This is a genomic window from Haemophilus haemolyticus, assembly GCF_003490935.1.
Classification (GTDB): domain Bacteria; phylum Pseudomonadota; class Gammaproteobacteria; order Enterobacterales; family Pasteurellaceae; genus Haemophilus; species Haemophilus haemolyticus_M.
On sequence record NZ_QQGD01000004.1, the window covers coordinates 1 to 115,343 of the forward strand.

A 115,343-nucleotide genomic window follows, 5' to 3' on the forward strand; every position below is an offset into this window, starting at 1 on the left:
GCTTGTGGCCAATGAAGAACATAGATAGAAGTAAGAATACAAGTTATCAAAGAATTATCCTGGCGGCGATAGTGCGGTGGAACCACCTGACACCATACCGAACTCAGAAGTGAAACGCTGTAATGCCGATGGTAGTGTGGGGTATCCCCATGTGAGAGTAGGGCACCGCCAGGTTACCAAATACGAATCTAAATAAAATGAAAACAGAAGAAGCCCATGTCGAAAGATATGGGGTTTTTATTTTATCTATAGAATATTAATTCGAATATTTTCTATTTTAAGGTATTATATCTATCATCTAATTTTCTATTTTGTATGAATATTATTAATGAAACCAACCTTTCTAGAATTTAGACATCTTAAAACTTTACTGGCTTTAAAAGAGACAGGCAGCGTTTCTTTAGCGGCAAAGCGAGTATATCTAACCCAATCAGCCCTTTCTCACCAAATTAAATTAATAGAAGAACAGTTTGGTTTGCCTTTATTTGAACGTAAAAGTAATCCACTTCGTTTTACTTCGGCTGGAGAGCGTTTAATTCGTCTTGCTAATGAGGTAATGCCAAAAGTTGTTGATGCTGAACGTGATCTTGCTCGGGTTAAACATGGAGATGCAGGTCAGCTTCGCATAGCTGTGGAATGTCATACTTGTTTTGATTGGTTAATGCCTGCTATGGATGAATTTCGCCGGCATTGGGGGCTTGTTGAGTTGGATATTGTGTCTGGTTTTCATACGGATCCTGTTGGTTTATTGCTTTCTCACCGAGCAGATTGGGCTATAGTATCAGAAGTAGAGCATAATGATGATGTAATTTTTAAACCGCTCTTTTCTTATGAGATGGTTGGCATTTGCTCAAAAGATCACCCTTTAGCAGAAAAAGAAATTTGGGATGCGGAAGATTTTGCAGATGAAACATTGGTAACTTACCCTGTTCCTGATGATATGTTAGATCTATTGCGTAAAGTGCTTAAACCAAAAGGTATTAATCCTACTCGCCGCACAACTGAATTGACTATTGCTATGATTCAATTAGTGGCGAGTCGTCGTGGAATTGCGACTATCCCTTACTGGGCTGCGTTGCCTTATTTAGAAAAGGGTTATGTCGTGGCAAGAAAAGTCACAAAAGAAGGTTTATATAGCAATCTATATGCGGCTATTCGCAAAGAAGATGAATCCCTTTCTTATTTAGAAGATTTTTATCAAACTGTAAAAGCTCAAAGTTTTTCAACTTTACCTGGGCTATCTGTTTTAGATTTATAGAAGTAATAAATGAATTTTTCTCAACAAAATCAGCAGTCTTACTCGATTAGTGCGGCGGCTAAAGCTGCTTTTCCTTATAGTGCGCCGATGATTGCAGGATTTTTATTTCTTGGTGTGGCATACGGTATTTATATGAAGGCACTAGGTTTCGGATTTTTATATCCTACTTTGATGGCTTTACTTATTTATGCCGGTTCGGTTGAGTTTATTGCTGCTGGAGCACTTATCGCGCCTTTTTCTCCAATCAGTGTGTTATTAATTACCTTAATGATCAGTACTCGCCAGATTTTCTATGGCATATCAATGTTAGAAAAATATGGCGTACACATCGGTCATAAACGTTGGTATTTAATTACCACCCTTGTAGATGAATCTTTTTCTTTAAATTATATGGCCAAAATTCCACCGCACTTAGATAAAGGTTGGTATATGTTTTTTGTCAGCTTATATTTGCATATTTATTGGGTGGTTGGCGCTGCAATTGGTAACTTATTTGGCTCTGTTTTACCTTTTGATTTAAAAGGTGTGGAATTCTCGATGACAGCTCTTTTCTTAGTCATTTTTGCAGAAAATTGGATAAAGGAAAAATCCCATGAAAGCTCTCTCTTAGGTTTAGGGATTGCATTGGCTTTTTTACTGATTGTAGGCAAAGAATATTTTTTAATTCCCACATTAATTGGTATCTGGTTAATTCTAACTATGAGTGGACCTAAATTAGAGACAAAATTGGAGTCGCTAAAATGACATTTACAGAACAGATTATGACGATTGGAATTTGTGTGCTTACGGTGCAATTTACGCGCTTATTGCCATTTTTTGTATTCCCAGCTAATCGTCCGATTCCACAATATATTCGCTATCTTGGGAAAGTTTTACCTCCAGCTATGTTTGGTATGCTTGTAGTTTATTGCTATAAGAATGTTGATGTTTTAAGTGGTTATCATGGTATCCCTGATTTTTTTTCAGGCATAGTAGTGCTAGGATTGCATTTTTGGAAGAAAAATATGTTTCTATCTATTGCTGTTGGTACGCTTTTCTATATGGTTTTAGTACAACTTGTCTTTATTTAGAATAAAATCATAACTTTCATTTCTCTAGAATCCTCTTGAATCTAAAGTTACTTCATAGTTTATAATCAATCCAATTTCTAGAATAATAGAAATTGGAATTGTAGTTATTACAAAAGATAGAACCTCGTTTTATTAAATTTCTTTATTGTTCATTGTTAGATCATCTAGATTACTAAAAGAATTTAGCCGGTGACAAAGTGCGGATTGATCGAGCTAATATTATCTAATTCCCCCAAATTGGATAAGCTTCCCAAGATTTTAGATGTGCGCACTCGTCCCGGCTTTTTATGCGCTAATGATGATAAAAATACCTTTATTCTTTGTAAGATAAAATAATTTTCTCTTGCAATCGATTGCTTTTTTTTCTGATCTTTTCCTTGTTTTAAAAATCTTTTATTATGACGCCCGTTTTTATTTTTAATCGGAGAGAATAGAATTATGGAGTCGAATTTAGTTGAATTATTGGGTTATATCGCAACCTTTTTTGTTGCAGTATCGTTTTTGTTTAAATCTATCGTACATTTACGCGTAGTGAACAGCATTGGCGCAATTTTATTTGTCATCTATAGCGTAATTATCTCGGCTTATCCTGTAGCATTATTAAATGCATTTTTAGCTGTTGTGAATGTTTATCAACTTTGGCGATTAAGACAAGAAAAAGTCTCTAAATAAAAGAAAAGCGTTGAATTAAATTTCAACGCTTTTTTTCTGGAAAAGTGCGGTGAAATTTCACCGCACTTTATCGTTTTAATGTTCACGAGTTTTGTAAAAAACGACATCAGGATAACGTTCTTGAGCTAAATTCAGATTTACCATTGTTGGCGCAATATAGGTTAAGTTATCTCCACCATCTAAAGCTAAATTTTGCTCATTTTTGCGTTTAAATTCTTCGAATTTTTTCGCATCAGCACATTCCACCCAGCGTGCGGTTGCAACGTTCACATTTTCATAAATCGCTTCCACGTTATATTCAGTTTTTAGACGAGAAACCACCACATCAAACTGCAAGACACCCACAGCGCCCACGATTAAATCGTTATTCATTAATGGGCGAAATACCTGAACAGCACCTTCTTCTGAAAGTTGTACTAAACCTTTTAGTAATTGCTTTTGTTTAAGTGGATCTCTTAAGCGAATACGACGGAATAGCTCAGGCGCAAAGTTTGGAATACCGGTAAATTTTAAGGTTTCACCTTGCGTAAAGGTATCGCCAATTTGAATCGTGCCGTGATTATGTAAACCAATAATATCGCCAGCGTAAGCTTCTTCGGCGTGAGCACGATCGCCAGCCATAAAGGTGAGTGCGTCAGAAATCACCACATCTTTGCCGATACGAACGTGTTTGAGCTTCATGCCTTTTTCATATTTGCCTGAAACAACACGCATAAAGGCAACTCGGTCGCGGTGTTTTGGATCCATATTAGCTTGAATTTTAAATACGAAACCACTGAATTTTTCTTCTGTACTTTCGACCGTTCTTGTATCAGCTTGACGAGATTGTGGTTTTGGTGCCCATTGTGTTAAACCATCAAGGAAATGATCCACCCCGAAGTTACCTAATGCTGTCCCGAAAAATACTGGTGTAAGTTCACCTTTAATAAAGGCATCATGTTCAAATTCGTTACTTGCACCTTGCACTAATTCCAATTCATCGCGAAGTTGTTGTGCTAAATCATCGCCAACAGCAGCATCTAATTCTGGGCTATTTAAACCTTTGACAATGCGAACTTCTTGAATAGTAGAGCCTTGACCTGATTGATAAAGATAGGTTTCATCTTTAGCGATATGATAAACGCCTTTGAATAATTTTCCGCAACCAATCGGCCATGTAATTGGCGCACAACGAATTTTAAGAATATTTTCCACTTCATCTAACAATTCCATCGGATCGCGAATATCGCGGTCGAGTTTGTTCATGAAGGTGATGATTGGCGTATCACGTAAGCGGGTTACTTCCATTAGTTTAATTGTACGTTCCTCAACCCCTTTTGCGGAGTCGATAACCATTAAGCAGCTATCCACAGCAGTTAAAGTGCGGTAAGTATCTTCAGAGAAATCTTCGTGCCCCGGTGTATCAAGTAAGTTCACCAAGCAATCGTTATAAGGAAATTGCATCACAGAAGTGGTAATCGAAATCCCACGTTGTTTTTCCATTTCCATCCAGTCGGATTTGGCATGCGCAGTTGAGCCTTTGCCTTTTACAGAACCTGCTGTTTGAATCGCATTTCCGTATAAAAGTACTTTTTCGGTGATGGTTGTTTTACCTGCATCGGGGTGGGAAATAATCGCAAAAGTGCGACGTTTATTAACTTCTTCTAATGGATAACTCATTGTTTCTTCTTCGTTCAATTAAAAATGTGGGCTATTTTCGCTGATTTTAGGTTTTTGCTCAAACGAATTTGTAAATAAAGTGCGGTTGGTTTTCTTAGAAAAATTGGTCTGCTTTGTACAAAGACAAATTTTCGCTTATACTACGCAAGTTTTTTACGTTAACAATATAGGAAAAATTATGGGTTTCTTAACAGGTAAACGCATTTTAGTAACCGGTCTTGCAAGCAATCGTTCTATCGCTTACGGGATCGCAAAATCAATGAAAGAACAAGGTGCAGAACTAGCTTTCACTTATTTAAACGATAAATTACAACCGCGCGTAGAAGAATTTGCCAAAGAATTTGGTTCTGATATCGTGCTTCCTTTAGATGTGGCAACCGATGAAAGCATCCAAAACTGCTTTGCTGAATTAAGCAAACGTTGGGACAAATTTGATGGTTTCGTACACGCTATCGCATTCGCACCAGGCGATCAATTAGATGGTGATTACGTAAACGCAGCAACTCGTGAAGGTTACCGTATTGCTCACGATATTAGCGCATACAGCTTCGTTGCAATGGCACAAGCGGCACGTCCTTATTTAAATCCAAATGCTGCATTATTAACGTTGTCTTACTTAGGTGCAGAGCGCGCAATTCCTAATTACAACGTCATGTGTTTAGCGAAAGCGTCTCTTGAAGCGGCAACTCGCGTGATGGCTGCGGATTTGGGTAAAGAAGGTATTCGTGTGAATGCGATCTCTGCTGGTCCAATCCGCACTTTAGCAGCATCAGGTATTAAAAACTTCAAGAAAATGCTTTCTACCTTTGAGAAAACCGCTGCATTACGCCGCACTGTCACTATCGAAGATGTGGGTAACTCAGCGGCATTTTTATGCTCTGATTTAGCATCGGGTATTACCGGTGAAATCGTTCATGTAGATGCAGGTTTCAGTATCACAGCAATGGGCGAATTAGGCGAAGAATAATTTTTCTTATATTCTTTTTTAGGCAGGCTTTTCAGTCTGCCTTTTCTCTTTTTTTAAATATAACTATGTTTCAAGATAATCCTCTACTCGCACAGCTTAAACAACAAATCCACGACAGCAAAGAGCATGTAGAAGGCGTGGTAAAAAGCACAGATAAGGCCTATGGTTTTTTAGAGTGCGATAAGAAAACCTATTTCATCGCACCACCTTCAATGAAAAAGGTGATGCACGGCGACAAAATCAAAGCCACCATTGAAAAGCAAGGCGATAAAGAACAAGCCGAGCCGGAATCCTTAATTGAGCCAATGTTGACACGTTTCATTGCAAAAGTGCGGTTCAATAAAGACAAGAAATTACAAGTTTTGGTGGATCATCCAAGTATCAATCAACCAATCGGCGCACAACAAGCCAAATTTGTAAAAGAAGAATTACGAGAAGGCGATTGGGTGGTTGCTAATTTAAAAACTCACCCATTACGTGATGATCGCTTTTTCTATGCCACTATTAATCAGTTTATTTGCCGAGCTGATGATGAATTTGCCCCTTGGTGGGTAACATTGGCTCGTCATGAGCAATCTCGTTATCCTGTGCAAGGCGCTGAAAGTTACGAAATGTTAGATCTACAAACCCGTGAAGATCTGACCGCACTTCACTTTGTGACTATCGACTCTGAAAGCACAATGGATATGGACGATGCCTTATATATCGAGCCTATTGAACAAAATGGTGAACAAACAGGTTGGAAATTAGTTGTAGCGATTGCGGATCCAACCGCTTATATCGCGTTAGATTCTCAAATTGAAAAAGATGCGAAACAGCGTTGTTTCACCAATTATTTGCCAGGCTTTAATATCCCAATGTTGCCACGCGAATTATCTGATGAATTATGTTCATTAATGGCAAATGAAACTCGTCCTGCGTTAGTGTGTTACATTGAAATGGATCTTGTAGGTAATATCACGGCTAAACCGCATTTTGTTTCAGCTTATGTACAATCTAAAGCAAAACTAGCCTATAACAAAATCTCAGATTATTTAGAAAAAGTACCGGATGCATGGCAACCGGAAACACCTGAAATTGCACAGCAAATTGATTGGCTACATCAATTTACTAAAGCACGTATTCAATGGCGTAAGACTCATTCTTTGTTATTTAAAGAAAAACCGGATTATTCTTTTGTGCTCGCTGAAAATGGCAAAGTGGCAGAAATCAAAGCAGAATATCGTCGTATAGCCAATCAAATTGTCGAAGAATCGATGATTATTGCTAACATTTGTGCTGCGCAATTCTTATCAGAGCATGCTCAAACTGGTATTTTCAATACTCATAGCGGTTTTGATAAAAAATTCTTAGAGAATGCGCACAATTTCTTGATGGCAAATTTAGCCAATGAACAAAATCAAGCTGAATTTGCTGAGCGTTATTCGGTAGAAAATTTGGCGACATTAAACGGTTATTGCCAAATGCACCATGATATTGAACCGATTGAAGGCGACTACTTAGAATTCCGTTTACGTCGTTATTTAACTTTCGCCGAATTTAAATCGGAATTAGCGCCGCACTTTGGTCTTGGTTTAGAAGGGTATGCGACATGGACATCACCAATTCGTAAATATTCTGATATGGTGAACCATCGTTTAATTAAAGCAGTATTGACTCAACAAGCTTGTAATAAGCCACAAGATGAAGTCCTTGCTCGGTTACAAGAAGCCCGTCGTCAAAATCGCTTGGTTGAACGTGATATTGCAGATTGGTTATATTGTCGCTATCTTGCTGATAAAGTCGCTGAAAACGCTGAATTTGATGCAGAGGTGCAAGATGTGATGCGCGGTGGATTACGTGTGCAATTATTAGAAAATGGCGCCTCAATGTTTATACCAGCTTCAACTTTACATAATAATAAAGAAGAAATGCAGGTGAATTCTGATGAGATTGCCCTTTATATTAAAGGTGAGCGTATTTACAAAATAGGTGATATTGTGAAAGTGAAACTTACGGAAGTGAAAGAAGTAACTCGCAGTATTGTCGGTGAAATTGTTCAATAAAATTGTTCTTCTTTAAACCGATTTTCAGTGATTGAAAATCGGTTTTTTCTTGTAGCCAGACGAAAGTCTGACTATAAAAACTATACGCTATACGTATAGAGGCAAATAGCTTAAGCGATGAACAGAAAAAATCCTCGCTATAAAAATGTGGAGATAGTAGAGGAGCATGTAATGTTAGACTATATCCACATGCTCTTAAAGATTCTACATAAAAACCGCACGTTTTACGTGCGGATTGTTATTTTATAATAGGTTATTCTTCAGAACCGATTTCTTCTAAAGAATCTTCTTCATCTGCATCACAAACACGCTCTAAACTTACTACGTGTTCATCATCGGTAGTACGAATTAAACGAACACCTTGCGTGTTACGACCTACGATACTCACCTCGCTTACTCGTGTGCGAACAAGAGTTCCTGCATCAGTGATCAACATAATTTGGTCTGTTTCTTCTACTTGAGTTGCGGCAACGACTTTACCATTTCGTTCACTCACTTTAATAGAAATCACACCTTTTGTATTACGTGATTTAGTTGGGTATTCACTTAATTGTGTACGTTTTCCGTAGCCGTTTTGCGTTGCGGTTAAAATTGCACCTTCACCTTTTGGCACAACGAGAGAAACCACTTTATCGATATTTAAATCTAATGATGCTTCAGCGTTGTCATCAGAAATATCTTCAATTTCTACCGCACTTTCATCGTCAGAAATATCGTTTGTTAAAGCCAATTTGATACCGCGAACACCAGTCGCTAAACGCCCCATTGCACGCACAGCATTTTCTGCAAAACGTACCACGCGACCTTGTGATGAGAACAACATAATTTCGTTGCTACCATCGGTAATATCCACGCCGATTAATTCATCTTCGTCACGTAAATTTAATGCGATGATACCGTTTGAACGTGGACGGCTAAATTCGGTCAAGGCGATTTTCTTCACAATACCGCCAGCAGTTGCCATGACCACGAATTTATCTTCTTCGTAAGCAGAAACTGGCAAGATTGCAGTAATACGTTCGTTTTCTTGTAACGGAAGAATATTCACAATTGGACGACCGCGTGCGCCACGGCTTGCTTGTGGAAGTTGATATACTTTCAACCAATATAAACGGCCACGGCTAGAGAAGCATAGGATCGTATCGTGAGTATTTGCCACCAGTAATTTTTCGATGAAATCTTCTTCTTTCATCTTCGTTGCAGATTTGCCTTTACCGCCACGACGTTGTGCTTCATAGTCAGTCAATGGTTGGTATTTCACATAACCTTCGTGAGAAAGCGTCACAACTACGTCTTCTTGTGCGATTAAATCTTCTAAATCAATATCGCCAGAAGCTGCGGTAATTTCAGTTAAACGATCATCACCGAATTGCGCTTTCACTTCTTCCAATTCTTCACGAATTACTTCCATTAAACGTTCTGCGCTACTTAAAATATGAAGAAGATCCGCAATTTTAACTAATAATTCTTCATATTCTTTTACAACTTCTTCAAACGCAATGCCAGTTAAACGGTGTAAACGAAGTTCTAGAATTGCGTTGACTTGCGCTGGCGATAAGTAATATTGTTCACCTTGAATACCAAGATTTTCTTCTAAATCATCAGGACGAGCAGAAACATCAAGAAGATTAATAATATCGCTATGTAACGTCCAAGAGCGTGAACTGATTGCTGTTGCCGCTTCCTCACGGTTTTTAGAGTTACGAATGATCGCAATCATTTCATCGATATTAGAACGAGCAACCGCTAAACCTTCCAAAATGTGCGTACGTTCACGCGCTTTGCGAAGTTCAAAGATAGAACGACGCGTAACGACTTCACGGCGGTGTAAAACAAAGGCTTCAATGATTTCTTTAAGATTAAATAAACGTGGCTGTCCGTGATCCAATGCCACCATATTGATCCCAAAGGTTACTTGCATTTGAGTAAGTGAGTAAAGATGATTTAATACCACTTCCCCTACTGCATCACGTTTAATATCAATCTCAATACGGATCCCTTCTTTATTTGAAAGGTCAGTAATATTGCTGATGCCTTCGATTTTTTTCTCGCGGATTAATTCAGCGATTTTCTCGACTAATTTTGCTTTATTTACTTGGTATGGCAATTCAGACACGATAATTTGCTCGCGTCCTTTTTCGTTGGTTTCTACCGTTGCACGAGCACGAACATACACTTTACCACGACCAGTGCGATAGGCTTCTTCAATCCCTTTACGACCATTAATTAATGCCGCAGTTGGGAAGTCTGGTCCCGGAATATATTGCATTAATTCATCAATGGTAATTTCATTGTTGTCGATATAAGCCAAACAACCATTTAATACTTCATTTAAGTTGTGAGGGGGAATGTTAGTTGCCATCCCCACCGCAATACCAGAAGAACCATTTGCTAAAAGTGCTGGAATACGAGTCGGCAATACATCTGGAATCATTAATTCGCCATCATAGTTTGGCGAGAAATTGACGGTTTCTTTATCCAAATCCGTGAGCAATGCTTGCGTAATTTTTTGCATACGCACTTCGGTATAACGCATTGCAGCTGGCGCATCACCATCAATTGAACCGAAGTTACCTTGCCCATCAACCAACATATAGCGAAGTGAGAATGGTTGTGCCATACGAACGATTGTATCGTACACAGCTGAGTCACCATGCGGGTGATATTTACCGATTACATCACCCACAACACGCGCTGATTTTACATATTTTTTATTGGCGGTATTGCCTTCGCGATCCATGGAGAACAACACGCGGCGGTGAACAGGTTTTAAACCATCTCGAACGTCAGGTAATGCACGCCCAACGATAACCGACATCGCATAGTCAAGGTAGGAAGATTTGAGTTCTTCTTCAATATTGACAGGGGTGATAGATGATTGGATTGAATCCGTCATTGGTATTCCTTTTTTGATCAAAAATTGTGGCGGATTATAGCATAAAGGTATGTTTTTTACATTAGGATTTCGCCTAATGGCGACTTACTTTCTTTTGTTTGTACAAAAGAAAGTAAGCAAAGAAAAGTACCCCCAGTTAAATCGCTAATCTTTGCTTTGTTTCAATTTTCTTTACGGCGATTTTCTAAACTCGCAACTACGTTTCTCAAACAGACGAAAATTGCCTAAAAATTGAAAGTCGCAAAGGCGATTTATATGGGTCCCGAGTTTATCGGAGGATCATTTAAAAAGTGCGGTTGGTTTTAGGGAGGTTTTTATAGGTCGTTTTATTTGTAGGTGGAATTAAATGGGTTCCCTTATTTTCCGCCTTTGTTTCATAGAATTTGTAGGAAATTTTCGTCTGTTTGAGCCGTTTGCGGCGAGTTCAGAAAATTTCCGTTAAGCAAATTGTATGAAACAAAGGAAATAAGGAAAAGTAGGTCGTACTTTCAAGTATTGAAAGTACGATATAAGCCTAATTTATTTTTGATGTACTCGCTTTGCTTTCTGCAACTTCCCATAAGCCCCCAGCAACGCCTGATGTTCCTTAAAGTTTTCCAAATTTTCATCACTTGCTGGAAGATTGTAGAACGGATTGCCTCCTTCAGAGACAGCTGCCCAAGCTTGTTTAACTGCATCTTTACCATACATTTTTTCAAACACTGTACGATATTGCGCTGGTTCGCGATTTTCATCTAAATGTAATTCTATGATGGAAATTAATGCACGGTAATAATTCACACGTTCTGTAGTGAATACGGAGCTATTCATATTTAGTGTCCAGTTTGCCCAATCTAATGCTTGTTCTAATTCACCTAATGCAAGGTGGAGCATTGATTTTAATTCACCGACGCGTAAAGTTGTCCAGCCGCTATTTTTAGGTGCAACGATGCCGATAAATTCACGCACGCGAGTTGCATCGTCAATATCTTGTCCGTCTAATTCTTCTAATAATTCTTGATAGGTTTCCGCATCGTGATGCCAATTTGGTAAATCCAGTAAAATTTCGCGCCAATCCATTCCCATATTGTTGTTGGCGTAAATTAAATCATCTGCAGGATAAATATCAGACATACCTGGCACAATAATACGGCACGCATAGACATCCAAATGGTTGTAATCCATTACGTAAACTTCTTTTTCATCGGCACGGAAAATTGCCATTAAATTATTGTATTCTTCTTGCGTGGTACCGCTGAAATCCCAATCAGAAAATTCATAATCAGGCGTTTCTTTGAATAAATCCCAAGAAATTAAACCGCTTGAGTCAATAAAGTGGGTTTCTAAATTAGCGTGTTCAGCCACATCATCATTATTGAAAGATGGTGGTGAGAAGACATCCAAATCTTTCAAGCTACGACCTTGTAAAAGCTCCGTCACCGTACGTTCTAATGCCACTTGGAAATTTGGATGAGCACCAAAAGAGGCAAAGCAAGTGCCGTTATTAGGATTTAATAACACTACGCAAATAACAGGGTATTTTCCGCCAAGTGAAGCATCAAAAGCATAAATTGGGAATCCTTCCTCCTCTAATTTCGCAATAGAAGCCTGAATAGATGGATAGCGATCCATCACAGGTTTTGGAATTTCTGGCAGACTGATCGCTTCAGCGATAATTTTGTTTTTAACATAACGCTCAAATACCTCTGACAAGCCTTGCACACGTGCTTCAAATTTCGTATTGCCCGCAGACATGCCATTTGAGACATAAAGGTTGGCAATAATACTTTGTGGAATGTAAACGGTTTGTTCGTCCGATTGACGAACATAAGGCATCGCCACGATCCCGCGATCATAATTGCCAGATTGTAAATCGACTAATAATTCAGGCGTAAGCTCGGCATTAGGATCAAAATAATCCAATAAATAATCATCTAAAATGCCATTAGGTAGTAAGGCATCATCTTCAATCGGGAACCATTTTTCATTGGGATAATGCACAAAATCGCCGTTTGCAATTTCTTGCCCTAAATAGAAATCAGCAAAAAAATAATTGGTGGAAAGACGTTCAAAATATTCGCCAAGGGCGGAGGCTAACGCCGCTTTTTTGCTTGCCCCTTTACCATTAGAAAAACAATGCGGGCAGTCTTTATCGCGAATATGCACAGACCACACATTTGGCACTGGATTCAACCAAGATGCCTCTTCAATATTAAAACCAAGTGCGGTCAATTTTTGCTGAAATTTTGCAATGCTATCTTCCAATGCGGCATCTTTGCCAAGGATAAACGTTTGTTCTGTCATTTTTGTTCCTAAATAAGAAAAAAGTGCGGTGAATAATAGGGGAGTTTTAATAGCGGGGCAAGATTTTTTCGGCAAAAATAAACCCCGAAACACTTCGGGGTTTTCTACCGCACTTTTAACGTATATTTGATTGGCGTTAAAGTAACGTTGGATTGAACCGCATTTTCAAGGCAATCGTAATGGTGGCGAAAATTTTCTCATCGTTAAGAGGAAAGTTTTCTCGTAAAGTGCGGTGGGAATCAGTTATATTTATTTGGGCTTGTGATAATTCATTTAATAAAATCGGGAGAGAAAGATTGAGTTGCTCAGAGATTTGTTGAATGGAGAAATGTTCGAAAGTCATCACCAAGCGATCTAAATTGCAGTAAGAAGGCATTCGATTATGTGTGATGAGATCGGCAAATTGAGTGTTGATTTTTACCCATTTCTTCTTACGGCTATAAAAATGCAGTAACAAACCAAATACGGTAAATCCAGCAAAGAAAAGATGAATATCTAAGGCTTGAGTAAAAGAAAAGCCTAACCACATTGAAATGCCACTTGCAACAACAAAAAGCAAACTTAGGGCTAATCCCCACACTAAGAAAAATTTATAAATCACTTCAAATTTCATTGAATTATCCTTTTCTACGAAATAACCATAGGAAAATATAGAACACCTAATATTATAGAGTCCTTTTATCTCATTTTACTACGTTATATTTGAATTAATATATCGATGCTGTAGAATTCGTTGTAGTGTCTCGTTTTTAAAAAGTTAAAATGAAAAAACTTACCATTTTAACCGCACTTAGCCCGAACTTTTACATCAACATTTGAATAACCACATTGAAAAATCACTATGACTATTTATGACATCAATTTTGCTGAACTTTATCAACAACACTTAATCGCGTGTAATCATTACAACTTGCCTCCGACAAAATGGGATAAAAAAGCTGTGAAAATGGCAGAAAACCTAGTCGGCAAGCCTTCTGCATATAATCAGCAATTATTGCAAGCTATGAATGTGCAAGCCGATGAAACTGTGTTGGATATTGGCTGTGGCCCCGGTACCTTTGCTGTACCACTCGCGCAACAAGGCTCAACGGTATATGCCTTGGATTATAGCAATGGAATGTTAGATTGCTTGGCGCAGTTCAAACAGAAACTTGGTTTGCATCATCTCACGATATTTCATAAATCTTGGACGGATAACTGGGATGATGTGCCACAAGCTGATGTGGTGTTGGCATCTCGTTCCACGTTGGTGGACGATTTGGACGATATGATTGAAAAACTCTGTGCCAAAGCGAAAAAACGTGTTTTTTTGACTTCTGTCACACAACGCCATTTTTTAGATGAGGGCGTATTTGAGGCGATTGGGCGTGAAGATATTGGTTTCCCCACTTATATTTATTTACTCAATCGGTTGTATCAAAAAGGCATTCAGGCAAATTTGAATTTTATTGAAACAGAGTCGGGTTGTTTTCAAGGTGAAATCTATGAGGATTTATTAGCCTCGGTGGAATTTTCTTTAGGCGAACTTTCCGAAAAAGAAAAACAAGGTTTAAAAGCCTTTTACGATCGTAAACAAGCCAACAACGAACCAATTTCTCACGGACAGAAAAAATGGGCGTTGATTTGGTGGAATGCGGATCGCATCTAATGTTTTAAGCGGAATCAATTTATTTTTCTATCACAAATGAAAAGGACGATTAGACGATTATGTTATTTGCTTTGCCTGCGCTAAATGATAACTACATTTGGCTTTATCAACGAGAAAATCTGCCTCTTATTATTGTCGATTTGCCTGAAACGGACAAGCTGTTTGCATGGCTAGATAAGCAAAATGCAACGGTTGAAGCGGTGTTGCTTACTCACGAACATGAGGATCATACACAAGGTGTGTCGGCATTTAAAAAACGTTATCCAACGGTGCCGATTTATGGGCCGCAAGAATGTGAGAAAAAAGGCGCAACTCAAATTGTGAATGAAGGAAAGATCCTTACCGAATATTATCAAATTGATGTCATTCCGACTGGTGGACACACTAAACAGCACGTTAGTTTTTTAGTAGATAATCATTTATTTTGTGGTGATGCGTTATTTTCTGCAGGTTGCGGACGTGTTTTCACAGGTAATTATGCGCAGATGTTTGATGGTTTACAGCGTTTGAATACCTTGCCTGACGAGACGATTGTTTGTCCTGCTCACGAATACACCTTGGGGAATTTAGCTTTTGCGGAAACTGTGCTGGTGGAGAAAAGTGCGGTAGAAAAGCAGCGTATTTTTGTTGAAATACAACGGGCTGAAAATAAACCTAGTTTACCGACGACATTAAAACTAGAGCGAGAAATTAATCCGTTTTTACAAGCAAAAACACTTGAAGAATTTACCGCACTTCGCAAAGCAAAAGATATTTTTTAATATTGGCTGAGGACAAAGTGCGGTGATTTTTTAAATTAGCGGGTTATTTTTTTCTTGCTAACATTGTGGCAAATTTCATTTTAATGCGATTGCCGTTTTTATCGGTTTTGTGTAATTCGCCCATATTTTCGTTATATTCTAAAAATTCCCAATCTTTGTAATATTCTTTTAATTCATTTTCAGCAAAAGTGAAAGAGAACGGAAGTGGGCAAGGCACATCATCAGTGGACATAGCAGCAACGATTAAGTTATACCCGCCAACATTGGTGTGTTCTTGCATATTTTTAATGATTGACGGCACACGTTCACGATTTAAGAACATAAACACCACCGTTGAAACAATAAAATCATAGTTTTCTTGAATGTTGGCGGAGTTAATATCATAAAGTGCGGTAGAAATATTAAGGTTTTCTTTCTCTTTGGTTTCATTTAAAAAGGCAATGCTATTTTCATTGTGATCCCAAGAGGTCACATCATAGCCTAATAAACTTAAATAAAGTGAATTACGCCCTTGGCCGCAACCTAAATCTAATACTTTACAAGGCGAGATAATTTTTGCAGCATCCACCACATCGCCGTGAGTGGCAGTCATATTGTATTTTTTACTGAAGTAATCTTCTTTTTTGCAATAGAAACCTAGCGTACATTCTAAATCATCAGAAAGCGCTTCAACACGATGCCATGCTTGAGGTTCAACAAAAGGAATGTCACTTTCTGGGGTGAAAATATGCTCGGCAACAGCATCGCCATTTTCGGTTAGCTCATAAAATTTGAGTTTACCTTTTAATACGGTTAATTTCCCCCAAGTGCCGACTTTTGTGTTATGCTTTTCTTGGAACATTTGTGGCAATTTGTCTTTTGTCCACACAGGCATTTGTTTATAGCAAATTAATTCGTTTTTCATAATATTCTCCAAACAGATAAATAGTTGAGTGTTATAGTAGGTTATAAGTTACCTATTTTCAACAAGAAAATAAAAGGGCAACGTAATGTTGCCCTAATTTAGATTGAATAGATTATTTTACTTGCATGCCTGCAGTGACACCGCTATCGGCAGATAATAAGAATAAATCACTACCGCCTGTTCCTGCAGATAGAATCATTCCCTCAGACACGCCGAATTTCATTTTACGTGGTGCAAGGTTTGCCACCATAATCACAAAACGACCTTCTAATTCTTCAGGTTTATTGTAAGCCGCTTTAATGCCAGAGAAGACTTGACGAGTATGATCGCCAAGATCTAATTCAAAACGTAAAAGTTTATTGGATTCTGGCACGGCTTCGCATTTCAATACTTTTGCTACACGCATATCAAGTTTAGCGAAATCATCAATGGTGATGGTTTCAGCAATAGGTTCAACGGCAGAAAGTGCGGTTGGTTTTGCTTCTGTTTTTTCTGCTGCTTTATTGGCTGCTGCAAATAAGGCTTTGGTTTCTTCCACAACGGCATCAATTTGTTTTTTCTCTAAACGAGAGAATAAGGCTTTGAACGGTGCAAGAGTATGGCCAAGTAATGGTTGATGAATATTATCCCAACGTAATTCAGCTTGTAAGAAGGCTTCTGCACGTTCTGCCAGTTTTGGAAGAACAGGTTTTAAGTAAGACATCAACACGCGGAAAAGCTCAATTCCCATTGAACATACGGCTTGCAATTCTGCCTCTTTGCCTTCTTCTTTTGCAATCACCCAAGGGGCTTTTTCATCAATGTATTTATTGGCTTTATCGGTTAATGCCATAATTTCACGAATGGCTTTATTGTATTCACGGCTTTCGTAATAAGCGGCAATTTGCTCGGCTTGAGCGGTAAATTCTGTAAATAATGTTTCATCTTCCAGTTTATCCGCAAGTTTGCCTTCAAAGCGTTTCGCAATAAAGCCCGCATTGCGTGAAGCCAAATTCACTAATTTGTTTACAATATCCGTATTTACACGTTGTACGAAATCTTCAAGGTTAAAGTCTAAATCTTCAATGCGATCATTTAATTTTGCCGCATAGTAATAACGCAAACATTCAGGATCAATATGATTCAAATAAGTGCTGGCTTGAATGAAAGTTCCGCGAGATTTTGACATCTTCGCCCCATCCACCGTGACGTAGCCATGAGTGAAGACATTAGTCGGTTTACGATAGCCACTACCTTCAAGCATTGCTGGCCAGAATAGACTGTGGAAATAAATGATGTCTTTACCGATGAAATGATAAAGCTCCGCATCACTGCCTTCCGCCCAAAATTCATTGAAATCAATGCCTTCACGATTACATAGATTTTTGAATGAAGCCATATAGCCGATTGGTGCATCTAACCAAACATAGAAGAATTTATCTTTTGCGCCCGGAATTTCAAAACCGAAATAAGGTGCATCGCGTGAAATATCCCATTGTTGTAAACCGCTCTCAAACCATTCTTGCATTTTGTTCGCAATTTCAGATTGAAGTGAGCCAGAACGTGTCCATTCTTTTAACATGCCTTCAAATGCTGGTAAGTCAAAGAAAAAGTGTTCAGATTCTTTCACTACAGGTGTTGCGCCAGAAACAGCTGAACGAGGATTAATTAAATCCATTGGGCTATAAGTTGAAGCACAAACTTCGCAGTTATCGCCATATTGATCTTCTGCTTTACATTTCGGGCAAGTGCCTTTCACAAAACGATCAGGCAAGAACATATTTTTTTCAGGGTCGAATAACTGAGAAATAACTTTACTCTTAATAAAGCCATTGGCTTTGAGTTTATTGTAAATTTCTGCGGTGAGTTGTTTGTTTTCTTCGCTGTGAGTGGAATGATAGTTATCAAAACTAATATTGAAACCTGCAAAATCACGCACGTGATCGGCTTTTGCTTTAGCAATTAATTCTTCGGGTGTAATGCCAAGTTTATCGGCATTCAACATAATCGGTGTGCCGTGCGCATCATCCGCACAGACAAAATGGATTTTATTGCCACGCATACGTTGAAAACGCACCCAAATATCCGCTTGGATATGTTCTAACATATGGCCTAAATGAATTGCCCCATTGGCATAAGGCAAGGCGCAAGTGACTAAAATTTTACGGGGTTGAGTTGTCATTTATTATTCTCTTTTTAGCATACAAAAATTGTGCTTATCTTACTTTAAATAGGGGATTTTTTCTAGTTTGAAAATGGAAGGAAAATCCACCGCACTTTATTTAAAATTACCTATTTTAAAAGTTTAAAATTTAATCATTTCGCACCCAGTATACTGGGTGTTAGTTTCTCTTTACAGAGAAACTAACAAAACATATTGCCAAACAAAAAATTTGGTATTTTTTATAAATCAACTTAAGAGATTATTATATGAAATTAACAAAAATACTGCTTACCAGCGCATTGTTAGGTGCCTCTATTCTTTCTTTTCATTCAACTGTGGCAGCTATGGATTTTGGAACACAAGTAGGTATAGATGCTTATAGGAAGAATGATTTCGCACAGGCTGCAGAACAGTTTAAAGATGCAGGTATAGTGAGAGGAGATCCTACAGCGCAAATACTTTTGGGGCAAATGTATTATAATGGGGAATTTTTTAAGCAAGATTATGTTGAGGCTGCAAAATGGTATCGTAAAGCTGCAGATCAGGGGGCGAAGTTTGCCTTACTTTTCTTAGGTGAGATGTATGAAAACGGAGAAGGTGTAGAAAAAGATTATGCTGAAGCAGTAAAATTGTATAGAAAGGCTGCAGAGCAGGGGAGTCCAGAAGGTCAAATGGCCTTAGGTTCAATGTATAGATTTGGAAAAGGCGTAGAAAAAGATTATGCTGAGGCAATAAGGTTGTATAGAAAGTCTGCAGAGCAAGGAATTTCCACGTCACTATTTTTCTTAGGTGAGATGTATGATAATGGAGTAGGCGTTAAACAAAATAAAGCGAAAGCCAAAGAATTATTTAAGAAATCTTGTGAACAAGGTACAAAGGAAGCTTGTAAAGCTTTAAAAAGTTACAATAAGAAATAGGGGGAAAAATATTATGAAAAAACAATTGATTACTATGCTTTCTTTGGTTGGAACACTTTCTGTATTATCTGCTTGTACTTCTAATGAAGATATTACCTTTCCTGCAATGATTTCGCCTTTGGCATTAGATGTTGAAACTTGTTCATCACAAGCTAAATCTGATTTTCAATTAGGTGTGGCAGCTTATAAAGATAAGAAATACGCTCAATCTTTTGAGTTATTTACTAAGGCGAGTGAGAAAAATTGTGCAAATGCTGATTTCTATCTTGCAGCGCAATATTATAACGGACAACATCTCTCAAAAAACCTTAGGGTAGCAAAAGAAAGATTTAAACAGGCTTGTCATAAAGGGCTAAAAACAGCTTGTATAATGGAATGATTTGAGTTTAGTCCGTTATTTGAGTAAATACCTGTTTCTGAAATCGGTTATCAGAAACAGGTTTTTTTATTCGGTTTGAAAAACTTTAACTTAACATACCGCACTTTCCGTGATTAAATATGCCCGACAAATTTACTCTACTAAACAGGAAGTTATTATGGCAACCTACTTTTCTGATAATTTGACTGCCGAACAGCAAAATCAAGTTCAGCAGATTATCCAACAATTTCAGCATTCAACCCTGCAAAAGGATCTGATTTCCCTTAATACTTTGAAAAAAGTGGAAAAGGGCGGTGATACTTTACGTATAGAATTGAAATTACCTTTTGCATGGAATTCTGGTGCAGAACAATTAAAACAAGCGGTTTCAGATGCGTTGTTGAAAGCAACAGATTGCAAAGCAATTAAATGGTCGGTGACTTATCAAATCGCCACACTTAAACGTGCAAATAATCAACCTGCTGTAAAAGGTGTGAAAAATATTATTGCTGTGAGTTCTGGTAAAGGCGGCGTAGGAAAATCATCGGTTTCTGTTAATCTAGCTTTAGCATTACAAGCGCAAGGTGCACGTGTTGGGATTTTAGATGCGGATATTTATGGGCCTTCTATTCCACATATGTTAGGCGCAGCGGATCAACGTCCAACTTCGCCAGATAATCAACATATCACTCCAATTAAAGCACATGGTTTATCTGCAAATTCTATTGGCTTTTTAATGAATGAAGACAGCGCAACAATTTGGCGAGGTCCAATGGCAAGTAGCGCATTAAGCCAATTATTGAATGAAACCCTATGGGATAGTTTAGATTATCTTGTCATCGATATGCCTCCGGGCACTGGCGATATTCAACTTACCTTATCACAACAAATCCCTGTGACTGGCGCAATAGTTGTGACAACTCCACAAGATATTGCTTTGCTTGACGCGGTGAAAGGTATTTCAATGTTCGAGCGAGTATCCGTGCCAGTGTTGGGTATTGTAGAAAATATGTCTATGCACATTTGTAGCGAGTGCGGTCACCACGAAGCTATTTTTGGCACAGGCGGTGCAGAGAAAATGGCGGAAAAATACAATGTGAAAGTATTAGCCCAACTTCCTTTACACATTCGTATCCGTGAAGATTTAGATGCGGGCAACCCGACTGTTGTGCGAGTGCCTGAAAATGAAATTTCACAAGCATTCCTACAACTCTCAGAAAAAGTCTCTACAGAACTTTACTGGCAAGGTTCTATAATCCCAAGTGAGATTTTATTTAAAGAAGTGAAATAATCGAAAAAAGATAGGGCTGCATTTGCAGCCCTTTTTTAATAGGATTTATTTTACCCCACCCATCTTACCACTTCATCTAACGCTTTACGGGATTTTTTCGCAATATCGCGTGAGCGATAGCCGAAGGTTGCGGCGACAGAAACCGCATATTCTTGAGGATCGAATAATCCTTCTTCGGCGAGGCATTTATTCATTTTATCGTAATGAAAACCTTCGATAGGGCAAGAGTCGATGCCTAGTGCGGCAGCGCCAGTAAGCATATTTGCAAGGGCGATATAAGTTTGTTTACTGCACCAATCAAATAAAGTGCGGTCGCTTTCGAGCAATTTCATATCTTCTTCTTGCAAGGTTTTGTATTTTTCGAGGGCGGCTTGTTGTTGCTCTGCGTTCAAGCCTTTACGAGCCATCACATCCACAAAAAATGGGCTGTCATAACGGGCATTTTTCTTCGCTAAAATCACCACAAGATGACTGCAATTATCAAGCTGATTCATCATTCCCCAGCTAAAAGGTTTGATTTTTTCGCGCAGGGTTTTATTTTGAATCACTAAAAATTTCCAAGGCTCAGAGCCCACAGAACTCGGCGATAATCGACCGCACTCTAAAATACATTCAAAATCTTCATCACTGATTTTTTTTGCGGGATCGTAATAACGTGTTGAGCTGCGTTGATGGAAGAGTTCAAGAACTTGTTCACGGGTAAGTTGAGTCATTTTATTTCCTCTTTTTTAAACAAAAATGTGCTGCCATATTAAAGATTAGTTTTTGCTAAAACAAGGGAAAGATTCTAGAATAGTCAGCACTTTTATCACAGAGGGTGAAAATAATGACAAGAATTGCAATTATTCCTGCGAGAGCAGGTTCTAAAGGCATTAAAGACAAAAATTTACAGCTTGTGGGGGGCGTTTCTTTGGTGGGGCGTGCGATTTTGGCGGCGCAAGAATCGGGTATGTTTGATCAAATTGTGGTGACATCAGACGGTGAAAATATTTTAAAAGAAGCCACAAAATACGGTGCAAAAGCAGTGGCACGCCCTGAAAGTTTGGCGCAAAGTGATACACGCACCATTGATGCTATTTTGCATTGCTTAGAAACTCTCAATATTTCACAAGGCACTGCCGCACTTTTGCAACCAACCAGCCCATTGCGCAATGCTTTAGATATTCGTAATGCGATGGAGATTTTCCTTGGTGGCAAATATAAATCAGTGGTTTCCGCTTGCGAATGTGAGCATCATCCTTATAAATCCTTCACTTTAGAAGGTACCGAAGTTCAGCCTATTCACGAATTAACGGATTTTGAAGCCCCTCGCCAAAAATTACCCAAATCTTATCGTGCAAATGGCGCAATTTATATTAATGACATCGAAAGTCTCTTTGAGGAAAAACGTTTTTTTATTGCCCCAATGCGTTTTTATTTAATGCCAACTTATCGTTCCATTGATATTGATTCCACACTTGATTTGCAATTAGCCGAAAGTTTAATTTCAAAAGAATTCTAAAAAAATTGGCCGCACTTTGCGGCCTTTTTTATGCCTATTCTGTTTATTCCCATTTAGAAAAGAGGATTTTTATGATGAAAATCCACTTCAAAGCAGTCTCCAAAACTTGCGGGAAATCTACCGCACTTTTGTGCTAAATGAGAAAATGCCAACAGGATTTTAACATTGTATTATCAATTGTTTTTCAATAATTAGTTTAATAGTTTCAATTACTTACAAACTTAACAAATTGAATTGAGAGTCAATCTCAATACGAAATTTTCCCTTCAATAAAAACAAAAAAATTTATGATCTCAGTCAATAAAACAATCGTTTTACTCTAGTCTGGGTAACTCTGAAGGAGTATCCTTATTTCCAGAGTGGTTATTGTGATGTATTGGCGTCATGCCTTCCACCTACTTTCTGTTTCTATCTATACATACTTTGGGGGAAAATATGAACCGTTTTGTTATAGGTGATCCGAAAGATTGCATTGGATGCAATACCTGTATGGCTGCTTGCAGCGAAGTACACAAAGCTTTTGGATTACAATCCTTTCCGCGGTTACAAGTAATGCGTAATGACGATATTACTGTGCCGATCTTATGTCGTCATTGTGATGATTCTCCTTGTGCTACGGTATGCCCTGTGCATGCAATTAAGCACGAAAATGACACTATTCAATTAAACGAAGGTTTGTGTATTGGCTGTAAACTTTGCGCCATTGCTTGTCCATTCGGGGCGATTACTCAACACGGTAGCGCGCCATTAGACGCACCAAACCACTACGACAGTTTCTCTTTCACTGATGCGGTAAAACGTGATATTCGCACTGCACCGAATAATACCGATGTTCATAATATGCTTGCATGGGAACCAGGTGTAAAAGCCATTGCGGTGAAATGCGACCTTTGCTATTTCCGTGAAGAAGGTCCTGCTTGTATGCAAACTTGCCCAACAAAAACTTTATTCTTAATTAGTGATGAGAGTATCGAACAAGCAAATCGCAAAAAACGCGAAATGGCAATGATGGGTTCACCTGTTGTGCCAAGATAAAAGTTTATTGTTTGTTTACTCGTTAATCAATGGAGTGAAATTATGAGTTCTTCAATCAGTTTGCTCATCACGTCCTTGTTGATTTATGTCGTTGGTGCGTTTATTTCTCTCGCTGTGCGAAAAAATGAACAACTTTCAATCAATATATCCGGCGTGACCGGTGTACTTGGTGGCTTGTTAGGCATTGTTGCCTGCATTCCCGTGCTTATCAGCAACGATACGGTCGTTGATGTGTTTTCAACCCCTTTCGACTTCGCCCAATTTTCAATCCGCATTGACGGATTAGCTGCGTTTATGGTGTGTGTAATTTCTTTAATGGTTATTATCACCGCACTTTATTCCTTTTCCTATGTGAAAGAATACATTGGCAAAGGCGCTGGCACGATGGGCTTCTTTATGAATTTGTTTATCGCCTCAATGGTTGCTTTAGTCACCAGCGATAACGCTTTCTACTTTTTAGTGTTCTTTGAAATGATGTCTTTGGCATCTTACTTCTTAGTACTAACCGAACAAGACGACAACGCAACCAATGCGGGCTTGTTGTATTTCTTCATTGCTCACGCTGGTTCTGTGTTGATTATGATCGCTTTCTTTATTTTCTATTGCTACGCAGGTAGCTTTGAATTTGAAGCCTTCCGCCACACCGAGCTTTCAATGCCTTTAGCCTTTACGGTATTTATTTTGGCATTTCTTGGTTTCGGTGCAAAAGCAGGGATGATTCCATTGCATAGCTGGCTACCAAAAGCTCACCCAGCTGCGCCTTCTCATGCTTCTGCAATGATGTCTGGTGTGATGGTTAAAATTGGTATTTTCGGGATTATCAAAGTTGGTATTGATCTACTTGGCGCACACAATATGTGGTTTGGTGTGATTGTGCTTGCTTTTGGAGCAGTCTCTTCTGTGCTTGGCGTACTTTATGCTTTGGCTGAACATGACATCAAAAAACTTTTGGCGTATCACACCGTAGAAAACATCGGCATTATTATGATGGGTGTTGGTGTTGGTATGATTGGTATGTCCATTCATAATCCTGTACTTGCTATTGTCGGTTTACTTGGCGGTTTATATCACTTACTTAACCATGCGGTATTCAAAGGCTTATTGTTCTTGGGTGCTGGTTCTGTGATGTACCGTTTACATTCAAAAGATATGGATTTAATGGGCGGACTTGGCAAATTAATGCCATTTACTGCTTTCTGTTTCTTGATTGGTACCATGGCAATTTCTGCATTACCACCATTTAATGGTTTTGTGAGTGAATGGTTTACTTATCAATCTTTATTTAGCCTAAGCCAACACAATGATGTGGTATTACGCATTGCTGGCCCTGTTGCAATCATTATGCTTGCCTTAACAGGTGCACTTGCCGCACTTTGTTTCGTGAAAGTGTATGGTATTAGCTTTGGTGGTGCACCACGCAGCGAAAAAGCAGCACATGCACGCGAAGTACCAAAACCAATGGTGATTGCAATGGCAATCTTGGCATTATTCTGCGTACTTTTAGGCGTGGGCGCTTCTGTGGTAACCCCAATAATTGCCAATATTGCAACCGCACTTTCTCATAATGACATGCTTAATTTAGCCGAAAATGGTGTAGTGGTAGCAAGCAATACACCGAATACGGCACTTTCTACACCAATGGTGAGCATTATGTTGATTGCATTCTTTGTGTTGCCGTTTATGTATTACGCTTACACCAAAGGCAATCGTATGGCAGATCGTGCAAAAGGCAATCCTTGGGCTTGTGGTTATGCTTACGAAATGGATATGGCAGCCTCTGCGGGTAGTTTTACTCGTCCGCTTCGTATTATCTTCAAACCACTTTATACCTTGCGTCAAGTGCTTGATCCTGCGCCTGCTGGTGCAAAAGGTATCAATGCATTAATTTCAGGTGCGACCAAAACAGAACCATTCTGGGAAGAAAAAGTAACAATGCCGATTGCGCATTTTATCCCGTGGTTAGGTCGTAAAATTCAATGGCTACAACAAGGCGACTTCCGCGTTTATTGCGTGTACTTCGTGATTGCCTTAGTTGTGTTATTACTTTCCATTGCGTTGATGTAGGAGGAAATTATGATTTCATTACCTTCAGAAATTTCCACTTCCGCTGGAATGTTCCTTTTAGCCATTGTGCAAGCGTTAATTCTTCTCGCTTTGGCACCTCTCTTTTCAGGCATTTCACGGATGATTAGGGCTCGTATTCAATCTCGTCGAGGCCCAGGCTTGTTACAAGATTATCGCGACATTGCAAAATTAATGACGCGTCAAAATATTTGGCCAGATAATGCGGGTTGGGTATCTCGTGTTATGCCTTATGTGTTAATTAGCACCGTCATGGTGGTTGCGATGAGTTTACCCATGTTTACTCATCACTCACCTTTTGGGGCAGGCAGTGATTTAATCACCGTTATTTATTTGTTCGCGTTGTTCCGCTTTTTCTTCTCAATTGCGGGTTTGGATTCTAACAGTACTTTCTCAAGTTTAGGTGCAAGCCGTGAAGTGACATTAGGCGTACTTGTTGAACCAATCTTAATGTTGGCATTCATTGTGATTGCTTTAATTGCAGGTTCTACGAATTTTGCAGTTATTAGCACCGCACTTTCTAGCCAACCTTGGCAATATCCCGTTGCAACAGTAATTGCCTTAGTTGCCGCTGCTTTTGCGATCTTTATTGAAATGGGCAAAATTCCATTTGACTTGGCTGAAGCAGAACAAGAACTTCAAGAAGGCCCACTTACTGAATATTCAGGCCCTTCTTTCGCCTTATTGAAAGTTGGTTTGAGTTTAAAATCAATGGTGGTTGCCTCTGTCTTTGTGAGCGTGCTTTTCCCATTCGGTGCAGCACAAGAGTTCACGGTAAGTGCGGTTATTTTAGGTATCGTTTCTTTCTTTGTGAAATTGCTCGTGGTATTTATTGCCGCATGTGTGTTTGAAAACACATTGGCTCGTACCCGCTTTATGCTAACAGGACGTTTAACTGTGGTCGGTTTCGGCATTTCAGTGTTGGCGTTTGTGTTTTACTTCACAGGATTGTAAGGAGGAAATATGGAACGTTTAGCACTAATTACAATCATTTTACCGTTTGTCGGTGCGTTTATTGTGGGGTTGAACAAACAATCTTTCCCAAAAATCGCCACAATTTTTGCCGCACTTGCTACCCTTGGCACACTTGCTGTGGCGGGGCAGTGGTATGCAAATGGCGCACAATCTGTCACCTATGATTTAGTTAAATTTGGTGATACTGCAATCTTCGGCGTGACCTTAGATGCAGTAAGTACATTAATTGCCTTTGCCGTTGTGGGTTTAGGTTTCTTAATTTGCTTATATTCTTGTGGCTACTTAACCGATAAAAACCGCGAACATCCGCATAACGGATTACCTCGTTTTTATGCTTTCTTATTGATCTTCATCGGTGCAATGGCTGGCTTGGTGTATTCATCAACTTTGGCGGGCCAGTTGCTTTTCTTTGAAATCACTGGGGGATGTTCTTGGGCATTAATCAGCTATTATCAAAGCCAAAAAGCAATGGCGGCTGCGATGAAAGCGTTGATTATTACTCACGTAGGTTCATTAGGTTTATATCTTGCTGCGGCTTATTTATTTAGCCAATCTGGCACATTCTCTATCACCGCGTTAGAACATCTTACGCCTGAAGCGAAAACTATCGTGTTGTTTGGCGTGATGTTTGCCGCATGGGGTAAATCAGCACAACTTCCAATGCAAATTTGGTTACCAAATGCGATGGAAGCGCCAACACCCGTCAGTGCGTATTTGCACGCCGCATCAATGGTAAAAGTGGGCGTCTATATTTTCGCTCGTTCCGTGATGTCTGCTGGTGAAATTCCTCACATTGTGGGTGAAGTAGGGATTGTGATGGCAATGATTACATTGATTTATGGTTTCTTAATGTACTTGCCACAAGCGGATTTAAAACGCTTACTTGCGTATTCAACTATCACTCAACTTTCTTACATTTTCATCGGGCTTTCTCTTGCAGCATTAGGTTCTAAATTAGCCTTTGTTGCAGCGATTGCTTATATCTTTAACCACGCCTTTGCGAAAAGTTTATTCTTCTTAGTTGCAGGTTCATTGAGTTATGCCACAGGCACACGTTCAATGCCTCGTTTACAAGGGATTATGCGCACCATGCCTGTGGTTGGTACAGGATTTGGTATTGCCGCATTGGCTATTGCTGGTGTGCCACCGTTTAACGGTTTCTTCAGTAAATTCCCATTATTTGCCGCAGGTTTCGACCTTGGACAAGAATATTCTTGGGTAACTTGGTTAATGGTGATTGCGTTGATTGAATCTACGGCAACATTTGTTTGGTTGCTTTATAAATTTGGTCAATGCGTTATCGGTAAACCATCTGAAGACGTGCAAAATGCGCAGCCATTGCCATTCTCTATGACATTTGTTTTAGTGATTTTAATGGTGATGTCTGTGTGTTCTAGCTTTATCGCTGCCTATTGGTTAGGCCTTGCGGGTTAAGGAGAGAATTATGTTAATGATCAATGTATTAGCGAGTTTACTCATCATTACATCGCTTTGTGTCATTATGGCAAAAACCGCAAAAAAATCCGCGTTGTGCTATGGCTTACAGTCTCTTGTATTGGTGGTGTTATTCGTTTATTTGGCATTTGAAATGCAAGCTCACGAACTTTATATGTGGTCCATTAGTGCATTCATCACGAAAGTATTATTAGTGCCAGGAATTTTAATCTTTTCTTTACGAAAAATTGACGAAAGTCAAACTCCTGCAGGAATGAATGTCGCTTGGTTGATCCCGATCACATCTATCATCGTTTGCTTATGTTACTTTGTTGTCATTCCAGTGAACTTACCGTTAGTTGAACATTTAAAACCAGCGTTGTCAGTATCACTTAGCCACTTCCTTTTAGGTTTAGTGTGTATTGTGAGCCAACGCAATATTGTGAAACAAGTTTTCGGTTATTGTTTAATGGAAAACGGTGCGCATTTAACGTTGGCTTTACTTGCCAACAATGCGCCAGAATTAGTTGAAATCGGCATTGCCACCGATGCGATTTTTGCGGTCATCATAATGGTTGTGTTGGTGAATAAAATTTACCGCACTTTCAACACTGTTGATGCCAAACAACTTATGAGTTTGAAGGGGTAACGCTATGTATGAACAATGGATAATTGCGTTATTAGTCGCACCTTTAGTCATCGCTTTTGAAAGCTTTGCACTACGCGGAACAAAAAATCGGACAGTTTGTACCGCATTCCATATTACCGGGTTAATTTTGATGTTGTTCTTTTCCGTACAAGTCATTTCTGGCGTGTTGGAAAAAGGCAGTATCAGTGCATTTAACAACTGGGTGTATGTTGATAGTCTTTCTACCATTTTCTTAGGCTTAATTGCTGTCGTGGGTTCACTTGCTGGTGTGTATTCCATCGGTTATATGAACACTGAATTGGAAGAAGGGCATATTGATTTTAAAACCTATGCTCATTACCACGGTTTCTTACACTTATTCTTCTTTACGATGATTGTGTCAGTTATCACCAATAACTTGATTTTAATGTGGGTTGCAATTGAAGCGACAACATTAAGCTCTGCGTTTTTGGTCGGTACTTACAAACAAAAAACATCCCTTGAAGCCGCGTGGAAATACATCATCATCTGTTCTGTGGGCGTCGCCTTCGGTTTATACGGCACACTTTTAACCTTTGCTAATGCAAATAGCGTGCTTGCCGATCCAAGCCAAGCGATTTTCTGGTCAGCCGTGAATCAACAAGCCACTGGTTTAAACCCAATGTTGATGTATATCGCATTCGCTTTCGTATTGATTGGTTTTGGCACGAAGTGCGGTCTATTTCCAATGCATACTTGGTTATCAGACGCACACAGTGAAGCACCAAGCCCAGTGAGTGCAATTTTATCAGCGGTGTTATTAAACTGTGCAATGCTTGTAGTGTTGCGTTACTACACATTGGTTTCAAAAGCAGTTGGCGCAGAATTTCCACAAACCTTAATGTTAATCTTTGGTTTACTTTCAGTGCTTGTGGCGGCGTTATTTATCATCGTGCAATTTGATATTAAACGCTTGCTTGCTTACTCAAGTATCGAAAATATGGGCTTAATCAGCTTTGCTTTCGGTCTTGGTGGCCCAATTGGGGTATTTGCAGGTTTACTTCACACTATCAACCATAGCCTTGCGAAAACCTTATTATTCTGTGCATCGGGTAATATTCTATTGAAATATAAAACCCGTGATATGAATCAAGTGCGTGGATTATGGCGTGTTGCACCAGTGAGTGCGGTGCTTTTCGCAGGTGGTGCGTTGGCATTGGGCGGTATCCCTCCATTTAACGTATTTGTGAGTGAATTTAGTGTTGTGGTCGCAGGGATTACAGCGGGTAAAACTTGGTTAGTTATTTTATGCTTAATTTTACTTACCATCGTGCTTGCAGGACTTGCCTTAATGCTATTAAAAACAGTGCTTGGTAAACAACCTGATAATGTGGAAGCAGGCGAAGTCAGTAAAGTCTCTTTGGCGGCAATGGCCATACTATTGTTGTTAATGTTTGTAATGGGTATCCATATTGCAGAGCCAATCTTGCAGTTACTAAAAAGTGCGGTAGGAATTGTGCTTGGATCTGAACATGTGTCCTTTGGCGATATGCTAGTTTTACCTTGGCAAAGTTTAGCGAAATGATCGACAACTGGGGGAAAAAATGGAATTAACTAAAAATACATCGGTCGATCCGGTAAAAATGCTCGGCAAAAATTATATTGAAGCCGTTAATGCAAAATTTCCGAATACAATTTTAGATGAGGAGTGGTCTACACCGAATCAAGTGACTTTAACGGTGAAAACTAATATGTTACCTGATGTGGTGGAGTATCTTTACTATCAACATGAGGGCTGGTTGCCATTGGTTTTTGGTAACGATGAACGCTCAATTCATGGTCATTATGCCGTTTATTACGTGCTTTCTATGGAAGGCGTCGTCAAGACTTTTGTGACGATTAAAGCACTAGTGGATCCTGTTACACTCGAATTTCCTTCCGTGACACCGAAAGTCAAAGCGGCGGTGTGGGGCGAACGTGAATTATTTGATATGTACGGTTTAAAAGCCGTCGGTCTTCCCGATCAACGCCGTTTAGTGTTACCAGATGACTGGCCAGATGATCTTTACCCATTACGTAAAGATTCGATGGACTACCGTTTGCGTCCAGATCCAACTACGGCAACGGAAACCTATGAGTTTATTAACGAAAAAGGTGAAGCGCGTATTGTGCCTATCGGCCCTCTCCATATTACATCAGATGAACCGGGACACTTCCGTTTATTTGTCGATGGGGAAGATATTATTGATGCGGACTATCGTTTATTCTATGTACACCGTGGTATGGAAAAATTGGCAGAAACCCGAATGGATTACGATCAAGTCAATTTCTTGGCTGACCGTGTGTGCGGTATCTGCGGTTTTACCCATAGTGTTGCTTATGCTAACTCAGTCGAAAATGCGTTAGGTATTCAAATTCCTGAACGGGCACAATGGATTCGTGCAATTTTATTGGAAGTTGAACGCTTGCACAGTCATTTATTGAACTTAGGTTTATCTAGCCACTTTACTGGTTTTGATACTGGCTTTATGCAATTCTTCCGTGTTCGTGAAAAATCGATGACACTTGCGGAAGTGCTTACTGGTGCGCGTAAAACCTATGGTATCAACTTAATCGGTGGTGTACGCCGTGATATGTTGAAACACCAACGTGAACAATGCATTAAGCTTATTGCAGAAATGCGTGAAGAGCTTAAAACTTTGGTAGATATTTTACTCAATACGCCAAATATGGAACAACGTACTGTGGGCGTAGGAGTGCTTGATCGTCAAGTTGCGCGTGATTTCAGCCCAGTCGGACCGATGATTCGAGGTTCCGGCTTCGCACGTGATGTGCGTAAAATTCACCCCTTCTCTGGCTATGGCGATGTACCATTCAATATGTTCACCGAACAAGGTGGCGATGTGATTTCTCGCGTGAAAGTGCGGGTAAATGAAGTGTTTGAATCCATGAATATCATTGATTATATGGTGGATAACTTGCCTACTGGTGCGATTATCACTGAAGGTTTCAATTACACCCCTGGACGTTTTGCCTTAGGTATCACGGAAGCACCGCGTGGTGAAGACATTCACTGGTCAATGCTTGGTGATAACCAAAAATTATATCGCTGGCGTTGTCGTGCAGCGACTTATGCAAACTGGCCAACTTTACGTTATATGTTGCGTGGCAATACGGTATCAGATGCGCCACTTATCATTGGTAGCCTTGACCCTTGCTATTCTTGTACTGACCGTGTAACAGTGGTGGATGTACGTAAACGCAAAGCACAAACGGTTTCTTACAAAGAAATCGAACGTTACGGCATTGAACGTAAAAATTCACCATTAAAATAGGGGGCGCACAATGTTTAAATTACTTAAAACCGTATTAAATGCGGGGGATGTTACCACTAAATATCCGTTTAAACCCTATGAAGTTGATCCTGATTTCCGTGGTAAGCCAGAACTGAATTCTGATCAATGTATTGTTTGTGCAGCTTGTACGATGGCATGCCCAGCTAATGCGCTTACTATGCGTACTGATCCAGAAACAGGCGAACGTACGTGGTCATTATTTTTAGGCCGCTGCATTTTCTGTGGCCGTTGTGAAGAAGTTTGCCCAACAAAAGCGATTCGTTTAAGCCAAGATTTTGAATTATCAGTTAGCAATAAACAGGATCTTTATCAAGAAACAACCTTTACTACAACGATTTGTCATCAATGTGGTCAACCTTTTGTTTCTCATAAAGAACTCAATTATGCAGTGGATTTATTCAAACAAACATTGGATAACGATGAACTGGTAAAACATAAATTAGCGGTGCTCAACACTTGCCCAACCTGTAAACGCCAAAACAGTTTGGAAAAAACCGCCGATATGGAATCCAATATGCGCGTGAAATTGGCGTTATTTGATCACGTTAGGGAGATTGCAAGATGAACACACAAATCCCAATGCCCGTGAATGGTATTTCAACGCCATTTAGTGTGGATGAAAACATTGCGAAAATGAAACAAACTTTGTTGAAAAATATTCAACGTTCCGCTTATGTTTACCGTGTTGACTGTGGCGGTTGTAATGGTTGTGAAATTGAAATTTTTAGTACCATTACACCAACCTTTGACGCAGAACGTTTTGGGATTAAGGTTGTTGCATCACCTCGCCATGCGGATATTTTATTATTTACTGGTGCGGTAACTCGTGCAATGCGTACACCAGCAATGCGTGCTTATCAAGCTGCACCCGATCCAAAAATCTGTATTTCTTATGGGGCGTGCGGTTGTGGTGGCGGTATTTTCCATGACTTGTACTGCGTGTGGGGCGGTAGCGATCAAATTGTGCCAATTGATGTGTATATTCCTGGTTGCCCTCCAACTCCAGCGGCGACTATTTATGGTTTTGCAATGGCACTTGGTTTACTTGATCAAAAACTCAAAGGTAAACAAGAAATTGCCGATCCTAATGCTGAGGCTAAATTACGTTTCCCAAATATTCCATTAGATTTACGCGTGGAATTAGAACGTGAAGCGCGTCGTTTAGCGGGCTATCGACAAGGTGGAGACATTGCTAATCAATTTATGAGTATGATGTCTGAAAAAGATCGGGTTCCATTTGGTGTTCGTCTTGGCGAATTTTTGGAACGTGAAGCGGATCCTCGTTTGAGTGAAATCGTAAACCGATTACATGCAATTAGTATGCCGTTTTCGGGATAGTCTAACGATTGCTAAATAAACTAATAGCTCCGTTTTGATTTCTGCCAAATCTCCCCTTACCCCTCTTTGCTAAAGAGGGGAATAAGAGCAGTCAATTTCAATCTAGTTTTCTGTATTAACAATAGAAAATTAAAATGAGAGAGAAGACATTTTATTGCTAAAGAAGAATCTCCCTCTTTAGCAAAGAGAGGAATAAGAGCGGTCAATTTTAATCTAGTTTTCTGCATTAACAACAGAAAATTAAAATGATAGAGAAGTACTTTATTGCTAAAGAGAAATCCCCCTCTTTAGCAAAGAGGGGTAAGGGGAGATTTGGCAGTATTGATTAGCGAAGAAATTACTTTACAAGTTTTATAGGACGTACCATGACAACCCAAGTTTTTTTCTATTTACTCAATGAGCGTTTTGTTGAAAACGATGAGCAAGTTCCAGAGCAAGCCAAGCAAGTAATGTATTATTCCCTTGCGATTGGTCACCATGTTGGTGTGATTGACTGCTTTAAAAAATTGCTAATTTGTGATTATGCAGATTACCAACGTTTTGTAGATACCTTCCCTGAAGGGGATGCAAAACGTAAGTTTGCGGGCTTAATGAAATTTGGTGAAATTGTGATTGATTCAAGTCATGTAAATTTATTGGCTAAGGCACTTGATGAAAATCGAGCCAATTTTTCGCCTGAACATCAAAAATGGGTCGATATTTTAATGGACACGCTTGCTTCCATTCAGCGTGAACCTGTGATGTATATTATGGTGAAACGTCGTGATGAATGAAAATGTAATCCTAACTGTTGGTAACACAATGATGGGCGATGACGGAGCAGGCCCTTATCTTGCCCAGCTTTGTTCTGAAAATCCATTGCTAAATTGGACCGCACTTGATGGCGGTTCAGCACCAGAAAATCTTGTGCATCAGATCCGTGCCATGAAACCAAAGCGTTTAATTATCTTTGATGCAACAGAAATGGAATTGCCCGTTGGTAAAATTCGTATTATCGATAAAGAACTCATTGCAGAAATGTTCTTCGTCAGCACGCATAATTTGCCACTTAATTTTTTAATCGAGCAATTAGAGGAAGATATTCCTGAGGTTATTTTTATTGGTATCCAGCCCGATCTTGTTTCCTTTGGTTTTCCGATGAGTGAAGCTGTAAAAAGTGCGGTAGAATTTTTCTATGAATTTTTGAAGGATGGGGGCGATTTAGGCGAAATTACTCGATTGTAGTTGCTTTTATTCATAAAAAACGATCGCTTAACTTGCGATCGTTTTTTTATATGTTAATAAGCAACATTTGCTTAAATGAATTTGGCATTAGCCAGACAATCTTGATGCGATCATCGCTTGCCCTAGACTTAATCCGCCATCTCCCATTGGATATTGATGTGCACTTAACACATTAAATTCTGCAAGTGCTTGTTTTAATAAACGACGTAATAATTGGTTATGCATTACACCGCCTGAAAGCACAATGGTTTTGCAATTGTGGCGTTTTGCTTGCTGACGAGCTAACTCAGCAAAACCTTTTGCCAGAGCATAATGGAAAACAAATGCCTTATTTTCTTTTGAATCATTGTAAGCCAGCCAACTTTGCCAAAATGTGGCTAAATCTAATTGATTATTTTTGATTGGTATTTTAACCTGAATATTGACCGCACTTTTTTCATCTTTGATAAAGTCAGATTTTGTGGTTAGCGCTTCTAAATAACAAGCAGCCTCTCCCTCCCAAGAGAGTTTGTCACCCACAATACCTAATCCATAAGCTACCGCATCAAATAGTCTCCCAGCCGATGAAATGAGCGGAGAATTAAGATTACGTTCAATGGCATTGGAAAGAGGTTCCCAAGGTAATTCAGAACAAGTTTTAGCCGCAATGTCACGCCAATTGGGTACAAATTTTTGAAGATGAGCAAGCCAATTGCGCCAAGGTTGAGTTGCCGCAAGATCGCCACCTGGCAAAGCAACGGCAGGCAATCCACCTAAATGTTGAGATTGTTCGCCATCCACTAATAAGCATTCTCCGCCCCAAAGTTGCCCGTTATCCCCCATTCCAATACCATCTAAAGCTAGACCAATCACTTTTTCATGACAATGATGTTCTGCTAACACAGCAGCAATATGTGAGTGATGATGTAACACTTCCACATAAGGTACCGATAATTTTTTTGCGAGATTTTTCCCCGTTTTTGATGAAAAATAACCTGAGTGTGCATCAACCGCGATTAAATCCGGTTTGAATTGATAAATTTGGCAAAATAAGTCGATATTATTTTCTAATTGTTGTTGCACAAGCTCATTGGCGGTATCACCAATATGTTGGCTAACAACGGCTTTATTTTGTTTTAGTAGGCAAAATGTATTTTTAAGATCGGAACCCAATGCTAAGATATTTTTTGTATTTTCCGTTTTCAATAGCATTTCATCAGGAACGTAGCCACGCGCTCGGCGTAGCGTTTCCACGCCATCAAAAGAGGCTCTCACTAAGCTATCATCAGAGCGTTGCAAAATATCGCGATTATGGCAAAGATAGAAATCAGTCAAATTACTTAATTTTTTCACCGCACTTTCGTTGTCTAAAACAGGTGGCTCACCACTAGGATTGGCAGATGTCATGACGAGCGGTTGATTGATTTCACGTAAGAGTAAATGCTGCAATGGATTACTCGGTAACATCACACCAATTTCATTTAGATTCGGGGCGATATTTTTTGCCAGATTTGACACTTTATTTTTTTGTAACAAAACGATTGGTGCAGCTGTGCTAGTGAGTAATTTGATTTCGGTTTCTGTTAAATTTTGTAAAAAATCTAAACTTGGCACCATTATGGCAAGAGGTTTGCTCGGACGATGTTTACGATCTCGCAGTAATTGAACTGTATCGAAATTCTGTGCATCACAAGCTAAATGAAAACCGCCGATCCCTTTGATTGCCAAAATTTTTCCTTCTTTGAGCAAAAGTGCGGTTTGTTTTAAGGCTGTTTGATGTGTTGCAAGTTGATGTTCGGTATCTTGTAGCCAAATATGCGGGCCGCAAACTGGGCAGGCATTAGGTTGGGCATGAAATCGGCGAGCTGCTGGATTTTTATATTCGCGTTCACAATCTGGGCAGAAAGGAAAATCCGACATTGATGTATTTTTACGATCATAAGGAATCTTTTTGATAATCGTAAAACGAGGCCCGCAATGGGTGCAATTAGTGAAAGGGTAGTGATAACGACGATTTTCAGGATTAAATAAATCTTCTACGCAAGCGGGACAAGTGGCGGCATCAGGCACAATTTGCGTGTCCATTGCATTGTTTTCGCTTTCTCGAATGACAAATTCAGCAAAGTGCGGTAGATTTTCCCAGTGTTTTTCATATTGCTGAATATCTGTGATTAAAGCTAAAGGCGGTAGTTTTTCCTGTAAATCTTTTAAAAAATGTGTAAGCGCATCTTTTTCTGGATTTACAAATCGAATTAACACTCCTTGCCCATCATTATTTACATCACCCTTTAGGCCATATTCATTTGCTAATAACCACACAAAAGGGCGAAATCCCACACCTTGCACTTTGCCTTTAATGCGTAATTCGATTCCGTTCATAACTTATTCTCTACATCAAATTGAGTGGTGTTTATGCTAACTGAAAATATATGTGTAAGCTGTGATTTTTATCAAAGAAGATTAATTTTATATGTAATTACTGTAGGTAATGGGCTTTCCAATAACCAATCCACTCTTTTAGTAAAACCATATTGCTATTTAACGCACCTAAGTCAGGAATAAAAGATTTTGCAGAGAGATTTACTTTGCTGCCATAGCTTGCCGCTGCAGCAGGAAGTACATCAAATCCTTGTTTTTCAAAAAGATATTTGGCTCGTTTCATATGCCATTGATTTGTTACTAAAATAATTTTTTGAATATGATCTTTAACTAAAATAGGTTTAGTAAAACTGGCATTTTCTTCCGTATTACGGGCTTTATTTTCGATCCATTGCGTTGGCACATTAAAGAATTGGTTTAGTTCTTTTGCCATTAAGTCGCCTTCAGAAATGCCTATCAAAGAATAGCCCGTAGTTAAAACAGGCAAGCCCGTTTCTTTTTGTAAAAATGCCGCATAACGTAAACGTTCTAGTTGCGGTGCGCCAGAAGCTGTTTCTGCATACAGTTCTTTGGTTGGGTAAGATCCACCGCCTAATATTACGATGGCTTGAGCTTGTTTATAGTCATCTAGGGTAAGGGCTGGAGAATTATCATTATCTGTTAGAAATAAACTGGTAAAAGGTGCACTCATGACATAAAGCCAAGTGAAACTGATAAGCGCAATAAATTTGGCTAATTTTTTGAAATGAACACGATAAAGAATTACTGCAATAATCAGTAATACAAAGGTATTGAGAGGTGGTGCGATAAGTGCGGTAAGAAGTTTTCCTAGTTCTAACATAGATAAGATCCTTGATATAGAGCGGTTTCATTATAATGATTAGTCATAGCTTGTCCATGTTGATTTTGTTAAAATAAGCCCCTTATTTTTTGATAAACAAACGCTCGAATTCATCAAAAGTGCGGTTATATTTATGAAAGTTTTTAAAGACAGTGTCATTTACCTTGTTGGGGAATTATCGTCAAAGTTAGTTCCTTTTTTACTTTTGCCTTATTTATCGCGTAAATTGGGCGTAGAAGGGTATGGCTCACTTTCTTATTATCAAACTTTTTTAAGTTTATTTTTAATTGTGGTTTCTTTAACTCAGGAGGGCGCAATTTCCCGTTATTTTTATTTTTACGGAAAACGTTCATTAAATTTAGTGGTGAATACCGGCTATGCTTATACGACGATAATTGGCAGTATTATTTTAATGGGGTGTTGGATTGCTCAGTCTGAAATATTATTTTATGCTGCACTTTCCTCAATTTTTCAATCTTTCTTAAATGTTCAGCTAAGTGTAAGACAATGCCAGAAAAAAGCTTGGTCTTATGCTTTTATTCAATTTTCACTCACTGTTACTGGTGCGGTATTTACCATCGCACTGCTCGAGTATTATCAAAATGACCTTGTTGAAAAAAGAATTTTGGCCATTTTATTGAGTAATTTAGTCGTTTGGTTTTTTTCTTATTTTCTTTACAGAAAGAGTGCGACATCTAAAAAATATCAATTTAAACATTATCAATCTGCATTATTTTATATTTTAGGATTTGGATTACCGCTCATTTTGCATCATGCGAGCTTTTTCTTAAAAGGGCAGTTAGACCGTATTTTTATTTATCACAAATTCAGTGAAACAGATTTAGGGCTTTATGCCATGGGCGCTCAACTTGCTTTGGTGGTTTCTATTGCTATTCAAGCTCTTAATAAAGCGATTCTTCCTTATTTTTATGAAGCTTTAAAACAAAAAAAATTAGTGATTCAACAGTTACATAAATGGGCGCTATTTTCCTTTTTGCTGATCCCTATTCCCGCTTTAGTTATGTGGATTATTCCTGAAGATGTGCTCGTTTGGATTTTAGGAAGTCAATTTGTGGGAACGAAATATTATTTTATTTTATTTTTAATTTCGACCACATTAAGTATTCCTTATTTGATTTTAGTTAATTATCTTTTCTATTATGGAAAAAATAAACTTATTTCCCAATGTTCGGTTTTATCTACAATCATTTATGTAGCGAGCCTTGTGGCTTTAACTTTTACAGAAATTAAATATATCCCTTATGCTGGAATTATTGGTTCGCTTTCCATTATTCCTATTCTTTATTTTATGACATCTAAAGTGAGTAAAACCCTATGAATCTCATTCTTTGTTGCACACCATTGCAAGTATTAATTGCTAAAAAAATCATTGAATTACATCCTAACGAGCAATTCTTTGGCGTTATGTTTGGTGGTGTATGGGATAAAAAAAGAACCTTATACGCGAGTAAATTAGCGGAAGTTTGTAATGATTCTATGAACATTGATACGGGAAAAGATCTAAAAGGTTTCGATTCTCTCAAGTTAATGCGCCAGCTTAAGAATAAAATTACGCATAAAAGTTTTGATAAGGTTTTTCTCGCCAATCTTAATTCATTATGGCTACAAACTTATCTTAGTCATGTTTCATTTAAAGAGCTTTATACTTTTGATGATGGCTCAGATAATATTTTCCCACATCCTAATTTATTGAGAGAGCCTGATACATTTAAATACAAACTGATTAAAGTTTTTATTGGCGATAAATATAATGTGCATAAATTATTTAACAAAATAAAAAAACATTATACGGTTTATCCTAATTACAGAAATATTGTTCCCAATATTGAACCCATTTCCTTATGGGATAATAAAGTCAATTGCGATATAGATGGCGAAGTCTCATTTTTTATTGGACAACCATTGTTAAATACAAAAGAGGAAAATATCTCATTAATAAAAAAATTAAAAGATCAGATTCCTTTTGACTATTATTTCCCTCATCCAGCAGAAGATTACCGAGTGGATGAGGTAAATTATGTTGAATCAGAACTCATTTTTGAAGATTACGTATTTAAACATTTAGCGAATAAAAAAGTGATTATTTACACGTTCTTCAGTTCTGTTGCGTTTAATTTATTAAGTCATCCTAATGTAGAAATTCGTTTTATTAGAACGAGTATTCCAAGATGGCAATTCTGTTACGATTCATTTCCAGATCTTGGATTAACGATTTATAAGGAAATTTAAGATGAAAAAAATTGGTTTCTTTATTATGAATATCGAAAGTGCGGGTGGAACAGAGCGCGTTTCTATTAATGTTGCTAATGCCCTTGCCAAACAGGGATATGATGTTTCTTTTATTAGCATTGGCGGTAATAAGCCTTTTTTCCAAGTCGATGAAAAAATTAATATTTACGCAATGAATAAATTGCCCTATTCATTGAAAAAAGATTATTTTTCTATCACAAAAAAATTAAGAGAATTGGTTAAAGAATTGCAGCTGGATACCTTAATTGTGGTTGATGGTGCGATTATGCTCTTTTCTGCTTTGGCGTTGGTCAATTTACATGTAAAGCATATTTTATGGGAGCATTATTCTTTTAACTTTACTGGCAATCGCCTAGTTCGTACACTCGGTAAATATTTAGCTTCAACAAGATGTGATAAAGTCGTTACATTAACCGAGTCAGAAAAAACACTGTGGCAAGAAAAATTTAAAACGAACAATATAATCAGTATAGCTAACCCAAATACGCTTTTGCCAAAGAATAAATTAGCAAAATGGGAAAATAAAACTATTTTATCTGTAGGGCATTTATTTTCTTATAAAGGTTTTGATTATTTATTAAAAGCCTGGCAAGTTTTAGCAAAAAATCACCCAGATTGGAATTTAAAAATAGTGGGATCGGGTGAGGAAGAACAGAATTTAAAAAATCTTGCTAAAGCGTTAGGTATTGAAGATTCAGTTAATTTTATTCCTCGTACCAATGATGTCGCTTTTTATTATGAAAGCAGTTCAATTTATTGTTTACCTTCACAAACAGAAGGCTTGCCTTTAGTTGTTATTGAAGCGATGGCATTTGGTTTGCCTATTGTTGCCTTTAATTGTTCTCCGGGTGTAAAGCAATTAGTGGAGCATAAAGAAAATGGTTTTCTTTGTGAAAAAAATAATATTGAAGAAATGGTTAATGGTTTAGATTTATTAATGAATAATCCTGAACTTTATCAACAGATGTCAGACAAATCTCGTTTAATGAGTGAAAATTATGGCATTGAGAAAATTATTGAAGAATGGAAAGCGATTTTATAAGGCATCATTTTATGTTAAAAAAATATTTGATCTCTTTAGATAAAGATATTCAACGTCGGGAATTATTCTTTTCTCAAAAAAACACTGAGGATTTCCAAATTTTTTCTGCCATTAATACCATGCAAAAAGATTGGGATGAATTAGCTGATATTTTTAATATTGAACAATTTAAAGCACATTATGGCCGTAATGTCACTAAGGGCGAAATCGGCTGTACATTAAGTCATCTTTCCGTGTACCAAAAAATTGTTGAAGACAATGACATCGATGAAGATAGCTATGCGTTAGTCTGTGAAGATGACGCTTTATTCCACTCAGATTTTCAGCAAAATTTAACCGCGCTTTTATCAGAAAAACTTGAGTCTGAAATTATATTGGTTGGACAGTCCAAAATTAATGATTTCAATGATTTTGATTTAGAAATTAATTATCCGACAACTTTTTCTTTTCTATGCAAAAAAACAGGCAATGTAAATTACGCTTTCCCTTATAAAAGTTATTTTGCCGGCACGGTGGGTTATCTTATTAAAAAATCTGCTGCAAGAAGATTTATCCAGCAAATTTCTCAAAATAAACCATTTTGGTTGGCGGATGATTTTTTACTCTTTGAACAGGATTTTAATATAAGAAATAAAGTGGTTCGCCCTCTCATGGTAATTGAAAATCCTGTATTGATAAGCAATTTAGAAAGTGTTCGTGGATCTTTATCCAATAATTTGTTTAAAAAATTAATGAAATATCCATTGAAAAAAATCTTTGCGATTAAGAAAAATTTGGCTAATTAAAGGAAGGAATTATGTTAAGCATTATTGTGCCTTCTTATAATCGAAAAGCAGAAGTGCCAGTTTTATTAGAAAGTTTAAATCAACAAACATCGACTCATTTTGAAGTGATTATTGTGGATGATTGCTCCAAAGAGAGAGTAGTTGTTGAACAAAGCTATTCTTTTCCAGTTACAGTGATTCGTAATGAAACGAATCAAGGTGCAGCGGAAAGTCGTAATATTGGTGCGCGTGCATCAAATGGCGATTGGTTGCTTTTTCTCGATGATGATGATCGTTTTATGCCAGAAAAATGTGAAAAAGTATTACAAGTTATTGAGCAAAATCCAGACATTAATTTTATTTATCATCCAGCTAAATGTGAAATGGTCAATGAAGGGTTTACTTATGTGACTCAACCGATTGAACCCCAAGAAATCTCGACAGAACGTATTTTGTTAGCCAATAAGATTGGTGGCATGCCAATGGTTGCGATTAAAAAAGAGATGTTTTTAAAAATAGGTGGATTATCCACCGCACTTCGTTCTTTGGAAGACTATGATTTCTTATTAAAACTGCTACAAGAGCCGAGTTTTAAACCTTATAAAATTAATGAGCCACTAACTTATTGTACTTTCCATACTAAACGTTCAAGTGTGTCTACGGATACTACTAATACGCAAAAAGCGATTGACTATATTCGCGAGCATTATGTGAAAACGGTAGAGCAAGCTCGTAATTTTGATATTAATGCGAGCTATATTTTGGCTTATCCCCATATCATGAATTTATCGCGTAAAGCGGCAAAATATTATTTTGATATTTTTAAGAAAACAAAAAGCATTAAGCAATTCATTATTACGTTGGTTATTTTAATTTCGCCAAAATTAGCGATTAATTTAAAACGGTTTATGTAGGAAAATAAAATGAAATTTTCAGTCCTTATGTCCTTATATATTAAGGAAAATCCTCAATTCTTGCGGGAGTGTTTTGAAAGTCTTGTGGAACAAACTCGTCAAGCAGATGAAATTGTTTTGGTTTTTGATGGTGCAGTAATGCCAGAATTAGAATCTGTTGTGACGGAGTTTGAAACAAAACTGCCATTAAAATTAGTTAAATTGCCGCAAAATCGAGGTTTAGGTAAAGCCTTGAACGAAGGTTTATTGCATTGTGCTTATGACTGGGTTTTCCGTATGGATACCGATGATATTTGCGTGCCTGATCGTTTTGAAAAACAAGTGGCGTTTATTGAACAACATCCTGAAACCATTATCTTTGGCGGACAAATTGCCGAATTTGGTGAAAATGTAAATGATATTGTGGCATATCGTAATGTGCCAACGTCGGCTCAAGAAATTATCAAATTTACGCAAAAACGTTGTCCGTTTAATCATATGACGGTGGCATATCAAAAAATTGCGGTCATTAATTGTGGTGGATATGAAGATCTTCAAGAAGATTATTATTTGTGGATCAAACTTGTTGTACAAGGTTTATATGTGGCGAATTTGCCTGATATTTTAGTTTATGCGCGAGTAGGAAATGGCATGGTGAGTCGCCGCCGTGGGGTCAATCAAGCCAAAGCAGAATGGCGTTTGTTCAAATTAAAATATCGTTTGGGAATTCAAGGATTGTTATCTGGATTATTTACTTTTGTATTGCGTTTTGGTTCTCGTTTATTGCCAACCTCGTTATTGAAAAACCTTTATCAAACTTTTTTACGTAAATAGGAAATACGATGAAATTGAATATATTATTTAAAATTTCTGCATTATCCACCGCACTTTTTTTAGTTGGCTGTTCTAGTTCGCCTGATATTAAGCCAGTGGTCAATAGCACCAGTTATACTAAGCAAAGAACGCCAGAAAATTTTAATGATTATGTTCAATTTTTAAAAGGTAAAGCCGCCGCTGAAGGTGTGTCATTATCGGTATTGAATGCTCAAAATAATATTCTTTATATGCAAAAGGCAGTAGATTTAGATCGTGAACAAGCCGGTAAAATTCGTAAAGGAGATCCTAATTCACCTCCAGTGGCTAATCCTAATGGCACGAGCAATTATCTCAATAGAGTGCTAACTCAAAATAAAGTGAATGTCGCGGGTGAGCGTTATTGGGAAGTGCAAGCCCCATTGCAAAAAGCAAGCCAAAAATATGGTGTTCAACAGGAGTATTTGCTTGCGTTATGGGGAATGGAAAGTAGCTTCGGGCATTATCAAGGCAAATATGATGTACTTTCTGCAGTGGCAACCTTGGCTTTTGAAGGTCGTAGAGAAAAATTATTTACGAAAGAATTTATCTCAGCCATGAAAATGCTTGAAAAAGATCATATTCAACGTGAACGTATGTTAGGCTCGTGGGCGGGCGCTATGGGACAAACTCAGTTTATGCCAAGCACTTTCTTACGTTATGCGGCTGATGGAAATAATGATGGCGTAAAAGATATTTGGAAAAACCAGTTTGATACTTTTGCTTCTATTGCAAATTATTTGCATACAGTAGGATGGGATAACAGTTTGCCTTGGGGCGTAGAGGTGATGCTTACGCAACCTATTGATTTGAGTTATTCTGGTACAGAAAGTAATAAAGCTCGCTCTTTAAAAGACTGGCAAGCGATGGGGCTAATTTTAAAAAGCGCCAATCCACAGGAGCAAGCAAAATTAAGTACACTTGAAAATGCTCAGCTTTGGCTAGTTCGCCCTGATCGCGAAGCGGGCAGAGCATTTTTAGTTTCAAATAATTTCCGTACTATTTTGGATTGGAATAAATCTAATTATTTTGCGTTGAGTATCGGTATGTTTGCAGAACAAATTAAAGATAACCTTTTCAAAATATATTGAGAAAAATTAATTATTTTATATAAATAACTTATTAAATGGCTATTTTTTTAATTAATTCAATATGGCTTTTCATTAATTCATCAACTTCTTTCTTAGATTCAATGTCCAGTAACTGATAACATTTCATAATATATTCATCTATGTTATGTGCATAATTTAGCATTGTAGGGTACAGAGCTGGGATGTTTTCTTTAAAAAAACTTAATTCTTTATATATATCAACAAAATTCATAAATAAATTTTGTTGGTTAATGACGCTAACATACCTAGTTGTGGAATTTTCATTGTTTCTCCTATACATATAATATATTTTAGGATAGATTGAATATGTTTTAATATGTCTTACTAAATTAAAGCTCCACGGTATATCTTCATATGTACGTTTTTTAATAAAATAAAGATTATTATTTTTTATAATATCTTTTTTTATTATCTTTGTAACTGGGAAACCAAGATAGATTTCTTTATTTAATAAATATTGAAAATCCTCATGGAAATTTCCTTTCATATTTCTATACTCTGGACTATGGTAAAGAATTTTATCAGAATAAATAGAAGCTAAAGGAGTCATTATAATATCAGGATTAGATTCTTGATAAATCATTTCCAGGTCGGATAAGACTTTATCATTATTCCAATAATCATCACTATCTAAAAAAATAAGATATTTTCCTCTCGCTAGGTGTATTCCAATATTTCTAGCAACCGATTGACCTTCGTTAGGTTTGCTTATAAAAATAATATTGTTGTATTCTTTTTTATATCTATAACAAATATCTGCAGAGTCATCAGCTGAACCGTCGTCAACAAGAATCACTTCATAATCATCAAATTTTTGATTAACGACGGAATTAAGGCACTCATCTAAATATTTACTTGTATTATAAATGGGAATAATAATACTAAATAAAGGGTTTTCAGGCATTTTCTTGTATTTGGGTATATGCCCTAATAATTTTTCTGCTTGTGCAATATGACTAACACTATCAACTAAAGAAATAAAATCAGCAAAATAATCAGCTTTCCAATAAGGCTTTTCTTTTATGGTATATTCAAATAACCTTCTTGCGATACTTTTACGGATGAGATAAAGTGATGCACCAGAATTATTATAGTTTTCTTTATCTCCATAAACTAATGCATCAATAGTATCTTCCTCTTTAAATAAGCTTTCCTGATTATGTGTTGGAAAGTCGCGCTGTAATTTTATTATATTATAAGAAGAATATTTCTTTGCATATTCATTTGCTAATTCAATTGCATTTGGTACAAGCACAATATCTGCTTCAGCAATGAGAACCATATCATTATCATCGATTAATTGATTTTCTGAAATAGCTTTCCAACATTGAATATGCGACAATGTTTGAGTAATTTCCTTAGCTTCAGGCTCTCGATTAAAAATATCTCTAAATTTACTACTATTAAACAATAGTGAATTATCTGAATATAAATCTATAAGTGTTTGAGAAATGCTTTCTATTTCGATAAAGTCATTTTCATCAATAGATTTATAAAATTGTTCTAGCTTATTTTGATCTTTTTTATTAAATATTACATACTTTTTCATATTTTATTACTTTAAACCGATAAATTAAACAATCTGTAAACCAGCAAAAAACCATTGGATTCGGTGTTCTTCAACATTTAAATCTTGCGTGTTAAAACTGATAGTTTTACCTGCTCCTATAATATCTTTATAATAATAATTTTGTTTTGGTGTAAAAATAGCTCCATTATTAATATAGATTCGAGTACATTCGGGATAAGTTGCAATTCCACTATAAAGCCAATATAAAATTACTGGAGAATCCTGATTATTTATAAAAGAAATAGTACTTTCTCCTGAACATTCAACACATAGAGCACCTTTCCTAAAAAGGTCACCACTATCAAATTTTATTAAAAGATGTCCGTTGGCTTTTGCATAATTTAGTGATAATTTAGTTTGGCTTTCACTATTATTTGTTACTAAACTTTCTCTAATGATATTATAAAGTATATAATTTCCCGTTTGGAAGGCTTTTCCCCTCTCATAAAAATCATCAGGATAAAGCCCATTAAACGTAATTAATTTGTCTTCACGATGATTTCTTGTAATATGAAATCCCTCTACTTGCTCATTTTCTATTAGAAAAATATGTTGATGATTTTTTACAAGATGTTTGACTCCCCAAACAGGCGTACAATTATATTTAATGGGCAGTACACTTACTTTATTTTTATCATAGGAATAGAGATTAATTAATGATGTATCAATACCGTACCTCATATTAAAATATGAATTTGTATTTAACTGATATTGAACATACTCTTTATAATTTAAAAAAGCCTTTTTACTTCCTAAAACAACACCAACCTGCCATACATATCCATTTTTTTCCTCTAACACATCAATTTTTTTATTAAATTCATCAATTTTATCTTCTGAAATAACATCTGTTAGAAAGCTACAACGCCAAGCATCATAAGCACAATATAAATTATCTTGATGGATAATCTGATCAAAAACAGTTAGTGTTTGTGAGGGAAACCAAATATCAGCATCATAAAATGCAATTTGCTCATAAGCATATTTTTCTGCAATATCTGCAACAGAAATATGTCTATCTAAAAGCATTTCACTATAACAATGAGAAGGGGAGAAACAAAAAATATTATTTTTTTCTAAAACGGCCTTTTTCTCTAGAGAAAGACCGTAATCTAATACACCAATATCACCTTTTTTCTCGGTATAGAAATCTGTTTTTTGTAAACTTAATATAAAGGGTAAGAATTGCTCATACCAAATAGTATTATTGTTATCTAATGCTGTTAAAATAATTCTTTTCATTTATATTTACCTATTTAAACAACCGTTTTAATTCATTTTCATAAATAGCAAGGTTAATAGGATTGTATGGATGCAGCGAAGCTAAATAGTCATTTGCTCTAGCAACATATTCATCATGATGTTTATCATGATTTTCAATGACATCAATTAAAACTTTTGCACCATCAAAAGCATCAAATTGATCGTAATAATATCCTACACCTTTAGGTAAAAGTTTAGAATTATGAATAAATGGATAGCCTCCATAAAGAGCTTCATTGTAAGCATAATTTAAACCATTTTCCCACTGAGTACTTAAAACTATATCAGTATACTTAGATAAGAAATAAGCCATATGAAAACGCCCTTCTACTGAGATCTTTCCATTTTTTAATAAGTCTGTTCGTCCAATAAAGTCTCGGAAAGCAGGTCTATCTCTCTTATCATAAGTGTTACACATAAAAACATGTTCAATGAGTTCTGGTCTTTCTCTGAATGCTTGTTCTGCAATTAGGATATCTATAAAGCAATTTTTAAATATAGAAATGTTTGGCTCAAATGATGTGATTCGTCTTGTTTTTTTAGAATCATCTTTATTATTTATATAACCAAATGGTTGTGATAAATCTTTTATAGCTTTATCTAAGAATAATGGGGACCAAATAAAGGGAATTAAACGTGGTTCTGAACGTTGCATAATTGCAAAATAGGAAGAATTTGTATTCCACATTTGTGGTATAAACCAATGTGAATCAAACAGAGTACCATTAAAACTACTTGGTGATGGTTTATTATGTAAAAATGCCTCAACATCATAAATAAAATCATTTCCCATCTTATAGCAAACAATTTTTCCACTATTCTTTCGAATAATATCTGCGTGACGCTGTTCAATATATAAAGAACCTTCTACTAAAATATCTAGTTCATTAATCTTTTCATCAATTTGATTAAATTTTAGATTAAGATCTGATAGCATATTCCATTCTTTAGGATCACTTATATTTTCAGGTCCCCAACTTACAAATGTAACATCTTCAACACAATCCAATGCATTAAAAAGTTGGTATAAAAAAACCAAATTCTGATGAACACCATTTGACCATACATCTTTATTTTGATGTTCTAAGTTAAATGTAATGCCTATTTTATATTTTTTCATTTTTTTCTCACTTAAATAAATGTTTTAATTCTCTTTCATAAATAGCTAAATTTACTGGGTTGTAAGGGTCTAATGAATCTAAATAATCACTTGCTTTTTGCATATATTCATCATAATTTTTATCATGATTTTCTATCGCATAAATTAATTTTTTTGCACCATCAAAAGCATCAAATTGATCATAGTAATACCCAATGCCTTTTGGAAGCAGGGTAGAATTATGTACTAACGGATATCCTCCATAAAGTGCTTCATTATAAGCATAGTTCAATCCATTCTCCCATTGCGTGCTGAGGACAATATCCGTATAAATAGATAAGAAATCTGTCATTCTAAAGCGATTTTCTACGCTCATGACTCCATCTTTTACTAGCTCTGTTCTGCCAATAAAGTTATGGAAAGTATTATGTTCTCTTTTCTCATAGGTATTACACATATAGACGTGTTCAATCAGATCTGGTCTTTCTCTATATGCTTGCTCAGCAATTAAAATATCAATAAAACTATTTTTAAAAATAGAAATATTGGGTTCGAACGAGGATATTCTACGCTTATGGCTATGTTTATTTATATTACTTAAATAACCAAAAGATAAATCAGGACGTTGAGCAATTGCAGCTTGGCAAAATAAAGGTTCCCAAATAAAAGGAATTTTAACAGATGGACAATCATGCATAATTGAAAAATAAGCCGAATTCGTATTCATATTTTGTGGAATAATCCAATTAGCATCAATTTTTGCACCATTGAATTGATGTATAGGAGATTTATCATGTATGGTTGATTCTATATCATAGATATAATCATTTCCCATTTTATAAACAACCGTTTTTCCTCCTCTTTGATGAATTCGATTAGCATAATCAGGTTCAATAGTTAACGTACCTTCAATTAAGACATCCAAGTCATCAATAACATCATAAACATAAGCAAAAGATAAATTAAAATCATCAAGCATAAAACCTTTATCAGGTACAGTGATTTTATTCGGCCCATCACTCACTAAAACAACAGACTCAACACAATCTAAACTTTTTAATAATTTATAGAGAAATATGACATTCTGTCCTGCGCCATTTGCCCAAATATCTCTTATTTTCCCTTCTAAATTGAATGTAATACCGATCTTATACTTTCTCATTTTTTTACTCTTTTATTCAAATAAACGCTTTAATTCAAGTTCATAAACCGCTAAATTTATAGGGTTATGTGGGTGTAAGGAATCTAAATATTCATTTGCACGTTGAACATAAGCATCGTGATATTTATCATGATTTTCAATCACATCAATTAATACTCTTGCTCCTTCAAATGCATCAAATTGATTGTAATAATATCCTACGCCTTTAGGTAATAATTTAGAATTGTGAATAAACGGATAGCCTCCGTAAAGTGCATCATTGTAAGCATAATTTAGCCCATTTTCCCATTGAGTACTTAATACAATATCAGTATATTCTGATAAAAACAAAGGCATTGCAAATCGTTTTTCGACACTCATCACTCCATCTCGGACCAAATGTGTTCTTCCAATAAAATTGAAAAAAGTAGGGTGATCTTTAATGTCATATGTATTGCACATATAAACATGCTCAATAAGATCAGGTTTTTCTCTGTATGCTTGTTCCGCAATTAAAATATCAGTAAAACTATTTTTAAAAATAGATATATTAGGTTCAAAAGAAGATATTCGACGAGATTTTTTAGACTTATCTAAATTATTTATATAACCAAATGGTCGATCTAATTCAGCAATTCCTTTATCACAAAAAACTGAAGACCAAATAAACGGGATTTGTCGAGATGGACAACGATGCATAATTGAAAAGTACGCCGAATTAGTATTCATATTCTGTGGAATAATCCAATTCGCATCAAACTTAGTACCATTAAATATTCTTGTTGCTGATTTATTATGTATTACAGCTTCAATATCATAAATATAATCATTTCCCATTTTATAGCAGATTACCTTCCCATTATTTTTATGGAGGATATCAGCCTGAGCTGGCTCTATAGTTAAAGTGCCTTCAATCAAAAGATCTAAATCTTCGATAATATCATTAATATGTGAAAATTTAAGGTTTAAATTATCCAACATAAAATTTTTATCTGGAGTAGTAATGCCTTCTGGTCCCCAGCAAACAAAAGTTACGTTTTCTACAATATCTAAAGCTTCAAATAATTGATATAAAAAAACTAGATTTTGACTAACTCCATTAGACCAAATATCTCTAATTTGGCTTTCTAAATTAAACGTAATACCTACGTTGTATTTTTTAGACATATTTTATTCTCAATATTCATATAGTAAAAGAGCGGTTATTTTATCAAATAAATGACAAAAATACCGCTCTTTTTCAGTTAATCAACTAATTCAGATTAACTATTTAGTTATTACCATTGGTAACCAATACCAGCACCGAATGTGTAATCACGTTGGGTACTTGCTCCTGCACTCATCTTAATAATAACTCGGTTATTATCGCTTGCTCTAGAGTAACCTATTGCTACAGCACTTTGACCTTTATAGTTACCAGCGCCTACAGCAACCATATTTGCTCCAGGGATTGTAACTTGAGGAATATTCGCTACCGCTACCGCATTAGCAATACCGCTACGAAGTTTCTTATCAAGTTTACCAAGTTTATTATTGATACGATTTTCTACCGTATTGACTTGACCCACATTAGCCACATCAGTTGGGTTCACACCTGGCGCCACATTTGTTATACGGCGTTCATTACCTTGTGAACCTACAGACACAGTATTTGCTTCAGTTGCTGTAGAGCCTGTACCAATTGCTACAGAATTTTCAGCAGTTGCTTTCGCACCTTGACCAATTGCTGTTGCTCCTTTCGCAGTTGCTTCGGATCCTTGACCTATTGCAGTTGTATTTTCTGCGGTTGCTTTAGCTGAACCACCAATTGCAGTTGCATTTGAACCGCTAGAGTAGGTTGCTCCATTTCCGAGTTTGGTATTTTGACCACTCACTTCTAAGCCTGAGTTAGTAACAGCATTCGCGGCCGCAGTTGCTTTAGATTCCGCTGCTACGGCTTTGCTGTCTGCAGTTGACGCTGCAGTTGACGCTGCGACGGCTTTACTGTCAGCTGTAGATGCTGCAGTTGACGCTGCGACCGCTTTGCTGTCTGCAGTAGATGCGGCAGTAGAAGCTACAGTTGCTTTGCTATTAGCAGTAGATGCTGCTGTAGACGCTGCTACCGCTTTGCTATCCGCAGTAGATGCTGCAGTAGAAGCTACAGTTGCTTTGCTCTCTGCAGTAGATGCTAAGGTATTTAATTCTGTAGCAACATAGTAAAGTTGTGAACCGTTGATTGCATCGGTAGATGTTGCAGATATATTACCCGCTCCCACATTTTGGATTTGACGTTTAACTGCTGCACTACCAACAGAAACAACTCCACCAATATCTCCACTTGCTTTTGCTTTTTGGAAGTTAGATGAAATATCTTTACCGTTAATAGTTAAAGTAGAAATCTCATTAACTGCAGAGGTTGTGGATGAATCACCAATTGCCACATCTCCAGTTGCCGTATTGGCTGTTGCACCACGACCTAACGCTAATGTTCTGTCTAGTGCTGCATTGGCTCCTGCACCAACGGCTGTTGCGTTAACACCTGAAGCAGCAGAACCATGACCAACGCTTGTTGCATTTAGAGCAGATGCATTTACATCACCGCCAATTGCCACCGTCCAGTCTCCAGTCGCGTTTGCTTGATAACCTAGTGCTAGAGAAGCTAAATTTGTTGCATTTGCTCTTTGACCGAATGCAGCAGAACTTCCTCCTGCAGCATTTGCTCCTGCACCTATAGCAGCAGAACTTGAACCACTAGCATTTGCAGAACCAACTGTAATGGAATTAGCGCCAGAAGCATTACCATAAGAACCAACAGCTGTTGCACTTATTCCAGTAGCTGTAACGTTATAACCTAAAGCTGCAGTTGCACTTCCTGAAGTAACGGTGTTTTGACCGATAGAGATTGAACTTGCTCCAGATGCGTTTGCATTTTTACCAATAGCGGTTGCTGATGTAGAGGTGGCAATTGAACCTAAACCAATTACAACAGAATCTGTTGCCGCCCCTACAGTTTTCGCATCACGACCAATTACGGTTGCATTATTTGTATTGGCAGCTGCATTTTGACCAATTGCGATTGCTCCCGGATTATTGGCCGTTACAGTAGCCTCATCACCAATTGCGATTGAACTTGCTCCAGCGGCAGTTGCATTAGGGCCTAATGCAATAGAATTAGCACCTGTCGCATTAGCAGCAGCATTTAATGCCCCAAGGTTACCTGTTTTACTTGAATTGACATGTAGGTAGCTATTGCTCACTGCAGTTACTGCATTATTTGCTGCTGTTTTAGCATCATTTGCCACAGTATTTAATGCGGTTGCCACATAATAAAGTTGTGAGCCATTGATCGCATCGCTTGAAGTTTCGGTGATCGCACCTGCACCAACATTTTGGATTTGACGTTTAACCCTTGCGCTACCTACAGAAAGCACGCCATTGTTTGTTCCTTGAACAACGTTTTCAGCAACATTTTGACCATTTAAAGTAAATGAATTACCGGCATTTTGTGCTGCTGTTGCTGCATCTTGACCTAATGCAATGTCGCCTGCTGCGGTATTAGCCGTTGCATTATTACCTAATGCCAATGAACCTACTTGTCCAGCTGTAGTCGTATGACCAATCGCTGTTGCATTCACGGCTGTTGCATTAGCATTGTTACCCATTGCAACCGCGAAGTCTGCAGTAGCTCTTGAATCAGGACCGACTGCTGCCGTCCAAATTCCAGTGGCTTGTGCTTGGAAACCTACTGCGGTAGCTGCTTCTTTAGTTGCATTTGCATTGTTACCAAATGCAGAAGCTTTTGCTCCTGTCGCTTTTGCATCAGGACCTGCTGCAACAGACCAGTCTCCAGTTGATTGTGATCTATAACCTAAAGCCGTACCGGATACACCTGTTGCATTCGCTTCTTGTCCTAAAGCAACAGTACTATTACTTGTAGATTTTGCTAACTTACCGATCGCAACAGCACTTGCGCCACTAGCTGTCGAAGTTAAACCTACAGCAACTGAGTCAGTTCCGTTTGCAGTGGTGTCACGACCAATGGCTGTTGCATTGTTATTGGATGCATTTGCGTTTTGGCCAACGGCAAGACTGCCTTGAGCTGAAGTCGCTTTTGCTTCATCACCAATTGCGATGCCACTTGTAGAAGAAGCGGTTGCATTCGGACCAACTGCCACAGAGTTTGAACCCGTTGCACCACTCTCTGCATTGCCTTTATTGCCCGTTTTAGTTGATTTAACGTGAACGTAGTCAGTATCACCAATTTTAGTCGATAACCAATAAAGTTGCGCACCATTTACTGCATCAGTTGAAGTTGCTGACACATCACCCGCTGCAACATTTTTGATTTGGCGTCTTACTGTTGCGCTACCCACAGAAACTACACCGTTACTGGTGGTTTTAACCGAGTTAGCGTAACGTGCTGTTAAATTATCGCCTGTTACTGTCCAGTTTGATAAGTTCGTTGTTGCGCCTTCTGTGCTTGAGTCCGCACCTAATGCGACATCACTACTATTTGTTGCTTTTGCTCCCGAACCAATCGCGGTTGCTTTTTCAGCGGATGCAGTGATATCACTACCTACAGCAACGACATTTTTAGCTGTAACATTGATGTGTTGACCAACAGCCGTTGAGTTTGCAGTTTGGTCATTGCCGTTTCCTAACGTGATGTCAGAACCCAACGCCACAGCATAATGTCCTACATCGTCAGCTGATGTGATATTGCTACCCATTAATACGCTTTCTTTTGAGCCTTTCGCAGTAATATCTTGACCGACATAAACACTTTTTTTGTTGTCTACTGTTGCAGTGCTTGCTACGTTATCCTGATGATAAATTGATTCCTCGACCAAAGAATATATGGTCACCGTATCCGGTAATTCTCGAACCAACGGCAAAACCCGAATCGCCGGGTAAAAAACCACCGCCTGAAGCAGTTCGAGCTCGAACTTCAGCATTATGACCGATTACAGAACCACCAATTTCAGAATATACATTATTACCAATAGCAATTGGGGATGAGTTCGCAGTTACATTATTACCTATATAAATCCCTTCCGTTGATGGATTAGATACCACTATCTTATTACCAACGGTTGTTAAGTAACGGTTGTTATTTGTACCTGTATTACGGATACTGTTACGCGTACCAATAACTGTAGAAACATTACCCGCATGAAGTTCATTGCGTTCACCAAATACAGCAAACTCCATGCCTTTGGTAATATTATTTTCACGTCCCATTACCGTTGCAGCTGCAGGACTACCATAAGTCGCCGCATCATTGTTTGGATATAATTTATTATCACGCCCAACCACTACTGGCCAAGTTTTATCTGTAATACGCTCACCATATTGGTTATTCACCCCCCAAGTTGTTGAATAACCTTCACCGTAGGTGGAGCCTACAGTCGCTGCATTTGCAGGTAAAGAAACAGCACTTAATCCTAGAGCTAAGGATATTGCAGTCAATAATACGGATTTCTTAAAACCAACCGTACTCGCTATTTCAACACGATTATCTGCACTTGCCGTAGCTTTTCCTTGTGACTTAGCTAACTCAGATACAACTTCTAATCGTTGAGTTGTTTTATTCCAAATTATCTTAAAAATTTTGTTCATTAATTAGTTTCCTAAAATAATTGATAAAAAATAACAGCACACCATGTACTGTTATAGCTTACCTCTTAATTTCACGGAGAAATCAAAAAATAAGAACCCAATAATTCTAAAAGGGCGGTGCATTTTGCCACAAATTAGCCTATAAAAACACCATATTTTTGTAAAGTTATGTAAAGATTGGCGAGAGGGAGGGGGGGGGGAACTTTTTTGTTATAAGAGGAGACTATCCCGTAAGATAGTCTTTTATTTTAATGTCGGCACAAACTCTGAGAGCATTTTTATCTCTTCTTCACTCAATCTGCTTTTTACCATGTTGCCTGCACCTTGTATTTTTCCACTTTTACGATCGGAAAGTGCGGTGTAAATTTCCTCTGAATTTAGCGTATTGATAATTCTGGATTGTCCCAATGCGGGTTTTTCAGCAGATTTTCCATGGCAAGTGGCACAGGTTCGTTTATAAAAATTTTCAGCTTTTTCCATATTCACATTATTCACATTAGCCAATACAAGTTGGCTGGCAGTGAGTAAACTTAAAGAGAGTAGAGTAGTGTAAATTCTTTTCATGGGTTATCCTTTAAATAATTTAGTTAAATCGTCTTCGGGAATGGTGCCTTCATATTTAGCTTGAATGTTTCCTTCAGGGCTAATAACAAATGAAGTGGGCGTACCCATAAGCTGATAACGTTCTGCGGTAATTTTCATTTGATCTTTAATTACAGGCAAATGGAGCTCACGTTTCGCCACAACGGCTTTGGTGTCCATTTTATCGCCATCCACATTAATCGCAATGAGCGAAACTTTTCCAGGATTGTCTTCTGCGAGTTTTTCAAATTCTTTTAACTCTGCGATGCAACGTCCGCAAGTTTCAGACCAAAAAATAAGTAAGCGTGTGCCTTTCCAATTATCAAGGTTTGCAGGATTACCTTGAAGATCATAGGCGGCAATATCAGGTGCTTTTTGCCCTACTGAGGCAACTTCATCTTTACAAGAAACTGCGCCAAAAATAACCGCACTTATGGCAACTAATTTCAATAGTTTATTTGTTCGCATGATTTTCTTCCTTTACAAATTTTCCGTGATGTAAATAAATAACACGATCGGTGAGTTCACCTAACTCTGGATTATGCGTCACCATCACAATGGTGCGCCCTTGTTGATTGAGTTTTGTGAGCAAATCTAAAACTAAAGATTCATTTTGCTCATCTAAATTTCCCGTTGGTTCATCGGCAAAGATCACGGGCGGTTGATTCACTAACGCACGCGCAATGCAAACACGTTGTTGCTCGCCGCCTGAAAGTTGGCTAGGGCGGTGATCAATGCGATGGCCTAAGCCTACTTGTTCTAATACCGCTTTGGCGGAGGCTTCATCAATCACGCTGTGATAATGTTGTGCCAGCATAACGTTTTCAAGTGCGGTCAAATAAGGGATTAAATGGAATTGTTGAAATACCAAGCCGATTTTTTCTGCGCGGAAACGTTGGCGACCGACTTCATCTAATTGAGCAGCATCTACGCCATCTAAGATGACTTTACCTTCGCTAGCGGTATCTAAGCCCGTTAAAATATTCATCAGCGTGGTTTTGCCAGAGCCTGAAGCCCCCATAATCGCCACAAATTCCCCTTGTTTAATTTGAATATTAATGTCTTCCAGAGCGGTAACTTGCCCGAAGCGTTTATATAAATGTTGGGTTTCTATTACAAAATTGGTCATGGTTTTTCTCTTTTATTATCTAATTTCTTCATGAATTAAGACTGCCAAATCTCCCCCACCCCTCTTTGCTAAAGAGGGGAGTGGTTTTGTGGTTTAAATAAATTGCAGCAGGCTCATTTACTTTTATTATTCTCAACTAGCAAAGTTAAAGCTCAGAACTCAAAATTTCCTCAATTTCCCCCTCTTTAGCAAAGAGGGGTAGGGGAGATTTGGCAGAAGTAAAAACGAAGAAAATAATTTATAAGTGCTCCACTTTTACTCACCCTTCAACAACAAATGCCACTAATAACGAAAGTACAACCGTAATTGGTAGCATGGGTAATCGCATATCTAAATACGATTATTCCCTATATCCCCCTCTTTAACAAAGAGGGGTAGGGGAGATTTGGCAGAAGTAAAAACGAAGAACATAATTTATAAGCGTTTCAGTTTTACTCACCCTTCAACACATTCGCAACATTAATACTCAATGCTCGACGTGTTGGAATAATAACAGCCACAAATGCTACTAATAACGAAAGTACAACCGTAATTGGTAACACTGGTAATCGCATATCAATATAAGATTTGAATACAGTTATTCCCAATACTTGAGCTAATAAATACCCCAAGCCAAGTCCGATAATAATCGCACAAAACGCGATTATTAAAATTTCGGTGCTGATTTGGCGAATGATGTCAAATTTTTTTGCACCTAGTGATTTTTGTAAGGCAAATTCTTTGGAACGTTCGCCGACAATGGCAATTAAGGTGGTGTTCACACATAAGGTTGCAAGCACCAAAATCACAAGGGAAATTAAGCCCATTAAGCCTTTAATTTTTTCTAAAATTTGCCCTTCTGAAGCGGAAACTTTACGGATCGGGCGAGCGGTTAAATCGGGATATTGTTGCATGATTTTTTCGGCAAATTGATCCACTGTATTGGCGCCTTGCGCATTTTGCACATTGAGTAATGCGTTGTTTACTATGCCTTCTTTATCCAGCCAATTTTGTGCAAATTCAACATTTACAATAAGCATATTGTCAGTTGCATCACCGGCTTCTACAATTCCTTTAATGTTGAAACTATGTTTTTCTACGGCATTTTTAGACAGTTGTAGACTGTCTCCCACTTTCACATGTAATCGTTCAGCAAGGGTTTTCCCAATCATTGCATTGCGATCGTCAAAGTTTACGTTGATTGCTGATCCCGTAATTTGCCAGTAAGGGGCGAGGATTCGCATGGCATCAAAATTTACGCCCATCAGTACAATTTTTTCTAAATCACTGCGTGCGACGCCATAAAGATAAGGACTGGCAGCAGTGATAAAACCATCAGGTGATTTTTGTAAAATTGCGTTTAATTCTGCTTGATTCATCATTCCACCATCGGCTGAACCAATATAGAAATTTGCTCCGAAAGTACGCAGTTCTTGGCTCATTTTGGTGTTGATGTCGAAGTAAACCGCTGCCATTGCGGTGACGATACTTGCCCCCACTGTCAGTGCGGTGAAAATAATGAATACTCGTTGGAGGCGTAATCGCAATGCGCGGAAAATTAATCGCCAGAACATGCTTTGAGTTTTTGCGCTTTTATGCTCTGCCATAAAGTACCTCGACAGGGTAAAGTTTAGCGATTTTATGCGCTGGGAACCAAGTGCCAATCACAGCAATAAGAATGGAGAGTACGAGAACACAAGGTACGACGATCCAAGCGAAATCAAGAGGCGCACCGAATAATGCGGCACCGATAAATTTGGCTAATCCCCATCCTGCTAAACAGCCAAATATTCCGCCTACTAATGCACTTAATACTGCTTCACAGTAGAACAGTAAGGTAATTTGCCATTGATAAGCGCCTAGGGCTTTCATTAAGCCAATTTCTTTTGAGCGTTCGATAATGCCTGCGCTCATTAAGGAAGCGATACCCATTGCCGCAGCGATTAATGCCGCGAAAGTAACTACCGCCAATAAGAGTTGGATTTTACCAATGACGACACCTTCAGACGCGGCGACTTGCCAAATTGGGCGAACCATTGCGCCAGAAATTGCTTCTTCTAATTGATGGGAAATTGATGAAACATAAGCGGTGCAATACCAACGGTCGTAGGCTTCCGCATCTAAGGCATCAATATTGGCGCGCGCTTTACGGGAAAGATCGTTTTCTGGTACGGTGAGGGCTGATACGCGGACGGATTGCACTTTGCCTTCTAAACCCAGCAAATTTTGTACTGCACTTAGGGGCATAACAAGCTGATTATCTTCTGTTCCACCCGTACTTAAAATACCTTTAATTTCAACCGCACTTTGTTGGCTTTCGCCGTTATCGTTTGTGTAGCTTAAGCTAAGTTTATCGCCAATTTTCCAACCATTACTTTTGGCAAGTTGTTCGCCAGCAAGGGTTGGGACGATTTCGCCAAAGTCATTGTTTAGATCATCAACCCATTCCCCTTCTACTTTCCAATAAGGGCTAATGATTCGTTGTCCTGTGTGGTAATCCTCTTCATCTGGCACGGCAATATTATGATCAAAGAAGGTACCAAGAAGATTAATCGTTTTAGGTGCTGAAAGTGCGGTGGAATTTTGTGAAGATTTTGTCACTTGCACATTTGCTGAAAGCAACGGGGCAAAACCCACGATATTATTTCGCCAGAAAATATCTTTGATGTTGGGAAGTTCTTTTTCATCTAAAAAATCTTGGCTAGATAATGAAGCACTATGGCTGAGTTCATCAGGCAATGCCGTATTGCTGGCTGGCTCCACCAAAATATTGGCACCGTAAGATTTCAGTTCTTTCGCCATTTTGTCACCAATATCAATGGAAACTGCAAGCAGTGCAGAGACTAAGCCTGCAGCTAAGAAAATAGTGATAATGGCGAGCAATTTACGTTTGATACCAAATCGCCAAGATTGAAATAACATTCTAGCAAGCATTGTTATTCCCCTTTTGGATTTTCGTTTTTGTTAATGCCGAGATAGTTATCGGGATTATCGCGGAATAAATCGAGATTTTTTTCGTTCTCAAAGAAATAAGTATGCCCTTCGTGGCTATATTTATATTCAGTTTTAGTGTTTTTGAGTTTGGCGCCACTAATCGGATCTTGTACTTCAATTTCCACAATCGTACTGAATAGATTTAAACCATCTTCAAGGCTTTTACGAGAAATCACGATTTCATTTTCACTTTGTTGCCAATTTTCAAGAGGTACAGGGTTACAACCGCCTGGTTTACCGATAGATGGAATAAAGAGATGCACGCCACAACCAACGCAGACTACTTGATTACCTTGCATGACATAGCCTTGATCGCCACAGAGTAGGCAAGCATCGAATACTGCTGCCATACTGACTTTATTCGGTTGGCGATTGATAATGAAAAAGCGTACGGCTTTGCCATCATCAGCAATCCAAACAAAGCGGTGAAGTTTACCGTCTTTAAGTGGTTCTAGTGTTAAATGCACTTCATTTTTGTCATTAAGTTGTACAGGAACCGCTTCAGAAAGTTGTGGCGGTTGAGAGGCAACTTTTTCCCAATAAAGTTGGCTTGCTGCCACAAATAAAATACCGAATATGCCCCAGTAAATGGTGCGTTTTGATGTTTGCACGAAGGCTAATTTTTTACGTTTTTCAATAAGATCTTTTTCGGCTTTTGCTTCTCTTAAACGTTTTGAATGTGTTTGAATGGTAAAAATACACAAAATAACTGACATTAACGCAACACAAATGATATTGAGACAAGCGGAGATTTCCCCTGATTTTGCCACAAAACTTAACCGCACTTTGGTGAGTTCAATGAGCTGTAATTTCATTAAGGTAAGTAGCAGTTCTGCTACAAGCGGAAGAATTAAAGCGATAAAAAGTAAAAAGCTGAGTGCAAAAAGTGCGGTGGATTTACCTTGTGTTTTTTGTTGCTGTTTAAGTAAGAAATAGAGCCATGCACTTGAGGCTAAACTAAAGATTATGCCAAAAATGACCGCACTTATATTTAAAATAAAGTCAGTGTTGATGACATCTGTGTTGGTGAGGGCAGTGATGTTTGGATCTTTTGCCCAAGTTGCTCCCGCGATAAGCATTAATGCAAATTGCCAGAATGCGGCAAGGTTTGATGATTTGCTCCATTGGCTGATTGCAAAAAGTAAGAAGATAATTAAAAAGCCGATGGTTAGAATAAGGTTGGTGGTTTGTCCATTAGGAATATTGAGTCGTAGGACAACACCCAAAGCCAAGCCAATAAGGCTTAGCCAAATAAGCGTTTTAGGCGAAATGTTACCTTTTTTGATTGCCCAAGATGCACCGAGTAAAAGCGAAATTGGCAAAAGAGATTGCAGAACAAAAATGAAAAAATAAGTCATAGAAAGAGGATTTTTAAATGGTAGGGTGGGCTTTAGCCCACCGTTTTTTCATGTCTGATTGTTAATTGGTGGGCAGAAGCCCACCTTACAGCACTATTATTTTAAACCAGTAAATTTAAATTCATAATTTACATCAAATGGTTTCCACCAACGACCCACGCCAGTTTCTTCATCAGTGTGGCGGTGCATACCTGCTTTTGGTGGCGGATCGATATGGTAAGTTAATTTGTAGTTACCCACGCCCATCATTTTGATGTTTGCGCCATAGTGTGGGCCATCGCCAGCAACCATTGGCATGAAGGTACCTTCTTGTTTAGCACCAGTATCGGTATTGACTAAAGTATAGTTGATAGTTAAATAAGGCATCCATTCACCTTCACCAAAACCGTTTTTGTTACCTTTCACTGCGTGAATATCTGCTTCTAAGTGAATATCAGATTTTGCTGCAGGCAAGCCCATGCCGCGAGGTTCCATATCCACTGGTTTTAAGTAAACCGCTGCAATTTCCATGTCATTCATGGTAACCGCTTCACCGATTGGATATTCTTGGAATGCGTAAGCAGAAGTTGCTGCAAACATTCCTGCTAATAAACTTGCGCTAAGAAGTGCTTTTTTCATAGTTTCTCTCCTGAGATGAGTTTTGAGTTAATTTGAAACCGCTCTTTTGCTTTGATATTTCATAACAAACAAAGCAAAAATAGCAGCAAGAATTAAGATGGCTTGTGGCACAAGGGTTTCCACATAAGGATAAACACCTAACCACGAGATTTCTGGTACACCGTTAATTAATGTCGGTTCAAACAGTTTACCTTCAATAAGTTCAAGTACAGATTTGCCAGCGAACACAAATGCCATTAAATACATAAATGAACCGGTAAACATAAAGAATGGTTTTAATGGCAATTTAACCACGGTGTAACGCATCACAAAGTAACAAATCGCAAGTAAAATCACTCCGCAAATAAAGCCAGCAAAAAGATAGGCTAAACTGACCGCACTTTTCGCATCGCCAACTAGGGCATAATAGAACAATACGGTTTCTGCGCCTTCACGATATACCGCGAGGAAACTGGTAAGCCATAAGCCGAATAGCGAGCCTGCTGTTAATGCCGTTGATAGTTTGCCTTCGAGATAGCGTTTCCAGTTTTGTGCTTCGACTTTAGAAAGCAACCAGTAACTCATACTAAATAGCATAAAGACCGCGATAATCATTGTGAAACCTTCAAGCAATTCACGGTTTTGCCCTGAGTTTTCAAAAATAAGTTGAAAGATGAATGCGGTAACTACGCTTGCCCCTAACGCAATATAAACGGATTGGCGAATAACTGGCAATTTATCGTGATGATTGTTTTTAACCATATAAGCCACAATAGCGGCAACGATTAACAACGCTTCTAAGCCTTCACGTAAAATAATAAGCAAGCTATATAAGAACATAGACCAATCACTTTGTTCGCTACCTTGCAATATTTGAACGGCTTTCGCTAAGTTTTGGCTTAAACCTGCAGCTTGTTCTTGTAATTTGTCGCCATTTCCCGCTTTCATCAGGCTGACTAAACGAGTGAAATAACCTTCTAATTCTGCTTTAAAATTGCTATCGCGCGAGCCTACTTTGTTTTCCATGCCAGAACTTTCAAATACATCAAAGTAAGTGTCTTGTACTGCAAGCATGGCCTTTTTCGCATCGCCTTGTTCATAAAGTGCAATAGCTTGTTGAATGCGTTGGTTGATTTCAGTTGTAATTTTTGCCCAATCTTGATCTGCAACCTTATCTGAAGTTTGCGCTTGTGATTGTGTCGCTTGAGCGTTTTGCTCATCGCGAGTGGTTGGCAAATTAGGAAGTTGCTCTTCAATATCTTGCAAGAGTTGTGTGCTTTGGTAAGCAATTTCTGTCATTTGATCAGGCTGCTCACTCAAACGAATCAAATTATAGAATTGTTGATTGATCGCTGATGAAATTTCAGAAGAGCGGTTAGTTCTAACCGACATTTCCATTTCAGAATTTTTGTAGCCGTCGTATTGGGCTTGTTGGAATGATTTCTTAGCATTGGCAAAATCACCGTTTTCATAGGCGGTAATGGCTTGTGCAACGAGATCATCAATGGTTTTGAAACTTTGTTGCCAATAAGGCTTGATGGCTTGATTATCATAAACGCCGTGCTGACTATCAGCATTGAGTTGATGCCCTTCAACAAGAGAAGGTAAAACTTCTTGTAATTCATTTTTTAAACCGTTAATTTTGGCTTGAACCTCATTCATTGGTTTACCTTCGCCAATCATCTTGCGAATTTCACCAAAAGTGGCTTCCATTTGATAGCTTTTTTGCGCTGAAAAATTAATACGAATAGGACCTTCTAAATTTTCAAATACTTCAAAATAGGCCATTTGTACTTCGGTTTTGGCATCATCAATTTTGTTTTCTTTAAGAAGTTGTTCGGTGTGATTCAAGCGTTGAGTGATGTCATCTACCCATTTTTGATAGTTATCGGCAAAGGCTGTTTGAGAAAATAAAAATAGTAAAGATATGCTGATATAACGTAAAAGGTACGGCATAGAACTAATAACCTTATAAATGAAATCCATTCGTATTTGAAAGATATATCTAATGAGAAAAAATCTCAACAATAAATTTGAGTTTTTGCTACTTAGATCAAGTTTTATTTGAATATTTAAGATTTTTTAATGGCTGCATGTATAATGCAAGCGTTTTCCAATTGCCCTTTTAGGAGATTTTTATGACAGCACAAACTGGTATTTTGCTTGATGGTTGCAAAGCAGGCGTATTTTTAGAAGCAAATATCTCAGATTATTCTCAGATTCCAGCGGCGGCTCGCCAATTCCTTACTCGCTTAGAACAGCTTCAACAAACCTATCCCGATGCTCGTTTGGGGGCGGTAGTTGCTTTCGGCGATAAAGCTTGGAGAACCCTTGGAGGGCAGGACGCACCAGAACTTAAACCTTTTGTTACTTTAGGAAAAGGTGATTTAACTGCGCCAAGTACACAAACTGATCTTTTAGTGCATATTCAATCATTACGCCCTGATGTTAATTTTTCTGTGGCACAAGCTGCAGTGAATGCTTTTGCTCAAGCGATTGACGTTCAGCAAGAAATTCATGGTTTCCGTTGGGTGGAGGAACGAGATCTCACGGGTTTTATTGACGGAACTGAAAATCCAAAGGATGCACAACGAGCGGAAGTGGCATTAATTTCAAATGGTAATGATAAAGATGGGAGTTATGTGTTTACTCAACGTTATGAACATAATCTCGCTAAATGGGAAAAATTAAATACGGCAAAACAAGAAAATGTGTTCGGACGCACCAAAACGGATAGCGTAGAAATGGAAGATAAGGCCGATACTTCTCATGTTGGTCGTACAGATTTAAAAGAAAATGGCAAGGGTTTAAAAATCTTACGTCAAAGCTTACCTTATGGTACAGCGAGCGGTACGCACGGATTATTCTTTATTGCTTACTGCGCAACGCTTTATAACATTGAACAACAGTTGCTGAATATGTTTGGTGAAAAAGACGGAAAAACTGACCGCATTTTAGGTTTTACGAAGGCTGTAACGGGCGCTTATTATTACGCACCATCTATTGAGCAGTTGAATAAACTTTAATTTATGAGAAACCTAAATTAAAAAAATTTAGGTTTTTTTATGTTTCTTAACTTTTTCTTAAGATTTATTTGTTTTAATACACACATCCAAGCAATGGTGCTTGAAATTAACTGACTTAAAAAGGAAACGTTATGAAAAAATTTGCATTAGCAACAATCTTCGCATTAGCAACCACTTCAGCATTTGCTGGTTTTAATGGCAATAATAGTCAAGGTGGTTTTCAACAAGCAGCCCCTGCTGCAATTAGTGTAAAACAAGCTTTATCTGCAGCTGATAATTCAATGATTACTTTAGTAGGGAATATCACACAACAAATTGATAAGGATGAATTTTGGTTTACTGATGGAACAGGGCAAATCAAGATTGAAATTAAAAAACGCGTTTGGAATGGTTTAAACGTGGATTCAAAGGATAAAGTGAAAATTTATGGAAAATTGGATAATGAGGTATTTGAGAAAGCAGAACTTGATGTATTGCGTATCGAAAAAGCAGAATAATTATCTTTGAAGATAGCGAGCATTAGCTCGCTGTTTTTGTTTATAAAGTGCGGTCAATTTTTATGAGAATTTTATTGATAGAAGACGATAGTCTAATCGGCAATGGTTTACAGATTGGTTTAACTAAACTTGGTTTTATGGTGGATTGGTTTACGGATGGTAAAACAGGAATGGATGCCTTAACCTCTGCGCCTTATGATGCGGTGGTATTGGATTTGACATTGCCTAAACTTGATGGATTAGAGGTATTGCAACAATGGCGCTCCAAGCATCAAGATGTTCCCGTATTGATTTTGACTGCCCGTGATACCTTAGATGAACGTGTCAAAGGTTTACAAAGCGGTGCAGATGATTACCTTTGCAAGCCTTTTGCTTTGGCTGAAGTTGCGGCGCGCTTGCAAGCACTTATTCGTCGTCGTTATGGTCATCATCATTCGGTGATTGAGCACGCAGGCGTTAAACTCGATCCAAATCAGCGTTCTGTTTGGCTAAATAATCAACCTATTTCTTTAACAAGCCGTGAATACAAATTACTTGAATTATTTATGCTGAATAAAGATCGAGTACTGTCTCGCTCATCAATTGAAGAAAAATTATCAAGTTGGGATGAGGAAATTAGCAGCGGCGCATTGGATGTGCATATTTATAATTTACGCCAAAAATTGGGGAAACAATTTATTCGTACGGTACACGGTGTTGGGTATGCTTTGGGACAAATTGAAAAATGAAAAATAGAAGCCTTACATTGCGTCTTATTTCTGTGCTTTGTTTAACCGCACTTTTTGTTTGGCTTGGTTCTACGCTTGTTGCTTGGTGGCAAGTGCGCCACGATGTGAATAAAGTTTTTGATGCACAACAAGTTCTCTTTGCTGAACGGCTCGCAAATTCAGATTTAAGTACTATTTTGTTGGAATCTAGTACAACGCTAAATAAAAATTCACAGTCGGCATTAAAAAAAAGTTACGACGATGATGCCTTAGCCTTTGCTATTTTTTCTAAAACAGGGAAACTTTTATTCAGTGATGGACGAAATGGAAAAGATTTTATTTTTAATAATAAAACGGGTTTTCATAATTCTCATATTTATGATGATGACGATAACTGGCGAATTTTCTGGCGTACGGCAGCGAATGGGAAATTGATTATCGCAGTAGGGCAAGAGTTAGATTATCGTGAAGATTTAATTGAAGAAATGATCTTTGGGCAAATGTGGATTTGGTTTGCGAGTTTGCCTATTTTAATTATCGTTTTAGGATGGTTGATTTATAAAGAGTTGAGACCGATTAAACGTTTAAGTCAAGAAATACAAACGAGAAAATCTGGTGATGTATCATTGCTGAATCCAGAAGGTTTACCTGCTGAGATTTTACCCTTAGTAAAAAATTTAAATCAATTTTTTGACCGCACTTCGGCTATGCTACAACGCGAACGTCGTTTTACCTCTGATGCAGCCCATGAATTGCGTAGTCCATTGGCAGCACTGCGTATTCAAACTGAAGTTGCTCAACTGGCGGGTGATGATGTGGAATTACGAGAACAAGCACTTTTGCATTTAACACAAGGGATTGATCGTGCATCTCAGTTAATTGAGCAACTTTTGACCCTTTCAAAACTGGATAATTTACAAGAATTGGAAGAATTACAGTCTATTGATTGGGAAGGCATTATTCAATCGCTGATTGCTGAGCGTTATTTTGTGGCAGAAAAACGTAAAATTACCTTGGCTTTTGAGAAAGAATCTGAACCAAAGTCAAAACAAGGGCAACCAATTTTAGTTTCATTGATGCTTAGAAATTTATTAGATAATGCCATTAAATATTGTCCTGAAGACACAACCGTTTCAGTGAAAATCGCCTCTTCTCAGATTATTGTTGAAGATAATGGCGGTGGCGTTGAACCTGAAGATTTGAAAAAGCTTGGACAGCGTTTTTATCGTCCAGCTGGGCAAAATGAAAAGGGCAGTGGTTTAGGGCTTTCTATTGTTATGCGAATTGCGGAATTACATGGATTCAAAGTGCGGTTAGAAAATGTTATAAAAGAAGGGCAGCGAATTGGCTTAAGGGCACAAATATTTTTATAGATATTTCCTTTAAAAAAGAAAACCGAGCAAAAACTCGGTTTTTTCTTTTTTAGAATAGGTTGCTGATAAAAATGACTAAAATAATCACTGGCACAACGAATTTCACATAGTTAAACCAGATTTTAGTGAATGTTGAGTCAGGTGTTGGAGAAAGTTCTTTTTTCGCCTCATCTTTTAACACGAAACCAACGAAAATAGCACAACCAAGTGCGGTCAGCATAAAGAGAATATTTCCACTTGCATAATCATAGAAATCAAAAATGCTTTTGCCGAAAATGGTAACATCTTTCCATACATTATCCCCTAAAATTGCTGGAATATTACCCAAGATAAAAATCCCACCAAGGGTTAAGACAATCGCTTTGCCACGGCGCATTCTGAGCTTTTCTTGTAATGCCGTGATGATTACTTCATAAATTGTGATAGAAGTCGTTAGTGCGGCAATTAATAATAAGCCGAAGAAGATAATCGCAAAGAATTTACCTGCCCATAAGTGAGAAAATACGATAGGTAAACTTTGGAATACTAATGTTGGCCCTGCGTTTGGTTCAATTCCAAAAGTGAAAAGTGATGGGAAGATCATAAAGCCAGCAAGTACAGCAATAATTGTGTTGGTGAAACCTGTAATAACTGCAGTTTGTATTAAGTTTTCTTCTTTATTTAAGTAGCTTGAAAGGGTAATTAATACGCCAAAACCAAGACTCAATGCGAAGAATACTTGACCTAAAACGAAGATAAATAATTGTGGCGTAATTTTGCTGAAATCAGGTTTTAAATAGAATGTAATTCCTTCCATTGCGCCCGGTAATGTTACGTTACGAATTACCATTCCAATGAGGAAGATAAATAGTAATGGCATTAAATATTTTACTGAACGTTCAATCCCACCAATGATACCCTTTGCCAAGATAATGTAATTCACGACAACAAATAAGAAGGTGTACAACATAATTTCATAAGGGCTATTACCGATATGAAGATCGTAGAAATTTTTGGCAATGTCTTTTGTAATTGGGGTTGAAATGTCTAATGTACCGCTAATTAGGCTGATGATATAAGAAATAACCCAACCACCAAGCACCATATAATACGCCATAATGCCAAATGCGCCGAGTAAGCCCATATAACCTAATATTTTCCAATATTTAGAAATGCCTTTTCCTTTGTCGAGAATTTTATCGCCAAAGGCATCAATAGAGTTTACACGTAAGCGACGGCCGATCACGTTTTCAACGAGAATCATAGGAATACCGATTACGATCATTGCGATACAAAAGAGTAGAACGTAAGCACCGCCACCATTTTCCCCCACGAGATAAGGGAAACGCCAAGTTGCACCGAAACCGACAGTTGCGCCTGCGACCGTCATAACATAAGTGAGGCGGCTCGACCAAGTTTGTCGCTGTTTATTATTTGTTGTCATTTTTTATCCTATTTTTAATAAAAGTGCGGTAAATAATTAGGGTGTTTTACCGCAAAATTAAAACTCAACTTTTTCTTTATATTCACAAAGATCTTCAATAATGCATGAGCCACAACGAGGTTTACGTGCGATACAAGTGTAGCGCCCGTGTAAAATTAACCAATGGTGAACATCCACTTTAAATTCATCAGGTACGACTTTAAGCAGTTTTTCTTCCACTTTTACAACATCTTTACCTGGTGCAAAATTAGTTCGATTGCATACACGGAAAATATGGGTATCCACCGCAATGGTTGGATGACCAAATGCCGTATTTAGTACAACATTGGCTGTTTTTCTGCCCACACCTGCTAATGCTTCTAAGGCTTCACGATTTTCGGGCACTTCACCGTTGTGCTTTTCAATTAAATCGCGGCAGGTTTTGATAATATTTTCTGCTTTACTATTAAAAAGCCCGATAGTTTTTATATAGCTTTTTAAACCATCTAATCCCAAATCTAAAATCGCTTGAGGCGTATTTGCAACAGGGAATAGTTTTTCTGTCGCTTTATTCACGCCTTTATCGGTTGCTTGTGCCGATAGAATTACCGCAATTAATAATTCGAAGGGCGAATTATACTGTAATTCTGTAGTCGGGTGGGGATTTTGATCTCTTAATCGGGTTAATATTTCGATTCTTTTTAATTTATTCATCTTATTTATCAATTCGATTTTTTATTGCTAGGAGTAAGCCTAATCCTATAAATGCGCCTGGTGGCAGAATGAAAAGTAAAAAGCTACTGTCTGTATGGTAAATATGGAGCGTTAAAAATTTCGCTTGTTCGCCGAATAGATTTTCGATGCCATCAAAAACCGTACCTTGTCCAATGATTTCACGCAATGCGCCAAGTACTGTCAAGCTAAGCGCCATCCCTAATCCCATTGAAAACCCATCCCAAACGGAATGGAGTAAGCTGTTTTTTGAGGCGAATGCTTCTGCTCGACCAATCACAATACAGTTGGTAACGATGAGTGGAATAAAAATCCCAAGTGATTGATAAAGCGTATAAGTATAAGCATTCATTAAAAGTTGAACGACAGTTACTGTTGTCGCAATAATCATCACGTAGATTGGAATGCGGATTTCATTCGGAATATATTTACGGAAAAGTGAAATAACAGTATTTGTACAACTGAGCACAAGCATTGTCGCTAAACCTAAACCCAGTGCATTGGTGGCCGTGCTAGACACCGCTAAAAGCGGACAAAGCCCGAGAAGTTGGACAACCGCAGGATTATTTTTCCAAATTCCTTGAGCAAATATTTCTTTCCACATGGATTTTTGTTGATTTTCAACCGCACTTTCTGTTTGTTCTTCTTCAAGTGCGGTATTTTTTTCAGTTAAATCTGTCATATTATTTCACTTGTGTTGAAAGCTGTTGTAACAAGGCTTGATTATTTAGCATGATTAATGCTGAACGTTTAGTTTGATTCACCACTGCGCGAGGTGTAATGGTTGCACCAGAAAATTGATCAAATTTTCCACCATCTTTTTTTACTGCCCATTCGCTCAAATTATGCTCATTAATCGATTGATGAGTGAAATTTAAAATCCAGTTGGAAATACGGAGCTCAATTTTATCGCCTAAACCTGGGGTTTCATGGTGTTCAATGACTCGCACGCCTAGTACTTCACCTTTCGGATCTAATCCCACAAGCAAGCGAATATCACCAGAGTAACCATCCGGCGCAGTGGTTTCATAGGCATAGGCAGAAACATTTCCATCTTTTTTCGCAAAATAAATTTTCTGAATGCCCACCAAATTTTTATCTTGAGGAATGACCGCACTTTCTAGCAAATTATTATTGAAATAATCTTGTGGAATGACCTGTAAAAGCAATTCTCGTTGTTGTGCCGCCATCACCGCATCAATTTTATCTTTTGTTAGGAAAAAAATACCCGCAGAAATAGCTGTGCAGAGTAGGGCGACAAAGCCTAACAATATCCCGTAACGCGATGTGATTTTTACTGTGCCCATTATTTTTTTCCTTTTGTTGGATAACCAGATACTCGAGGACGTGTGTAATGATCGATAAGTGGAACGCAAATATTACTTAATAAAATTGCGAATGCTACACCATCTGGAAAGTTTCCGTGATAGCGAATGAGATAGACAAATAACCCCACTAATGCGCCAAAAATAATTTTTCCTCGTGGTGTAATAGAAGCTGTAACAGGATCAGTCGCAATAAAAAATGCGCCAAACATCATTGCACCACTCACGAGTTGGCTAATCGCACTTAAATGTGTGAAGCCAGTAAAAGCGGTCGCTGTGGCTAAACAGAAAAAGGTGACAAGCATCGCCACTGGAATTTGCCAGTGAATGACACGTTTTAAAATAAGGAAAATTCCGCCCGCTAAGAAAGCCACGTTGACTTGCCACCAGCCTTGAGCAAAGTCGGTTCCATTACCCATAAAAATCGGCAGTTTAATCAATTCATAAAAATCATTTAATTGAGTGTGACTTTTATAGAAGATCTTTGCGCTATCCAAAGGCGTTGCTTGGGTGATGCCATCTATGTTATGTGTGAGTTGTGAAAGCGTAAATCCATCAGTGGTTAAACTTGAAAATATTAATGAAAACGCATCTGAAAAAGTCGGTGGTTCCTGTAATAAATTAATTGGAGGCATCCAAGTTGTCATTTGTAACGGGAATGAAATTAGAAGAATTACATAGCCAATCATCGCTGGATTGAATGGATTTTGTCCTAAGCCACCATAAACCTGTTTACCTAATAAAACTGCACAAAGTGTTCCAATGATGATGATCCAATAAGGCGCATAAGGTGGAATAGCCATCGCCAAAATTAAAGCTGTCAGGGATACGCTGAAATCTGAAAGATAATTTAACGACTTTTTACCACGTAATTTTATTGCAATAAATTCCGCAATGATTGCTGTACCAATGGCTAATGCGGATTGAAGCACCACGCCAAACCCAAAATAATAAATTTGCGTCAAAAAAGCTGGCATCATTGCCAACATGACCCAAAGCATAATACGCGCTGTGAGTTTCCCCGAATGAGTATGAGGAGAGCTAACCATTTTAAACATTATTTTATTCCTGATTGTTTTCTAATGTTGCTTGTGTTTTTGCTAATTTTTTTGCTTTTGCTCGAGCAATCGCAGCGGCTACTGCCGCTTTTTTTGGAGCAAGTGCGGCTGAATTTTCGTCTGTTTTTTCTACCGCACTTTCTACGGTTTGACTTTTTGAGACTGATTCAGCGGTTCCATTTGTTTGTGCAAGTTTTTTCGATTTTGCGCGCGCAATCGCTGCAGCTACCGCCGCTTTTTTTGGATCGAGTGCGGTTAAATTTTCGTCTGTTTTTTCTAGCGCACTTTCTACGGTTTGAGTATTTGAGACTGATTCAGCGGTTTCATTTGCCTGTGCAAGTTTTTTTGCTTTTGCACGGGCAAGTGCGGCTGCGACCGCTGCTTTTTTCGCATCGGTTGGTTGAGTTTGTTGTTCTTGGTTTTCGACTTGAGATTCCGCTTGCTGACGAGCCAGACGACGAGCTTTACGTTGCGCCATTAAATCAGTGTTATCAGGTAAAACTTCCCCTTTTTCTGAGGTAATCGTTTTAACTTGTACTGATTCTATTTCATTGGATTTTTTCGCTTTCAAGCGTTCTAGCGCCGCTTTAACAGGATCTTCACCTTTGGTTTGCGCTAATTCTTCTCGACGTGCTTCTGCTGCACGTTGTGAACGTGCTTTACGCTCTTGTTCTTCTCGTTCCATTCGCGCTTGTTTCGCTTCAAAGCGAATTTTGGCTTCATCTGATTTTTTCTGTTTTTCTTTTATTTGCCAAATTTTTGCTTTTTCTTGGCGGAAATACTGAATCAGCGGAATATGGCTTGGGCATACGTAGGCGCAAATCCCGCACTCGATACAATCTTTGAGGGCGTATTCTTCCGATTTTTTGTGATCTTCACTACGCGCAAACCAGTAGAGTTGCTGTGGCATCAAGTTGACTGGGCAGGCATCAGAACAGCTAGAACAGCGAATACAAGCTTGTTCAGGCTCTGGTTCTGCATATTCAAAATAGTCTGGTGCAAGCAAACAGTTGACAATTTTGGTCACTGGTGCATTGAGATTGGAAAGTTCCAATCCCATCATGGGGCCACCCGCAAACACTGGATAACGTTCATCAAATTGATAACCCACGTGCGTCAATACTTGAGAAATTGGTGTACCAAGTCGAACCCAATAATTACCTTTTTCAGGAATTTTATCACCTGTAAGGGTGACGACACGTTCAATTAAAGGTTCGTCATTTATCACCGCTCTTTTAATTGCAAAGGCTGTACCAACATTATGCATCAGTACGCCAATACTAGAAGAACGCGCACCACTTGGCACTTCCATTCCTGTAAGCAAATAAATAAGCTGTTTTGCAGCACCCGAAGGATATTTTGTTGGAATCACTCGAATGCTAATGTCATTTGCTCCCTGTAGCGCTTTGCGAATTACCTCTATTGCTTCAGGTTTGTTGTCTTCAATGGCAATGACTACGTTTTCAGGTCGTAGGATATAACGCAAAATACGAATGCCTTCTATGATTTCATCAGCGCGTTCACGCATAAGACGATCATCACAAGTAATATAAGGCTCACATTCTGCACCATTGATAATTAAGAGTTTAACTTTTTTCTCTGCTGATTGAATTTTAGCGGCAGTCGGAAACACTGCACCGCCCAAGCCAGCTATACCAGCTTGATAGATTTTGTTAATGAGTTGTTCTGGCGAGAGTGTTAAAAAATCATCAATAGGATTACGTTCTAGCCATTGATCTAACCCATCTGCTTGCAAATGAATTGCAGCTTCATCAAGACCAGACGGATGTGCAGCGACATAAGGTTTAATCGATTTAATTGTGCCTGAAGTGGGCGCATGAACGGGTAGCATACGTAAGCCATCGCCTTGCGTTAAAGATTGACCTTTTAATACGTAATCGCCTTCCTTTACTAAAAGGTTACCTATTGTTCCTGCGTGCTGTTTAAGAGGAATGTAAAAATCCGTAACTAAAGGGTGATGACGTAATGGTTGTGAATTAGATTGTGATTTCATTTCAGGCGGATGAATGCCACCTTTGAAATCCCATAATTTACCGGAATTGAAACGAGATAATACGTCCGCCATTTATTCCCCCACAACCAATTTTTTCTCAGTGCCATTTACATTCATTACTGGAATGACTAATTTTGCATCAAACTTCCAATCCCAATTATCGATATTTTTTTTCACGGGAATCATTGAGATACAATCTGTTGGGCAGGGCGCAACGCAAAGTTCACAACCAGTACAGAGATCTGGAATGATCGTGTGCATGAATTTATTTGTACCAATAATGGCATCAACAGGACAGGCTTGGATACATTTCGTGCAGCCAATACACATATTTTCATCAATAAAAGCGACTTTCTCGATAGGTTCTTCTACTCCATCCATTGCTGGTACATCAACACCTAAAATCTCTGCAATTTTTACGATGGTAGGTTGACCACCAGGAATACATTTTGTGATGTCATCTCCATTGCAAATAGCTTCAGCGTATGGTTTGCAGCCTGGATAACCACATTGTCCACATTGGCTTTGTGGCAAGATAGAGTCTATTTTTTCCACAATGGGATCCGCTTCAACTTTGAGTTTAAGTGAAGCAAAGCCTAAAATCGCACCGAAAATTAAAGCGAGTAAAGTGATTACGATGAATAGAAGGGTCATTATTTATTTCTTTTTCCTGAAAAATACTGAGAGAACCCAATAAATAAAATCAAAATGGTAATAGCCATTAAAAGATAGAGCATTTTATTACTTCACTAGTCCTGTGAATCCCATAAAAGCAAGAGACATCAACCCAGCTGTAATAAGTGCGATAGATGAACCTTTGAAAGTTAAAGGTACATCAGCTGCGACAAGACGTTCACGGAGTGCAGCAAAAAGCACTAATACAAGTGCAAACCCAAGAGATGCACCAAAACCATAAACAACAGATTCCGTTAAATTATGAGCAAGATTTACATTTAATAATGCGACACCGAGAACTGCACAGTTTGTTGTTATCAAAGGCAAGAAAATTCCAAGTAAACGATATAGCGTTGGGCTAGTTTTATTTATCACCATTTCGGTAAATTGTACAACTACGGCAATAACCAAAATAAATACTAATGTGCGTAAAAAAGTAGCATTTAAGGGAACAAGAATATAATGATCAACTAAATATGCGCAAAGGGAGGCAACTGTTAATACAAACATGGTTGCTAACCCCATTCCCACTGCGGTTTCAATTTTTTTGGATACGCCCATAAAAGGACAAAGTCCTAAGAATTTCACCAATACAAAGTTGTTAATCAGCGCAGTACCGATAATTAATAAAATATAGTGTGTCATTGCTTTCTGCCTTGTGTATAAGTCGGCTATTATCCTCATTTATAGGCGCGATAACAATAGAAAATTTGGGGTAGGAGAAAGAGAAAATTTAGATTTTCACGTTTTGTTAGATATGAATAAAAAACGCAGCTAATCATTTAAACTATTAGCTGCGTAATATTTGAATAACGATACTCAACTTGACTTATGTGAGTAGAGTACTGCTTGATGTTCTACATCAATTATTTTTGATATAATTTTGCTGGCCCTTGAGTACCACCGTTAGATTTTCCACCTTCTTGTAGTTTTAATTCAGAACCAGAGGCAGTGATCTCAACACGACGATTAGGACGTAAACAATCTTTTAACGCTTGTCCATTAACACCCTCACAAGCTTTTACTTGAGGATTTTTACCATAGCCTACAGCAGTAATTAGAGAATTCACACCATCTTCAGATAAACGAGCTTTAACGGTATTTGCACGACGTTGAGATAGATCCAAGTTGTAAGTATCAGAGCCTAAACGATCTGTATAACCTGCAACTTTAACTTCTTTAGCACCAGTAGATTTTAATTGAGATGCTACGCTATCAATAACTTGTTTACCTTGTGCAGTTAAGGTGTCTTTATTGAAGTCAAATAAGAAATCACCGCTTAAATTGAATGCTGAATTACCGTTACAACCGTTTGGATACCAGAAAAAACTTTGTGCATTATGGTTTTTGTCAAATAATACTTTGTACTGGCAAACTTTATGGGTGCCGTTTTCACGATAATTGAATACATAATCCCATTCAGATACGCCATATAAACCTTCAGTAAAATGAGGATCACCGATTAATTGACGAATTTGATCTTTGTTCATACCATTTTCAATCATGCGTACGTTATCCCAATTTGGCCAACTACCGAATTGGCTACCATCGTGGTTGAAGGTCGCTGAATCAATTTTAGGCCATACTAATTGAGGTACTTGTTCACCATTTACGTCTTTATATTCTGGAGTGCCTGCGTCAGTCACTTTGCTTAAGTTGCCACAAGCAGCAAGAGTTGCGATAGCAACTGTTGATAATAAAATACGAGATAATTTCATTGGTTTTACCTTTTATTTGTTAGAAACCCTCAAAGGGCATAACTAAACTTTACGAATTAAACATAACAAAACTGTTAAAGTTTCGGGTGCATATACTAATGGCAAAAAATCGCCTTGTAAATAATAAAATCAGTAAATTAGCCTCTTTTTTGTAAAGGAATGTAAAGATATCTATTTTTAATGTATAAAATCATTTGCTCGCTTTGTAGTATAACGATGAACAATATTTACCGCACTTTCTTCAGCTTGATGACCTAATTTTTTGATCAAGGATTTTTTTAATCGATACTTCAGGCTTACTACATGTTTTTCATTCATTTTTTCTAAAATTAAATCATCACTGGTTGAAATTTCATCGACTAATTTCAAGTCGATTGCTTGTTGGCCAAACCAATGTTCCCCTGTGGCAATTTTATCAATATCTACACAAGGGCGATTCTGTGAGACAAATTGTTTGAATAATTGATGTGTTGCTTCCAACTCTTGTTGAAATTTTTGCTTACCTTTTTCGGTATTCTCACCTAATACAGTTACTGTGCGTTTAAACTCACCAGCTGTCATCACATCTACATCAACATCATATTTTTTCAATAAACGATGAACGTTTGGAATTTGTGCTACGACGCCAATAGAACCAATAATAGCAAAAGGCGCAGATACAATTTTATCTGCTACACAAGCCATCATATAACCTCCACTTGCCGCGACTTTATCTACAGCGATGGTTAATTTTATGCCTTTTTGTTTCAAACGAGACAACTGAGAGGCTGCAAAACCATAATCATGAACAATACCGCCTGGGCTTTCTAAACGTAGTAATACTTCGTCTTCTGGTGTTGCTACATTCAAGATTGCTGAAATTTCTTCGCGAAGTGCGGTAGTTTCTGACGCTGAAATATCTCCATGAAAATCTAAGACATACACACAGCTTTTCTTTTCGTCATCTAAGGTTTCACCTTTTTTTAATTTCTCTTTGCGTTTTTTTGCCTTTTGTTTTTCTGCTTTTTTCTCTGCCTTAGCTTGCTGTTTTAGCTCTTCTTCAGAAAGATAAAAATCACGCAAAACACGAACTTGATGATCAAATTCTTCAGATAAGTCTTTAATTTCTAATTCTCCTATTTTAGATTTGTTATGTTGACGATAAGAAATCACCAAACCAACAATAGCAAGAATGAGTAATAAAATTGTCAAAATTTCCAGAATAAAAATTCCATAGCCAGTTAAAATATCGTTTAACATTGTTACTCCTATTGATATTTTATAGATTACATTATGCTTGAGACTAGTCGTGACTAGTTTAGGCATCAACATGATAAAATATTGTGATTATTTGTGCTATTACAACAAAGATTTTTTAAACTAATTCTCACTTTTTTTATTTTCATTTCTGCTGATTTAGCATAGCATAAGGAAGAATTTCATTTTCATTTATAAAAAGGAGTAATTATGAAATTACGTGCTGTTGTATTAGGTCTTGCAACATTATGTGCTAGCACAGCCACTTTTGCTGGCATGGTTTCTACTTCATCTAACCTTGAGCTTTTAGCCATTGATGGTCAAAAGGCATCTAAATCTCTTGCGAAGGATGCTAAAACCTTTGCTGTGAATGACACCCAAAACCATCAGGTTGTTGTTCGTTTAAGTGAAATTATTGGTTCTGGATCTAGCCAAACCCTTTTTGAATCTAACCCAGTCATCGTGACATTCCAAGGCAATGCAGAGGATCTTGTTATTTCGGCGCCAGCTATTCGTGGTCGTTCAGAAGGTGATAAATTCAATGAAATGCCAAGTATTAGTGTGAAAACAAAATCAGGCAATACGCTTTCAGCAAAAGTGGATGTGTTAAAACAAGAAGGTTTATTCCCAAGTGCTAATGTAGTAAATGATCTTGCTGAATATAATGCGTCTGGTGCAACTGCATCTGTTGCTGCATTTGCTGCAACCACAGCTGCTAGCCCAATGGTCGCTACTCCAGCAAGTAATGCAAAAGTGAATAAAGGTAAAGTGGTTGTTCAAGGTGAAAACGTTGCAGAGCAACAGCTTCAATATTGGTTCCAACAAGCTGATAAAGAAACTCAAACACGTTTCTTAAATTGGGCAAAATCCCATAAATAATTACCGCACTTCATACAATAAAAAGTGAGCCTTGTTGCTCACTTTTCTATTTTGATAAGGATTTGAAATGAATATTCGGTTAAATGCCAAAGTAATCGCTGCGATTCCTGTTTTTATTGCCGTAAATATTGCGGCAGTGGGAATATGGGCTTTTGATATTTCTTCGCAATCAATGCCTTTGATTCTAGGGATCATTGCAGGTGGTTTGGTGGATTTGGATAACCGTTTAACTGGACGATTGAAAAACGTATTTTTCACGCTCATTGCCTTTTCTATTTCATCCTTTATTGTGCAGTTACATATCGGTAAGCCTATCCAATATATTGTGTTAATGACGGTACTGACATTCATTTTCACCATGATTGGCGCCGTGGGGCAGCGTTATAGCACGATTGCTTTTGGTTCATTAGTGGTTGCGCTTTATACCACATTGACTTATGTGCCTGAAGGAAATGTATGGTTTATTAACCCCTTAATGATTTTATGCGGTACCTTACTGTATAGCGTGGTCACTCTGATTGTTTACCTGTTTTTCCCAAATCGCCCCGTGCAAGAAAGTGTCGCTAAAGCGTTTTGTGCGTTGGGTGAATATTTAGATACTAAATCCTGTTTTTTTGATCCTGACGAAGTAGCAGAGATTGAAAAAAAACACCTCAATTTTGCAATGAAAAATGCGAATGTTGTCACGGCGTTTAATATTGTGCGTACCGCACTTTTTTACCGTATTAGAGGACAACATCGCCATCCTCGCACCCAGAGAATGTTACGTTACTATTTTGCTGCGCAAGACATTCATGAGCGCGCCAATTCTACGTATTTTGATTATCAACAAATAACGGAAAAACTAAAAAATACAGATTTGATTTTCCGTATTCAACGCTTGTTAGAGCTACAAGCACAATCCTGTAAAGAAATCACGGCGAGTTTGCGTGAAAATAAACCTTATCATTTTAATGAACGTGTCGAACGTGCACTTTTAGGTACGTTGCATTCCTTTGAACTATATAAAGCACAACATCTCAATGATCAAGATGAACTGATTGATATCCAAACTTTGTTAGATAATTTACAAAGCATCAATTGGCAACTTCGCCAGTTAGCACAAGAAACGACGGATACAGAACAATTAGCTCAAATTCATACGGAACAGATCAAGGGGTTAAAAAATATAAGTGCGGTGATTTTTAGCCATTTTACTTTTGAGTCACCGTTGTTCCGTCATGCGGTACGCTTATCTATTGTGGTATTTCTGTGCTGTGCAATTGTTGAATTTTTCCAATTTAATCTTGGTTATTGGATTTTATTGACCACTGTATTTGTGTGTCAGCCAAACTATTCAGCAACTAAAGTGCGTTTACGTCAGCGCATTATTGGCACGATATTAGGCGTAGTGGTGGGGTCTCTATTACCTTATTTAAATCCAACCTTAGAATTAAAACTGGGTCTTGTGGTGCTCACAAGTACGTTGTTTTTTTTCTTCCGCAGTAATAATTACAGTTTCTCGACCTTTTTCATCACACTACAAGTATTGCTGAGTTTTGACGTCATGGGATTCGATACGGCAGCCGCATTAATGCCTCGTTTACTCGATACTTTGCTTGGTGCCGCGATTTCATGGTTTGCAGTGTCTTACTTATGGCCAGATTGGAAATATTTGCAACTTGATAAAGTGAGCCATCAAGCATTGCGTAGTGATGCGGTGTATTTATTGCATATTATTAGTCAATTGCAATTTGGTAAAAGTGACGATCTTAAATATCGCATAGCACGTCGTAATGCGCATCAATATGCAGCCGCACTGAGTACAACACTTTCTAATATGAATAATGAGCCAGTGAAATATAAGGCATATTTACAAAAAGGCTTTGATTTACTCAAACTTAATTATTCTCTATTAAGCTATATTTCTGCCCTTGGTGCTTATCGCGACAGAATGAAAAATTTGCAACAGACCGCACAGTTTTTATCTGGTTTTTATCCCGTGGCAAAGAAAATTATCTATACCTTAGAACATATTGAAGAAATACCTGAAGCTATTTTTAACCAACAGCAAGAAAGTATCGAAACACATTTAAAAGAATTAGAAAAACAAGAGATGACCGCAGAAGAACGAGCCGTCTTTAGTTTACCTTATCAACAATTGAATTTGATTACACAACTCTTACCGCAGTTCTATGAGTATTTTAGGAAAGAGTCTTGTTAAAAGAATAAGCTATCAAAGCATAGGATCGTTATAAATATAAAAGTGCGGTTGATTTTTGAGAGATTTTAAAACACCTTGAAAATTAACCGCACTTTATTTTTTATTAAGCAATAACACTGACGAATGAGTTATTACTGTCCCATGTTTTTCACTGATTTTAGGAAACCTTGGGCGCTATCAAACACAGAAGATTTTCCCTGTGCCAGTAAAATCATATCGGACATTTCTCGGAAGGCACCTTTGCCGCCATTGGTAGAAAGTACATGATCAACAGCATTCTTCACATAAATAGGGGCATCGGCCACAGCAAAAGAAGTTCCACACGCTGCAAAGGCGGGGAGATCTACACTATCATCGCCAATATAAGCGGTTTGCTCGGCAGTGACGCCTGCTTGTTTCATGAGTTTAAAACAAGCGGTTTCTTTTTCAAGTTTGCCAAGAAAGTATAATTTAATACCAAGATCGGCAATGCGACGGCGTAAAATAGGGGAGTCGCGACCAGAAAGGATTGCCACTTGAATACCTGCATCCATCAGCATTTTTATGCCTAAACCATCGCGAACATGAAAGCTTTTGATTGCTTCACCATTGGCATCATAATGGAGTTGTCCATCAGTGAGTACGCCGTCTACATCAGTAATGACAAATTTAATATTTTCTAATTTTTGTTGCATTGGGATTCCTTAGCTTGAAAATTCCACTAAACCCACTACGTGATTTTCATCATTAACAACGACTAGCGAGTGAATTTTTTTCGCTTTCATAAAGTCTTCTGCTTTTGATAAAAATTCGTCTTGATGAATAGTTTTTGGTGAACTTGTCATAAAGTCTTTGGCTGTTTTATTCAGCGTTTCGGCACCATTGGCTGTAAGTGCGCGGCGAATATCGCCATCCGTGATAATGCCTTTAAGTTGCTCATTTTCCATCACTAAGGCAACGCCCATTCGCCCTTCATTCATGACTGTGAGGCAGTCAGTAAAATTGGTGGTGGGTAAAATTGTTGGTAGGCGAGTTTGCATTTGATCTTTCACTTTACATAATAAACGACGACCAAGACTGCCACCTGGATGGAATTTAGCAAAGTCAGCTGGTTGGAAATTGCGTGCCGTAATGAGCGATACGGCGAGCGCATCACCAAGCGCAAGCGTCACAAGTGCGGACGTTGTTGGCGCGAGATTATTTGGACACACTTCTCGCTCAACAGTAATATCTAGAACATAATCTGCATGGCGTGCGAGCGTAGAATTTTTGTTACTCGTCACGGCAATAATTTTATTACCGAAATTTTTTAAACTGGGAATCAGTTTATTGACATCATCAGTTTCACCGCTATAGGAAATTAACATCACGATATCTATTGGTTTCAACATACCTAAATCGCCGTGGAAGGCTTCCGTCGGATGTAAAAAGAAACTTGGTGTACCCGTAGAGGCAAAGGTAGCTACCATTTTTTTACCGATTAAACCAGATTTCCCTATCCCACCGATGACTAATCGTCCTTCGCAAGCAAGGATTAAATCGACGACTTGATTAAAATCTTCACCTAAACGTTGGCTGAGTTGTAAAAGTGCGTTGCTTTCTACGGAAAGGGAATCCTGTGCAATTTTTAGATAGTTCATTCTTCTTCCTAAAAGAGCGGTTGAAATTGGCGCTATTTTAGCGGAATCATAAAAAAATACGAATGAAAAATTCGATGCAAGCTAGGCATTATTGTTTATAAGATTGACGAGCAATCTCTAAAAATTGGGGATTTTATTGACCGCACTAATGATTGCCCCTATACTACGCGCCGAGTTGGTTAGACAATCGCTGGTTTATTGAAGCCCTTAACCGTATTTATACGACCTAGTGGGACAAGTAAACGAGAGGAAAGTCCGAGCTACACAGGGCAGAGTGCCGGATAACGTCCGGGCGGCGTGAGCCGACGACCAGTGCAACAGAGAGCAGACCGCCGTGTAAACGGTAAGGGTGAAAGGGTGTGGTAAGAGCGCACCGTGCCTCCGGTAACGGTTGGCAGCAGGGTAAACTCCACTCGTAGCAAGACCAAATAGGAATCCAATGAGTGGCCCGCTCAGGATTCGGGTAGGTTGCTTGAGCGGCAGAGTAATTTGTCGCCTAGAGGAATGATTGTCCACGACAGAACTCGGCTTATCGACCAACTCAAAATTTTTGTGGAAATGACCGCACTTTAGTTTGTTTTTCGGAATAGATTAAAGTGCGGTTATTTTTTTACGAATATTAAATTATTTTTCGTTTAATACACGTGGAAATAAAATATTATTTTCCAAATGAATATGGTGCATTAAATCATCAATAAATTCATTAATACCGCTATATAAGGCTTTCCAACTGAAACAAGCATCTGCTGGTGGCGTGCAGCTATTAGTAAGTGATTTGATCACTTCTACATCTTGCCCTGCTTCATCGTGTTCCATTTCCATTACACGAATTGGCATTGAGGCCATAGCATAATTCCCCATTTTGATCATTGGGAACAAAATTTGTTCTTCTTTCATCAAATGCTGACTAAGTTCAGCATAAATTTTTTCTAATTGTGCTGCTACGCCGATAGGGCAGTCATCACGATCACCATGTACATTTTCTACTTTCTCCGCCAATGTAATTAATTCTGGGAGTTGTTCACGGTGGCGATTATGAAAACGAGTAACAATGTGATCGATCATCTCTGCATAAGATGCTGAAGTCCAATCTTTATCATGATTTTCTGCTTTACTTTGTTGTAAATCAGTTAAACGTTTTTCAATTTCAGCAAGGTTAAGATTCTTTTGTTGTGCTGCGACTTCTAATAATACAGAACCGCCGCAGCAAAAATCTAAATCATATTCACGAAAAATTTTAGTTGCACCTGGAATTGAAACAGCGAGTTCGCTAAGTTTTTGTTGGGCAAAAGACATAAATCACTCCTATATTGATTAAGTAAAAATAAATCCGATAAAAATGGTAGGATATTTTTCTGATTATGAAAAGTAGAGAGATTTATTTATTGATTAAATTATGATTTAAATCAATAAAAATACCTCATAATAATCAGGTTAAAATTTATGGTTATTTACATAAATAGGATTAATTATCACTAATGAGCCTGCGTTAAATTCATTATGTATTTTTTTATATAATTGATTTTTAAGAATTTAGGAAAATACTGATTTTCATCAATATTATTGATTGTGTTTATGAAGTGAAATCTTTTAGAATGACGACAAATCAAATTTAACGCATAACTCCGAGCTTGTTTGGCCTAAGTTTCATAGAAATACGGCGACAAGCCAATAACGCCGTGTGTTATTCAGGGATACGCTGGAAACGGTTTATCCTCTCCGTATTTAGAAAGGTGTAAAATGCAATCCATTCCTATTAAAAACGTAGGAGAGTCTCGCTTAGTCGATCCTTTCCAACGCCAGTATTACTATCTACGACTGTCGATTACCGATCAGTGCAATTTCCGTTGTACCTATTGTTTACCTGATGGTTATCAACCCGAAGCTAACAAACCAAGTTTCTTAACTTTAAAAGAAATTACCCATCTTGCTCAAGCATTTGCTGAAATGGGTACAGAGAAAATCCGTTTAACGGGTGGCGAACCGACTTTACGCAAAGATTTTATTTCTATTGCTGAAAGCATTGCTAATATTGATGGAATCCGTCAATTAGCCGTCACGACAAATGGCTATCGCATGGCAAAAGATGTGGCTGATTGGAAGAAAGCAGGAATTACGTCTATTAACGTCAGTGTTGATAGCTTAGATCCGAAAATGTTCCATCAAATTACAGGTATCAATAAATTTGATGACGTGATGCGTGGTATCGATCGTGCATTTGAGGTGGGCTACAACAAAGTTAAAGTCAATTCAGTTTTGATGAAAAATTTGAATGACAAAGAGTTTGAGCAATTCCTTGTTTGGGTGAAAGATCGCCCAATTCAAATGCGTTTTATCGAACTCATGCAAACAGGTGAAATGGATAGCTTCTTTGATAAACACCATCTTTCTGGACAAGTCTTAGCCGATAAATTGCTGAAAAATGGTTGGGCATTACAGCATAAATCCCATACTGATGGCCCAGCTAAAGTCTTCACACATTCTGATTATGCTGGTGAAATTGGCTTAATCATGCCTTATGAGAAGAATTTCTGTGCAAGCTGTAATCGTCTCAGAGTGTCAGCGAAGGGTAAACTTCATCTCTGTTTATTCGGCGAAGAAGGCATTGAATTACGTGATTTATTACAATCGTATGAACAGCAAGATATTTTGCAAGCACGTATTTTTTCTGCATTGCAAGGCAAACGTGAACATCATTACTTGCATGTTGGCGATAGTGGCGTAAGAAACCATTTAGCTTCTATCGGTGGCTAAAAGAAAATAGGTGACTTTTACTGTTCACTTATTTTGCTTTCGTCACATATGTAAAACATTCAATATTTTAACCGTACTTTATTTTATTATGACTACATTTACGCATATCAATTCTCAAGGCGAAGCCAATATGGTGGATGTTTCTGCAAAAGCAGAGACCGTTCGCGAAGCTCGTGCTGAAGCCATTGTTACCATGTCAAAAGAAACCCTTTTCATGATAGTGGAAGGCAAACATCACAAAGGCGATGTATTTGCTACAGCACGTATTGCAGGTATTCAAGCGGCAAAACGCACTTGGGAACTTATCCCGCTTTGCCATCCGTTGTTACTTTCTAAAGTAGAAGTGAATTTAGAACCGTTACTTGAAACCAACCAAGTTCGCATTCAATCTCTTTGTAAATTAACCGGAAAAACCGGCGTAGAAATGGAAGCATTAACCGCTGCAAGCGTAGCAGCCTTAACCATTTACGATATGTGTAAAGCCGTACAAAAAGACATGGTAATTGAGCACGTTCGCCTGTTAGAAAAGAGCGGTGGAAAATCCGGTCATTTTATTGCGGAGGAAAAATAAGATGTTAAATGTTTTATTTTTTGCTCAAACTCGAGAATTAATTGGGGAAGATTCAATTCAGCTTGAAGGCGATTTTGCAACAGCGGAAGCGGTGCGTGAACATCTTGCTCAAAAAGGTGATAGATGGGCGTTAGCGTTAGAAAAAGGGAAGCTTTTAGTCGCCATCAATCAAACCTTGATGCCATTAGACAGTGTGGTCAAAAATGGGGATGAAATTGCGTTTTTCCCACCGGTAACAGGGGGCTAAATGGCTGATATTCAAATTTCAGTACAAGAACAACCTTTTGATCAAAATGTCGTTTACCAATGGCTTTCTGAGCAACATTCGGTTGGCGCAACGGTTATTTTCGTGGGTAAAGTTCGCGATCTTAATTTAGGCGATGAGGTATCCAGTTTATACTTAGAGCATTATCCCGCCATGACAGAAAAAGCCTTACGTGAAATTGTAGAACAGGCGAAAGCACGTTGGGATATCCAGCGAGTGTCAGTGATTCATCGTGTGGGACTTTTACATACTGGCGATGAAATTGTTTTAGTCGGCATCAGTTCTGCTCATCGTGGAGATGCCTACCATGCTAATGAATTTATTATGGACTTCTTAAAATCCAAAGCGCCGTTCTGGAAAAAAGAACAAACCCATCAAGGTGAACGTTGGATTGAAGCGAGAGATAGCGATAAAGAAGCGTTAGATAAGTGGTAAATAATAAAAATTTGTTGTTTTATATTATTGACATATTTAAAAGGAGCATCATAATGCCTGACAGCACAGCACAGCACAGCACAGCACAGCACAGCACAGCACAGCACAGCACAGCACAGCACAGCACAGCACAGCACAGCACAGCACAGCACAGCACAGCACAGCACAGCACAGCACAGCACTTGGATAACCTATCCATTAAATTAACGCAACTCAAATTACTTCTACCTGAAATTTTTTGCGAAGAGCAAATTGATTTTCAAAAATTCCAACAACTTTTTTCTGACCACATTACTTCCGAGCCCGAGCGTTATATGTTGAACTGGGCGGGAAAATCGGAAGCCTATCGCATATTACAAGCACAAACTTGCAAAACTCTTACACCGCAACCAGCGGAAAGTGTCAACTTTGATTCCACTGAAAATATTTTTATTGAAGGGGAAAATCTGGATGTGTTGAAAGTGTTACAAAAATCCTATTTCAATAGCATCAAAATGATTTATATCGATCCGCCTTATAACACAGGTAATGATTTTGTTTATAACGACAATTTCAAGCTGGATCTTAAAGATTACCAGGAACAAAGCGGCGAATTGGATGAGGAAGGCAACCTCAAACTGGCTTTCAAGAAAAACAGCAAGGAAAACGGGCACTTCCACAGCAAATGGCTAAATATGATGCTCCCCCGTTTGCATTTGGCAAAAAATTTACTGAAAGATGACGGTGTGATTTTTATTTCCATTGATGACAATGAGCAGGCTCAGTTGAAGTTGTTGTGTGATGAGGTATTTGGGGAGGAGAATTTTGTTGGGATTATAACGTGGATTAAGAAAACTAAACCTATTAATTCAGGTACTGCAAAATTCCAGTTACAGAAAAATATTGAATATGTTTTAGCATATAAGAAATCTGAAATTTCCTTTAAATTGCGAAAAACAGAGGAGCGAGCTTATGATAAAAATGGGAAGCTAGGATTATGCCGATATAAAGATATTTTAGACTCTGATATTGGAGCCAAAAAAAGAGATACTATGAAATTCCCTATTTTTAATATAGTTCCACCGGAAGGACAGCGTTGGAAAATAGGTGAAGATGAAATAAAGTCTCTTATACAAAAAGATAGAATAGAGATCATTGATGGAAAAATTAAAGTCGCTGTGTATCCAGAAGATGAAGATAATTTTGTATCAAAGCCATTTTGGTCTCATTTTTCTGATGTAGGTAGCGCAGAAGATGGAAAAAAAGAGTTAAATGAATTACTTGAAGCCCAAATTGGGTTTGATACAGTAAAGCCAGTTGATTTATTAAAAAATCTAATATTCTCGTCAACCGCTGAAAATGATGTGATTTTGGATTTCTTTGCTGGCTCTGGGACAACTTTGCAAGCTGTTATGGAGTTAAATAGCCAAGATACCATACATAATCGGAAATTTATCTGTGTGCAATTACCAGAACAAACAGATAAAGATTCAGATGCTTTCAAGTCTGGTTTTAGGACTATTTCTGAAATTACAAAAGAACGCATCCGTCGCGCCGGTAAAAAAATTGCTGAAAATCATCCTGATAAACAACTGGATATTGGTTTTAAAGTATTTAAGCTGACTGACAGCCACTTTAAACAATGGCAATCACCGTCGGCAGAAAATTTAGCACAGCAAATCGAATTGTTTGTGGATCCCGTGCGGAAAGAGGCAACGCCTGACGCCATGCTTTATGAAATTTTATTGCGCTTGGGCTTGAAATTAACGGCAAAAGTGCGGTCGAAAAATCAGGTGTTTTGGGTGAGTGATGAAGGCGGGCAACAGTTTGCCTTGTTGCTTGAAACCCTGAGTGCGGATTTATTGGATCAGGTGATTTCTGCCCAGCCCAAAAAAGTCGTGACGTTAGATTCGTTGTTTAATGGCGATGATGCCTTAAAGAAAAATGCCGAGTTGCAAATGAATGATGCAGGCATTGCCTTCTTTGTGCTTTAAGGAGGCAAAATGGAACTTCAATTTGAAACCTTGGATTACCAAATGCATGCGATTCAAGCGGCGGTGGATTTGTTCATCGGACAGCCTAATCAGCAAACGGAATTCGGTTTGAAAGCGCAGAATGATATGCGTTTCGTGGCGAATTTGCCGTTACAAATTAATGATGAACAGCTACAACAAAACTTGGCTAAGCAACAAAACAAGTTTAATTTTTACCGCACTTTTATTGAGGAACAGGGTAGAAATTTTACCGTAGAAATGGAAACCGGAACGGGGAAAACCTATGTTTACTTGCGCACGATTTTTGAATTGAATCGTCAATATGGTTGGCAGAAATTTGTGATTGTGGTGCCGAGTGTACCTATTCGTGAGGGCGTATTGCATACCTTGGAAACAACACGTAACCACTTTGCCACCTTGTTTGATAACCCGAGCGTAAATCCGAAATACGAATATAAGAGTAATCAACTTTCCCGCTTAAAAGCCTTTGCTACCGGCAATCATATTGAAATTTTGGTGATGAATATTGATGCCTTTGCTAAAGAAAGCAATGTGATTAATACACAAAATGAAAGTGGCGATGCGCCCATTCGTTATATTCAAAACGTCAATCCTATTGTGATTATTGATGAACCGCAGAATATGGAAACGGATATTCGCCGTCATGCTATTGCGACTCTCAATCCGTTATTCACTCTGCGCTATTCGGCGACCCATAAAAACGCCTATAACCCGATTTTTCGCCTCAATCCCGTGCAGGCGTACGAATTAGGCTTAGTGAAGCAAATCGAAGTGGACAGCGTATTGGCGGATAATGATGTGAATGGCGCTTATGTGGCGTTAAAAGAAATTAACGCCGGTGCGAAAAGTTGGTCGGCAAAAGTGGAAATCTTGGTAAATGATAAGTCGATGAAGAAGAAAGTCGTCACGGTTAAGCCGAATCAAGACTTATTTGATCTTTCCAGACAAAATGAAGTTTATCGCAGTGGTTATATTTTGGAAGGAATGAATGTTGAGGAACAACAGATTGAGTTTTCCGGCGGATTAAAAGTGACGAAAGGCGTTGATAATTCTCTCTTGAAAGACGACATTCAAAAAATGCAAATTCGTCGCACAATAGAAGAACATTTACGCAAGGAAAAAATCTTAAATCCGCTAGGTATAAAAGTGTTGTCGCTATTTTTTATTGATAAAGTAGCTAACTATCGTAATGATGGCAAATTTTATCAATGGTTTGAAGAGATTTATCGTCATTTAACCGATGAAGATCCTTCTGGCGTGCATGCTGGTTATTTTTCAGAAGATAAAAAAGGCGTATGGAAAGATACCAATGGTACAACACAGGCAGACAATAAGGCTTATAATTTAATTATGCGGGATAAAGAATCCTTGCTGTCCTTGGGTAATCCGTTGCGTTTTATTTTCTCTCACTCGGCTTTGCGTGAGGGGTGGGATAATCCGAATGTGTTCCAAATTTGTACGTTAAACGATACCCATTCGGAAATTAAAAAACGACAAGAAATTGGACGCGGATTGCGCTTGCCGGTGAACCGGTTTGGTGTAAGAAGTCATGAGCGGGATAAAAATATCCTGACAGTGATTGCCAATGAAAGCTATGAGGAATTTGCGACCAAATTACAACGGGAAATTGAAGAAGATTGCGGTGTGTCCTTTGATAAAGGACAAATTAAAAATAAGCTGGATCGAAAATATGTGCGTTATCGCAAAGATTTTAGCCAACACCCTGAATTTTCCGCGATTTGGGAACGTATTAAGCACCAAACGACTTATCGGGTCAATTTTTCACAGGATGATTTGATCGAAAGTGCGGTCAAAAATTTAGTCAAAATGCCACGTATTGATGAGGTGAAAATTCGACATGAAAAGGTCGCCTTTGCGATTAATGAAAAAGGTGTGACGACAGAATATCGTTCTTCCAATCAGGTAACCTCAAAAACTCACTGGGATATTCCCGATGTGTTGGGTGAATTACAGAAGAAAACCGGGCTAACCCGTCAAACCATTTGCCGTATTTTGCAAAAATCAGAACGATTGGCAGAGATTTATCATAATCCACAACGTTTTATTGATTTGGTTGCAGAAAAAATTAATGAAGCGTTAAGCCAAATTATGGCGGATGGTGTGGAATATCACCGCATTGCGGATCGTACCTATGAAATGACATTATTTAAGGATTTTGAGTTTTATCTTAATCAATACAGTTTTTCTGTGAGTAATCAATCAAAAACCATTTATGAGGGCTATATTGCCCTAGATTCCAACACGGAAAATACGTTTGCCCGCCATTGTGAAAGCAGTGAAGATGTCGAGTTTTATTTTAAGTTACCGAAAAATTTTAAAATTCCAACGCCATTGGGGAATTATAATCCCGACTGGGCAGTAGTATTTAAAGGGCAGAATAAAGTTTACTTTGTGGCGGAAACCAAAAATACCGCTAAGGGTATTCAGCGTGGTGTGGATGAAAGCAAGTTGGATCCTTCAGAACAAATGAAAATTGCTTATGCCAGAAAGAATTTTGAACATCTCCATAGAGATTACGATGATTTGGAATATAGGGTTGTGCAGAGCGTAGATGAATTAAGTGAAGCGGTCTGTTAAAATTAGACAGCCATTATTGGCTGTCTGATAGAGTTAATTACAGCACTTTCACAATACTTTCACATAAATAACGAATATTATCTTCTGTGATACCCGCTACATTGATACGACCAGAACGAACGGCGTAAATCGCAAATTCTTCTTTTAAGCGATCAACTTGTTCAGGTGATAAGCCGCTGAAAGAGAACATACCGTTTTGTCCCATAATAAAGCTGAAATCTTGTTCTGCACCATATTCTTTTAATAACTGAACAAATAAATGACGCATTTTTTTGATACGTTCACGCATTTCAGTTAATTCATTTTCCCATTCTTGACGGAGTTGAGGATCATTTAATACTGTTGCTACAGTTGCGCCGCCGTGAGATGCCGGGTTAGAGTAGAGAGTACGAATAATTGATTTCACCTGTGTTAAAGCGGTTGACGCAATTTCTGCATTTTCTGCTACAAGGGTAAAGGCACCTACACGCTCATTGTATAAACCAAAGTTTTTAGAGAATGAACTTGCCACTAATAATTCTTTATGATTTGCCGCGAAAGTACGTAAACCGTAAGCATCTTGGTCTAAGCCATTAGCTAAACCTTGATAAGCAAAGTCAAAGAGTGGCAACCAGCCGTTTTTCGCTGAAAGTGCGGCTAATTCTTGCCATTGTTCTGGGGTTGGGTCAATACCAGTTGGATTGTGGCAGCAACCGTGTAAAAGCACCACATCACCTTCACTTGCTTGGCTTAAATCTTCGAGTAAATGTTCCCAATCAAGGGCTTTACGTTCAGCATCATAATAACGATATTCACGAATCGTCATGCCCACAGCATTGAAAATTGCATTGTGATTTGGCCATGTTGGGGTGCTGATCCAAACATTTTGTGCTTTGGTTTGACGTTTAATAAATTCTGCCGCAATGCGTAATGCGCCTGTTCCGCCTAAACTTTGTACTGTTCTCGCACGATTAGATTTGATGACTTCAGAATCTTTACCGAAAAGGAGTTCTTTTGTTCGTTCGTTATAATCAGAAATACCATCGATAGTCAGATAATTCTTCGTTTTTTCCTTATCAAATAAGCGTTTTTCGGCTTCTTTTACCGCACGCATAATCGGGGTTGTGCCTTGCGCATCTTTATAAACGCCAATACCCAAGTTGATTTTATTTTCGCGAGTTTCGGATTTGAATGCTTCGCCTAAGCCTAAGATTGGATCGGCTGGTGCCGCTTTGATATGTTCAAACATAGCTTTTCCTTATGTATGTGTTGTGTGGTGGATAATTTTATACTTCAGCCGTTTTATTTTATCAAGAAAGATTTTTATAAAAATTAACCGCACTTTGATATTTTTAAATATTCATCAAAAAGTGCGGTCATTTTTTACATTATTTTAGTTTTTCAATCGTCCAATTTAATCCCGATTGATAATTTTCTGGTAACTCAGTGCGGAGTTTTTCTAATTGTTGAATAATGACTGTTTTATTAGGATGGGAAAGATTGATATGTCCGACTTTACGCCCAGCTCTGACTTCTTTACCGTACCAATGAAGTTGTGCAAACTGTGTATTAAGCCATTTTGGGTTATGGTTTGTGCCGATTAAATTCACCATCACACTAGGAGCGAAAGTTTGTAAGTCAGGCGTTGGCAAATCGAGTAGCGCACGTAAATGTAATTCAAATTGGCTAATCGAGCATCCTAGTTGTGTCCAATGCCCACTGTTATGTACGCGAGGCGCAAGTTCGTTAATTAGTAATTTGTTGCCTACAACAAAACATTCCATTGCCATCACACCAATATAGCCTAGCTTATCCATAATTTTGCTGAGCATTGTTTCAGCTTGCTTTTGTTGTGCAGATTGTTGAGGAAAAGCACTATCAACCACACTGTAACGCAAAATACCGTTTTGTTGCAGGTTATGCGTAACGGGATAAAAACGCTTTTCGCCATTTTTAAATCTTGCGCCTACAATAGAAACCTCATAATCGAAAGGAATAAATTTTTCTGCGATCACTTCACCAAATAAATCATCGGTGATGTCCGCTTTGTTTTCATCGCTGATAATCCATTGACCACGTCCATCATATCCGCCTGTTCTGCGTTTAACGACAACTTTCTCGCCAATGGTTTGGAAAATATCATTCCATTGTGTTTTATCTTTTAATAAACACCAAGACGAGGTAGAAAGATTCAGTTCATCAAGCAAGGATTTTTGAGTAAAACGATCGGCTAATAATCCAAATACATGTTGATTAACGAAGTTTTTATGATTACCGAGTAATTCAGTCAAAGGCGTTTTTTCCCAGCGTTCAATTTCCGCCGTGATGATTGCATTTTCAGGTAAGTCAAAAACTAGCGCATTGAAGGCTAAGGGTTCAACATAAATATCTAAAGGTGCGCCCGCGTAACGTAACATTCTGCCGAGTTGTCCGTTGCCGAGTACATAAACCGTTGGGTATAAGGTGGAGTTTTGCATAATATTTCTCGTTAAATTTACGAAAAAAACAACCGCATTTTAGAAGTGCGGTCAGAACTGAAGAAATTTTTATGTGCGTGGATCGGGATTGTCCAGTACAGCATGAGTTTGGCTTTCACGGAAAGACTGTAAGCGTGAAAGTAATTCTGTATCCCAACCTGCTAGAATTTGTGCGGCTAACAATCCGGCATTTGCCGCACCTGCAGGGCCAATAGCTAATGTTCCGACTGGAATCCCTTTTGGCATTTGCACAATTGAATAAAGGCTATCTACGCCACTTAACATAGAACTTTTTACTGGCACACCCAGCACTGGCACAAGTGTTTTCGCTGCGATCATGCCAGGTAAATGTGCCGCACCACCTGCACCAGCAATAATTACTTTGTAACCATTTTTTTGTGCATTTTCGGCAAATTCAAAAAGTTTATCAGGCGTACGATGAGCCGAGACGACTTCCACATGATAAGGTACTTTTAATTCATCTAAAATCTGAGTTGCCTCTTGCATGGTAGCCCAATCGCTTTTGGAACCCATCACAACGGCAATTTGTGCAGTTTTTGGCATGCTATTTTCTCAATTTTTTAATTAAAAACGTGGCGTAGAATAGCATATCTTACATACATCAAGCAAACGTTTGCTATCTTATTGGGTACTACCTAGTCTTATCTTATAATTATTTGATTTTTAAATTTTAGTAACTATACTTGATACCAAATTAATGGGCGATAGTTTATATGGGACGAACTGAAAAATTATTAGATAAGCTCGCACAATCAAAATCTACATTTAATTGGAATCCTGAAAATTATATTAAAGTCAGTGAAAGAATCATTAAAACAGGTAGGTATTCTATGAAGTTATTAAATTATAAAGGTTATGTTGGCACGATTGAGGCGGATTTAGAAAACAATATATTATTTGGCAAACTTGCTTACATTCGTGATTTAGTGACTTACGAAGCAGAGTCATTATCTGAGCTAGAAAAAGAATTTTGTCAATCTGTTGATTTATATTTACAAGATTGTTTGGAATTAGGTAAAGAACCGAATAAGCCTTTTAAAGGTGTATTTAATGTACGAATTGGCGAGGAATTGCATAGAGAAGCTACGATAATAGCAGGCGATCGTTCACTTAATGCTTTTGTGACGGAAGCGATTCAAGAAAAAATTTTTCGTGAAAAACCAAGTTTAAGATAACAAAACGTAACGATATCATATTCACATTTTCTTTCTTCAAAGTAGGGCAAATTATGTTAGCCAAAGCAAAATATAGAAAAGATTACAAACAACCAGATTTTACTGTCACAGACATTTATTTAGATTTTCAACTCGATCCAAAACATACTGAGGTGACGGCAACTACAAAATTCCAACGCTTAAATGATGAAGCGACTTCTTTACGTTTAGATGGGCATAGTTTCCAGTTTTCTTCTATTAAATTTAATGGTGAGCCATTTTCTGCCTATCAACAAGATGGCGAGAGTTTAACGCTCGATTTAAAAGGTAAAAGTGCGGAAGAATTTGAACTTGAAATTGTGACCTTCCTTGTACCAGCAGAAAACACTTCATTACAGGGGCTATATCAGTCTGGTGAAGGCATTTGTACGCAATGTGAGGCGGAAGGTTTTCGTCAAATCACTTATATGCTTGATCGTCCTGATGTGTTAGCGCGTTACACAACTAAAATTACGGCAGATAAAACCAAATATCCATTCTTACTTTCGAATGGTAACCGCATTGCAAGTGGTGAATTAGAAGATGGTCGCCATTGGGTGGAATGGAACGATCCATTCCCGAAACCAAGCTATTTATTCGCTTTAGTGGCAGGGGATTTTGATTTATTACAAGATAAATTTATTACTAAAAGTGGTCGTGAAGTGGCTTTAGAGCTTTATGTGGATCGCGGCAATCTTAACCGTGCAACTTGGGCAATGGAAAGTCTGAAAAAAGCGATGAAATGGGATGAAGATCGCTTTAATTTAGAATATGACTTAGATATTTACATGATTGTTGCCGTGGACTTCTTCAATATGGGCGCAATGGAAAATAAAGGGTTAAATATCTTTAACTCTAAATTTGTATTAGCCAATCCACAAACGGCAACAGATGAGGATTATCTTGCGATTGAAAGTGTGATTGCACACGAATATTTTCATAACTGGACAGGCAACCGTGTGACTTGCCGAGATTGGTTCCAACTAAGTTTGAAAGAAGGCTTAACGGTTTTCCGTGACCAAGAGTTTTCTTCAGATACGGGTTCGCGCGCAGTGAATCGCATTAATAATGTGAAATTTTTACGCACTGTGCAATTTGCCGAAGATTCAAGCCCAATGTCTCACCCAATTCGCCCTGAGAAAGTGATTGAAATGAATAACTTCTATACCGTTACTGTATATGAAAAAGGGGCGGAAGTGATTCGTATGTTGCACACTTTATTAGGTGAGCAAGGTTTCCAAAAAGGGATGCAACTTTATATTGCTGAAAATGATGGCAAAGCCGCAACCTGTGAAGATTTTGTTTCTGCCATGGAACGTGCAAATGACCTCGATTTAAACCAATTCCGCCGTTGGTATAGCCAATCGGGTACACCAGAATTATTGATTAGCGATGCTTATGACGAAAAAACGCATACTTATCGTTTAACAGTTTCACAATCCACACCGCCAACCGCCGATCAAATGGAAAAAGTGAATTTACATATTCCATTAAAAGTGGCGCTTTATGATGTGAATGGCACGAAACAAATGCTGCAATATAATGGCGAACTGTTGAGTGATGTATTAAATGTTACTGAAAAAGATCAAGTCTTTGAGTTTCATGGCATTTATGGTCGCCCAATTCCAGCATTGTTATGTGATTTCTCCGCGCCAGTCAAACTGGATTATGATTACAAAACTGAGCAGTTATTAGGCTTGCTGAAATTCGCAGATAATCAATTTATCCGTTGGGATGCGGCTCAGATGTTATTTGCGCAAGAATTACGTCGTAATGTTGTGCGTTTCCAACAAGGCGAGGCGTTAGAAATTTCGTCTGAAATGTTGACCGCACTTTCTCATGTTCTCAACCATTATGAGAAAGATATTGAATTGGCAACCTTAATTCTCACGCTGCCAAAAGAAATGGAATTTGCCGAAGGTTTCAAAACCATCGATCCTGATGGCATTTCAGCCGCAAGAGCATTTATGCAAGCGCAAATTGCCGAGACTTTAAAAGATGATTTCTTGCGTGTTTATACCCATATTCGTCTTGATGATTATCAAGTTATGCAACAAGACATCGCCTTACGTGCAATGCGTAATCTTTGCTTAACTTATTTGGCTTACACCAATTTGGGCAACAATCTAGTACAAAAACACTACAATAATGCGAATAATATGACAGATACATTGGCTGCATTAAGTGTTGCGACTAAAGCCGTATTACCTTGCAGAGATGCGTTGCTAGCTGATTTTGAACAAAAATGGCAACACGATGGATTAGTGATGGATAAATGGTTTGCATTACAAGCCACTCGCCCAGATGAAAATGTATTGGAAATTATTCAGTTATTAATGGATCACCCAAGTTTTAACTTTAATAATCCAAACCGTTTACGTGCATTAGTGGGTAGCTTTGCAAATCACAACTTAAAAGCATTCCATAACGTAAGCGGATCAGGCTATCGTTTCTTAACGGATGTGTTAATTCGTTTAAATGAAAGCAATCCGCAAGTGGCTGCGCGTTTAATCGAGCCATTAATTCGTTTTTCTCGCTTTGATACCCAACGCCAAACGCTGATGAAACGAGCTTTAGAACGCCTAAGCGTTGTAGAAAATCTTTCAAAAGATTTATTTGAAAAAATTGAGAAAGCGTTGCAGTAGGTGGAGTAAATGTGCGTAAAAGGGAAATGAGTTGGTTACATATTGTAACCAACTGAAAATCAAATCACCTAAAGCCAGATCTTTAAAATATGGTTAAAAGTGCGGTAAATTTTTCAATAGTTTTTGGGGCATTTAGTATGCCCCTTTGTTTTATATCTAGTTTTAATATTAATTTATTTCATACAAATCCTGAAAATAATAAGTTTGCATAATACACCAAGATGACGCATTCTATACCCGTACAGACGTTTAGCCGTCTAAATGATTAAGAAGATTACTTTAAAACGGGAGTTATTATGACAACATCACATATTTTAGGCTTTCCTCGTGTGGGTGCGAAACGTGAATTAAAATTTGCACAAGAACGTTATTGGCGTAAAGAATTAGCCGAGCAAGATTTATTAGATTTAGCGAAAGCGTTGCGTGAAAAAAACTGGAAACATCAAGCGGCTGCCAATGCGGATTTTGTGGCAGTGGGCGATTTCACGTTCTACGATCATATTTTAGATTTACAAGTGGCAACAGGGGCAATTCCTGCTCGTTTTGGTTTTGATAGCCAAAATTTAACCCTTGATCAATATTTCCAACTTGCACGCGGTAACAAAGATCAATTTGCGATTGAAATGACCAAATGGTTTGATACGAACTATCACTATCTCGTGCCAGAATTTCATAAAAATACACAATTCAAGGCAAATCCAGCTCATTACGTGAATCAAATTCGTGAAGCGAAAGCGTTAGGCTTAAACTTCAAACCAGTAATTGTTGGTCCATTAACATTCTTATGGTTGGGTAAAGAAAAAGGCGAAGCATTTAACCGTTTCGATTTGTTAAATCAATTAGTGCCTGTTTATGTTGAAATCTTAAATGCATTAGTGGCTGAAGGTGCGGAGTGGATTCAAATTGATGAACCTGCATTAGCATTAGATTTACCAGCAGAATGGGTTGAAGCCTATAAATCTGTGTATGCTGAATTAAGCAAAGTGAACGCAAAATTATTATTAGCCACTTATTTTGGTTCCGTTGCACAACACGCTGAGTTATTAAAAGCCTTACCTATTGCAGGCTTGCATTTAGATTTAGTGCGTGCGCCAGAACAACTTGCAGCCTTTGAAGATTACAGCAAAGTGTTATCAGCTGGCGTGATTGAAGGTCGTAATATCTGGCGTGCAAACTTAAACAAAGTGTTAGATGTATTAGAGCCATTAAAAGCAAAATTAGGCGAGCGTTTATGGATTGCACCAAGCTGTTCATTATTGCACACCCCATTTGATTTAGAAGTGGAAGTACAATTAAAAGAAAAAAATACCGCACTTTATAGCTGGTTATCTTTCACGCTACAAAAAGTGGAAGAATTAAATGTATTAAAACAAGCCTTAAATAATGGCAGAGCCTCTGTTCAAGCGGCATTAGATGCAAGCCAAGCGGCAGCAGATGCACGCGCAACCTCAAAAGAAATTCATCGTCCAGAAGTGGCAGAACGTTTAGCGAACTTGCCAAAAGGTGCGGATCAACGTAAATCACCATTTGCAGAACGTATCGTTAAGCAAAATGCGTGGTTAAATTTACCGCTTCTGCCAACTACAAACATTGGCTCATTCCCGCAAACGACTGAAATCCGTCATGCTCGTGCAAGTTTCAAAAAAGGCGAGTTATCTCTTGCAGATTACGAAGCGGCAATGAAAAAAGAGATCGAATATGTGGTACGTCGCCAAGAAGAATTAGATTTAGATGTGTTAGTTCACGGTGAAGCAGAACGTAACGACATGGTGGAATACTTTGGGGAATTATTAGATGGTTTCGCATTCACTAAATTTGGTTGGGTACAAAGTTACGGTTCACGTTGTGTGAAACCACCAGTAATTTACGGTGATGTGACTCGCCCAGAGCCAATGACAGTACGTTGGTCACAATATGCTCAAAGTTTAACTAATCGTGTAATGAAAGGAATGCTTACTGGTCCTGTAACTATTTTACAATGGTCATTCGTGCGTAACGATATTCCACGTTCAACCGTATGTAAACAAATCGGCGTAGCATTATCTGATGAAGTGTTAGATTTAGAAGCGGCAGGCATTAAAGTTATCCAAATCGATGAACCAGCAATTCGTGAAGGTTTGCCACTTAAACGTGCAGATTGGGATGCGTATTTACAATGGGCAGGCGAAGCATTCCGTTTAAGCTCAATGGGCGTGCAAGATGATACACAAATTCACACACATATGTGTTATTCCGAGTTTAACGACATCTTACCTGCGATTGCCGCATTAGATGCAGACGTGATTACCATTGAAACTTCACGTTCAGATATGGAGTTATTAGATGCCTTCGTAAAATTCAACTACCCGAATGACATCGGTCCAGGTGTGTATGATATCCACAGCCCTCGTGTACCAACCGCGGGTGAAATTGAACACTTATTACGCAAAGCATTAAATGTCATTCCAAAAGAACGCTTATGGGTAAACCCAGACTGCGGTTTAAAAACTCGCGGCTGGACAGAAACTATCGATCAATTAAAAGTGATGGTGGATGTGACCAAAAAATTACGTGCGGAATTAGCGTAAATTTTAAGTTTATTACTTAACTGTAACTTAAGGACTGAGGTTGTATTTTACAATTTCAGTCCTTTATATTTATGGTGAAACATAAAATATTATGTTATTGTTATTGTTATTGTTATTGTTATTGTTATTGTGTATAATCCGCGCTCATTTTTTAATGTAACTATCTCTAAAGAGGAACTTTATGAATAAAATTTTTAGAATTGTATGGAACGAAGCAGCTCAAGCTTGGGTCGCCGTATCTGAACTGACTAAAAAACACAAAAAACGTGCTTCTGTGACCGCCGTTGCAGCTACTCTTGTTGCTGGCATGCTTTCTCCTTTCGCGCAGGCGAGTAACACGGACTCGGATGTGGCTAAGAATCTTCAACCTTCTGAGTTGGGAACAGACTATTATTTTCGTGTTACGACTGCTAACACTGGTGAGCCAGATGATCTTGAACATTATGCTGGATGCCCCAATGGAAATGCAGATAGTGCGTGCCCAGATACAGAGATGAATATAGGCGTATTAGATAAAGATTCGGCCCCAACAGAAGATAATAGCGATAATTCTAGATTGGTTTTAGAAGGGAATAAAGGGATTAGACTTAAAAAAGCTGAAAATAAATCTCATAAAATCACCTTTGATGCGCCAGTTAAGGCTGCTGACGGTAGCGGTGCGATATCAATAGACCAGCCTGTGGAAGGTGATAACGCAGGTCATACAATTATTAAATCTGAAATCAAATCTGGTAGCCCGGATAAAATACAAGTGGAATCTGCAAATGGTGAAACCACAATTACATGGGTAGGTGGTGATACTGCTGGTGGTGGTGCTGGTGGTAGCACCCCTGTTGCTTCAGGAGATGGAATTTCAGTCTCTACGGATAATAAGGTTTCTGTTAATGCGAAAACTGACGGTGGTATCAAAGTTGATGGAGACGGTGTTTCTGTTAACGCGAAAACTGACGGTGGTATCAAAGTTGATGGAGACGGTGTTTCTGTTAACGCGAAAACTGACGGTGGTATCAAAGTTGATGGAGACGGTGTTTCTGTAAACGCGAAAACTGACGGTGGTATCAAAGTTGATGGAGACGGTGTTTCTGTAAACGCGAAAACTGACGGTGGTATCAAAGTTGATGGAGACGGTGTTTCTGTTAACGCGAAAACTGACGGTGGTATCAAAGTTGATGGAGATGGTGTTTCTGTTAACGCGAAAACTGACGGTGGTATTAAAGTTGATGGAGATGGTGTTTCTGTTAACGCGAAAACTGACGGTGGTATCAAAGTTGATGGAGATGGTGTTTCTGTAAACGCGAAAACCAATGGTGGTCTTACTGTTGATGGAAGCGGTGTATCTGTGAATACTGATGGTACAACAATCACTGTAGATACAGCGACAGGTAATGTTAAAGCGGTAACGGGTGGCTTTAAGCTCAATACAACGACAGGTGCTACAGAAGCTAATGATAATGATGGAAATAAACTTGCCACTGTTACTAATGTAGCCAATGCGATTAATGCGGCGAAAGTGAAAGTTGCCGCAGGCAATGGTGCGAAGGTTGATCATAATGAGGCGACTAACACTTATACGGTTTCAGCGAAAGTTGAGGGCAACAAAGGTTTAGAGAATAAAGCTGAAGGTTTGTCAGTAAAAGCTGGAGACGGGGTTGCAGTTAATGATAAAGGTGTTTCTGTAAACGCGAAAACTGACGGTGGTATCAAAGTTGATGGAGACGGTGTTTCTGTTAACGCGAAAACTGACGGTGGTATCAAAGTTGATGGAGACGGTGTTTCTGTTAACGCGAAAACCAATGGTGGTCTTACTGTTGATGGAAGCGGTGTATCTGTGAATACTGATGGTACAACAATCACTGTAGATACAGCGACAGGTAATGTTAAAGCGGTAACGGGTGGCTTTAAGCTCAATACAACGACAGGTGCTACAGAAGCGAATACTGGTGATGGAAATAAACTTGCCACTGTTACTAATGTAGCTAACGCGATTAATGCGGCGAAAGTGAAAGTTGAAGAAGGTAAGGGTGCGAAGGTTGAGCATAATGCGGCGACTAACACCTATACGGTTTCAGCGAAAGTTGAGGAGAACAAAGGTATCGTTGCGGGTGCAAATGGCTTATCTGTGCAAGGTGGAAACGGTGTAACCGTGAATGAAAACGGTGTATCTGTTAACGCGAAAGACAAAGGTGGTCTTACTGTGGGTACAGATGGTGTATCTGTAACAACTGATAACGCAACCATTACAGTAGATACAGCGACAGGTAATGTGAAAGCGGTAACGGGTGGCTTTACGACCAATGCAACGACAGGTGATACAGAAGCGAATACTGGTGATGGAAATAAACTTGCCACTGTTACTAATGTAGCTAACGCGATTAATGCGGCGAAAGTGAAAGTTGAAGAAGGTAAGGGTGCGAAGGTTGAGCATAATGCGGCGACTAACACCTATACGGTTTCAGCGAAAGTTGAGGAGAACAAAGGTATCGTTGCGGGTGCAAATGGCTTATCTGTGCAAGGTGGAAACGGTGTAACCGTGAATGAAAACGGTGTATCTGTTAACGCGAAAGACAAAGGTGGTCTTACTGTGGGTACAGATGGTGTATCTGTAACAACTGATAACGCAACCATTACAGTAGATACAGCGACAGGTAATGTGAAAGCGGTAACGGGTGGCTTTACGACCAATGCAACGACAGGTGATACAGAAGCGAATACTGGTGATGGAAATAAACTTGCCACTGTTACTAATGTAGCTAACGCGATTAATGCGGCGAAAGTGAAAGTTGAAGAAGGTAAGGGTGCGAAGGTTGAGCATAATGCGGCGACTAACACCTATACGGTTTCAGCGAAAGTTGAGGAGAACAAAGGTATCGTTGCGGGTGCAAATGGCTTATCTGTGCAAGGTGGAAACGGTGTAACCGTGAATGAAAACGGTGTATCTGTTAACGCGAAAGACAAAGGTGGTCTTACTGTGGGTACAGATGGTGTATCTGTAGATACAGATAACACAACGATTAATGTCACAGGTGGCAAAGTCTCAGCGGTAACGGGTACGATTACAGCGGGAGATAATGCAAGTGTTGTTGATGATGATAAAGGCAAGTTAGCGAAAGCAGGTGAAGTAGCGGCGGCGATTAATAAGGCGAAAACTAAAGTAGTTGCTGGTAGTGGCATAAAAGTCACATCTAGTGGCAATGAATATACTGTTTCTGCCGACTTACCGTTTACTAAAAAGGCAGATAAGTCAATTCGCTTAAATGAGGAAGGTGTAATCAGTAATGTAGCTGATGGGCTTGTTGCTAAAGACAGTAAAGATGCCGTGAATGGTGGTCAGTTACATGCTGTTGAAAGCCGTTTGAGTGGCAATATGGATAAGTTAAACCATCGAATTGATAAAGTGGGCAAACGTGCAGATGCTGGTACGGCAAGTGCAATTGCTACGGCAAACTTGCTCCAATCTTATCGTCCTGGTTTGTCAGCTGCTACTGCTGCAGTAGGTCAATATCGTGGTCAATCGGCGGTTGCTGTTGGTTATAGTCGCCTTTCTGATAATGGAAAATATGGGGTGAAATTCTCACTAGGTGCTAATACACAAGGTAATGTTGGTGCTGGTGCTGGTGTAGCATATTTCTGGTAATAACCTGATTTTCCTTTAACTTTTGAATGAAAGGTTGATATTAAAATGTGATGATTGCGTTGTGATCATCACATTTTTTATTATTTGCACATTATTCCTGTTCCTCGTAGAATACGAGTAATCTCACCTTTAAAGTGCGGTGAAAATTGACCGCACTTTCTTACAGTCAACTATCCCGAGAGATAAACGAGTATGTATCAATTATTCCGTCACGGCATTTTCCAAATGGATGCTGAAAAGGCTCATAATTTCACGATTCAATTCTTGAAATTAGCCGGTAATCCTTTATTTCAACCGATCTTAAAATCTCTTATTCATGCACCCAAAGGCTTTCCGAAAATGGTAATGGGAGTGAATTTCCCTAATCCCATAGGATTGGCGGCAGGAGCGGATAAAAACGGTGATGCGATTGACGGCTTTGGTGCATTGGGTTTCGGTTTTCTGGAAGTAGGAACTGTCACGCCCATTGCACAAGATGGGAACACAAAGCCACGTCAGTTTCGCTTGATTGAAGCTGAAGGCATTATTAACCGTAATGGCTTTAATAATAATGGTATTGACTATCTTATAGAAAATATGAAAAACGCACGTTATAAAGGCGTGATTGGCATTAATATTGGTAAGAATAAATTTACGCCTTTGGAACAAGGCAAAGATGATTATATTTTCTGTTTGAACAAAGCCTATAACTACGCAGGTTACATTACGGTGAATATTTCATCACCTAATACACCAGATTTACGTCAGTTACAATATGGTGACTATTTCGATGATTTATTGCGAGGCATCAAGGAACGTCAAGCTATTTTGGCAAACCAATACAATAAATATGTGCCGATTGCGGTAAAAATTGCACCAGATTTAACGGAAAGTGAATTAGTACAAATTGCGGATACGTTGGTTCGTCATAAAATGGATGGGGTTATTGCAACTAATACTACAATTTCTCGAGATACTGTGATGGGGATGAAAAATGCGGAACAGCAAGGCGGATTAAGTGGAAAGCCGTTGCAGCATAAAAGCACAGAGATTATTAAGCGATTACATCAAGAACTGAAAGGTCAGATTTCGATTATTGGTAGCGGCGGCATTGATGGTGTGCAAAATGCGCAAGAGAAAATTGAGGCTGGAGCCGAGTTGTTACAAGTTTATTCAGGATTGATTTATCACGGTCCAAAATTAGTAAAAGAATTAGTAAAAAGTATTAAATAATGACAAAAAAATATGACTTACATTGTCACAGCACGGCATCAGATGGGGTGTTGAGTCCAACCGAATTAGTGCATCGTGCTTATGCGCAAGGCGTGAATGTGTTGGCATTATGCGATCACGATACTATTGCAGGTATTGATGAAGCTGAGATTGCAGCGAAAGAAGTAGGCATTCAATTAATTACTGGAGTAGAAATCTCGACAAATTGGGAAGGGCGAGGGATCCATATTGTAGGATTAAACTTCGATAAAACTCACCCCAAAATGACCGCACTTTTGCAAAGCCAAAAAGCATTACGCGAAAAAAGAGCGGTGGAAATTGGCGATAAATTAGAAAAAGCAGGGATTCCTCATGCTTATGAAGGGGCTAAAGCTTTAGCTGATGGTGAAGTTACGCGTGCTCATTACGCACGTTATTTGGTGCAGATTGGTAAGGTATCTAATGATGGTCAAGCCTTTAAACGCTATTTAGGACAAGGAAAATCGGCATTTGTCAAAGCTGAATGGACAGATATTCCCACAGCGATTGAGACAATCCATGCCGCGGGCGGTATAGCTATTATTGCGCATCCATTACGTTATAACATGACGGGGAAATGGGTGCGTAAGCTGATAACCGATTTCAAGGCTTGGGGCGGTGATGGCATGGAAATGGCGGACTGTGGTCAGACAAAAGATCAACGTCAAATGCTTGCTCGTTGGGCAAAAGAATTTGAACTACTGGGATCCGTTGGTTCTGATTTTCATTTTCCTTGTGGTTGGATTGAGTTAGGAAAAAATTTAGATTTAGTTGATGGAATCATCCCAGTTTGGGAAAAATTTTAGCCCGATAGAGAATGTTCAAATAATAAATACCTGTTTCCTTGATAATAAAATTTATTTGGAAACAGGTATTTTTTATGGTTCAAAATATAAAAAACTAAATTTATCCTTCAGATTTTTTCTGATTATCTAATAAATAATGTGGTGGTAATTCAGGCATTGAATCTTGTTCATCAACGGATTCAATTTCAGGTTTGAGATAAAATTCAGTCGCTTCATGATTGCTTTTTGTTTTGCCTAATAATTGTGGCTGAAGTTTTACAAAAGTGCTATTCGGTGCAAGCCAGATGCCGATAAATGCTTGATTAAATTTAGCATCAAAATCATGTTCCAAAACAGTATCATTTAATACAAAGTAGCCTCTATCTGGTAAGGCAATATAGTTCAAGATATCGTTTGGTGAGAAATCAGGAAATGTGGATTGCATTTCTTTAAGCCAGCTTTGAGTATCGCCATCATTAAGTTTTAAGGTTTCGATTTCTTTAATAAGCGTAATCGCAAAATTTTTTCCTTCAATGGGTTTTTCATATTTGAAAGAGAGCATTAATGGGCGTTCATTTTCTTGATAAGTACCCGTTTCGGAAAATAAACCAATGGTATAAACATGGAACGGCCCCCAAGTGTATTCGGCATTTCCGATGGGTTGCCAATGAGCAAAAGGTGCGGCAGAAAAAAACGTTATCATTGCCACAAAAAGGGATTTCATTTTCATAATAAATTGCCGTGAGTAAAATTGTGCTGATTATAACAAACCGCATCAAAAAACAAATGAGAAACGAGTAAAAAGGCGAGTAATTTTACTCGCCTTTAATATTACTGATGTTAATTTGTACGGTGAATTATTTTAGGCTACCGACCATATCTTCTGGGCGAACCCATTTATCAAAATCTTCGGCAGAAACTAAACCTAAATTAATTGCTTCTTCACGTAATGTTGTGCCATTTTTGTGTGCAGTTTTTGCAATTTTAGCTGCGTTTTCATAGCCAATATGCGTATTAAGTGCGGTCACCAACATCAATGAATTTTCAAGTTGTTGTTTAATTCTTGGATAGTTTGGTTCAATACCCACTGCACAGTGTTCATCGAAAGATACGCAAGCATCACCCAATAATTGAGCAGATTGTAAGAAGTTTGCAATCATCACTGGGTTGAACACATTTAATTGGAAGTGACCTTGTGAACCTACAAATGCGATTGTGGTATCGTTACCAAATACTTGTGCGCAAACCATTGTCATCGCTTCGCATTGAGTTGGGTTTACTTTACCCGGCATAATTGAAGAACCAGGTTCATTTTCAGGAATTAAAATTTCGCCAATTCCCGAACGAGGGCCTGATGCTAATAGACGAATATCGTTCGCAATTTTAAATAAACTCATGGCTAATTGACGTAATGCACCGTGAGTTTCAACAATCGCATCATGAGCCGCTAATGCTTCAAATTTATTATCTGCAGTGACAAAGGGAAGTGCGGTGAATTTTGCAATGTAATCTGCCACTTTCACATCATAGCCTTTCGGCGTGTTCAAACCTGTACCAACTGCAGTTCCACCCAATGCTAATTGACTTAAATGCGGAAGGGTGTTTTTTAATGCTTTTAAGCCGAAATCTAATTGAGCAGCATAAGCTGAAAATTCTTGACCTAATGTGAGTGGCGTTGCATCCATTAAGTGAGTGCGGCCAATTTTTACTACGTTTTTGAAGGCTTCAGATTTTGCTGCAAAAGTTTTTTGTAAACGTTCAACACAAGGAATGGTGTGCTCAACTACTTTTTTATATGCAGCAATGTGCATTGCCGTTGGGAAAGTATCATTTGAAGATTGTGATTTGTTCACATCATCATTTGGGTGAATGATAGATTTTTCGCCTAATTTGCCACCGTTTAACACGTGAGCACGATTGGCAACTACTTCATTCACATTCATATTAGATTGTGTACCAGAACCAGTTTGCCAAATAACAAGTGGGAATTGATCATCTAATTTATTTGCTAAAATTTCGTCACAAGCCTGAGCAATTAAATCACGTTTTTCAAGAGGTAATACACCCAAATCATGATTAGCAAATGCGGCTGCTTTTTTCAAATAGCCAAAAGCCTCGATAATTTCATGTGGCATTGATGCGGCAGGGCCAATTTTAAAGTTATTGCGTGAACGTTCAGTTTGTGCAGCCCAGTATTTATCTGCTGGAACTTGAACTTCACCCATTGTGTCTTTTTCAATACGAAATGCCATTCTGTACTCCTATGAATTGAATGAAAATTAAAACGCAAGTGATTTTAACACTTCCGAGTTATGAGTGGAACGTAACAAAAACGTTAAAAATCAGTTTTGTGACATAGATCATAAAAGTGCGGTGGATTTTCACGCATTTGTAATAATGTATATTTAATTATTTATTTTTTAGGGTTTTTTCGTTAAAATTTCGCTCTTTTTATAGGGCAAGATTGAGAAAATAACGGGGCTAAAATGGCAAAAATTGCACAATTTTACATTCTTACGGAAGATTGTACTTTAACTGTCGAAGAAATTGCCTGTAATCTTGCTGCTTCAATATGGCGTTCAGGGAAAAAAGTATTAATTAGCTGTGAAAGTGAGGCTCAAGCGCTAGAGATTGATGAGCGTTTGTGGCAACGAGATCCTAATGAATTTGTTCCACATAATTTATCGGGGGAGGTCACACAATATCCTACACCGATTGAGATTTCATGGCTTGGGAAACGAAATTTACAACGCCGTGACGTGTTAATTAATTTGCAACAAGAAATTCCAGATTTTAGCCATAGTTTTACCCAAATTATTGATTTTGTGCCGAAAGATGATGCCTTAAAAACACAAGCCCGAGAACGTTATAAACAGTTAAGAGCGTTGGGATGGGCACTTTCCACCGAAAATATAGCATAACAGAATGGAGTAATTATGAAGAAAACCAAATTTTGCTTAAGTTTATTATTGGGAACAGCTGTATTGATGATTTCAGCTTGTGAGAAACAAGAAAATAAAGTTGAAGCTACACCTAAAGTTGAAGCCACACCTAAAGTTGAAGCCACACCTAAAGTTGAAGCCACACCTAAAGTTGAAGAAACTCAACAGGTCACAAAACAGGATGTTAAAAAGGAAGCTGCCCTTTTAGAAGAAAATAAAGAGAAAACTTCTGTTGTAGCTCAGAAATCTGAAGCGGTTGAACAAGAAAAAATGGTTGAAGCTGAAAAAACGGTAGAGATGACTACTCAACAAAAAATGCCAGAAGATCAGGTTTTATCTAAGGTATCAGCTCCAGCTAAAATAAAGCAGACGAATGATCCAAATATAGAAAAACGAAAAATATTACAAATACTAGAACAACAATATCAGCAAGTTCGTTGCACTAGCGAGGGAGAGAAACTCGGTTCTGAGAGTTTTTGCCATCAAGAAGAATATCGCTTATTAAATGAAATTGATAGTTTAAAGAAAGAATTGAGATAGTTTTTGTAAAAACTTTTTAAAACCCAACCGCACTTTAAGGATCAAAATGCAATCCAACGACATCACTTTTTACCAACGCTTTGAAGCCGATATTCTCGCCGGGCGTAAAACGATTACTATTCGAGATAAATCTGAAAGCTATTTTAAAGCGGATGATATCTTGCGTGTTGGGCGGTTTGAAGATAATCAATATTTCTGCACGATTGAAGTGTTAAGTGTTTCACCGATTACCCTTGATAAACTGACGGAACAACATGCCAAGCAGGAAAATATGGGATTGGATGAGCTGAAAGAGGTGATTCGGGGGATTTATCCGAGAGAATATATATTTTGGATAATAGAGTTTAGTCTGTATTTAGAAACTTTATAAATGATGATTATTGATAAATAATATTAAGGAAAATATATGATTATTAATTTTAATGATTTTAATGAACTAGATAGTACAGATGCTCCTCAAGCAGATGATTTACATAAGGTTTATACTGTTACATCTCTCATAGGCGAAGAACCTACTTTATCTCACGATGATCAATTATTGGCATCTAAGATGGGAATTGTTGATAGACAGGTTCGGTATTATAAAGCTGCAGCTAGAATTTTAGGATTCTTAGATTCTAAAGATTGCTTAACTAGAGCAGGTAGAGACCTGTTATCTTCCCAAGGCGATTTTATGGACACAATAGTGACAGCTTTCCAATATAGTAATATTGGTGTCTGTTGGTGCACTTATTATCAAGTGTCTTCAGTACTTGATGTTCCTCTTGAGATAACTGAAGTCATCAAATTTTTAAATTATGCCTTTGGTGCGAATTTATCTGATTCCACCAAAAAAAGAAGAGCTAAAACCCTAATAAAATGGGTTAATGAATATAGCCAACATATACGTACACGATAGGATACCTATGACACAAAAATTCGAAATGGCAGACCGTTTTAATCCGTCTGCGGTAGAACAAGCCCTTTATCAACATTGGGAAGAGAGCGGTTATTTTAAACCGTCGGAAAATGAAAATGCGCCGAGCTATTGCATTGCGATTCCGCCGCCGAACGTCACGGGTTCCTTACACATGGGACACGCTTTCCAACAAACCTTAATGGATACCTTAATCCGTTTTAACCGTATGGAAGGGCATAATACCTTATGGCAAGCGGGGACAGACCACGCGGGTATTGCAACCCAAATGGTGGTGGAGCGTAAAATTGCGGCTGAAGAAGGCAAAACTCGCCACGATTATGGACGTGAAGCGTTCATCAACAAAATTTGGGATTGGAAAGCCTATTCAGGCGGCACAATCAGCCAACAAATGCGCCGTTTAGGGAACTCAATAGACTGGGAACGTGAGCGTTTCACCATGGACGATGGTTTATCTAATGCAGTAAAAGAAGTGTTTGTTCGTTTGCACGAAGAAGGTTTGATTTACCGTGGTAAACGTTTGGTAAACTGGGATCCAAAACTTCACACCGCGATTTCCGATTTAGAAGTAGAAAACAAAGAGAGCAAAGGTTCCCTTTGGCATTTCCGTTATCCGTTAGCAAACGGTGCAAAAACGGCAGATGGTAAAGATTATTTAGTGGTGGCAACCACGCGTCCGGAAACCATGTTGGGCGATACGGCGGTGGCGGTTCATCCGGAAGATGAACGTTATCAATCTTTAATTGGTAAAACCGTGGTTCTGCCGTTGGCGAAGCGTGAAATTCCGATTATTGCGGATGAATATGTGGATCGCGAATTCGGTACTGGTGTGGTAAAAATTACCCCAGCTCATGACTTTAACGACTACGAAGTGGGTAAACGTCACAGCTTGCCGATGGTCAACGTGTTAACTTTAAATGCCGATATTCGTGATGAAGCGGAAATTATCGGCACAGACGGCAAACCACTTGCGGGTTATGAGGCGACTATTCCTGCGGATTACCGTGGTTTAGAGCGTTTCGCTGCACGTAAGAAAATCGTGGCAGATTTTGAAGCGCTAGGTTTATTAGATGAAATTAAACCGCACGATTTGAAAGTCCCTTATGGTGACCGTGGCGGCGTGCCGATTGAGCCGATGTTAACCGACCAATGGTATGTGAGCGTGAAACCGCTTGCTGATGTAGCGATTAAAGCGGTGGAAGACGGCGAAATCCAATTCGTGCCGAAACAATACGAAAACCTTTATTTCTCTTGGATGCGTGATATTCAAGATTGGTGTATCTCTCGCCAACTTTGGTGGGGACACCGTATTCCTGCGTGGTATGACGCAGAAGGCAATGTGTATGTCGCGCGCAATGAAGAAGAAGTGCGGTCAAAATACAACTTAGATTCTGCGGTTGAACTCAAGCAAGATGAAGACGTGTTAGACACGTGGTTCTCATCAGGCTTATGGACGTTCTCTACCTTAGGTTGGCCAGAGCAAACCAAAGAGCTCAAAATGTTCCACCCAACGGATGTTTTAATTACCGGCTTTGACATTATCTTCTTCTGGGTTGCTCGTATGATTATGTTTACGATGCACTTCGTGAAAGATGAAAACGGCAAACCACAGGTGCCATTCAAAACCGTGTACGTAACGGGCTTAATTCGTGATGAGCAAGGCCAAAAAATGTCGAAATCGAAAGGTAACGTACTTGACCCAATCGATATGATTGACGGTATCAGCCTTGAAGATTTACTTGAAAAACGTACTGGTAACATGATGCAGCCGCAATTAGCAGAAAAAATTGCTAAAGCGACTCGCAAAGAATTCGCAGAGGGCATTGCCGCTCACGGTACAGACGCATTACGTTTCACATTAGCGGCATTGGCTTCAAACGGTCGTGATATCAACTGGGATATGAAACGTTTAGAAGGCTACCGTAACTTCTGTAATAAATTATGGAATGCAAGCCGTTTCGTCTTAACGAATGAAAAATTAGATTTAAGCGAAGGCGAGATTGAATTCTCATTAGCCGATCGTTGGATTCAATCGGAATTCAATCGCACAGTGGAAACTTTCCGTAATTCATTAAGCCAATATCGTTTTGACCTTTGTGCCAATGCAATTTATGAATTCACTTGGAACCAATTCTGTGACTGGTATTTAGAATTGACTAAACCAGTATTTGCAAACGGTAATGCAGCACAAATTCGTGCGGCAAGCCAAACTTTGGTTCATGTGCTAGAAAAATTATTACGTTTAGCACATCCACTGATTCCATTTATTACCGAAGAAATTTGGCAAAAAGTGAAAGGTTTCGTCGGCATTACGGCTGACAGCATTATGTTACAACCTTTCCCACAAGTGGAAGAGAACGGCTTTGATCCAGAAGCAGAAGCTGAAATTGAGTGGTTAAAAGAAGTGATCGTTGCGGTGCGTAATATTCGTGCAGAAAGCAACATCGCACCAAGTAAAGGCTTAGATCTGTTATTCCGTAATTTAAGTGCAGAAAACGCAAAAATTCTCGAAAAACAGACCGCTCTTTTGAAAGCGATGGCGAAATTAGACAACGTTCAAGTATTAGCCGCAAACGAAACAGCACCACTTGCGGTAGCGAAACTCGTTGGCAATACTGAATTACTCGTGCCAATGGCTGGCTTTATCAATAAAGAAGCAGAGCTTGCGCGTTTAACTAAAGAGATTGAAAAATATCAAAACGAAGTTAAACGTATCGAAAACAAACTCAGCAACGAAGCTTTCGTGGCTAAAGCGCCAGAAGCAGTGATTGCAAAAGAACGCGAAAAACAAGCGGAATACCAATCCGGATTAGAAAAAATTCAAGAGCAATATAAGGCGATTGAGGCGCTTTAATTTTAATAATAAAAACGTCGGTTTAATCTGACGTTTTTATTTTTTTCTTTGTTTTGCTAAATATTTTCAGATAAACCAAAAAAATTGGGTATGGAATAACTCGATAGAAAGAGTATCTAATTATATATTGGAAAGGAGAAAAGGATTTTATTTTCTATATTAAGGTTTTTAATTAATGAATATTGTATTTGTACTAGATAAAAATTATTCTAGTTATTTAGAGGTGGCTCTGAAGTCAGTGCACTATCACCATCATAATGTAAATATTTATATTATTCATGATGGTATTTCAAGAGCTGAATTGACGAGAGTCGGGCAGTATTTAGCTCATCGAGGTAATTCTCTGTATGACTTGTATATTGAAGATGTTAATAAGTTAATTGTATTTCCAACAGTAGGATCTCCAGATCATATTGGGGCGTTTTCTTTAGTTCGATTGTTTGTTCATCGTTTACTCCCAGAAAATCTAGATAAAGTTATTTATTTAGATGTAGATGTAATTATTAATAAGCCAATAGATGAACTTTGGAATATTGACATAGATAATTATTTATTGGGAGCTGTTACTGATTATGGTATGGAATTCCATTGGTTCCATAAGTATTTTGATAAACAACAGTATATTAATTCTGGTGTGATGCTAATTAATTTAAATAAATGGCGTGAATTAAATGTTGATAAATATTTTATTGATGGCGCATTAAAATATGGTAAGAAATTTGAATATGGTGATCAAGATACAATTAACTTTAGCTTAAGTAAGGAATTAATTAAACTATTGCCTCTTAAATTTAATTTTCAAGTGGGTTTGTTAGAAGATAGATTGAGAGAGGCTAATATAGATTTAAGTCCTCATTTTACTTTTGTGCCAAATATTATTCATTATACTGGAAAGTTTAAACCTTGGTTAAACGAAGATCATGAAGACTTTCCCAAATTTTATAAAGATAATTATATTTTTTATCAGAATTTAGATTGGAATAGCATATAAATAAAATAGTCGTTCAATTAGAACGACTATTTTACTATTTTTGATTTAATCCTAAAAAATCCCCAACTTCGTGCTCTAGTTGACTCATAGCGAGTAGGGCTTCTTGAGTTTTCTTGGCTTCATCTTCATCAATAACACTCATTGCAAAGCCTACATGAACGAGCACCCATTTGCCAAGTAAATCGGCTGGATCTCCAGTGCAGACCAGTGAAATATTCACATCACGTTGTACGCCACATACATCCACGGTGGCAAGTTGAAGAGCGCTTTCGCCAATCTTAATAATTTGGCCTGGAACACCTAAACACATAATACATTCACTCCTATTGAAATTTGTGCTTATTTTACTATCGCGCGGAATAAGTTACGTCGATCTGGATCAAAAGTTGTTGCTTTTGTTGGCATTGATAAAATCATTCTGAGGCAATCTTGTGCGAGTTGAACAGCTTGAGTATTTGTCATGGCAGGATCAATCGGAGAATGAAGGGAGCAACTAAGATATTGTGGAATATTTTCTAAACTACTCACTGTGAAAGTGAAGGTTTTATAGGGCAGTTGTACTGAAAGTTTATCGCCAATTTCACGCAATTCCCATTCTTGATCTTTGCCTGGTAAAATGACAATGCTCAACATCCAAGGTGTCACAACTGTACCTATCCATTGGTTTTCAAAAAGTACAAATTTAGGACAATAGCAGTCGATACCTTTTCGATAGAAAGGAAGATCTTTCATTTCTTCTGCAACTTTTCGCATTTCGTTTTGGAAGATTGAAGATGGCTCTTCGGAGAAGCCTTGAATAATACCTTCAAGTGCGGTGGTATTTTCTGGTGTTTTTTCGTGTCGATACATAATTATTAAAATTTACAGCGAGGTGAATTTCAACAATTCACGCATACCATAAGAGCAAATTATGGCGTGCGTGAAATCTGTTATTTTTTATCTACATTTGAACGTGAAATCCATATTCTTTCAAAACGTTTTCTAATGTTTTAAAAATTTCTGGAAATTGTTTTTGAATTGTTTCACTTAATGCAATTTGTGGATCAAAAGTTTCTGGTTGAATCCCAATTAAACATAGATTCTTAGGGAATTCATCCGTTAATTTTAACGCAGAAAGCACATCACAAATACCAAGTTGATGTGGTGAAATTTTACGCGAGAAAAATACCGGCACTTGCTTATCATGAAGCACAATGATTTCTCCTGGCTGCTTATTGGCAAGTACGGCATCAATGATGATGATATGCTCACGATTTGCCATTTCATCCAATAATTCCATGCCGCAAGTGCCACCGTCAACCACGTCAAAGTGCGGTAAAATTTCAGAGCGATTTTCTAGGGCTTGGGCGATTCGTACGCCCACGCCTTCATCGCCGAGTAAAATATTACCAACGCCTAAGATTAATGGCTTCATTAGAGCACCTTCACTTGTGTGACTTCACCATTTTCTGTGTTCACCACATGCACTGCGCATGACATGCAAGGGTCGAAAGAGTGGATTGTGCGCACAACTTCTAATGGTTTTGTTGGATCTGCTACAGGTGTACCGATGATGGAAAGCTCATAAGGCCCCATTTCATCATTTTGGTTACGAGGGCCTGCATTCCAAGTCGATGGCACA

The 115,343-nt window shown here is 38.2% G+C and carries 100 protein-coding genes, 1 rRNA gene, 1 other RNA gene and 1 riboswitch (1 of these 103 running past the window's edge); of the genes, 56 read left to right on the plus strand and 46 right to left on the minus strand.

The genetic code is table 11. From position 1 onward, the window contains the following. The first annotated feature begins 58 nt into the window (after window positions 1-58). The 5 genes from rrf to DV417_RS06020 all read left to right on the plus strand — a co-directional run bounded on the left by rrf (window position 59) and on the right by DV417_RS06020 (window position 3,000). Window positions 59-174: ribosomal RNA gene (rrf, locus tag DV417_RS06000) — 5S ribosomal RNA — on the plus strand. Window positions 175-328: 154 nt separating this feature from the next. Next, window positions 329-1,258, plus strand: a complete 930-nt coding sequence (locus DV417_RS06005) for a LysR family transcriptional regulator (protein ID WP_118796060.1) — start codon at window positions 329-331, stop codon at window positions 1,256-1,258. Between the two features lie 9 nt (window positions 1,259-1,267). Then, on the plus strand, window positions 1,268-2,002 hold the full coding sequence (gene azlC / locus DV417_RS06010) for an azaleucine resistance protein AzlC (protein ID WP_118879075.1): 735 nt from the start codon (window positions 1,268-1,270) through the stop codon (window positions 2,000-2,002). Continuing rightward, window positions 1,999-2,328: a branched-chain amino acid transporter permease gene (locus tag DV417_RS06015; protein WP_118879076.1), complete on the plus strand. Its 330-nt coding sequence runs from the start codon at window positions 1,999-2,001 to the stop codon at window positions 2,326-2,328. Before azlC ends, DV417_RS06015 begins: the two co-directional genes overlap by 4 nt. A gap of 438 nt (window positions 2,329-2,766) precedes the next feature. Then, window positions 2,767-3,000, plus strand: a complete 234-nt coding sequence (locus tag DV417_RS06020; RefSeq protein ID WP_118879077.1) for a YgjV family protein — start codon at window positions 2,767-2,769, stop codon at window positions 2,998-3,000. 75 nt (window positions 3,001-3,075) lie between these two features. Here the strand turns inward: DV417_RS06020 and prfC are convergent, their stop codons facing one another. Beyond that, window positions 3,076-4,659, minus strand: coding sequence for a peptide chain release factor 3 (prfC, locus tag DV417_RS06025; RefSeq protein WP_118879078.1), 1,584 nt, complete (start codon window positions 4,657-4,659; stop codon window positions 3,076-3,078). A 178-nt stretch (window positions 4,660-4,837) separates the two neighbouring features. Here prfC and DV417_RS06030 point away from each other — a divergent pair, with 178 nt between their 5' ends. After that, window positions 4,838-5,626 carry an enoyl-ACP reductase FabI gene (locus tag DV417_RS06030; protein WP_005644958.1) on the plus strand — a complete coding sequence of 263 codons (789 nt, stop codon included), beginning with the start codon at window positions 4,838-4,840 and terminating at the stop codon, window positions 5,624-5,626. 65 nt (window positions 5,627-5,691) lie between these two features. After that, complete coding sequence (gene rnb, locus DV417_RS06035) at window positions 5,692-7,671, plus strand: exoribonuclease II (protein WP_118879079.1); 1,980 nt, start codon at window positions 5,692-5,694, stop codon at window positions 7,669-7,671. Window positions 7,672-7,924: 253 nt separating this feature from the next. Here the strand turns inward: rnb and gyrA are convergent, their stop codons facing one another. The 3 genes from gyrA to DV417_RS06050 form a co-directional block, all read right to left on the minus strand. Further along, window positions 7,925-10,567: a DNA topoisomerase (ATP-hydrolyzing) subunit A gene (gene gyrA, locus DV417_RS06040; protein WP_118879080.1), complete on the minus strand. Its 2,643-nt coding sequence runs from the start codon at window positions 10,565-10,567 to the stop codon at window positions 7,925-7,927. A gap of 519 nt (window positions 10,568-11,086) precedes the next feature. Then, window positions 11,087-12,850: a 30S ribosomal protein S12 methylthiotransferase accessory factor YcaO gene (gene ycaO / locus DV417_RS06045; RefSeq protein ID WP_118879081.1), complete on the minus strand. Its 1,764-nt coding sequence runs from the start codon at window positions 12,848-12,850 to the stop codon at window positions 11,087-11,089. A gap of 136 nt (window positions 12,851-12,986) precedes the next feature. After that, on the minus strand, window positions 12,987-13,463 hold the full coding sequence (locus DV417_RS06050) for a hypothetical protein (RefSeq protein ID WP_192878557.1): 477 nt from the start codon (window positions 13,461-13,463) through the stop codon (window positions 12,987-12,989). Window positions 13,464-13,691: 228 nt separating this feature from the next. Between DV417_RS06050 and DV417_RS06055 the strand changes: the two genes are divergently transcribed. Together DV417_RS06055 and gloB are read left to right on the plus strand one after the other, a co-directional pair. Beyond that, complete coding sequence (locus DV417_RS06055) at window positions 13,692-14,498, plus strand: methyltransferase domain-containing protein (RefSeq protein ID WP_118879082.1); 807 nt, start codon at window positions 13,692-13,694, stop codon at window positions 14,496-14,498. 59 nt (window positions 14,499-14,557) lie between these two features. Then, a complete protein-coding gene (gloB, locus tag DV417_RS06060; RefSeq protein ID WP_118879083.1) occupies window positions 14,558-15,259 on the plus strand; it encodes a hydroxyacylglutathione hydrolase in 702 nt (233 codons plus the stop codon). 43 nt (window positions 15,260-15,302) lie between these two features. Here the strand turns inward: gloB and tehB are convergent, their stop codons facing one another. Together tehB and metG are read right to left on the minus strand one after the other, a co-directional pair. After that, window positions 15,303-16,163, minus strand: coding sequence for an SAM-dependent methyltransferase TehB (gene tehB / locus DV417_RS06065; protein ID WP_118879084.1), 861 nt, complete (start codon window positions 16,161-16,163; stop codon window positions 15,303-15,305). A gap of 112 nt (window positions 16,164-16,275) precedes the next feature. After that, entirely contained in the window at window positions 16,276-18,324 is a 2,049-nt protein-coding gene (gene metG, locus DV417_RS06070) for a methionine--tRNA ligase (protein ID WP_118879085.1), read from the minus strand. A gap of 248 nt (window positions 18,325-18,572) precedes the next feature. On the opposite strand from metG, the gene DV417_RS06075 reads away from it, so the two are divergent. The 3 genes from DV417_RS06075 (at window position 18,573) to apbC (ending at window position 20,872) form a co-directional block, all read left to right on the plus strand. Then, a complete protein-coding gene (locus DV417_RS06075; protein WP_065250423.1) occupies window positions 18,573-19,223 on the plus strand; it encodes a tetratricopeptide repeat protein in 651 nt (216 codons plus the stop codon). Between the two features lie 13 nt (window positions 19,224-19,236). Beyond that, a complete protein-coding gene (locus tag DV417_RS06080) occupies window positions 19,237-19,602 on the plus strand; it encodes an SEL1-like repeat protein (protein WP_118879086.1) in 366 nt (121 codons plus the stop codon). Window positions 19,603-19,759: 157 nt separating this feature from the next. After that, window positions 19,760-20,872 (plus strand): iron-sulfur cluster carrier protein ApbC, encoded by a 1,113-nt coding sequence (gene apbC, locus DV417_RS06085; protein ID WP_118879087.1) that lies wholly within the window; start codon window positions 19,760-19,762, stop codon window positions 20,870-20,872. A 50-nt stretch (window positions 20,873-20,922) separates the two neighbouring features. On the opposite strand, the gene DV417_RS06090 is transcribed toward apbC, so the two are convergent. After that, on the minus strand, window positions 20,923-21,585 hold the full coding sequence (locus DV417_RS06090; RefSeq protein ID WP_118879088.1) for an NAD(P)H-dependent oxidoreductase: 663 nt from the start codon (window positions 21,583-21,585) through the stop codon (window positions 20,923-20,925). Window positions 21,586-21,698: 113 nt separating this feature from the next. Between DV417_RS06090 and siaB the strand changes: the two genes are divergently transcribed. The 12 genes from siaB (at window position 21,699) to hycI (ending at window position 34,424) form a co-directional block, all read left to right on the plus strand. Continuing rightward, complete coding sequence (gene siaB / locus DV417_RS06095) at window positions 21,699-22,373, plus strand: 5-acetyl neuraminic acid cytidyl-transferase (protein ID WP_005646563.1); 675 nt, start codon at window positions 21,699-21,701, stop codon at window positions 22,371-22,373. Between the two features lie 435 nt (window positions 22,374-22,808). Beyond that, the gene (locus DV417_RS06100; RefSeq protein WP_032803273.1) at window positions 22,809-23,408 is read left to right on the plus strand and encodes a 4Fe-4S dicluster domain-containing protein; all 600 of its coding nucleotides are present in this window, start codon (window positions 22,809-22,811) and stop codon (window positions 23,406-23,408) included. A 42-nt stretch (window positions 23,409-23,450) separates the two neighbouring features. Further along, on the plus strand, window positions 23,451-25,472 hold the full coding sequence (hyfB, locus tag DV417_RS06105) for a hydrogenase 4 subunit B (RefSeq protein WP_118879089.1): 2,022 nt from the start codon (window positions 23,451-23,453) through the stop codon (window positions 25,470-25,472). Between the two features lie 9 nt (window positions 25,473-25,481). Next, the gene (locus tag DV417_RS06110) at window positions 25,482-26,444 is read left to right on the plus strand and encodes a respiratory chain complex I subunit 1 family protein (RefSeq protein ID WP_118879090.1); all 963 of its coding nucleotides are present in this window, start codon (window positions 25,482-25,484) and stop codon (window positions 26,442-26,444) included. A gap of 9 nt (window positions 26,445-26,453) precedes the next feature. Continuing rightward, window positions 26,454-27,899 carry a hydrogenase 4 subunit D gene (locus DV417_RS06115; RefSeq protein ID WP_009499957.1) on the plus strand — a complete coding sequence of 482 codons (1,446 nt, stop codon included), beginning with the start codon at window positions 26,454-26,456 and terminating at the stop codon, window positions 27,897-27,899. Between the two features lie 10 nt (window positions 27,900-27,909). Further along, on the plus strand, window positions 27,910-28,548 hold the full coding sequence (gene hyfE, locus DV417_RS06120; RefSeq protein WP_005626080.1) for a hydrogenase 4 membrane subunit: 639 nt from the start codon (window positions 27,910-27,912) through the stop codon (window positions 28,546-28,548). A gap of 4 nt (window positions 28,549-28,552) precedes the next feature. Continuing rightward, window positions 28,553-30,091, plus strand: a complete 1,539-nt coding sequence (locus DV417_RS06125; protein WP_118879091.1) for a hydrogenase 4 subunit F — start codon at window positions 28,553-28,555, stop codon at window positions 30,089-30,091. Between the two features lie 19 nt (window positions 30,092-30,110). Beyond that, window positions 30,111-31,841 carry a hydrogenase large subunit gene (locus DV417_RS06130; RefSeq protein WP_005634689.1) on the plus strand — a complete coding sequence of 577 codons (1,731 nt, stop codon included), beginning with the start codon at window positions 30,111-30,113 and terminating at the stop codon, window positions 31,839-31,841. A gap of 10 nt (window positions 31,842-31,851) precedes the next feature. Next, entirely contained in the window at window positions 31,852-32,427 is a 576-nt protein-coding gene (locus DV417_RS06135; RefSeq protein WP_005626087.1) for a formate hydrogenlyase complex iron-sulfur subunit, read from the plus strand. Beyond that, complete coding sequence (locus DV417_RS06140; RefSeq protein ID WP_005634686.1) at window positions 32,424-33,200, plus strand: NADH-quinone oxidoreductase subunit B family protein; 777 nt, start codon at window positions 32,424-32,426, stop codon at window positions 33,198-33,200. Before DV417_RS06135 ends, DV417_RS06140 begins: the two co-directional genes overlap by 4 nt. A gap of 365 nt (window positions 33,201-33,565) precedes the next feature. Next, entirely contained in the window at window positions 33,566-33,973 is a 408-nt protein-coding gene (locus tag DV417_RS06145) for a formate hydrogenlyase maturation HycH family protein (RefSeq protein ID WP_005631954.1), read from the plus strand. After that, window positions 33,966-34,424, plus strand: coding sequence for a hydrogenase maturation peptidase HycI (hycI, locus tag DV417_RS06150; RefSeq protein ID WP_118879092.1), 459 nt, complete (start codon window positions 33,966-33,968; stop codon window positions 34,422-34,424). Before DV417_RS06145 ends, hycI begins: the two co-directional genes overlap by 8 nt. Before the next feature lie 87 nt (window positions 34,425-34,511). Here the strand turns inward: hycI and hypF are convergent, their stop codons facing one another. Both hypF and DV417_RS06160 read right to left on the minus strand, forming a co-directional pair. Then, entirely contained in the window at window positions 34,512-36,782 is a 2,271-nt protein-coding gene (gene hypF / locus DV417_RS06155; protein WP_118879093.1) for a carbamoyltransferase HypF, read from the minus strand. Window positions 36,783-36,879: 97 nt separating this feature from the next. Then, complete coding sequence (locus tag DV417_RS06160) at window positions 36,880-37,623, minus strand: YdcF family protein (RefSeq protein ID WP_118879094.1); 744 nt, start codon at window positions 37,621-37,623, stop codon at window positions 36,880-36,882. A gap of 133 nt (window positions 37,624-37,756) precedes the next feature. Between DV417_RS06160 and lsgA the strand changes: the two genes are divergently transcribed. The 7 genes from lsgA to DV417_RS06195 are packed head-to-tail and all read left to right on the plus strand — an operon-like array spanning window position 37,757 to window position 44,536. Then, the gene (gene lsgA / locus DV417_RS06165; protein WP_118879095.1) at window positions 37,757-38,962 is read left to right on the plus strand and encodes a lipooligosaccharide flippase LsgA; all 1,206 of its coding nucleotides are present in this window, start codon (window positions 37,757-37,759) and stop codon (window positions 38,960-38,962) included. After that, window positions 38,959-39,873 (plus strand): lipooligosaccharide biosynthesis sialyltransferase LsgB, encoded by a 915-nt coding sequence (gene lsgB, locus DV417_RS06170; RefSeq protein ID WP_118879096.1) that lies wholly within the window; start codon window positions 38,959-38,961, stop codon window positions 39,871-39,873. The genes lsgA and lsgB overlap by 4 nt, the downstream gene beginning before the upstream one ends. A 1-nt stretch (window position 39,874) precedes the next feature. Next, complete coding sequence (gene lsgC, locus DV417_RS06175; RefSeq protein ID WP_118879097.1) at window positions 39,875-40,936, plus strand: lipooligosaccharide biosynthesis family 4 glycosyltransferase LsgC; 1,062 nt, start codon at window positions 39,875-39,877, stop codon at window positions 40,934-40,936. Between the two features lie 11 nt (window positions 40,937-40,947). Beyond that, window positions 40,948-41,721: a lipooligosaccharide biosynthesis galactosyltransferase LsgD gene (lsgD, locus tag DV417_RS06180; protein ID WP_118879098.1), complete on the plus strand. Its 774-nt coding sequence runs from the start codon at window positions 40,948-40,950 to the stop codon at window positions 41,719-41,721. Between the two features lie 11 nt (window positions 41,722-41,732). After that, a complete protein-coding gene (gene lsgE / locus DV417_RS06185) occupies window positions 41,733-42,614 on the plus strand; it encodes a lipooligosaccharide biosynthesis N-acetyl-glucosamine transferase LsgE (protein ID WP_118879099.1) in 882 nt (293 codons plus the stop codon). 9 nt (window positions 42,615-42,623) lie between these two features. Further along, window positions 42,624-43,427, plus strand: coding sequence for a lipooligosaccharide biosynthesis galactosyltransferase LsgF (lsgF, locus tag DV417_RS06190; RefSeq protein WP_192878558.1), 804 nt, complete (start codon window positions 42,624-42,626; stop codon window positions 43,425-43,427). Between the two features lie 8 nt (window positions 43,428-43,435). Beyond that, complete coding sequence (locus DV417_RS06195; RefSeq protein WP_118879100.1) at window positions 43,436-44,536, plus strand: lytic murein transglycosylase; 1,101 nt, start codon at window positions 43,436-43,438, stop codon at window positions 44,534-44,536. Between the two features lie 31 nt (window positions 44,537-44,567). On the opposite strand, the gene DV417_RS06200 is transcribed toward DV417_RS06195, so the two are convergent. The 15 genes from DV417_RS06200 to DV417_RS06270 all read right to left on the minus strand — a co-directional run bounded on the left by DV417_RS06200 (window position 44,568) and on the right by DV417_RS06270 (window position 63,823). Further along, complete coding sequence (locus DV417_RS06200; protein ID WP_118879101.1) at window positions 44,568-46,106, minus strand: glycosyltransferase; 1,539 nt, start codon at window positions 46,104-46,106, stop codon at window positions 44,568-44,570. Between the two features lie 24 nt (window positions 46,107-46,130). Continuing rightward, complete coding sequence (locus DV417_RS06205; RefSeq protein ID WP_118879102.1) at window positions 46,131-47,369, minus strand: hypothetical protein; 1,239 nt, start codon at window positions 47,367-47,369, stop codon at window positions 46,131-46,133. A 10-nt stretch (window positions 47,370-47,379) separates the two neighbouring features. After that, on the minus strand, window positions 47,380-48,510 hold the full coding sequence (locus DV417_RS06210; RefSeq protein WP_118879103.1) for a DUF2827 family protein: 1,131 nt from the start codon (window positions 48,508-48,510) through the stop codon (window positions 47,380-47,382). A 7-nt stretch (window positions 48,511-48,517) separates the two neighbouring features. Continuing rightward, a complete protein-coding gene (locus DV417_RS06215) occupies window positions 48,518-49,651 on the minus strand; it encodes a DUF2827 family protein (protein WP_118879104.1) in 1,134 nt (377 codons plus the stop codon). A gap of 12 nt (window positions 49,652-49,663) precedes the next feature. Continuing rightward, the gene (locus DV417_RS06220) at window positions 49,664-50,797 is read right to left on the minus strand and encodes a DUF2827 family protein (protein WP_118879105.1); all 1,134 of its coding nucleotides are present in this window, start codon (window positions 50,795-50,797) and stop codon (window positions 49,664-49,666) included. 110 nt (window positions 50,798-50,907) lie between these two features. Beyond that, on the minus strand, window positions 50,908-54,474 hold the full coding sequence (locus tag DV417_RS06225) for a YadA-like family protein (protein WP_192878559.1): 3,567 nt from the start codon (window positions 54,472-54,474) through the stop codon (window positions 50,908-50,910). Continuing rightward, complete coding sequence (locus tag DV417_RS06230) at window positions 54,428-55,228, minus strand: ESPR domain-containing protein (protein WP_118879107.1); 801 nt, start codon at window positions 55,226-55,228, stop codon at window positions 54,428-54,430. The genes DV417_RS06225 and DV417_RS06230 overlap by 47 nt, the downstream gene beginning before the upstream one ends. A 243-nt stretch (window positions 55,229-55,471) precedes the next feature. Next, window positions 55,472-55,792 carry a c-type cytochrome gene (locus tag DV417_RS06235; protein WP_118879108.1) on the minus strand — a complete coding sequence of 107 codons (321 nt, stop codon included), beginning with the start codon at window positions 55,790-55,792 and terminating at the stop codon, window positions 55,472-55,474. 3 nt (window positions 55,793-55,795) lie between these two features. Beyond that, window positions 55,796-56,278 carry a TlpA family protein disulfide reductase gene (locus tag DV417_RS06240; protein WP_118879109.1) on the minus strand — a complete coding sequence of 161 codons (483 nt, stop codon included), beginning with the start codon at window positions 56,276-56,278 and terminating at the stop codon, window positions 55,796-55,798. Further along, window positions 56,265-56,939, minus strand: a complete 675-nt coding sequence (locus DV417_RS06245) for an ABC transporter ATP-binding protein (RefSeq protein WP_005636775.1) — start codon at window positions 56,937-56,939, stop codon at window positions 56,265-56,267. The genes DV417_RS06240 and DV417_RS06245 overlap by 14 nt, the downstream gene beginning before the upstream one ends. 431 nt (window positions 56,940-57,370) lie before the next feature. After that, a complete protein-coding gene (locus tag DV417_RS06250; protein WP_118879110.1) occupies window positions 57,371-58,525 on the minus strand; it encodes an ABC transporter permease in 1,155 nt (384 codons plus the stop codon). Further along, entirely contained in the window at window positions 58,512-59,852 is a 1,341-nt protein-coding gene (locus DV417_RS06255) for an ABC transporter permease (RefSeq protein ID WP_118879111.1), read from the minus strand. Before DV417_RS06255 ends, DV417_RS06250 begins: the two co-directional genes overlap by 14 nt. Window positions 59,853-59,854: 2 nt before the next feature. Continuing rightward, entirely contained in the window at window positions 59,855-61,270 is a 1,416-nt protein-coding gene (locus DV417_RS06260; RefSeq protein ID WP_118788263.1) for a Fe-S-containing protein, read from the minus strand. A 96-nt stretch (window positions 61,271-61,366) separates the two neighbouring features. Further along, window positions 61,367-61,888, minus strand: coding sequence for an iron transporter (locus DV417_RS06265; RefSeq protein ID WP_005626197.1), 522 nt, complete (start codon window positions 61,886-61,888; stop codon window positions 61,367-61,369). A 27-nt stretch (window positions 61,889-61,915) separates the two neighbouring features. Next, window positions 61,916-63,823 (minus strand): FTR1 family iron permease, encoded by a 1,908-nt coding sequence (locus DV417_RS06270; RefSeq protein WP_420897218.1) that lies wholly within the window; start codon window positions 63,821-63,823, stop codon window positions 61,916-61,918. Window positions 63,824-64,005: 182 nt separating this feature from the next. Here DV417_RS06270 and DV417_RS06275 point away from each other — a divergent pair, with 182 nt between their 5' ends. The 4 genes from DV417_RS06275 (at window position 64,006) to qseC (ending at window position 67,470) form a co-directional block, all read left to right on the plus strand. After that, on the plus strand, window positions 64,006-64,893 hold the full coding sequence (locus DV417_RS06275; protein WP_118776045.1) for a Dyp-type peroxidase: 888 nt from the start codon (window positions 64,006-64,008) through the stop codon (window positions 64,891-64,893). Window positions 64,894-65,024: 131 nt separating this feature from the next. Beyond that, window positions 65,025-65,390 carry a YgiW/YdeI family stress tolerance OB fold protein gene (locus DV417_RS06280; RefSeq protein WP_118776044.1) on the plus strand — a complete coding sequence of 122 codons (366 nt, stop codon included), beginning with the start codon at window positions 65,025-65,027 and terminating at the stop codon, window positions 65,388-65,390. A 62-nt stretch (window positions 65,391-65,452) separates the two neighbouring features. Continuing rightward, a complete protein-coding gene (locus DV417_RS06285; RefSeq protein WP_118776043.1) occupies window positions 65,453-66,118 on the plus strand; it encodes a response regulator in 666 nt (221 codons plus the stop codon). Next, on the plus strand, window positions 66,115-67,470 hold the full coding sequence (qseC, locus tag DV417_RS06290) for a quorum sensing histidine kinase QseC (protein ID WP_118879113.1): 1,356 nt from the start codon (window positions 66,115-66,117) through the stop codon (window positions 67,468-67,470). The genes DV417_RS06285 and qseC overlap by 4 nt, the downstream gene beginning before the upstream one ends. A 49-nt stretch (window positions 67,471-67,519) precedes the next feature. Here qseC and DV417_RS06295 read toward each other — a convergent pair whose 3' ends face one another. The 10 genes from DV417_RS06295 to sohB form a co-directional block, all read right to left on the minus strand. Further along, window positions 67,520-68,893 carry a sodium-dependent transporter gene (locus tag DV417_RS06295; protein WP_118879114.1) on the minus strand — a complete coding sequence of 458 codons (1,374 nt, stop codon included), beginning with the start codon at window positions 68,891-68,893 and terminating at the stop codon, window positions 67,520-67,522. Window positions 68,894-68,950: 57 nt separating this feature from the next. Beyond that, window positions 68,951-69,586 (minus strand): endonuclease III, encoded by a 636-nt coding sequence (nth, locus tag DV417_RS06300; RefSeq protein WP_118788270.1) that lies wholly within the window; start codon window positions 69,584-69,586, stop codon window positions 68,951-68,953. 1 nt (window position 69,587) lies between these two features. Next, window positions 69,588-70,286, minus strand: coding sequence for an electron transport complex subunit E (locus DV417_RS06305; protein ID WP_118879115.1), 699 nt, complete (start codon window positions 70,284-70,286; stop codon window positions 69,588-69,590). Between the two features lies 1 nt (window position 70,287). Next, a complete protein-coding gene (rsxG, locus tag DV417_RS06310) occupies window positions 70,288-70,911 on the minus strand; it encodes an electron transport complex subunit RsxG (RefSeq protein ID WP_065250463.1) in 624 nt (207 codons plus the stop codon). Further along, complete coding sequence (rsxD, locus tag DV417_RS06315; protein WP_118879116.1) at window positions 70,911-71,987, minus strand: electron transport complex subunit RsxD; 1,077 nt, start codon at window positions 71,985-71,987, stop codon at window positions 70,911-70,913. The genes rsxG and rsxD overlap by 1 nt, the downstream gene beginning before the upstream one ends. Before the next feature lie 4 nt (window positions 71,988-71,991). Next, a complete protein-coding gene (rsxC, locus tag DV417_RS06320) occupies window positions 71,992-74,073 on the minus strand; it encodes an electron transport complex subunit RsxC (RefSeq protein WP_118879117.1) in 2,082 nt (693 codons plus the stop codon). Next, entirely contained in the window at window positions 74,074-74,655 is a 582-nt protein-coding gene (rsxB, locus tag DV417_RS06325) for an electron transport complex subunit RsxB (RefSeq protein ID WP_046943227.1), read from the minus strand. Between the two features lie 87 nt (window positions 74,656-74,742). Further along, window positions 74,743-75,321, minus strand: a complete 579-nt coding sequence (rsxA, locus tag DV417_RS06330; RefSeq protein ID WP_005636563.1) for an electron transport complex subunit RsxA — start codon at window positions 75,319-75,321, stop codon at window positions 74,743-74,745. Between the two features lie 221 nt (window positions 75,322-75,542). Continuing rightward, window positions 75,543-76,394 carry an OmpA family protein gene (locus tag DV417_RS06335; RefSeq protein WP_118879118.1) on the minus strand — a complete coding sequence of 284 codons (852 nt, stop codon included), beginning with the start codon at window positions 76,392-76,394 and terminating at the stop codon, window positions 75,543-75,545. 177 nt (window positions 76,395-76,571) lie between these two features. After that, window positions 76,572-77,633 (minus strand): protease SohB, encoded by a 1,062-nt coding sequence (gene sohB / locus DV417_RS06340; protein WP_118879119.1) that lies wholly within the window; start codon window positions 77,631-77,633, stop codon window positions 76,572-76,574. 207 nt (window positions 77,634-77,840) lie between these two features. Here sohB and DV417_RS06345 point away from each other — a divergent pair, with 207 nt between their 5' ends. Continuing rightward, window positions 77,841-78,509 carry a curli polymerization inhibitor CsgI-related protein gene (locus DV417_RS06345; RefSeq protein ID WP_118879120.1) on the plus strand — a complete coding sequence of 223 codons (669 nt, stop codon included), beginning with the start codon at window positions 77,841-77,843 and terminating at the stop codon, window positions 78,507-78,509. Between the two features lie 67 nt (window positions 78,510-78,576). Continuing rightward, window positions 78,577-80,712 carry a YccS family putative transporter gene (gene yccS, locus DV417_RS06350; RefSeq protein WP_118879121.1) on the plus strand — a complete coding sequence of 712 codons (2,136 nt, stop codon included), beginning with the start codon at window positions 78,577-78,579 and terminating at the stop codon, window positions 80,710-80,712. 131 nt (window positions 80,713-80,843) lie between these two features. Here the strand turns inward: yccS and DV417_RS06355 are convergent, their stop codons facing one another. Together DV417_RS06355 and DV417_RS06360 are read right to left on the minus strand one after the other, a co-directional pair. Next, entirely contained in the window at window positions 80,844-81,386 is a 543-nt protein-coding gene (locus DV417_RS06355) for a KdsC family phosphatase (protein ID WP_118879122.1), read from the minus strand. A 9-nt stretch (window positions 81,387-81,395) separates the two neighbouring features. Then, window positions 81,396-82,331, minus strand: coding sequence for a KpsF/GutQ family sugar isomerase (locus DV417_RS06360; RefSeq protein ID WP_005631893.1), 936 nt, complete (start codon window positions 82,329-82,331; stop codon window positions 81,396-81,398). 171 nt (window positions 82,332-82,502) lie between these two features. Between DV417_RS06360 and rnpB the strand changes: the two genes are divergently transcribed. Continuing rightward, window positions 82,503-82,879, plus strand: an RNA gene (gene rnpB / locus DV417_RS06365) — RNase P RNA component class A. Between the two features lie 76 nt (window positions 82,880-82,955). On the opposite strand, the gene ytfE is transcribed toward rnpB, so the two are convergent. Continuing rightward, a complete protein-coding gene (ytfE, locus tag DV417_RS06370) occupies window positions 82,956-83,627 on the minus strand; it encodes an iron-sulfur cluster repair protein YtfE (RefSeq protein ID WP_009499886.1) in 672 nt (223 codons plus the stop codon). A gap of 315 nt (window positions 83,628-83,942) precedes the next feature. Further along, window positions 83,943-84,083, plus strand: a riboswitch (molybdenum cofactor riboswitch). Here ytfE and moaA point away from each other — a divergent pair. From moaA to DV417_RS06405, 6 genes are all read left to right on the plus strand, one after another. Next, window positions 84,072-85,085: a GTP 3',8-cyclase MoaA gene (moaA, locus tag DV417_RS06375; protein ID WP_118879188.1), complete on the plus strand. Its 1,014-nt coding sequence runs from the start codon at window positions 84,072-84,074 to the stop codon at window positions 85,083-85,085. It overlaps the preceding riboswitch by 12 nt. A gap of 88 nt (window positions 85,086-85,173) precedes the next feature. After that, window positions 85,174-85,656, plus strand: a complete 483-nt coding sequence (gene moaC, locus DV417_RS06380; RefSeq protein WP_118782336.1) for a cyclic pyranopterin monophosphate synthase MoaC — start codon at window positions 85,174-85,176, stop codon at window positions 85,654-85,656. A 1-nt stretch (window position 85,657) separates the two neighbouring features. Continuing rightward, window positions 85,658-85,903, plus strand: a complete 246-nt coding sequence (gene moaD / locus DV417_RS06385; protein ID WP_118879123.1) for a molybdopterin synthase sulfur carrier subunit — start codon at window positions 85,658-85,660, stop codon at window positions 85,901-85,903. Continuing rightward, window positions 85,904-86,356, plus strand: a complete 453-nt coding sequence (gene moaE / locus DV417_RS06390) for a molybdopterin synthase catalytic subunit MoaE (protein WP_118879124.1) — start codon at window positions 85,904-85,906, stop codon at window positions 86,354-86,356. Between the two features lie 182 nt (window positions 86,357-86,538). Then, a complete protein-coding gene (locus DV417_RS06400; protein WP_118879189.1) occupies window positions 86,539-88,329 on the plus strand; it encodes a site-specific DNA-methyltransferase in 1,791 nt (596 codons plus the stop codon). A gap of 9 nt (window positions 88,330-88,338) precedes the next feature. Next, window positions 88,339-90,948: a restriction endonuclease gene (locus DV417_RS06405; protein WP_118879125.1), complete on the plus strand. Its 2,610-nt coding sequence runs from the start codon at window positions 88,339-88,341 to the stop codon at window positions 90,946-90,948. A gap of 37 nt (window positions 90,949-90,985) precedes the next feature. Here DV417_RS06405 and DV417_RS06410 read toward each other — a convergent pair whose 3' ends face one another. The 3 genes from DV417_RS06410 to purE form a co-directional block, all read right to left on the minus strand. Continuing rightward, window positions 90,986-92,176 carry an amino acid aminotransferase gene (locus DV417_RS06410; protein WP_118879126.1) on the minus strand — a complete coding sequence of 397 codons (1,191 nt, stop codon included), beginning with the start codon at window positions 92,174-92,176 and terminating at the stop codon, window positions 90,986-90,988. Between the two features lie 139 nt (window positions 92,177-92,315). Further along, a complete protein-coding gene (gene purK, locus DV417_RS06415; protein WP_118879127.1) occupies window positions 92,316-93,404 on the minus strand; it encodes a 5-(carboxyamino)imidazole ribonucleotide synthase in 1,089 nt (362 codons plus the stop codon). Window positions 93,405-93,473: 69 nt separating this feature from the next. Then, the gene (gene purE, locus DV417_RS06420) at window positions 93,474-93,968 is read right to left on the minus strand and encodes a 5-(carboxyamino)imidazole ribonucleotide mutase (RefSeq protein WP_118879128.1); all 495 of its coding nucleotides are present in this window, start codon (window positions 93,966-93,968) and stop codon (window positions 93,474-93,476) included. Window positions 93,969-94,255: 287 nt separating this feature from the next. On the opposite strand from purE, the gene DV417_RS06425 reads away from it, so the two are divergent. The 6 genes from DV417_RS06425 to rnm all read left to right on the plus strand — a co-directional run bounded on the left by DV417_RS06425 (window position 94,256) and on the right by rnm (window position 105,500). Next, complete coding sequence (locus DV417_RS06425) at window positions 94,256-94,600, plus strand: type II toxin-antitoxin system HicB family antitoxin (RefSeq protein ID WP_118879190.1); 345 nt, start codon at window positions 94,256-94,258, stop codon at window positions 94,598-94,600. A 53-nt stretch (window positions 94,601-94,653) separates the two neighbouring features. Then, window positions 94,654-97,263: an aminopeptidase N gene (pepN, locus tag DV417_RS06430; protein ID WP_118879129.1), complete on the plus strand. Its 2,610-nt coding sequence runs from the start codon at window positions 94,654-94,656 to the stop codon at window positions 97,261-97,263. Window positions 97,264-97,559: 296 nt separating this feature from the next. Next, window positions 97,560-99,830: a 5-methyltetrahydropteroyltriglutamate--homocysteine S-methyltransferase gene (gene metE / locus DV417_RS06435; protein WP_118879130.1), complete on the plus strand. Its 2,271-nt coding sequence runs from the start codon at window positions 97,560-97,562 to the stop codon at window positions 99,828-99,830. A 181-nt stretch (window positions 99,831-100,011) separates the two neighbouring features. After that, window positions 100,012-103,464, plus strand: a complete 3,453-nt coding sequence (locus tag DV417_RS06440; protein WP_118879131.1) for an ESPR-type extended signal peptide-containing protein — start codon at window positions 100,012-100,014, stop codon at window positions 103,462-103,464. Window positions 103,465-103,656: 192 nt separating this feature from the next. Further along, window positions 103,657-104,676: a quinone-dependent dihydroorotate dehydrogenase gene (gene pyrD, locus DV417_RS06445; RefSeq protein WP_118879132.1), complete on the plus strand. Its 1,020-nt coding sequence runs from the start codon at window positions 103,657-103,659 to the stop codon at window positions 104,674-104,676. After that, a complete protein-coding gene (gene rnm / locus DV417_RS06450) occupies window positions 104,676-105,500 on the plus strand; it encodes an RNase RNM (RefSeq protein ID WP_118879133.1) in 825 nt (274 codons plus the stop codon). Before pyrD ends, rnm begins: the two co-directional genes overlap by 1 nt. A gap of 100 nt (window positions 105,501-105,600) precedes the next feature. Here the strand turns inward: rnm and DV417_RS06455 are convergent, their stop codons facing one another. Together DV417_RS06455 and fumC are read right to left on the minus strand one after the other, a co-directional pair. Beyond that, on the minus strand, window positions 105,601-106,209 hold the full coding sequence (locus DV417_RS06455; protein WP_005636001.1) for a chalcone isomerase family protein: 609 nt from the start codon (window positions 106,207-106,209) through the stop codon (window positions 105,601-105,603). 127 nt (window positions 106,210-106,336) lie between these two features. Further along, window positions 106,337-107,731, minus strand: a complete 1,395-nt coding sequence (gene fumC, locus DV417_RS06460; protein ID WP_005626500.1) for a class II fumarate hydratase — start codon at window positions 107,729-107,731, stop codon at window positions 106,337-106,339. A gap of 234 nt (window positions 107,732-107,965) precedes the next feature. Here fumC and DV417_RS06465 point away from each other — a divergent pair, with 234 nt between their 5' ends. The 6 genes from DV417_RS06465 (at window position 107,966) to DV417_RS06490 (ending at window position 113,722) form a co-directional block, all read left to right on the plus strand. After that, a complete protein-coding gene (locus DV417_RS06465) occupies window positions 107,966-108,400 on the plus strand; it encodes a DNA polymerase III subunit chi (RefSeq protein ID WP_118879134.1) in 435 nt (144 codons plus the stop codon). 15 nt (window positions 108,401-108,415) lie between these two features. Further along, window positions 108,416-108,961 carry a hypothetical protein gene (locus DV417_RS06470; protein WP_118879135.1) on the plus strand — a complete coding sequence of 182 codons (546 nt, stop codon included), beginning with the start codon at window positions 108,416-108,418 and terminating at the stop codon, window positions 108,959-108,961. 46 nt (window positions 108,962-109,007) lie between these two features. Next, window positions 109,008-109,331, plus strand: a complete 324-nt coding sequence (yqfB, locus tag DV417_RS06475) for a N(4)-acetylcytidine aminohydrolase (protein ID WP_118879136.1) — start codon at window positions 109,008-109,010, stop codon at window positions 109,329-109,331. Between the two features lie 36 nt (window positions 109,332-109,367). After that, the gene (locus DV417_RS06480) at window positions 109,368-109,859 is read left to right on the plus strand and encodes a DUF7226 domain-containing protein (protein WP_118879137.1); all 492 of its coding nucleotides are present in this window, start codon (window positions 109,368-109,370) and stop codon (window positions 109,857-109,859) included. A 7-nt stretch (window positions 109,860-109,866) separates the two neighbouring features. Next, window positions 109,867-112,731 carry a valine--tRNA ligase gene (valS, locus tag DV417_RS06485; RefSeq protein WP_118879138.1) on the plus strand — a complete coding sequence of 955 codons (2,865 nt, stop codon included), beginning with the start codon at window positions 109,867-109,869 and terminating at the stop codon, window positions 112,729-112,731. A 175-nt stretch (window positions 112,732-112,906) separates the two neighbouring features. Then, window positions 112,907-113,722, plus strand: coding sequence for a glycosyltransferase family 8 protein (locus DV417_RS06490; protein WP_118879139.1), 816 nt, complete (start codon window positions 112,907-112,909; stop codon window positions 113,720-113,722). A 34-nt stretch (window positions 113,723-113,756) separates the two neighbouring features. Here the strand turns inward: DV417_RS06490 and hybG are convergent, their stop codons facing one another. From hybG to hybC, 4 genes are all read right to left on the minus strand, one after another. Continuing rightward, entirely contained in the window at window positions 113,757-114,032 is a 276-nt protein-coding gene (hybG, locus tag DV417_RS06495; RefSeq protein WP_118788296.1) for a hydrogenase maturation factor HybG, read from the minus strand. A gap of 29 nt (window positions 114,033-114,061) precedes the next feature. Next, the gene (gene hybE, locus DV417_RS06500) at window positions 114,062-114,571 is read right to left on the minus strand and encodes a hydrogenase-2 assembly chaperone (RefSeq protein WP_118879140.1); all 510 of its coding nucleotides are present in this window, start codon (window positions 114,569-114,571) and stop codon (window positions 114,062-114,064) included. A 91-nt stretch (window positions 114,572-114,662) separates the two neighbouring features. After that, complete coding sequence (locus DV417_RS06505; protein ID WP_118879141.1) at window positions 114,663-115,136, minus strand: HyaD/HybD family hydrogenase maturation endopeptidase; 474 nt, start codon at window positions 115,134-115,136, stop codon at window positions 114,663-114,665. Beyond that, window positions 115,136-115,343: the final stretch of a hydrogenase 2 large subunit gene (gene hybC, locus DV417_RS06510; RefSeq protein ID WP_118879142.1), read on the minus strand. It continues 1,502 nt past the right edge of the window; only the last 208 of its 1,710 coding nucleotides appear in the window; the start codon falls outside the window, past its right edge — the gene reads right to left on this strand; its stop codon occupies window positions 115,136-115,138. Before hybC ends, DV417_RS06505 begins: the two co-directional genes overlap by 1 nt.

What these genes read in the sequence shown, in the direction of transcription:
- DV417_RS06135 (WP_005626087.1), top strand. Translation starts at nt 31,852, where the DNA reads ATGTTTAAATTACTTAAAACCGTATTAAATGCGGGGGATGTTACCACT.
- prfC (WP_118879078.1), bottom strand. Translation starts at nt 4,659, where the DNA reads ATGAGTTATCCATTAGAAGAAGTTAATAAACGTCGCACTTTTGCGATT.
- gloB (WP_118879083.1), top strand. Translation starts at nt 14,558, where the DNA reads ATGTTATTTGCTTTGCCTGCGCTAAATGATAACTACATTTGGCTTTAT.
- moaA (WP_118879188.1), top strand. Translation starts at nt 84,072, where the DNA reads ATGCAATCCATTCCTATTAAAAACGTAGGAGAGTCTCGCTTAGTCGAT.
- metG (WP_118879085.1), bottom strand. Translation starts at nt 18,324, where the DNA reads ATGACAACTCAACCCCGTAAAATTTTAGTCACTTGCGCCTTGCCTTAT.
- DV417_RS06265 (WP_005626197.1), bottom strand. Translation starts at nt 61,888, where the DNA reads ATGAAAAAAGCACTTCTTAGCGCAAGTTTATTAGCAGGAATGTTTGCA.
- DV417_RS06130 (WP_005634689.1), top strand. Translation starts at nt 30,111, where the DNA reads ATGGAATTAACTAAAAATACATCGGTCGATCCGGTAAAAATGCTCGGC.
- rsxC (WP_118879117.1), bottom strand. Translation starts at nt 74,073, where the DNA reads ATGGCGGACGTATTATCTCGTTTCAATTCCGGTAAATTATGGGATTTC.
- DV417_RS06110 (WP_118879090.1), top strand. Translation starts at nt 25,482, where the DNA reads ATGATTTCATTACCTTCAGAAATTTCCACTTCCGCTGGAATGTTCCTT.
- DV417_RS06250 (WP_118879110.1), bottom strand. Translation starts at nt 58,525, where the DNA reads ATGGCAGAGCATAAAAGCGCAAAAACTCAAAGCATGTTCTGGCGATTA.
- DV417_RS06215 (WP_118879104.1), bottom strand. Translation starts at nt 49,651, where the DNA reads ATGAGAAAGTATAAGATCGGTATTACATTCAATTTAGAAGGGAAAATA.
- DV417_RS06240 (WP_118879109.1), bottom strand. Translation starts at nt 56,278, where the DNA reads ATGCGAACAAATAAACTATTGAAATTAGTTGCCATAAGTGCGGTTATT.
- hybG (WP_118788296.1), bottom strand. Translation starts at nt 114,032, where the DNA reads ATGTGTTTAGGTGTTCCAGGCCAAATTATTAAGATTGGCGAAAGCGCT.
- DV417_RS06140 (WP_005634686.1), top strand. Translation starts at nt 32,424, where the DNA reads ATGAACACACAAATCCCAATGCCCGTGAATGGTATTTCAACGCCATTT.
- DV417_RS06465 (WP_118879134.1), top strand. Translation starts at nt 107,966, where the DNA reads ATGGCAAAAATTGCACAATTTTACATTCTTACGGAAGATTGTACTTTA.
- DV417_RS06275 (WP_118776045.1), top strand. Translation starts at nt 64,006, where the DNA reads ATGACAGCACAAACTGGTATTTTGCTTGATGGTTGCAAAGCAGGCGTA.
- metE (WP_118879130.1), top strand. Translation starts at nt 97,560, where the DNA reads ATGACAACATCACATATTTTAGGCTTTCCTCGTGTGGGTGCGAAACGT.
- DV417_RS06080 (WP_118879086.1), top strand. Translation starts at nt 19,237, where the DNA reads ATGAAAAAACAATTGATTACTATGCTTTCTTTGGTTGGAACACTTTCT.
- DV417_RS06245 (WP_005636775.1), bottom strand. Translation starts at nt 56,939, where the DNA reads ATGACCAATTTTGTAATAGAAACCCAACATTTATATAAACGCTTCGGG.
- DV417_RS06305 (WP_118879115.1), bottom strand. Translation starts at nt 70,286, where the DNA reads ATGACAGATTTAACTGAAAAAAATACCGCACTTGAAGAAGAACAAACA.
- rnm (WP_118879133.1), top strand. Translation starts at nt 104,676, where the DNA reads ATGACAAAAAAATATGACTTACATTGTCACAGCACGGCATCAGATGGG.
- DV417_RS06440 (WP_118879131.1), top strand. Translation starts at nt 100,012, where the DNA reads ATGAATAAAATTTTTAGAATTGTATGGAACGAAGCAGCTCAAGCTTGG.
- DV417_RS06090 (WP_118879088.1), bottom strand. Translation starts at nt 21,585, where the DNA reads ATGACTCAACTTACCCGTGAACAAGTTCTTGAACTCTTCCATCAACGC.
- DV417_RS06125 (WP_118879091.1), top strand. Translation starts at nt 28,553, where the DNA reads ATGTATGAACAATGGATAATTGCGTTATTAGTCGCACCTTTAGTCATC.
- DV417_RS06015 (WP_118879076.1), top strand. Translation starts at nt 1,999, where the DNA reads ATGACATTTACAGAACAGATTATGACGATTGGAATTTGTGTGCTTACG.
- apbC (WP_118879087.1), top strand. Translation starts at nt 19,760, where the DNA reads ATGGCAACCTACTTTTCTGATAATTTGACTGCCGAACAGCAAAATCAA.
- yccS (WP_118879121.1), top strand. Translation starts at nt 78,577, where the DNA reads ATGAATATTCGGTTAAATGCCAAAGTAATCGCTGCGATTCCTGTTTTT.
- DV417_RS06405 (WP_118879125.1), top strand. Translation starts at nt 88,339, where the DNA reads ATGGAACTTCAATTTGAAACCTTGGATTACCAAATGCATGCGATTCAA.
- DV417_RS06260 (WP_118788263.1), bottom strand. Translation starts at nt 61,270, where the DNA reads ATGACTTATTTTTTCATTTTTGTTCTGCAATCTCTTTTGCCAATTTCG.
- DV417_RS06285 (WP_118776043.1), top strand. Translation starts at nt 65,453, where the DNA reads ATGAGAATTTTATTGATAGAAGACGATAGTCTAATCGGCAATGGTTTA.
- DV417_RS06455 (WP_005636001.1), bottom strand. Translation starts at nt 106,209, where the DNA reads ATGAAAATGAAATCCCTTTTTGTGGCAATGATAACGTTTTTTTCTGCC.
- tehB (WP_118879084.1), bottom strand. Translation starts at nt 16,163, where the DNA reads ATGAAAAACGAATTAATTTGCTATAAACAAATGCCTGTGTGGACAAAA.
- yqfB (WP_118879136.1), top strand. Translation starts at nt 109,008, where the DNA reads ATGCAATCCAACGACATCACTTTTTACCAACGCTTTGAAGCCGATATT.
- DV417_RS06005 (WP_118796060.1), top strand. Translation starts at nt 329, where the DNA reads ATGAAACCAACCTTTCTAGAATTTAGACATCTTAAAACTTTACTGGCT.
- rnb (WP_118879079.1), top strand. Translation starts at nt 5,692, where the DNA reads ATGTTTCAAGATAATCCTCTACTCGCACAGCTTAAACAACAAATCCAC.
- DV417_RS06195 (WP_118879100.1), top strand. Translation starts at nt 43,436, where the DNA reads ATGAAATTGAATATATTATTTAAAATTTCTGCATTATCCACCGCACTT.
- DV417_RS06255 (WP_118879111.1), bottom strand. Translation starts at nt 59,852, where the DNA reads ATGCTTGCTAGAATGTTATTTCAATCTTGGCGATTTGGTATCAAACGT.
- hybE (WP_118879140.1), bottom strand. Translation starts at nt 114,571, where the DNA reads ATGTATCGACACGAAAAAACACCAGAAAATACCACCGCACTTGAAGGT.
- rsxA (WP_005636563.1), bottom strand. Translation starts at nt 75,321, where the DNA reads ATGACACACTATATTTTATTAATTATCGGTACTGCGCTGATTAACAAC.
- pyrD (WP_118879132.1), top strand. Translation starts at nt 103,657, where the DNA reads ATGTATCAATTATTCCGTCACGGCATTTTCCAAATGGATGCTGAAAAG.
- lsgA (WP_118879095.1), top strand. Translation starts at nt 37,757, where the DNA reads ATGAAAGTTTTTAAAGACAGTGTCATTTACCTTGTTGGGGAATTATCG.
- lsgF (WP_192878558.1), top strand. Translation starts at nt 42,624, where the DNA reads ATGAAATTTTCAGTCCTTATGTCCTTATATATTAAGGAAAATCCTCAA.
- DV417_RS06345 (WP_118879120.1), top strand. Translation starts at nt 77,841, where the DNA reads ATGAAATTACGTGCTGTTGTATTAGGTCTTGCAACATTATGTGCTAGC.
- DV417_RS06335 (WP_118879118.1), bottom strand. Translation starts at nt 76,394, where the DNA reads ATGAAATTATCTCGTATTTTATTATCAACAGTTGCTATCGCAACTCTT.
- rsxD (WP_118879116.1), bottom strand. Translation starts at nt 71,987, where the DNA reads ATGTTTAAAATGGTTAGCTCTCCTCATACTCATTCGGGGAAACTCACA.
- lsgD (WP_118879098.1), top strand. Translation starts at nt 40,948, where the DNA reads ATGTTAAAAAAATATTTGATCTCTTTAGATAAAGATATTCAACGTCGG.
- DV417_RS06295 (WP_118879114.1), bottom strand. Translation starts at nt 68,893, where the DNA reads ATGACAACAAATAATAAACAGCGACAAACTTGGTCGAGCCGCCTCACT.
- lsgC (WP_118879097.1), top strand. Translation starts at nt 39,875, where the DNA reads ATGAAAAAAATTGGTTTCTTTATTATGAATATCGAAAGTGCGGGTGGA.
- DV417_RS06490 (WP_118879139.1), top strand. Translation starts at nt 112,907, where the DNA reads ATGAATATTGTATTTGTACTAGATAAAAATTATTCTAGTTATTTAGAG.
- DV417_RS06425 (WP_118879190.1), top strand. Translation starts at nt 94,256, where the DNA reads ATGAAGTTATTAAATTATAAAGGTTATGTTGGCACGATTGAGGCGGAT.
- DV417_RS06360 (WP_005631893.1), bottom strand. Translation starts at nt 82,331, where the DNA reads ATGAACTATCTAAAAATTGCACAGGATTCCCTTTCCGTAGAAAGCAAC.
- DV417_RS06145 (WP_005631954.1), top strand. Translation starts at nt 33,566, where the DNA reads ATGACAACCCAAGTTTTTTTCTATTTACTCAATGAGCGTTTTGTTGAA.
- hyfB (WP_118879089.1), top strand. Translation starts at nt 23,451, where the DNA reads ATGAGTTCTTCAATCAGTTTGCTCATCACGTCCTTGTTGATTTATGTC.
- azlC (WP_118879075.1), top strand. Translation starts at nt 1,268, where the DNA reads ATGAATTTTTCTCAACAAAATCAGCAGTCTTACTCGATTAGTGCGGCG.
- DV417_RS06270 (WP_420897218.1), bottom strand. Translation starts at nt 63,823, where the DNA reads ATGCCGTACCTTTTACGTTATATCAGCATATCTTTACTATTTTTATTT.
- DV417_RS06220 (WP_118879105.1), bottom strand. Translation starts at nt 50,797, where the DNA reads ATGTCTAAAAAATACAACGTAGGTATTACGTTTAATTTAGAAAGCCAA.
- DV417_RS06075 (WP_065250423.1), top strand. Translation starts at nt 18,573, where the DNA reads ATGAAATTAACAAAAATACTGCTTACCAGCGCATTGTTAGGTGCCTCT.
- DV417_RS06030 (WP_005644958.1), top strand. Translation starts at nt 4,838, where the DNA reads ATGGGTTTCTTAACAGGTAAACGCATTTTAGTAACCGGTCTTGCAAGC.
- DV417_RS06200 (WP_118879101.1), bottom strand. Translation starts at nt 46,106, where the DNA reads ATGAAAAAGTATGTAATATTTAATAAAAAAGATCAAAATAAGCTAGAA.
- lsgB (WP_118879096.1), top strand. Translation starts at nt 38,959, where the DNA reads ATGAATCTCATTCTTTGTTGCACACCATTGCAAGTATTAATTGCTAAA.
- DV417_RS06055 (WP_118879082.1), top strand. Translation starts at nt 13,692, where the DNA reads ATGACTATTTATGACATCAATTTTGCTGAACTTTATCAACAACACTTA.
- DV417_RS06280 (WP_118776044.1), top strand. Translation starts at nt 65,025, where the DNA reads ATGAAAAAATTTGCATTAGCAACAATCTTCGCATTAGCAACCACTTCA.
- rsxG (WP_065250463.1), bottom strand. Translation starts at nt 70,911, where the DNA reads ATGGGCACAGTAAAAATCACATCGCGTTACGGGATATTGTTAGGCTTT.
- siaB (WP_005646563.1), top strand. Translation starts at nt 21,699, where the DNA reads ATGACAAGAATTGCAATTATTCCTGCGAGAGCAGGTTCTAAAGGCATT.
- DV417_RS06050 (WP_192878557.1), bottom strand. Translation starts at nt 13,463, where the DNA reads ATGAAATTTGAAGTGATTTATAAATTTTTCTTAGTGTGGGGATTAGCC.
- DV417_RS06115 (WP_009499957.1), top strand. Translation starts at nt 26,454, where the DNA reads ATGGAACGTTTAGCACTAATTACAATCATTTTACCGTTTGTCGGTGCG.
- DV417_RS06480 (WP_118879137.1), top strand. Translation starts at nt 109,368, where the DNA reads ATGATTATTAATTTTAATGATTTTAATGAACTAGATAGTACAGATGCT.
- DV417_RS06470 (WP_118879135.1), top strand. Translation starts at nt 108,416, where the DNA reads ATGAAGAAAACCAAATTTTGCTTAAGTTTATTATTGGGAACAGCTGTA.
- hycI (WP_118879092.1), top strand. Translation starts at nt 33,966, where the DNA reads ATGAATGAAAATGTAATCCTAACTGTTGGTAACACAATGATGGGCGAT.
- fumC (WP_005626500.1), bottom strand. Translation starts at nt 107,731, where the DNA reads ATGGCATTTCGTATTGAAAAAGACACAATGGGTGAAGTTCAAGTTCCA.
- moaD (WP_118879123.1), top strand. Translation starts at nt 85,658, where the DNA reads ATGTTAAATGTTTTATTTTTTGCTCAAACTCGAGAATTAATTGGGGAA.
- DV417_RS06230 (WP_118879107.1), bottom strand. Translation starts at nt 55,228, where the DNA reads ATGAACAAAATTTTTAAGATAATTTGGAATAAAACAACTCAACGATTA.
- nth (WP_118788270.1), bottom strand. Translation starts at nt 69,586, where the DNA reads ATGAATAAATTAAAAAGAATCGAAATATTAACCCGATTAAGAGATCAA.
- DV417_RS06020 (WP_118879077.1), top strand. Translation starts at nt 2,767, where the DNA reads ATGGAGTCGAATTTAGTTGAATTATTGGGTTATATCGCAACCTTTTTT.
- DV417_RS06160 (WP_118879094.1), bottom strand. Translation starts at nt 37,623, where the DNA reads ATGTTAGAACTAGGAAAACTTCTTACCGCACTTATCGCACCACCTCTC.
- moaE (WP_118879124.1), top strand. Translation starts at nt 85,904, where the DNA reads ATGGCTGATATTCAAATTTCAGTACAAGAACAACCTTTTGATCAAAAT.
- qseC (WP_118879113.1), top strand. Translation starts at nt 66,115, where the DNA reads ATGAAAAATAGAAGCCTTACATTGCGTCTTATTTCTGTGCTTTGTTTA.
- DV417_RS06235 (WP_118879108.1), bottom strand. Translation starts at nt 55,792, where the DNA reads ATGAAAAGAATTTACACTACTCTACTCTCTTTAAGTTTACTCACTGCC.
- DV417_RS06505 (WP_118879141.1), bottom strand. Translation starts at nt 115,136, where the DNA reads ATGAAGCCATTAATCTTAGGCGTTGGTAATATTTTACTCGGCGATGAA.
- ycaO (WP_118879081.1), bottom strand. Translation starts at nt 12,850, where the DNA reads ATGACAGAACAAACGTTTATCCTTGGCAAAGATGCCGCATTGGAAGAT.
- DV417_RS06210 (WP_118879103.1), bottom strand. Translation starts at nt 48,510, where the DNA reads ATGAAAAAATATAAAATAGGCATTACATTTAACTTAGAACATCAAAAT.
- hypF (WP_118879093.1), bottom strand. Translation starts at nt 36,782, where the DNA reads ATGAACGGAATCGAATTACGCATTAAAGGCAAAGTGCAAGGTGTGGGA.
- purK (WP_118879127.1), bottom strand. Translation starts at nt 93,404, where the DNA reads ATGCAAAACTCCACCTTATACCCAACGGTTTATGTACTCGGCAACGGA.
- DV417_RS06205 (WP_118879102.1), bottom strand. Translation starts at nt 47,369, where the DNA reads ATGAAAAGAATTATTTTAACAGCATTAGATAACAATAATACTATTTGG.
- gyrA (WP_118879080.1), bottom strand. Translation starts at nt 10,567, where the DNA reads ATGACGGATTCAATCCAATCATCTATCACCCCTGTCAATATTGAAGAA.
- DV417_RS06410 (WP_118879126.1), bottom strand. Translation starts at nt 92,176, where the DNA reads ATGTTTGAACATATCAAAGCGGCACCAGCCGATCCAATCTTAGGCTTA.
- valS (WP_118879138.1), top strand. Translation starts at nt 109,867, where the DNA reads ATGACACAAAAATTCGAAATGGCAGACCGTTTTAATCCGTCTGCGGTA.
- purE (WP_118879128.1), bottom strand. Translation starts at nt 93,968, where the DNA reads ATGCCAAAAACTGCACAAATTGCCGTTGTGATGGGTTCCAAAAGCGAT.
- rsxB (WP_046943227.1), bottom strand. Translation starts at nt 74,655, where the DNA reads ATGACCCTTCTATTCATCGTAATCACTTTACTCGCTTTAATTTTCGGT.
- DV417_RS06355 (WP_118879122.1), bottom strand. Translation starts at nt 81,386, where the DNA reads ATGCAACAAAAATTAGAAAATATTAAATTTGTCATTACTGATGTAGAC.
- sohB (WP_118879119.1), bottom strand. Translation starts at nt 77,633, where the DNA reads ATGTTAAACGATATTTTAACTGGCTATGGAATTTTTATTCTGGAAATT.
- hyfE (WP_005626080.1), top strand. Translation starts at nt 27,910, where the DNA reads ATGTTAATGATCAATGTATTAGCGAGTTTACTCATCATTACATCGCTT.
- pepN (WP_118879129.1), top strand. Translation starts at nt 94,654, where the DNA reads ATGTTAGCCAAAGCAAAATATAGAAAAGATTACAAACAACCAGATTTT.
- DV417_RS06100 (WP_032803273.1), top strand. Translation starts at nt 22,809, where the DNA reads ATGAACCGTTTTGTTATAGGTGATCCGAAAGATTGCATTGGATGCAAT.
- ytfE (WP_009499886.1), bottom strand. Translation starts at nt 83,627, where the DNA reads ATGTCTTTTGCCCAACAAAAACTTAGCGAACTCGCTGTTTCAATTCCA.
- lsgE (WP_118879099.1), top strand. Translation starts at nt 41,733, where the DNA reads ATGTTAAGCATTATTGTGCCTTCTTATAATCGAAAAGCAGAAGTGCCA.
- moaC (WP_118782336.1), top strand. Translation starts at nt 85,174, where the DNA reads ATGACTACATTTACGCATATCAATTCTCAAGGCGAAGCCAATATGGTG.